At 73.1% G+C, this 86,588-nt stretch carries 83 protein-coding genes, 6 pseudogenes and 1 riboswitch; of the genes and pseudogenes, 28 read left to right on the top strand and 61 right to left on the bottom strand.

Going from position 1 to position 86,588, the window contains the following annotated elements:
• Positions 1–89, top strand: a pseudogene (locus AB0D32_RS26630) (phytochelatin synthase); the annotation flags it as partial.
• 298 nt (positions 90–387) lie between these two features.
• Here AB0D32_RS26630 and dusB read toward each other — a convergent pair.
• The 4 genes from dusB to AB0D32_RS26610 all read right to left on the bottom strand — a co-directional run bounded on the left by dusB (position 388) and on the right by AB0D32_RS26610 (position 4,326).
• A complete protein-coding gene (gene dusB, locus AB0D32_RS26625) occupies positions 388–1,560 on the bottom strand; it encodes a tRNA dihydrouridine synthase DusB (protein WP_357095778.1) in 1,173 nt (390 codons plus the stop codon).
• Between the two features lie 323 nt (positions 1,561–1,883).
• Complete coding sequence (locus AB0D32_RS26620) at positions 1,884–3,263, bottom strand: glycine--tRNA ligase (RefSeq protein WP_357095775.1); 1,380 nt, start codon at positions 3,261–3,263, stop codon at positions 1,884–1,886.
• 115 nt (positions 3,264–3,378) lie between these two features.
• On the bottom strand, positions 3,379–3,852 hold the full coding sequence (locus tag AB0D32_RS26615) for a hypothetical protein (protein WP_357095772.1): 474 nt from the start codon (positions 3,850–3,852) through the stop codon (positions 3,379–3,381).
• 132 nt (positions 3,853–3,984) lie between these two features.
• Positions 3,985–4,326 carry an antibiotic biosynthesis monooxygenase gene (locus AB0D32_RS26610; RefSeq protein WP_357095769.1) on the bottom strand — a complete coding sequence of 114 codons (342 nt, stop codon included), beginning with the start codon at positions 4,324–4,326 and terminating at the stop codon, positions 3,985–3,987.
• Positions 4,327–4,353: 27 nt separating this feature from the next.
• On the opposite strand from AB0D32_RS26610, the gene AB0D32_RS26605 reads away from it, so the two are divergent.
• From AB0D32_RS26605 to AB0D32_RS26575, 7 genes are all read left to right on the top strand, one after another.
• Positions 4,354–4,611, top strand: coding sequence for a hypothetical protein (locus tag AB0D32_RS26605; RefSeq protein ID WP_357095766.1), 258 nt, complete (start codon positions 4,354–4,356; stop codon positions 4,609–4,611).
• Positions 4,612–4,707: 96 nt separating this feature from the next.
• Entirely contained in the window at positions 4,708–5,652 is a 945-nt protein-coding gene (locus AB0D32_RS26600) for a metal ABC transporter substrate-binding protein (RefSeq protein WP_357095763.1), read from the top strand.
• A complete protein-coding gene (locus AB0D32_RS26595) occupies positions 5,649–6,410 on the top strand; it encodes a metal ABC transporter ATP-binding protein (protein WP_357095760.1) in 762 nt (253 codons plus the stop codon). Before AB0D32_RS26600 ends, AB0D32_RS26595 begins: the two co-directional genes overlap by 4 nt.
• A gap of 1 nt (position 6,411) precedes the next feature.
• Positions 6,412–7,278: a metal ABC transporter permease gene (locus AB0D32_RS26590; protein ID WP_357095757.1), complete on the top strand. Its 867-nt coding sequence runs from the start codon at positions 6,412–6,414 to the stop codon at positions 7,276–7,278.
• 44 nt (positions 7,279–7,322) lie between these two features.
• Positions 7,323–7,619 carry a metalloregulator ArsR/SmtB family transcription factor gene (locus AB0D32_RS26585; RefSeq protein ID WP_357095755.1) on the top strand — a complete coding sequence of 99 codons (297 nt, stop codon included), beginning with the start codon at positions 7,323–7,325 and terminating at the stop codon, positions 7,617–7,619.
• Positions 7,619–8,017 carry a Fur family transcriptional regulator gene (locus AB0D32_RS26580; protein ID WP_357095752.1) on the top strand — a complete coding sequence of 133 codons (399 nt, stop codon included), beginning with the start codon at positions 7,619–7,621 and terminating at the stop codon, positions 8,015–8,017. The genes AB0D32_RS26585 and AB0D32_RS26580 overlap by 1 nt, the downstream gene beginning before the upstream one ends.
• A gap of 148 nt (positions 8,018–8,165) precedes the next feature.
• On the top strand, positions 8,166–8,771 hold the full coding sequence (locus AB0D32_RS26575; protein ID WP_357095749.1) for a hypothetical protein: 606 nt from the start codon (positions 8,166–8,168) through the stop codon (positions 8,769–8,771).
• Between the two features lie 126 nt (positions 8,772–8,897).
• On the opposite strand, the gene AB0D32_RS26570 is transcribed toward AB0D32_RS26575, so the two are convergent.
• From AB0D32_RS26570 to AB0D32_RS26555, 4 genes are all read right to left on the bottom strand, one after another.
• Positions 8,898–10,820: an acyl-CoA dehydrogenase family protein gene (locus tag AB0D32_RS26570; protein WP_357095819.1), complete on the bottom strand. Its 1,923-nt coding sequence runs from the start codon at positions 10,818–10,820 to the stop codon at positions 8,898–8,900.
• A gap of 286 nt (positions 10,821–11,106) precedes the next feature.
• Positions 11,107–11,607, bottom strand: a complete 501-nt coding sequence (locus AB0D32_RS26565) for a DUF6328 family protein (protein WP_357095746.1) — start codon at positions 11,605–11,607, stop codon at positions 11,107–11,109.
• Positions 11,608–11,853: 246 nt separating this feature from the next.
• Positions 11,854–12,603: an SIS domain-containing protein gene (locus AB0D32_RS26560; protein ID WP_357095816.1), complete on the bottom strand. Its 750-nt coding sequence runs from the start codon at positions 12,601–12,603 to the stop codon at positions 11,854–11,856.
• A 72-nt stretch (positions 12,604–12,675) separates the two neighbouring features.
• Complete coding sequence (locus tag AB0D32_RS26555) at positions 12,676–13,506, bottom strand: alpha/beta fold hydrolase (protein WP_357095743.1); 831 nt, start codon at positions 13,504–13,506, stop codon at positions 12,676–12,678.
• 161 nt (positions 13,507–13,667) lie between these two features.
• Positions 13,668–13,773, top strand: a riboswitch (TPP riboswitch).
• A 72-nt stretch (positions 13,774–13,845) separates the two neighbouring features.
• Between AB0D32_RS26555 and AB0D32_RS26550 the strand changes: the two genes are divergently transcribed.
• The 3 genes from AB0D32_RS26550 to AB0D32_RS26540 all read left to right on the top strand — a co-directional run bounded on the left by AB0D32_RS26550 (position 13,846) and on the right by AB0D32_RS26540 (position 16,991).
• Positions 13,846–14,439 (top strand): ECF transporter S component, encoded by a 594-nt coding sequence (locus AB0D32_RS26550; protein WP_357095740.1) that lies wholly within the window; start codon positions 13,846–13,848, stop codon positions 14,437–14,439.
• A 103-nt stretch (positions 14,440–14,542) separates the two neighbouring features.
• Positions 14,543–15,958: an ABC transporter ATP-binding protein gene (locus AB0D32_RS26545; RefSeq protein ID WP_357095813.1), complete on the top strand. Its 1,416-nt coding sequence runs from the start codon at positions 14,543–14,545 to the stop codon at positions 15,956–15,958.
• 232 nt (positions 15,959–16,190) lie between these two features.
• Positions 16,191–16,991 carry an energy-coupling factor transporter transmembrane component T gene (locus AB0D32_RS26540; RefSeq protein WP_357095737.1) on the top strand — a complete coding sequence of 267 codons (801 nt, stop codon included), beginning with the start codon at positions 16,191–16,193 and terminating at the stop codon, positions 16,989–16,991.
• A 169-nt stretch (positions 16,992–17,160) separates the two neighbouring features.
• On the opposite strand, the gene AB0D32_RS26535 is transcribed toward AB0D32_RS26540, so the two are convergent.
• From AB0D32_RS26535 to recO, 6 genes are all read right to left on the bottom strand, one after another.
• Positions 17,161–17,397, bottom strand: coding sequence for a hypothetical protein (locus AB0D32_RS26535; protein ID WP_357095734.1), 237 nt, complete (start codon positions 17,395–17,397; stop codon positions 17,161–17,163).
• A 775-nt stretch (positions 17,398–18,172) separates the two neighbouring features.
• Positions 18,173–19,063 carry a pirin family protein gene (locus AB0D32_RS26530; RefSeq protein ID WP_357095731.1) on the bottom strand — a complete coding sequence of 297 codons (891 nt, stop codon included), beginning with the start codon at positions 19,061–19,063 and terminating at the stop codon, positions 18,173–18,175.
• A gap of 54 nt (positions 19,064–19,117) precedes the next feature.
• A complete protein-coding gene (locus AB0D32_RS26525) occupies positions 19,118–19,339 on the bottom strand; it encodes a thioredoxin reductase (protein ID WP_357095728.1) in 222 nt (73 codons plus the stop codon).
• A gap of 178 nt (positions 19,340–19,517) precedes the next feature.
• Positions 19,518–19,703 (bottom strand): hypothetical protein, encoded by a 186-nt coding sequence (locus AB0D32_RS26520; protein ID WP_357095725.1) that lies wholly within the window; start codon positions 19,701–19,703, stop codon positions 19,518–19,520.
• A gap of 64 nt (positions 19,704–19,767) precedes the next feature.
• Entirely contained in the window at positions 19,768–20,544 is a 777-nt protein-coding gene (locus AB0D32_RS26515) for an isoprenyl transferase (RefSeq protein ID WP_357095810.1), read from the bottom strand.
• Positions 20,545–20,576: 32 nt separating this feature from the next.
• The gene (recO, locus tag AB0D32_RS26510) at positions 20,577–21,419 is read right to left on the bottom strand and encodes a DNA repair protein RecO (RefSeq protein ID WP_357095722.1); all 843 of its coding nucleotides are present in this window, start codon (positions 21,417–21,419) and stop codon (positions 20,577–20,579) included.
• A gap of 100 nt (positions 21,420–21,519) precedes the next feature.
• Here recO and AB0D32_RS26505 point away from each other — a divergent pair, with 100 nt between their 5' ends.
• Positions 21,520–22,353, top strand: a complete 834-nt coding sequence (locus AB0D32_RS26505; RefSeq protein ID WP_357095719.1) for a DUF4097 family beta strand repeat-containing protein — start codon at positions 21,520–21,522, stop codon at positions 22,351–22,353.
• Here the strand turns inward: AB0D32_RS26505 and AB0D32_RS26500 are convergent.
• The 10 genes and pseudogenes from AB0D32_RS26500 to AB0D32_RS26455 all read right to left on the bottom strand — a co-directional run bounded on the left by AB0D32_RS26500 (position 22,340) and on the right by AB0D32_RS26455 (position 30,938).
• Entirely contained in the window at positions 22,340–23,515 is a 1,176-nt protein-coding gene (locus AB0D32_RS26500) for an acyltransferase (protein WP_357095716.1), read from the bottom strand. The genes AB0D32_RS26505 and AB0D32_RS26500 overlap by 14 nt on opposite strands.
• Before the next feature lie 172 nt (positions 23,516–23,687).
• Entirely contained in the window at positions 23,688–24,584 is an 897-nt protein-coding gene (era, locus tag AB0D32_RS26495; protein WP_357095713.1) for a GTPase Era, read from the bottom strand.
• A 55-nt stretch (positions 24,585–24,639) separates the two neighbouring features.
• Complete coding sequence (locus AB0D32_RS26490; protein ID WP_357095711.1) at positions 24,640–25,026, bottom strand: cytidine deaminase; 387 nt, start codon at positions 25,024–25,026, stop codon at positions 24,640–24,642.
• Complete coding sequence (locus AB0D32_RS26485; RefSeq protein WP_357095807.1) at positions 25,019–26,431, bottom strand: hemolysin family protein; 1,413 nt, start codon at positions 26,429–26,431, stop codon at positions 25,019–25,021. The genes AB0D32_RS26490 and AB0D32_RS26485 overlap by 8 nt, the downstream gene beginning before the upstream one ends.
• Entirely contained in the window at positions 26,407–26,880 is a 474-nt protein-coding gene (gene ybeY, locus AB0D32_RS26480) for an rRNA maturation RNase YbeY (protein WP_357095707.1), read from the bottom strand. The genes AB0D32_RS26485 and ybeY overlap by 25 nt, the downstream gene beginning before the upstream one ends.
• Before the next feature lie 15 nt (positions 26,881–26,895).
• Positions 26,896–27,258, bottom strand: a pseudogene (locus AB0D32_RS26475) (PhoH family protein); the annotation flags it as partial.
• 264 nt (positions 27,259–27,522) lie between these two features.
• Positions 27,523–28,005, bottom strand: a pseudogene (locus AB0D32_RS26470) (LAGLIDADG family homing endonuclease); the annotation flags it as partial.
• A gap of 324 nt (positions 28,006–28,329) precedes the next feature.
• Positions 28,330–29,025 (bottom strand): annotated as a pseudogene (locus AB0D32_RS26465) (PhoH family protein); the annotation flags it as partial.
• Positions 29,026–29,205: 180 nt separating this feature from the next.
• A complete protein-coding gene (locus tag AB0D32_RS26460; RefSeq protein ID WP_357095705.1) occupies positions 29,206–30,582 on the bottom strand; it encodes a serine hydrolase domain-containing protein in 1,377 nt (458 codons plus the stop codon).
• Positions 30,579–30,938, bottom strand: coding sequence for a histidine triad nucleotide-binding protein (locus tag AB0D32_RS26455; RefSeq protein WP_357095702.1), 360 nt, complete (start codon positions 30,936–30,938; stop codon positions 30,579–30,581). The genes AB0D32_RS26460 and AB0D32_RS26455 overlap by 4 nt, the downstream gene beginning before the upstream one ends.
• Positions 30,939–31,035: 97 nt before the next feature.
• Between AB0D32_RS26455 and AB0D32_RS26450 the strand changes: the two genes are divergently transcribed.
• Positions 31,036–31,797, top strand: coding sequence for an SDR family oxidoreductase (locus tag AB0D32_RS26450; protein WP_357095699.1), 762 nt, complete (start codon positions 31,036–31,038; stop codon positions 31,795–31,797).
• A 49-nt stretch (positions 31,798–31,846) separates the two neighbouring features.
• On the opposite strand, the gene AB0D32_RS26445 is transcribed toward AB0D32_RS26450, so the two are convergent.
• From AB0D32_RS26445 to hrcA, 3 genes are all read right to left on the bottom strand, one after another.
• Positions 31,847–32,581 (bottom strand): 16S rRNA (uracil(1498)-N(3))-methyltransferase, encoded by a 735-nt coding sequence (locus tag AB0D32_RS26445; protein WP_357095696.1) that lies wholly within the window; start codon positions 32,579–32,581, stop codon positions 31,847–31,849.
• 107 nt (positions 32,582–32,688) lie between these two features.
• Complete coding sequence (gene dnaJ, locus AB0D32_RS26440; RefSeq protein ID WP_357095804.1) at positions 32,689–33,834, bottom strand: molecular chaperone DnaJ; 1,146 nt, start codon at positions 33,832–33,834, stop codon at positions 32,689–32,691.
• Positions 33,835–33,907: 73 nt separating this feature from the next.
• Positions 33,908–34,930: a heat-inducible transcriptional repressor HrcA gene (gene hrcA, locus AB0D32_RS26435; RefSeq protein WP_357095693.1), complete on the bottom strand. Its 1,023-nt coding sequence runs from the start codon at positions 34,928–34,930 to the stop codon at positions 33,908–33,910.
• Between the two features lie 242 nt (positions 34,931–35,172).
• On the opposite strand from hrcA, the gene AB0D32_RS26430 reads away from it, so the two are divergent.
• Positions 35,173–35,799: a DUF4870 domain-containing protein gene (locus AB0D32_RS26430; RefSeq protein WP_357095690.1), complete on the top strand. Its 627-nt coding sequence runs from the start codon at positions 35,173–35,175 to the stop codon at positions 35,797–35,799.
• A gap of 41 nt (positions 35,800–35,840) precedes the next feature.
• Here the strand turns inward: AB0D32_RS26430 and hemW are convergent, their stop codons facing one another.
• Complete coding sequence (hemW, locus tag AB0D32_RS26425; protein ID WP_357095801.1) at positions 35,841–37,064, bottom strand: radical SAM family heme chaperone HemW; 1,224 nt, start codon at positions 37,062–37,064, stop codon at positions 35,841–35,843.
• Between the two features lie 19 nt (positions 37,065–37,083).
• Here hemW and AB0D32_RS26420 point away from each other — a divergent pair, with 19 nt between their 5' ends.
• The 3 genes from AB0D32_RS26420 (at position 37,084) to AB0D32_RS26410 (ending at position 40,148) form a co-directional block, all read left to right on the top strand.
• Positions 37,084–37,896, top strand: a complete 813-nt coding sequence (locus AB0D32_RS26420; protein ID WP_357095687.1) for an enoyl-CoA hydratase-related protein — start codon at positions 37,084–37,086, stop codon at positions 37,894–37,896.
• A 267-nt stretch (positions 37,897–38,163) separates the two neighbouring features.
• On the top strand, positions 38,164–39,024 hold the full coding sequence (locus AB0D32_RS26415; RefSeq protein WP_357095684.1) for a hypothetical protein: 861 nt from the start codon (positions 38,164–38,166) through the stop codon (positions 39,022–39,024).
• Between the two features lie 188 nt (positions 39,025–39,212).
• Positions 39,213–40,148 (top strand): phytanoyl-CoA dioxygenase family protein, encoded by a 936-nt coding sequence (locus AB0D32_RS26410; RefSeq protein ID WP_357095798.1) that lies wholly within the window; start codon positions 39,213–39,215, stop codon positions 40,146–40,148.
• Between the two features lie 189 nt (positions 40,149–40,337).
• Here AB0D32_RS26410 and AB0D32_RS26405 read toward each other — a convergent pair whose 3' ends face one another.
• The 7 genes from AB0D32_RS26405 to AB0D32_RS26375 all read right to left on the bottom strand — a co-directional run bounded on the left by AB0D32_RS26405 (position 40,338) and on the right by AB0D32_RS26375 (position 47,592).
• Positions 40,338–40,979, bottom strand: a complete 642-nt coding sequence (locus AB0D32_RS26405) for an MOSC domain-containing protein (protein ID WP_357095682.1) — start codon at positions 40,977–40,979, stop codon at positions 40,338–40,340.
• A gap of 47 nt (positions 40,980–41,026) precedes the next feature.
• Positions 41,027–41,857 carry a carbohydrate ABC transporter permease gene (locus tag AB0D32_RS26400; RefSeq protein ID WP_357095795.1) on the bottom strand — a complete coding sequence of 277 codons (831 nt, stop codon included), beginning with the start codon at positions 41,855–41,857 and terminating at the stop codon, positions 41,027–41,029.
• Positions 41,858–41,877: 20 nt separating this feature from the next.
• Positions 41,878–42,864 (bottom strand): sugar ABC transporter permease, encoded by a 987-nt coding sequence (locus tag AB0D32_RS26395; RefSeq protein WP_357095679.1) that lies wholly within the window; start codon positions 42,862–42,864, stop codon positions 41,878–41,880.
• A complete protein-coding gene (locus tag AB0D32_RS26390; RefSeq protein WP_357095676.1) occupies positions 42,861–44,150 on the bottom strand; it encodes a sugar ABC transporter substrate-binding protein in 1,290 nt (429 codons plus the stop codon). Before AB0D32_RS26390 ends, AB0D32_RS26395 begins: the two co-directional genes overlap by 4 nt.
• Before the next feature lie 228 nt (positions 44,151–44,378).
• Positions 44,379–44,666, bottom strand: a complete 288-nt coding sequence (locus AB0D32_RS26385) for a GlsB/YeaQ/YmgE family stress response membrane protein (RefSeq protein WP_357095793.1) — start codon at positions 44,664–44,666, stop codon at positions 44,379–44,381.
• Positions 44,667–45,000: 334 nt separating this feature from the next.
• Positions 45,001–46,878 carry a translation elongation factor 4 gene (lepA, locus tag AB0D32_RS26380; RefSeq protein ID WP_357095673.1) on the bottom strand — a complete coding sequence of 626 codons (1,878 nt, stop codon included), beginning with the start codon at positions 46,876–46,878 and terminating at the stop codon, positions 45,001–45,003.
• A gap of 177 nt (positions 46,879–47,055) precedes the next feature.
• On the bottom strand, positions 47,056–47,592 hold the full coding sequence (locus AB0D32_RS26375) for a DUF4240 domain-containing protein (RefSeq protein ID WP_357095670.1): 537 nt from the start codon (positions 47,590–47,592) through the stop codon (positions 47,056–47,058).
• A 112-nt stretch (positions 47,593–47,704) separates the two neighbouring features.
• Here AB0D32_RS26375 and AB0D32_RS26370 point away from each other — a divergent pair, with 112 nt between their 5' ends.
• Together AB0D32_RS26370 and rpsT are read left to right on the top strand one after the other, a co-directional pair.
• On the top strand, positions 47,705–48,700 hold the full coding sequence (locus AB0D32_RS26370) for a phosphotransferase (protein ID WP_357095790.1): 996 nt from the start codon (positions 47,705–47,707) through the stop codon (positions 48,698–48,700).
• A 137-nt stretch (positions 48,701–48,837) separates the two neighbouring features.
• Positions 48,838–49,104, top strand: a complete 267-nt coding sequence (rpsT, locus tag AB0D32_RS26365) for a 30S ribosomal protein S20 (RefSeq protein WP_357095667.1) — start codon at positions 48,838–48,840, stop codon at positions 49,102–49,104.
• A gap of 245 nt (positions 49,105–49,349) precedes the next feature.
• Here rpsT and AB0D32_RS26360 read toward each other — a convergent pair whose 3' ends face one another.
• From AB0D32_RS26360 to AB0D32_RS26350, 3 genes and pseudogenes are all read right to left on the bottom strand, one after another.
• Positions 49,350–49,856, bottom strand: coding sequence for a hypothetical protein (locus AB0D32_RS26360; RefSeq protein ID WP_357095664.1), 507 nt, complete (start codon positions 49,854–49,856; stop codon positions 49,350–49,352).
• Positions 49,853–50,833, bottom strand: a complete 981-nt coding sequence (gene holA / locus AB0D32_RS26355) for a DNA polymerase III subunit delta (RefSeq protein ID WP_357095787.1) — start codon at positions 50,831–50,833, stop codon at positions 49,853–49,855. Before holA ends, AB0D32_RS26360 begins: the two co-directional genes overlap by 4 nt.
• 123 nt (positions 50,834–50,956) lie before the next feature.
• A pseudogene (locus AB0D32_RS26350) lies at positions 50,957–53,302 on the bottom strand (ComEC/Rec2 family competence protein); the annotation flags it as partial.
• Positions 53,303–53,434: 132 nt separating this feature from the next.
• On the opposite strand from AB0D32_RS26350, the gene AB0D32_RS26345 reads away from it, so the two are divergent.
• Complete coding sequence (locus AB0D32_RS26345; RefSeq protein WP_357095822.1) at positions 53,435–53,557, top strand: hypothetical protein; 123 nt, start codon at positions 53,435–53,437, stop codon at positions 53,555–53,557.
• Between the two features lie 35 nt (positions 53,558–53,592).
• Here AB0D32_RS26345 and AB0D32_RS26340 read toward each other — a convergent pair whose 3' ends face one another.
• From AB0D32_RS26340 to pepN, 6 genes are all read right to left on the bottom strand, one after another.
• The gene (locus AB0D32_RS26340; RefSeq protein ID WP_357095661.1) at positions 53,593–54,615 is read right to left on the bottom strand and encodes a helix-hairpin-helix domain-containing protein; all 1,023 of its coding nucleotides are present in this window, start codon (positions 54,613–54,615) and stop codon (positions 53,593–53,595) included.
• A 207-nt stretch (positions 54,616–54,822) separates the two neighbouring features.
• Positions 54,823–55,683, bottom strand: coding sequence for a DegV family protein (locus tag AB0D32_RS26335; RefSeq protein ID WP_357095658.1), 861 nt, complete (start codon positions 55,681–55,683; stop codon positions 54,823–54,825).
• A 39-nt stretch (positions 55,684–55,722) separates the two neighbouring features.
• A complete protein-coding gene (locus tag AB0D32_RS26330) occupies positions 55,723–56,352 on the bottom strand; it encodes a histidine phosphatase family protein (protein ID WP_357095655.1) in 630 nt (209 codons plus the stop codon).
• On the bottom strand, positions 56,349–56,759 hold the full coding sequence (rsfS, locus tag AB0D32_RS26325; RefSeq protein WP_357095652.1) for a ribosome silencing factor: 411 nt from the start codon (positions 56,757–56,759) through the stop codon (positions 56,349–56,351). Before rsfS ends, AB0D32_RS26330 begins: the two co-directional genes overlap by 4 nt.
• Before the next feature lie 110 nt (positions 56,760–56,869).
• A complete protein-coding gene (nadD, locus tag AB0D32_RS26320; protein ID WP_357095649.1) occupies positions 56,870–57,466 on the bottom strand; it encodes a nicotinate-nucleotide adenylyltransferase in 597 nt (198 codons plus the stop codon).
• A 71-nt stretch (positions 57,467–57,537) separates the two neighbouring features.
• Positions 57,538–60,054, bottom strand: coding sequence for an aminopeptidase N (gene pepN, locus AB0D32_RS26315; RefSeq protein WP_357095645.1), 2,517 nt, complete (start codon positions 60,052–60,054; stop codon positions 57,538–57,540).
• 68 nt (positions 60,055–60,122) lie between these two features.
• Between pepN and AB0D32_RS26310 the strand changes: the two genes are divergently transcribed.
• The gene (locus AB0D32_RS26310; protein ID WP_357095642.1) at positions 60,123–60,341 is read left to right on the top strand and encodes a DUF397 domain-containing protein; all 219 of its coding nucleotides are present in this window, start codon (positions 60,123–60,125) and stop codon (positions 60,339–60,341) included.
• 70 nt (positions 60,342–60,411) lie between these two features.
• On the opposite strand, the gene AB0D32_RS26305 is transcribed toward AB0D32_RS26310, so the two are convergent.
• The gene (locus AB0D32_RS26305; RefSeq protein WP_357095640.1) at positions 60,412–60,804 is read right to left on the bottom strand and encodes a hypothetical protein; all 393 of its coding nucleotides are present in this window, start codon (positions 60,802–60,804) and stop codon (positions 60,412–60,414) included.
• Positions 60,805–61,218: 414 nt separating this feature from the next.
• Between AB0D32_RS26305 and AB0D32_RS26300 the strand changes: the two genes are divergently transcribed.
• Positions 61,219–62,466: a cytochrome P450 gene (locus AB0D32_RS26300; protein ID WP_357095637.1), complete on the top strand. Its 1,248-nt coding sequence runs from the start codon at positions 61,219–61,221 to the stop codon at positions 62,464–62,466.
• Between the two features lie 266 nt (positions 62,467–62,732).
• Here AB0D32_RS26300 and AB0D32_RS26295 read toward each other — a convergent pair whose 3' ends face one another.
• The 3 genes from AB0D32_RS26295 to AB0D32_RS26285 are packed head-to-tail and all read right to left on the bottom strand — an operon-like array spanning position 62,733 to position 64,640.
• Positions 62,733–63,383, bottom strand: coding sequence for a DUF3618 domain-containing protein (locus AB0D32_RS26295; RefSeq protein ID WP_357095635.1), 651 nt, complete (start codon positions 63,381–63,383; stop codon positions 62,733–62,735).
• Complete coding sequence (locus AB0D32_RS26290) at positions 63,380–63,832, bottom strand: phage holin family protein (RefSeq protein WP_357095632.1); 453 nt, start codon at positions 63,830–63,832, stop codon at positions 63,380–63,382. Before AB0D32_RS26290 ends, AB0D32_RS26295 begins: the two co-directional genes overlap by 4 nt.
• 31 nt (positions 63,833–63,863) lie before the next feature.
• Positions 63,864–64,640, bottom strand: coding sequence for a hypothetical protein (locus AB0D32_RS26285; RefSeq protein ID WP_357095629.1), 777 nt, complete (start codon positions 64,638–64,640; stop codon positions 63,864–63,866).
• 259 nt (positions 64,641–64,899) lie between these two features.
• On the opposite strand from AB0D32_RS26285, the gene AB0D32_RS26280 reads away from it, so the two are divergent.
• Together AB0D32_RS26280 and AB0D32_RS26275 are read left to right on the top strand one after the other, a co-directional pair.
• Entirely contained in the window at positions 64,900–65,379 is a 480-nt protein-coding gene (locus tag AB0D32_RS26280) for a DUF4383 domain-containing protein (protein ID WP_357095626.1), read from the top strand.
• Positions 65,380–65,458: 79 nt separating this feature from the next.
• The gene (locus AB0D32_RS26275; protein WP_357095623.1) at positions 65,459–66,118 is read left to right on the top strand and encodes a DUF6766 family protein; all 660 of its coding nucleotides are present in this window, start codon (positions 65,459–65,461) and stop codon (positions 66,116–66,118) included.
• A 74-nt stretch (positions 66,119–66,192) separates the two neighbouring features.
• Here AB0D32_RS26275 and AB0D32_RS26270 read toward each other — a convergent pair whose 3' ends face one another.
• The 8 genes and pseudogenes from AB0D32_RS26270 to AB0D32_RS26235 form a co-directional block, all read right to left on the bottom strand.
• The gene (locus tag AB0D32_RS26270; RefSeq protein WP_357095620.1) at positions 66,193–66,642 is read right to left on the bottom strand and encodes a GNAT family N-acetyltransferase; all 450 of its coding nucleotides are present in this window, start codon (positions 66,640–66,642) and stop codon (positions 66,193–66,195) included.
• Between the two features lie 226 nt (positions 66,643–66,868).
• A pseudogene (gene obgE / locus AB0D32_RS26265) lies at positions 66,869–68,287 on the bottom strand (GTPase ObgE); the annotation flags it as partial.
• A gap of 91 nt (positions 68,288–68,378) precedes the next feature.
• Positions 68,379–68,633, bottom strand: a complete 255-nt coding sequence (gene rpmA, locus AB0D32_RS26260; protein WP_013288010.1) for a 50S ribosomal protein L27 — start codon at positions 68,631–68,633, stop codon at positions 68,379–68,381.
• 11 nt (positions 68,634–68,644) lie between these two features.
• The gene (rplU, locus tag AB0D32_RS26255; RefSeq protein ID WP_088975625.1) at positions 68,645–68,959 is read right to left on the bottom strand and encodes a 50S ribosomal protein L21; all 315 of its coding nucleotides are present in this window, start codon (positions 68,957–68,959) and stop codon (positions 68,645–68,647) included.
• Positions 68,960–69,125: 166 nt separating this feature from the next.
• Positions 69,126–69,665 carry a hypothetical protein gene (locus tag AB0D32_RS26250; RefSeq protein WP_357095615.1) on the bottom strand — a complete coding sequence of 180 codons (540 nt, stop codon included), beginning with the start codon at positions 69,663–69,665 and terminating at the stop codon, positions 69,126–69,128.
• Between the two features lie 117 nt (positions 69,666–69,782).
• Positions 69,783–72,836, bottom strand: coding sequence for an Rne/Rng family ribonuclease (locus AB0D32_RS26245; protein ID WP_357095610.1), 3,054 nt, complete (start codon positions 72,834–72,836; stop codon positions 69,783–69,785).
• A 131-nt stretch (positions 72,837–72,967) separates the two neighbouring features.
• Positions 72,968–73,687: a TIGR03936 family radical SAM-associated protein gene (locus AB0D32_RS26240; RefSeq protein WP_357095784.1), complete on the bottom strand. Its 720-nt coding sequence runs from the start codon at positions 73,685–73,687 to the stop codon at positions 72,968–72,970.
• Positions 73,688–73,877: 190 nt separating this feature from the next.
• Positions 73,878–75,917 carry a TIGR03960 family B12-binding radical SAM protein gene (locus AB0D32_RS26235; RefSeq protein WP_357095607.1) on the bottom strand — a complete coding sequence of 680 codons (2,040 nt, stop codon included), beginning with the start codon at positions 75,915–75,917 and terminating at the stop codon, positions 73,878–73,880.
• A 579-nt stretch (positions 75,918–76,496) separates the two neighbouring features.
• On the opposite strand from AB0D32_RS26235, the gene AB0D32_RS26230 reads away from it, so the two are divergent.
• The gene (locus tag AB0D32_RS26230) at positions 76,497–77,648 is read left to right on the top strand and encodes a hypothetical protein (RefSeq protein WP_357095781.1); all 1,152 of its coding nucleotides are present in this window, start codon (positions 76,497–76,499) and stop codon (positions 77,646–77,648) included.
• A gap of 50 nt (positions 77,649–77,698) precedes the next feature.
• On the opposite strand, the gene AB0D32_RS26225 is transcribed toward AB0D32_RS26230, so the two are convergent.
• On the bottom strand, positions 77,699–78,394 hold the full coding sequence (locus AB0D32_RS26225) for a lysophospholipid acyltransferase family protein (protein WP_357095604.1): 696 nt from the start codon (positions 78,392–78,394) through the stop codon (positions 77,699–77,701).
• Positions 78,395–78,741: 347 nt separating this feature from the next.
• Here AB0D32_RS26225 and AB0D32_RS26220 point away from each other — a divergent pair, with 347 nt between their 5' ends.
• Complete coding sequence (locus AB0D32_RS26220; protein ID WP_357095601.1) at positions 78,742–79,182, top strand: carboxymuconolactone decarboxylase family protein; 441 nt, start codon at positions 78,742–78,744, stop codon at positions 79,180–79,182.
• Between the two features lie 33 nt (positions 79,183–79,215).
• Here AB0D32_RS26220 and ndk read toward each other — a convergent pair whose 3' ends face one another.
• Positions 79,216–79,641 (bottom strand): nucleoside-diphosphate kinase, encoded by a 426-nt coding sequence (gene ndk, locus AB0D32_RS26215; RefSeq protein WP_357095598.1) that lies wholly within the window; start codon positions 79,639–79,641, stop codon positions 79,216–79,218.
• 143 nt (positions 79,642–79,784) lie between these two features.
• On the opposite strand from ndk, the gene AB0D32_RS26210 reads away from it, so the two are divergent.
• A complete protein-coding gene (locus tag AB0D32_RS26210; RefSeq protein WP_357095596.1) occupies positions 79,785–81,176 on the top strand; it encodes a VOC family protein in 1,392 nt (463 codons plus the stop codon).
• 4 nt (positions 81,177–81,180) lie between these two features.
• Here AB0D32_RS26210 and AB0D32_RS26205 read toward each other — a convergent pair whose 3' ends face one another.
• From AB0D32_RS26205 to AB0D32_RS26195, 3 genes are read right to left on the bottom strand one after another with little or no spacing between them, the layout of a single operon-like run.
• The gene (locus AB0D32_RS26205) at positions 81,181–81,600 is read right to left on the bottom strand and encodes a DUF4233 domain-containing protein (RefSeq protein WP_357095593.1); all 420 of its coding nucleotides are present in this window, start codon (positions 81,598–81,600) and stop codon (positions 81,181–81,183) included.
• Positions 81,597–82,931 (bottom strand): folylpolyglutamate synthase/dihydrofolate synthase family protein, encoded by a 1,335-nt coding sequence (locus tag AB0D32_RS26200; protein WP_357095590.1) that lies wholly within the window; start codon positions 82,929–82,931, stop codon positions 81,597–81,599. Before AB0D32_RS26200 ends, AB0D32_RS26205 begins: the two co-directional genes overlap by 4 nt.
• Positions 82,928–85,546: a valine--tRNA ligase gene (locus tag AB0D32_RS26195; RefSeq protein ID WP_357095587.1), complete on the bottom strand. Its 2,619-nt coding sequence runs from the start codon at positions 85,544–85,546 to the stop codon at positions 82,928–82,930. The genes AB0D32_RS26200 and AB0D32_RS26195 overlap by 4 nt, the downstream gene beginning before the upstream one ends.
• Positions 85,547–85,615: 69 nt before the next feature.
• On the opposite strand from AB0D32_RS26195, the gene AB0D32_RS26190 reads away from it, so the two are divergent.
• Positions 85,616–86,299 (top strand): hypothetical protein, encoded by a 684-nt coding sequence (locus AB0D32_RS26190; RefSeq protein WP_357095585.1) that lies wholly within the window; start codon positions 85,616–85,618, stop codon positions 86,297–86,299.
• The last annotated feature ends 289 nt before the right edge of the window (positions 86,300–86,588 follow it).

Here is an 86,588-nt window from a genome sequence, read left to right as displayed (position 1 = left end):
CCGACTCCGCCAACCCCAACCAGGCCTCCTACCGAATGAACGTCGACAACCTCGCCGACTGGATCGCCACCCGCGGCTACACCTCCTGACCCACCAAACCGCACCACCCACGACAAGGGCCGACCCCACAAAGGGTCGGCCCTTGCGTCGTCTCCGCCTGCTCGCTGTCACCGACGGGGGCACGTCAAGAACCGCACTCCGAGACCGCGACGGCGCTGCCCGTCGGCCGTGCCCACGTCAAGAACCGCACTCCGGGACCGCCACGGCGCTGCCCGTCGGCCGTGCCCACGTCAAGAACCGCACTCCGGGACCGCCACGGCGCTGCCCGTTCGCCGTGCCGGGGACCGCTGGCCGGGCAGGACCGGTCCTGGTGCGCGGGACCGGCGCTCAGCCGCCGGAGTCGGCCAGCTCGGCGCCCTCGGGAACGGTGTCGTCGTCGCGGCTGGCCAGCCAGCCCTCCGGCAGGAAGACCTTGCCGGGTGAGTTGGTGCGGCCACGGGGCTGGCCCAGCGTGGCGACCGGGAAGGGCTCGGCCGCGTCCAGCTTGCCGAGCAGGTCGTCGAGCTGGGCCAGACTCTCGATCATGGCCAGTTCCCGGCGCAGCTCGCTGCCGACCGGGAAGCCCTTGAGGTACCAGGCGACGTGCTTACGGAAGTCGGTGCAGCCGTCCCGCTCGCCCCGGGCGGGGGTACGGGAGCCGGCGGTGAACTGGTCGACCAGCAGTTCCGCGTGCCGGCGCATGGTCCGCGCCACCTCGCCGAGGGTCGGCAGGCGGCGCTCCGGGCGGCCGTCGAACGCGGCCTCCAGGTCGGCGAAGAGCCACGGGCGGCCCAGGCAGCCCCGGCCGACCACCACCCCGTCGACGCCGGTGTGCGCCACCATCCGCAGCGCGTCGTCGGCCTCCCAGATGTCGCCGTTGCCGAGCACCGGCACGTCGAGGGCCTGCTTGAGGGTGGCGATGGCGTCCCAGTCCGCGGTGCCGGAGTAGCGCTGCGCGGCCGTACGCCCGTGCAGGGCCACCGCCGCCACGCCGGCGTCCTGGGCGGCGAGCCCCGCCTCGACGTACGTCAGGTGGTCGTCGTCGATGCCCTTGCGCATCTTCACCGTGACCGGCACGCCGGCCGGCGAGGCGGCGTCCACCGCGGCCCTGACCAGCCGCGCGAAGAGCCGGCGCCGCCACGGCAGCGCCGAGCCACCGCCCCTGCGGGTGACCTTGGGCACCGGGCAGCCGAAGTTGAGGTCGATGTGGTCGGCGAGGCCCTTCTCGACCACGATCCGCACGGCGGCGGCGGTGATCTCGGGGTCGGTGCCGTAGAGCTGGAGGCTGCGGGGCTGCTCGTCGTCGCCGAAGGCGATCATGCGCAGGGTCTTCGGGTTCCGCTCGACCAGCGCAACGGTGGTGATCATCTCGCAGACGTAGATGCCACCGCCCTGTTCCCGGCAGAGCTGCCGGAAGCCGACATTGGTGATGCCGGCCATCGGCGCGAGCACCACCGGCGGCCACACCTCGTGCCGCCCGATGGTCAACGGGCGCGGTGCGGGAACGGTCGGCGCGGTCACCGGACAAGTGTAAGGAAGGGCCCCCTCCTAACGCCTCATGCAGAGGAAGGGTCCCCTGCCAACACGACGCACATCACAGGCGGAGCTGCATCGAGGCCGCGCTCATCTGGTACGGCTTTCGGCAGAGCCCGCGCACCGACGACGTACACCTGGTTATCCCGCACCACGCCCGGCGGAGCCGGACGGCGCTGGTCAGGAAGGCGTTCACCGAGGTTGTCCAGGGCATCCGGTCGGCACCGGAGGGCGAACTCCCTGGAGGTGTCAGGAAGGGCACCTTCCTATACGGAAAACGTCAAGAAGGTGCCCTTCCTTACATCGGCAGGTCAGCAGCCGGGGAGGCGCTCGATCAGGTAGCGCTCGACCTGGTCCAGCGCGATGCGCTCCTGGGCCATGGTGTCCCGGTTCCGCACGGTCACCGCGTTGTCGTCCAGCGTGTCGAAGTCGACCGTGACGCAGAACGGGGTGCCGATCTCGTCCTGGCGGCGGTAGCGGCGGCCGATCGCCTGCGAGTCGTCGAACTCCACCACCCAGCGCTTACGCAGGTCGGCGGCGAGACCCTTCGCCTTCGGCGAGAGCGCCTCGTTGCGCGACAGCGGCAGCACCGCGACCTTGACCGGGGCCAGCCGCGGGTCGAAACGCATCACCGTGCGCTTGTCCACGCCGCCCTTGGTGTTCGGCGCCTCGTCCTCGTCGTACGCCTCCAGCAGGAACGCCAGCACCGCGCGGGTGAGGCCGGCGGCCGGCTCGATGACGTACGGCATCCAGCGCTCGCCCTTGGCCTGGTCGAAGTACGACAGGTCGACGCCGGAGTGCTTGCTGTGCGTGGAGAGGTCGAAGTCGGTGCGGTTGGCGATGCCCTCCAGCTCCGCGAACTCGGTGCCGCCGAACTGGAAGCGGTACTCGATGTCCACCGTGCGCTTCGAGTAGTGGGAGAGCTTCTCCTTCGGGTGCTCGTAGAAGCGCAGGTTCCCCTCGGACAGGCCCAGGTCGAGGTACCAGTTCCAGCGCTCGGAGAGCCAGTACTCGTGCCACTGCTCGTCCGAGCCCGGCTCGACGAAGAACTCCATCTCCATCTGCTCGAACTCGCGCGTACGGAAGATGAAGTTGCCCGGGGTGATCTCGTTGCGGAACGACTTGCCGGTCTGGGCGATGCCGAACGGCGGCTTCTTGCGGGCGACCGTCTCGACGTTCTTGTAGTTGACGAAGATGCCCTGGGCGGTCTCGGGCCGCAGGTAGTGCATGCCCTCCTCGCTCTCCACCGGGCCGAGGAAGGTCTTCATCAGGCCGTTGAACATCTTCGGCTCGGTGAAGGTGCCCTTGTTGCCGCAGTTCGGGCAGTTCAGCTCGGTCAGCGAGGCCGGCGGCTTGCCGTGCTTGGCCTCGTACGCCTCCTCCAGGTGGTCGGCCCGGAACCGCTTGTGGCACGACTGGCACTCGGTCAGCGGGTCGACGAAGGCGTCCAGGTGGCCGGAGGCGGCCCAGACGTCGCGGGCCAGGATCACGGCGGAGTCGAGGCCGACCACGTCGTCACGCTGCTGGACCATCGTCTTCCACCACTGCCGGCGGACGTTCTCCTTCAGCTCCACGCCGAGCGGACCGTAGTCCCACGCCGACCGGGTGCCTCCGTAGATCTCGCTGGAGGGGAAGACGAAGCCTCGGCGCTTGGCGAGGCTGACGACGGCGTCGATACGGTCGGCTGGCATGTTTCCTCCTACGCCGACTGGCGGTCGGCGGGGACGTGGTGAGGACGGAAAGGAACAGTTCGGGACAACGGTACGACCCGTACCGTCCCGGGCCCAGCAGAATACCGGGGGCGGGTCAGCTCACCCCGCACACCTCCATGCCGCCGGTCTGCTGGTCCTGCCCGAGGGTGACCTCCTGCCGGTCCTGACGGCCGCCCGTGTAGGTCACGTCCACCGGCACGGTGAGGGAGACGGTGTCCACGTCACCCACCCGGAAGGTGGCGATCTGCGGCTCGGCGGCCACCCGGCGCTCGAACTCCCGGCGCGACTCGCGCCGCTGCGCGTCGTCGCAGAGCTGGTCGTACGCCGCGCCGTACTTCCGCTCGACGAGCGCGCGGTAGTAGTCGGTGGAGACGGCGCGCCCCTGCTCGCGGATGGCCTGCACCCCGGTCACGACCAGGCCCACCACGGCCGCGCCGCCACCGCCGCAGCAGAGCAGCACGGCGAGCGCCCCGGCGCCCAGCCCGAGCCAGAGCCGGGTGTTGCGCCCCTCGGTGGGCGGCGCCGCGAACGGTGGGGAGACCCCCGGCCCGGCCGGCGGGGTTGGCACGCCCGGCTCCGCCGGGGGGCCGGGCACGGCGGGCGGCTGCGCCCACTGTTGGCCGGGGCCGGATGGCGGAGGGTACGGCGGCGGGGTCGCCGGTCCGGGAGCGGTCATGAGTGCAATGTAGTGCCCAGGGGCTCAGCGGTAAGGACCAGCGGCCCGATCGCTCGCGGCCACGACGACGTCTCCGCCCGGGGCGGCGCTGGCGAGCGCCTCGTACGCCGACGGTTCGTCGACCGACTCGGCGAGCAGCGGCACCGCCGTGATCTTGACGTCGAAGCCGCCGAGGGCCCGCCGGTAGGTGCCGACCGACTCCCATTCGGTGACCAGGCACCAGTGGCGCGGGTCGTCCAGCGCGCGGACCAGTTGGCCGCGCAGGTAACCGGGGCGGGCCGCGAGCGCGGTGAGGGCGGCGTGCGCCCGCTCGGTGAACTCGTCGGCGACATCGACGTCCACCACGAACCGGTTCGTCACCAGCACGGGGTTCCTCCTCGTAGAGTCTGTGGGATGCAGCGTACGCAGAGTCCCCTGCCGGCCCGGTTGGCCCGGGCGAACCCGACGACGGTGTTCCTGGTCACCCTGGTGCTGGTGCTGGTCGCGTTCTTCACCCCCGGCGTGGTCGGTGGCCTGTTCACCCTGCTGCTCGCCGCGGCCGTGGCCGCGCTGCTGGTCACCACCTGGTCGGTGCAGACGGCGCCGACCCGGGTGATCCGGCTGGTGGCGCTCACCCTGCTGGTCACGGCGGGTCTGACGAAGCTGTTCTGAGTGCCGCCGGCCACCCGGCTGCGGCCCGGACGGCCGCGCTGACATGCAAGCATGCGTTTTTGACAATCATTATCGTTGTCGCGGACAGTTCAAGGCATGAACATCCGCTCCGCCCCGCGCACCCTGGCCGCCGCCACCGCCGCCCTGCTCGCCCTGAGTGGTGTCGCGGCCTGCGCCGACGACGGCGCGGCCGGCGGCGACCCGCAGCGGGTCGACGTGGTGGCCGCCTTCTACCCGTTGCAGTTCCTCGCCGAGCGCATCGGCGGCGACGCGGTGAAGGTGACCAACCTGGTCAAGCCCGGGGCGGAGCCGCACGACCTGGAGCTGAACCCGCGCCAGGTCGGCCAGGTCGTCGAGGCGGAGCTGGTCGTCCTCCTGAAGGGCTTCCAGCCGGCGCTGGACGAGGCCGTCGAGCAGAACGCCAGGGACCGCGTGTTCGACGTGTCGACCGTGCAGCCGCTGATGGACGCGGCCGGAGGCGGCCACGACCACGAGGGCGAGGAGCACGGCCACGAGAAGGGCGGCGCCAAGGACCCGCACCTCTGGTTGGATCCGACCCGCCTGGCCACGGTCGGCGACAAGCTCGCCGAGCGGCTCGGCCAGGCCGATCCCGACCACGCCGCCGACTACACCGCCCGGGCCGGGGCGCTGCGCGGCGAGTTGGAGAAGCTGGACGCCGAGTTCACGGCCGGGCTGAAGACCTGCCAGCGGCGGGAGATCGTGGTCAGCCACACCGCCTTCGGCTACCTGACCGAGCGCTACCAGTTGGAGCAGATCGGCATCACCGGGCTCAGCCCGGAGGACGAGCCCGCCCCCCAACGCCTGGCCGAGGTCGCCCAGGAGGCCCGTGAGCACAAGGCCACCACCATCTTCTTCGAGACGCTGGTCAGCCCGAAGGTGGCCGAGACCATCGCCGCCGAGGTCGGCGCGAAGACCGCGGTACTGGATCCCCTGGAAGGGCTGTCGACCGACGGCGGTGACTACCTTTCGGTGATGCGTACCAACCTCCAGACCCTGAGGACGGCGTTGAGCTGCTCGTGACATCACCAGTCATCACCGTCGCGAACGGGGTGGTCGGCTACGACGGCCGTCCCGTGCTTCGCGACGTCTCGCTGACCGTGACCGCCGGTGAAGCGGTCGCCGTGCTCGGTGCCAACGGCTCCGGCAAGTCCACCCTGATCCGCGCCGCGCTCGGCCTGGTGCCGCTCAGCTCCGGGTCGATCACCCTCTTCGACCGCCCGCTGCGCCGCTTCCGGCAGTGGTACCGGATCGGGTACGTCCCGCAGCGGCTGGGCGCCGGCAGCGGCGTACCGGCCACCGTCCGGGAGGTGGTGGCCTCCGGCCGGCTCGCCCGGCGCGGCGTGCTGCGCCCGGCCGGCGCGGCGGACCGGGCGGCGGTGAACGCCGCGCTGGAGGCCGTCGGGCTCGCCGACCGGGCCCGCGACCCGGTCGCCACCCTCTCCGGCGGGCAGCAGCAGCGCACCCTGATCGCCCGGGCGCTGGCCGGTGAGCCGGAACTGCTCGTCCTCGACGAGCCGACCGCCGGGGTCGACGCGGTCAGCCAGGAGGCGTTCGCCGGAGCGCTGCACGACTTCGTCGACGGCGGCGGCACCGTGCTGCTGGTGGCCCACGAACTGGGGCCGCTGCGTCCGCTGATCAGCCGCGCGGTCGTCGTACACCAGGGTGGGATCTGCCACGACGGCGCCGTTCCCGAGCCCGCCGGGCACCACGCGGAGCCCGACCACGACCACGTGCACCCGCACGGTCCCGACGAGCCCGCCGGGCTGTGGAGCAGCTGAGATGGAACTCTTCCAGTACCCCTACATGCAGCGGGCCCTGATCGGTGCGCTGGTCATCGGCCTGGCCGCCCCGGCGCTCGGCATCTACCTGGTGCAGCGGCGGCTCGCCCTGATCGGCGACGGGGTGGGGCACGTGGCGCTCACCGGCGTCGGCGCGGGCCTGCTGCTCAACCGGTCCCCGGTGCTCGTCGCGGTGATCGTGGCGACCCTCGGCGCGATCACCATCGAGCTGGTCCGCGCCCGCGGGCGCACCTCCGGCGACCTGGCCCTTGCCCTGCTCTTCTACGGCGGCATCGCGGGCGGCGTGACGCTGGTCGGGCTCTCCGACAGCACCAGCGCCAACCTGAACGCCTACCTGTTCGGGTCGCTGACCACAATCAAACCGGCGGACCTGGCCACCATCGCGGTGCTCGGCGCGGCCATCGGGGTGACCATGCTGGCGCTGCGCCCGGCCCTGTTCGCGGTCTGTCACGACGAGGAGTACGCCCGGGTCTCCGGCCTGCCGGTGCGCACGCTCAACCTGCTGCTCGCCGTGGCCACCGCGGTCACCGTGACCATCGCGATGCGGGCCGTCGGGGTGCTGCTGATCAGCGCGCTGATGGTGGTGCCGGTGGCCACCGCCCAGCAGGTGACCCGAGGGTTCCGCAGCACGATGGCGGCGGCGATGGCGCTCGGGCTCTTCGCCGCCGGCTCCGGGGTCTGGGTGGCGGCGAACGCCGACACCGCCCCCGGCGCCTCGGTGGTGCTGATGGCGATCGCCTCGTTCGGGGTGGTCGCGGTCCTCGGCGCGGTGTGGCGGGCGCTGCGTCGGCGGCGCGCCCCGGCCGCCGCGCCCACGCCCGAGCCGCACGAGGTCGTGCTCCACTGATCCCTGACCAGCACCGTGCCGATGGGATTGGTTATCGTTACGGGGTGACGGACGGATCAGGCTACGACGCTTTCGAGGGCGCGAGCGAGCTGCTGCGCGCCCTGTCGGCGCCGATCCGGCTGGCCATCGTCAGCGAGCTCGCCGAGGGCGAGCGCTGCGTGCACGAGCTGGTCGACAAGCTCGGCGCCGCGCAGCCGCTGGTCTCCCAGCACCTGCGGGTGCTGCGGGGCGCCGGCGTGGTGCGCGGCTCGCGCCGGGGGCGCGAGATCGCGTACGCGCTGGTCGACGAGCACGTCGCACACATCGTGGCCGACGCGGTGAGCCACGCCGGGGAGGGATGATGACCATGACGGGTGCCACGGTCCGCAACACCCGGCAGCGCTCGGCGGTGAGCGCCCTGCTCGCCGAGCTGGAGGGCTTCCACAGCGCGCAGGATCTGCACGCCATGCTGCGCGAGCGCGGCGAGCGGGTCGGGCTGACCACCGTCTACCGCACGCTCCAGGGGCTCGCCGACTCGGGCGAGATCGACGTGATGCGCCCGCCGGGCGGCGAGCACCTCTACCGCCGGTGCAGCGAGGGCCACCACCACCACCTGGTCTGCCGGGCCTGCGGGCGCACCGTGGAGGTGGCGGGGCCGACGGTGGAGAACTGGGCCGAGCGGGTGGCGGCGAAGCACGGCTACGCCGACGTCAGCCACACCCTGGAGATATTCGGCACCTGCCCGGCCTGCGCGGGCTGACCCCGCCCGACGGTGAGCCGTTGCGCCGCCGCTGGTCCGGCCCGGCGTCGTGCGATGGTGCCGCCTGCCGGTCCGCCCCACGTACGGCGGTAGCGCCGGCCGTTCGGGCCGCGTGCCGGGGACGGCCGCGCGTGGCACGCTGTCCGGCGTGAAGATCTACGCCGATCGTTTCCCGACCGCCGCCCGACAGTTGATCACCGACCTGCTCGTCGTCGCCTGGGTGTACGGCGCGATCCGCGGCGCGCTGTGGCTGCACGACCTGGTCCAGAAGCTCGCCGTACCCGGGCAGAAGCTGGAGGGTGCCGGCGGCGGGCTGGCCGACAACCTCGCCGAGGCGGGCGGCAAGGTCGGCCGGGTGCCGCTGGTCGGCGACGAGCTGACCGCACCGTTCCAGCGGGCCGCCGGCGCCGCCCGCTCGCTGGCCGAGGCGGGACGCGACCAGCAGGAACTCGTCGACCAGCTCGCCCTCGCGCTGGCCGTCGCCGTGCTCGTCTTCCCGCTCGGCCTGGTGCTCTTCGGCTGGCTGCCGCTGCGGGTGCGCTGGATGCGCCGGGCCGCCTCGGCCGCGAGGCTGGCCGCCGCCCCCGCCGGCCGGGACCTGCTCGCCCTGCGCGCGCTGGCCACCCAGCCACTGGGACGGCTGACCCGGATCGCGCCCGACGTGGCCGAGGCGTGGCGGCGCGGCGACGATGCCACCGTCGACGCGCTCGCCGCGCTGGAGCTGCGCCGACTCGGCCTGCGGGGCGGTCGCTGAGACACGGCCGTCCGGCCACCGGAACGGGCGTGGCCGCAGGAGTTGCCGTCCCGGATGCTCGACGGCCGGGCGAGCACCCGACGGCCGTCGCCGGGCCGGCACAGGGCCGGCCCGGCGACCCGGGCGTCACCGCGTGGGCGGGATGCGGCGGCGGACGTCGTCGGCGGTGGACGGGCCGGGCGACCAGCGGGCCACCCAGGGCAGCTCGTCGGCCGGGGTGATCACGCCCTCCTCCAGGGCGGCGTAGCGCCCGGCCAGGATCCGCTTCGCGGCGGCCGTGTCGACGGAGTCGGTGTTCTCCCACAGGGCGGTGAAGAGCGCGTCGACCCGGACCCGGGCCTGCCGGCAGAACAGGTCGGCCAGTTCCACGTTCTCGGGCCGGTCCTCCCGCTCGGCGTGGGCCCGCACGCAGACCGCGGACATCGCGAACAGCTCCGCGCCGATGTCCACCACCCTGCCGAGGAACGCCTGCTTGCGCTCCATCTTTCCCTGCCACCGGGACATCGCGTAGAACGTCGACCGGGCCAGCTTGCGCGAGGCGCGCTCCACCTGCCGCAGGTGACCGGCGAGCGGGCCGAACTCGGCATACGCCGAGGGGCGCTGCCCCCTGCCGACGGCGAGCGTGGGCAGCCACTTCGCGTAGAAGGCGCCGGCCCGTGCCCCGGCCTTCGCCTTGCGGCCGAGCCCGGCGTCCGGGTCGATGATGTCGCCGGCGACCGACAGGTGCGCGTCGACCGCCTCCCGGGCGATGAGCAGGTGCATGATCTCGGTGGAGCCCTCGAAGATGCGGTTGATCCGCAGGTCACGCAACAACTGCTCGACGGCGGCGGGGCGCTCGCCCCGCGCGGCGAGTGAGTCGGCCGTCTCGTAGCCGCGACCGCCCCGGACCTGGACCAGCTCGTCGGCGATCTTCCAGGCCATCTCGCTGGCGTAGAGCTTGACGAGCGCCGCCTCGATGCGGATGTCGTTGCGGTCGTCGTCGGCGAGCAGGCAGCAGAGGTCCAGCATGGTCTCCATGCCGTACGTCGTCGCGGCCATGAAGGAGAGCTTCTGCGCCACCGCTTCGTGCTCGCCCACGGGTCGTCCCCACTGCACCCGGTCGGCGGCCCACTCCCGGGCCACGTTCACCGCCCACTTGCCGGCGCCGACGCACATGGCCGGCAGCGACAGCCGCCCGGTGTTCAGGGTGGTCAGCGCGATCTTCAGGCCCTTGCCCTCGCCGCCGATGACGTTCTCCTTCGGTACGAAGACGTCGTGGAAACGGGTCAGGCTGTTCTCCAGGCCACGCAGGCCGACGAACTCGTTGCGCCGTTCGACCGTGATGCCCTCGGCGTCGCCCTCGACGACGAAGGCGGTGATCCCGCCGCGCCGCCCCTCGGCGGCGGGCACCCGGGCCATCACCACGAGCAGGCTGGCGACGGTGCCGTTGGTGGCCCAGAGCTTCACACCGTTGAGCCGGTAGCCGGTGCCGTCGGGCGTGGGCTCGGCGGTGGTGGCCAGCCGGGCCGGGTCGGAGCCGACGTCCGGCTCGGTGAGCAGGAACGCGGACACCTCACCGGCGGCGAGCCGGGGCAGGAAGCGCTGCTTCTGCTCGGTGGTGCCGAACATCTTCAACGGCTGTGGCACCCCGATGGACTGGTGCGCCGAGAGCAGCGCGCCGATCGCCGGGCTGACCGAGCCGGCCAGCATGAGCGCCCGGCAGTAGTGCAGGTTGCTGAGCCCGAGCCCGCCGTACGACCGGTCGATCTTCATGCCGAACGCGCCGAGCCGGGCCAGTCCCTGGAACACCTCGTCCGGGATGGAGGCGTCCCGCTCGATCGCGGCACCGTCCACCTCGGCGATGAGGTACTCGCGGAGCCGGCCGAGGAACTCGTCGGCGCGGGCGACGTCCGCCGGGTCGGAGCGCGGCCAGGGGTCGATCAGGTCGAGCCGGAACCGGCCGAGGAAGAGCTCCTTGCCGAAGCTGGGCCGGTCCCAGGAGGATTCCCGGGCCGCCTCGGCGACCTGGCGGGCCTCCTTCTCGGACACCTGACCGGCCTCCGTCGGCAGCGGCCCGGCCGCGCCCGCCGTCGGCCGGCCTGCGGCGGAGGTTGGCGGCTGGCCGGCGGCAGAGGGCGTCGGCGTCTCGGCGGCGGTTGTCGGCAGGTCTGCGGCGGTCCTCGGCGGCTGGTCGGCGCCTGAGCCGTCGGATGCGGGTCGGCTGTTGTGTGTCGTGGTCACGGCGGCCCCCTCGAACCTCGGTCCGGATGCGTCAACGTGCTCGACAAACAGCACGCTACCCCTGGTTGTTACCCAGGGGTAGCGTTCGATAAATATCGAGTTTGATCGACTTCGGTCAGTCGCCGAGGGACCGCGGCTCGTCGTCCTCGTCGTCGAGGTCGTCCTCGCCCCAGTTGCGCCGGGAGAACGGCAGGAACATCCAGAAGGTGAGGAACCAGAGGGCGGTGAGGCCGCTGAGCACCAGGGCGACGCCGCGGTCCAGCACGAAGTCGGTGATCAGCAGCACCGCGCTGACCATCGAGATCAGCATGAAGGCGAGGCCACCGCTGGCCATCCGGTGGGCGAACCGGACCAGTTCCGGCTTGCGGCCCTGCCGGAACAGCGCGCGGTGGAACGCCACCGGAGAAATGATCATCGCGGTGGCGGCCGCCGCCGACAGCAACGCGACGATGTAGATGTCCTTCTGGAACTCGCTGGTGCGGGTGAAGCCGTTGCTGAACGGCAGGGTGAGCAGGAAGGCGAAGAGGATCTGCACGCCGGTCTGGGCGACCCGCAGCTCCTGGAGCAGGTCGGCGAAGTTTCGCTGCCAGCGCTGCTTCTCGGTTTCCTTGGACACGCGCTACCTCCGGTCAGACGGTACTGCCGGCGGGGGCGGCCGGCGGCAGCATCGCTGATGCCCCACCGGCCGACCCACGAAACCGACTCACGTCACTGCCCGACACCCGGTCCCACGGAGGTGCCGACCGGCGCGACCGCCGCCGTCAGCGCACCGGTCCCGTTCGCACGCGCCGACGGCCGCGGTCGTCCCCGTCAGCACGCCCGACCCTCAGGAGCCGCGCCGGATCCCGCCCGCGCCGGAGCGTCAGGAGCCGCGCCGGATCCGGCCCGCGTACCGGGCCTCCAGGGCGTTGTTGTGCTCGTCGCCCCCGGCGATGTTGGCCGACAGGTAGACCGGGGGCCGCTCCCCCGCAGCCAGCAGCCGGGCCACCACCTCGACAGTGATCTGCTGCGCGAGCAGCGCCGCGGTGATCGACGAGACCGCGCCGACCGCGCCACCACCCGGCAACGGCAGCGTCGCGTCGCCGTACGGGGCGCCGTTGTCGAGCACCACGTCGGCGAAGTCGGCGAGCCTGCGCCCCGACGGGTGGCGCGACGTCATCTGCCCGGAGTGCCGCGCCGAGGTGATCGCGACCAGCCCGTGCCCCTTCTCCTTGACCAGCGACGCGAACTCCACCATCGCGCCGTTCACGCCGGAGTTGGAGGCGAGCACGAAGACGTCCCGGGGGCTGACCGGAGCCAGCTCGTAGAGGCGGTGCGCCACCGACGGATCGCGCTCCAGCAGCGGCCCGAGCACGTCCGCCGGGGCGCCGCCGACCAGCACCAGGTCCCGCAGGGCGATCCGGTTGGTCGGGACCAGCCCGCCGGCCCGCCCGGCGATCTCCATGGCCAGCGCCTCGGAGTGGCCGGTGCCGAACGCGTGGACCACGCCGTCGGCGCGTACGGCCTCGGCGATCAGGTCGGCAGCCTGCCCCACCGCCTCGCGTTGGCTCTCGGCCACCCGGTTCATCGTGGCGGTCACCACGGCCAGGAAGCCCTCGGCGCTCACCGTCATGTCTGCTCCGTCCATGTCGTACCTCCGTCGGGGATGGGGTCCGGCAACCGCCGGGCGGCGTCGCGGGGAGGGTCAGGCCGGGTCGTACGCCCGGGCCAGGATCGCCTCGGCCAGTGCCGCGGGCGCCTCGTCGGGAATCCAGTGGCTCACCCGGGGCAGCTCGACGAAGCGGTAGTCGGCGCTCACGTGCCCGGCGCACGCCTCGGCGGCGGTGCGGCCGATCGCGACGTCCCGGCCGCTCCACACGAACGTGGTCGGCACCGTCACCGGCCCGGTGGCCGCGAGGTCCCGGCGGGACATGGCCCGGTACCAGTTCAGCGCCGCGGTCAGCGCGCCCGGCTCGCGCATCGGGTCCGCGTACGCGGCCACCCGCGCGTCGTCGCCGACCCCGTGCAGCATCCGGCGCAGCCCGGTCGCGCCCAGCGCCAGCAGCGCCTTCTCCGCCTTGCCCGGCTTGCGGAACAGCGCCATGTACGCGGAGCGCGCCTTCTGCCCCGCGTCCTCGGCCAACGCCCACGCCATCGCGGCGGGATGCGGCACCGAGATCGCGGTCAGCGTACGGACCCGATCGGGGTGGCCGGCCGCGACGGCCCAGGCCACCACCGCGCCCCAGTCGTGCCCCACCAGGTGCGCCGCGTCGACGCCCAGCGCGTCGAGTACGCCCACCGCGTCGGCGACCAGCTCCGGCAGCCGGTACGCCTCGACCGCCTCGGGGCGCGCGCCCGGCGAGTAGCCGCGCTGGTCCGGCGCGTACGTGCGCAGGCCGGCGGCGTGCAGCGCGGGCACCACGTCGTCGAACTCCCCACCGTGCTGGGGGAAGCCGTGCAGCAGCAGGACGGGCGTGCCGCCCTCCGGTCCGCCGACGCGGACGTCGAACGTCAACCCCCGGGCCTCGATCCGCATGATCGTGAGCCTACCCACGTTGCCGGCCTGCCCCTCGCCACGTACAGCCCGCGCGGGTCACCGGGGCCGGAATCGACGGCGTCGACCGATCGCGCCGATGAGCTGCGGAAAGATCACTTTGCCCGATGATCTTCAAAGGTGTTAGCGTCGGGCCACAACTTCACATCCGACAGGGGAGCGCACAGCGCTGAGAGTGCGGGCACCGCCCGCAGACCCTCGAACCTGATCTGGGTAATGCCAGCGCAGGGAGTTCGGTCGACCTCCAGCCGCGTCGACGTCCGGCACATCCGGGCGCGGCGTGCGTCTTCTCCTGGTTCGCGTTCAGGACTGGGAGCAATCATGCGAGACAACAACACCACCCCCCGGTGGCGAACCGTCGACGTCGTCGTCGCCGCGGTGATCGCGGTGGCCTTCGGCGTCATCTTCTGGGCCTGGGGCCTGCTGTGGCGGGCCGTCGACCCGGCGTTCGCGTTCTTCCCCGCCGGCCAGGCGATCATGTACGGCGTGTGGCTGGTCCCGGCCGTCCTCGGCGGCCTGGTGATCCGCAAGCCCGGCGCGGCGCTCTTCTGCGAGGCGGTGGCGGCGACGGTCTCCGCGCTGCTCGGCGCCGAGTGGGGCGGCGTCACCATCGTCCAGGGCCTGATCCAGGGCCTCGGCGCCGAGCTGGCCTTCGCCGCGTTCCGGTACCGCTCGTTCCGGCTGCCCACCGCGCTGATCGCGGGCGCGCTGACCGGCTTCGGCGCGGCGCTGTTCGACTTCTTCGTCTGGAACAGCGAGTACGCCCTGACCAGCTACCGCATCCCCTACGCCCTGCTCACCGTCGTCAGCGCCGCCGCGGTGGCCGGCGCCGGCGCCTGGGCCCTGACCCGCGCCCTGGTCACCACGGGCGCCCTGGACCGCTTCCCCGCCGCCCAATCCCGCCCCCTGATCTGACCCACCTCGGACGGATCACGTCGATCATGAAGTTGTCGCCGCGACACGCCGTGCCGATTGACGACAACTTCATGATCGACAAATGCGAAGGGGGGTGTCGGGTGTGGGGGCGGTAGTGCTGCGCGGGTTCGGGTGGCGGCACGCCGGGCGGCGGGCATGGGCCGTACGCGGGGTGGACCTGCACGTCGAGGCCGGCGAGCGGGTGCTGCTGCTGGGGCCGTCGGGCGCCGGCAAGAGCACGCTGCTCGCCGCGCTGGCCGGGCTGCTGCCGGAGGACTCGGGCGAGCAGGAGGGCACCGTCGAGATCGACGGGCTCGACCCTCGTAAGAGCCGCGAACGGGTGGGCATCGTCTTCCAGGACCCGGAGACCCAGCTCGTGATGGCCCGCAGCGGCGACGACGTGGCGTTCGGGCTGGAGAACCGCGGCGTCCCCGCCGGGGAGATCTGGCCCCGCGTCGACGAGGCGCTGGCCCGGGTCGGCTTCCCGTACCCCCGGGACCGTGCCACCGCCGCCCTCTCCGGCGGCGAGCAGCAGCGCCTCGCCCTGGCGGGGGTACTTGCCCTGCGTCCCCGCCTGCTGCTGCTCGACGAGCCGACCGCCAACCTCGACCCGACCGGCGCGGCGCTGATCCGGGCGGCGGTGGCCGGCGCGCTGGACGCCGACACCACGCTGATCCTGGTCGAACACCGGGTCGCCGAGGCGCTACCCCTGGTCGACCGGGTGGTCGTGCTCGAACCCGGCGGCGGCGTCCGCGCCGACGGCACACCCGAGGCCGTCTTCGGCGCGCACGGCGACACCCTCGCTGACGAGGGCGTCTGGGTGCCCGGCCGTCCGGTACCGCCACGCCAGGCCACCACCCCGGCCGGCGACGTGCTGCTCACCGCCGACCGGCTCGGCCTGCCGCCCCGGCTGGCCCCCGTCGACCTTGACGTACGCGCCGGCGAGGCGCTCGCCGTCGTCGGGCCGAACGGGGCCGGCAAGTCGACCCTCGCCCTGCTGCTCGGCGGCCTGCTCAAGCCCGGAGCGGGCCGGGTCGTGTCGACGACGGCACTGGCCGGCACCGACGCCCGTACTCCCCCGCACCGTTGGCGTGCACCGGCCCTGGCCCGCCGGATCGGCTCGGTATTCCAGGACCCGGAGCACCAGTTCGTCACCAACACCGTCTTCGACGAGCTGGCGCTCGGCCCACGCCGCACCGGCCAACCCGAGACAGCGGTCCGGTCCACCGTCGACGGGTTGCTGTCCCGACTGCGGTTGACGAAGCTCGCGGCGGCCAACCCGTACACCCTCTCCGGCGGAGAGGCGCGGCGGCTGAGCGTGGCGACCGCCCTGGCCACCGCGCCCCGCCTGCTCATCTGCGACGAACCGACCTTCGGCCAGGACCGGCGCACCTGGCTGGAGCTGGTGGACCTCTTCGCCGAACTGCGCGACGCCGGGCACGGCCTGGTCGCGGTCACCCACGACCCGGAGTTCGTCGCCGCCCTGGCAGACCGCCGCCTCACCCTGGAACGCCCATGACCAGCCCGCGTCCGGCCGCCGCACCGATCACCCGCCGCCCCTGGAACGACCGGGACCAGCCAGGACCAGGCCGTCAGGCAGGTCACCTACCGCACCCTGGAACGACCGTGACCAGCCGCGATCAGGCCGCCGCACCAGTCGCCCACCCGGACCCCGGCCTCAGCCGCGGAACTACCGTGACCAGCCAGGGACGCGCCGCACGCGTCGGCCGCCGCGGCAGCCTGGAGCGGGCGTGATCAACCTCGAGCCGGTCGCCGCACCGGAGGCGCCACTGGCCCGGCGCAACCCGGTGGCCAAGCTCGCCGCGGCGCTGGTGTTCTCGTTCATCCTGATCGCCACCCTGGACCCGGTGGCCCCGGCCATCGCGATCGCCGTGGAACTGGCCGTGCTGCCGTTGTTCGGGGTCCGGCTACGGGTGTTGGCGCGACGGGCGTGGCCGCTGCTCATCGGTGCGGTCGGCGTGGTGGTGACGCTGGTGCTGTTCGCAGCCGAGCGCTCCGGTCGGGTGCTGGTCGAGGCCGGCCCGGTGGTGGTCACCTCCGGGGTGCTGCTCACCGCGCTCGGCCTGGTGCTACGCATGTTCGCGGTGGCGCTGCCCGGCGTGATCGTCTTCGCCACCACCGACCCGACCGACCTGGCGGACGCGCTGATCCAGAACGCGAAGGCGCCGGCCCGGTTCGCCATCGGGGCACTGGCCGCGTTCCGGCTGGTGCCGCTGCTCGGACAGGAGTGGCAGATGATCTCCATGGCACGCCGTGCCCGAGGGGTCGAGGCCGGTCGCAGCCCGCTGGCGAAGCTGCGGCTGTTCGCGTCGACGGCGTTCGCGCTGCTGGTCGGGGCAATCCGCCGGGGCACCCGATTGGCCGTGGCGATGGACGCCCGGGGCTTCGACGCCGGGACCCCGCGTACGGTCGCCCGGCGACAGCGCTTCGTCGCCGCCGACGGCCTGTTGATCGTCGGCGCGGCGGCGCTCGCCGGGGCCGCGTTGACCGCCAGCGTGTTGCTCGGCACGTTCCGCCCGTTGATCGGCTGACATGCCCGCGGATCGGCTGAGACGCCGCTGATCGGTTGGGACGCCACTCGATCAACTGGTCAGCCTCTCGGCCGGCTGGTCAGCCTCTCGGCCGGCTGGTACCGGCCGCTGATCGGCTGACGGGCCGGGTGGAGTCGCCGGTGACGACGCCTCCACCCGGCTGGCACGGTCAGCTGCGCCGGAAGGCGTACCGGCGGGCCTGCCCGGCCTTCTGGCCACGCAGCGCACCGGAGCGGCCGGCGCCGGAGACCGGCGGGCCGGCCTTCGGCGCCGCCGGCCGGTCGACCGGCAGCACCGGCATGACCGGCGCGACCGCCACCTCTTCAAGGTTGACCGGCGTCAGATCCTCGGCGGGCGGCGTGGGCAGGGTCGTACGGGACTTCTTCGGGTTGCGCCTGGCGGGCATCCGGTGCCTCCTCGGTCTGCGGGCCCTACCGCACCGGAGCGACATCCGGTGACCGGGGCCCGCCTCGTTCGATGACCGTCACGCGACGGTCGGGCGGGATCGGGACTGCTGCCCGGGATCGACCACGAGGGACACCACCGCCACGGCGGCAGGTGCGGAATGCGGACGCCCGGGAGCACGCGGACCCACGGCCACAGAGGCGGCGGGTCGGCTCGGAGATGGGGCGTCAGATACGCATGCCCACACGCTATCCGCCCGACAGATCCCGCGCACCCGAATTACCGCCACAACCGACGCCCACCCTCCCCGCCCACGCACCCGCGCTCACGCCCACCCATACGGCCCGCACCCGCACCCGCACCCCCGCCCGCGCCCGTCCACGCGCCCCCACTCGCACTCGCCCGCGCACTCGCACGCGCACTCGCACGCGATCTTGCACGCGATCTTGCACGCGATCTTGCAGTTTCCGCCCCGACAAACCGCCCTTAAATGACATAGCGGGGGCGGAAACTGCAAGATCGCCGGGCAGGGCCGGGCAGGGCAGGGCAGGGCCGGGCAGGGCCGGGCAGGGCAGGGCAGGGCGGGGCCGGGCGGGGCCGGGCCGGGGCGGGAGCAGGGGTGGGCCAGGCGGGACAGGGCAGGGGTGGGCCAGGCGGGACAGGGCAGGGGTGGGGACCGGGGTAACCCGGGCCGGGCGGGGACAGGCGGGGCCGGGCCCGGGCAGGCGGGATGGTGAGTCGGACCAGACCGTGGCCCCGCCCTCGCATCTTCGCTGTCAGGCGAGGGTGGCGTGCATTTCCCAGACCAGGATCTCGGCCGGCTCGGTGGCGGTGACCCGACGCCCGCCTGTCATGGTGAGCCGGGCGGCGTCTCCGGCGCCGAGCGTTCCGCTGCCCTCCAGCGTGACCGCGCCGGTCGGCACGTACAGGTGGACGAAGGGCGCGTCGGGGACGGTGACCTGGTCGCCCGGGCCGAGCCGGGCGGCGTGCAGGGTGGCGAACCGGTTGCGGATCCGGATCGCCGCGGCGTAGCGGTCCATGCCGGAGGCGATCGGCACCAGGCCACCGCGCAGAAGTTGGTCGTCGATCTCGAGTTGTTCGTAGCCGGGTGCCACGCCCTGTTCGTCGGGGAGCACCCACATCTGCACGAAGTGGACGGGGTCGGTGTGCGGATCGCGGCCGTCGAGACGCCAGGAGTCGTTCTTCTCCGAGTGCAGGATGCCGGTTCCGGCGCTCATCCGTTGCGCCAGCCCCGGATAGATCACGCCGGAGTGACCGGTGGAGTCCTGGTGCACCAGCGACCCGCGCAGCACCCAGGTGACGATCTCCATGTCCTGGTGCGGGTGGGTCTCGAAACCGGCACCCGGGCGCACCACGTCGTCGTTGTTGACCAGCAGCAGACCGTGATGGGTGTTGGCTGGGTCGTGGTGCCGGGAGAACGAGAACGAATGCTTCGAGTCGAGCCAGGAGATCCGGGTGACGAACCTGTCGTCGGCCCGCCGAACGTCGACCGACGGCGCGGGGACGGTCACCACGCCCCCGACCGGCACTCCGGCCCAGCCGACCCCGCCGCCGAGCGGCACAGCGGCCCGATCGACCACGCTCTCGACCGGCACTCCGATCCGGCCGACCACGCCGCCGGGCGGCACTCCGGCCCGACCGGCCACGCCCCCGAGCGGCGCTGCGGCCCGACCGGCCGTACGTCGGCCTGGCCGGAGCGGTCACCAGGCACGCTGCCCACTCTCGGTGGGCGCCCAGGTCAGTGCCGGTTCCCCCGTGGCCAGCTCGCTGATCTCCCCGGATCGCGGCTGGGCCGCGTGGCCGAGTTCGCGGCAGTGCTGCTCGGCGATCTCGGCACAGATCTCGGCCACCTGCCCGCAGATCGGGTCACCGAGGTCGGCGGCGTTCAACGCCATGATCATCTTGTACCGGAGATCCCGCATCTCCACCCCCGAGGATCGACGCGGCCGGGCCCCCCGCCCCGGCTATCCGACCCTATCCACCCCCGCCCCCACCCACCCCCGAAACCCCGGACCGCCAGCCGATCACGCACTTCCGGTGAGTGTTTCGCCCTTGGCGTGGGCATCCGTACAGCACGGGGATGGATGGGGAGGGTGATGGTCAGAAGAAGCGGCGGCGCTTGGCCTTCTGGGGGCGGAGCATGTCGGCGCCCTTGGTGAGCAGGCGGCTCACCCCGGACGGGCCGCGGCGGGCCTCCAGCGTGTGGCTGAGCCGGCGCGCGCCGGCCGCCGCCAACGGCACGGCGACGGCCATCGCCGCCCACTGGGCAATACGCTTCTGGATCATGTGGGTTCACCTCCGTCAGTGGCTGCTGACCGAGGTGGTACCCCGTACGGCCGGGCGGTAAGCCTCAGACCGGCGGGGCGACCGGGTTGGGCAGCGCGCCGCCGAAGCGCCGGTCCCGCTGCGCGTACAACTCGCAGGCGTACCAGAGGTGGCGGCGGTCGAAGTCGGGCCAGAGCGTGTCGAGGAAGATCAGCTCGGCGTACGCGGTCTGCCAGAGCAGGAAGTTCGAGATCCGCTCCTCGCCGGAGGGACGCAGGAACAGGTCCACCTCGGGGATCTCCGGGTGGTAGAGGTACTTCGCGACGGTCTTCTCGGTGACCTTCTCCGGGTCGAGCCGGCCCGCCGCGACGTCACGGGCGATGGCGGCGGCGGCGTCGGCGATCTCGGCCTGGCCGCCGTAGTTGACGCAGAACTGGAGGGTCAGCGTCGAGTTGCCCCGGGACATCTCCTCCGCCGTCTGCAACTCGGAGATGACGCTCTTCCAGAGCCGGCCGGCCCGGCCGGACCAGACCACCCGCACCCCCAGGTCGACCAGCTGATCCCGACGGCGGCGGATGACATCGCGGTTGAAGCCCATCAGGAAGCGGACCTCGTCCGGTGAGCGCCGCCAGTTCTCCGTGGAGAAGGCGTACGCCGACAGGTAGGGGATGCCCAGCTCGATGGCGCCCTCGATGGTGTCGAAGAGGGAGAACTCCCCCGCCTCGTGGCCCTTGGTGCGGGGCAGCCCGCGATCCTTGGCCCACCGGCCGTTGCCGTCCATCACGACGGCGACGTGCTTCGGCACCGCGTCGGCGGGCAGCGCCGGCGGCCGGGCGCCCGACGGGTGCGGTGTCGGCGGCATCGGCTCGCGCCGGCCGGCCCTCATCGATCGGATCACTCGGTTCTCCCCCTGCTCACGCCGTCCGCTCCGGTTCCGGCGCCCCGCGACGGCGGGACCGGACCGGCCGCCGGGGCGCCCCGGTCGACCAGCGGCAGCGAGCGTAGCGCGCGCTCCAGGTGCCACTGCAGGTGCGCCGCGACGAGGCCGCTGCACTCTCGGCGTACGCCGGTCTCGGTGGCGTCGGCGACCCGCCAGTCGCCGCTGGTCAGCGCGGACATCAGGTCGATGGTGGCCGGGGCGGGATGGGCGGCGCCCGGCGGCCGGCAGTCCGGGCAGACCGCGCCCCCGGCCGGCACCGAGAACGCCCGGTGCCGCCCCGGCGTGCCGCAGACGGCGCAGGCGGCCAGCGCAGGCGCCCAGCCGGCCAGCGTCATGCCGCGCAGCAGGTACGCGTCGAGCACCAGCGTGGTGGCGTGGCTGCCTTCGGCGAGCGCACGCAGCGCGCCCAGGGTCAGCTGGAACAGCCGCAGCGACGGTTCCCGTTCGACGGGGGTGAGTCGCTCGGCGGTCTCGGCGATCGCGCTGGCGGCCGTGTAGCGGGAGTAGTCGCCGAGGAACCGTTTGCCGTAGAGGTCGATGCCCTCGACCTGACTGACCGTGTGCAGCGAGCTGCCGTGGTTGCCCTTGGGGTCGCCGGCGAGCTGGAGGTCGACGTGCCCGAACGGCTCCAGCCGGGCGCCGAACTTGCTGGTGGTACGGCGGATGCCCCGGGCGACCGCCCGCAGCCGGCCGTGCCGGCGGGTGAGCAGGGTGATGATCCGGTCGGACTCGCCGAGCTTCTGCACGCGCAGGACGACCGCGTCGTCGCGGTAGAGCTGTCGGCGGTACCCGGCCATCGGGCCATTCTCTCTCGGGGTGTGGAATCAGGGTCAGCTCGGGGTGTCTCGCGTGCGAACCCCGATGCGCCGGCCGGGCCACGGCTCGTAGCGTGCTCGCATGGCTCAACACCGCACCGCCGCTGTGCTCCTCGCTGCGGCCACCACCCTGATCGTCTCCGCCGGGTGCGACAACCTGTCCTTCCGCCGACTCGACTACGACAACACCGAGGCGGTTCGGATCAGCAGCATCCGGGTGCTCCCGGGAGCCGGCGACGTGACCGTCCGCGCCATCGGCCCGCAGGACGAGGTACGGATCAAGCGTGTGGTGCGCTACCAGGGCGGCCAGCCCGACGCGACGTACGAGATCAAGGGCTCCGAGCTGGTGCTGGACACCGACTGCGGCTCCCGGTGCACGATCTCCTACGAGGTCACCGCCCCGGACGGGGTGAGCGTGAAGGGCGAGAGCGGCTCCGGTGACGTCGACCTGAGCAAGGTGGGCCCGGTGGAGATGCTGCTCGGATCGGGCAACATCCGGGTGGCCGGCTCCAGCGGCCCCGTCCGCGCGCAGACCGGCTCCGGCAACATCCAGGTGACCGGCGCCGGCGGCCCTGTCCGGGCCGAGGCCGGCTCCGGCAACGTCGAGGTCGACGAGGTCGCGGCCACGGTCACGCTGCGTACCTCCTCCGGCGACATCACGGGCCGCCGCCTCGGCGGCGGGGTGGACGCGGAGGCCGGCTCCGGCGACGTCACGGTCGACCTCGCGACGCCCGCCTCGGCGCGGGTGCGCGCCGCCAGCGGGAACGTCGAACTGGTCGTGCCGTCGGGCCGCTACCGGGTCCGCTCCAACGTTGACAGCGGCGACGCCGACCTGGGCGTCCCCGACGACCCGTCCGCCACGCTGGTGCTCGACCTCGGCACCGGTAGTGGCAACGTGACCCTCACCCAGCGCTGATCTCGACGGTCTCCGGCTCCCGCGCGGCCCGGGGCGCCGGCACCGCCGCCCGCCCGCCCGCCGGGTGAGCGCCAGCGGGGTGAGCGCCGGCCGAGTGCTCGCTGGCGGAGTGAGCGGTGGCAGGATGCCCGCCGGCCGGGTGAGCGCCGGCCGGAACGGGGTGGGAGCCGCCGGGGACCAGTTCCGGTGGCCGGCGGGCCGCCACGTCCTCCACCCAACCGAACAGGGCGGTCGCCACCGCGACCAGCGCGAAGACCAACGCCACGCGGATCGCCAGGCCCAGCGGGTCCTGGTGCGACCAGCCCACCACGTCGACCAGCGGGGTGAGCGCCACCACGAACGGCATGTGCCACAGGTAGACGGTGAGCGCCCGCCGGTTGAACACGGTCACCACCCGGCCGAACGCGGCACTGCGGTCCACCCAGGCTGCGCTCGCCGGCCCCCGGCCGAGCAGCACGAGGACGAACGCCGCCGACCACAGGGCGTTGCCGAGGGGGTTGTCGTTCAGGTCGTACCCGCGTGGCCCGGGGTGGGTGAAGATCCAGGCGGCCCCCGCGGCGGCGAGAGTGAGCGCGACCGGCACCAGCACCCGGTTGGCCAGGCGGCGCAGCATGCCGGCCTGGTGGGCGAAGCCGAGCAGCCAGGCGCCGAAGTAGAGACCGAACTGGTGCAGCGCCCCCGGCAGCGCCGGGAGCAGGCCCAGCTCGGCCGCCACGAGCAGGGCGTACGGGGCGATCAGGGTGGGCACCGGGGCGCGCCGGAACAGCCATAGGGCCACCGGCGAGGCGAGTACGAACCAGAGGTAGTCCCGCAGGTACCAGATCACGCTGAGTGCGATCGCGCCCCAGCCGTTGGCCGGTGGGTCGGCGATGGGGAAAAGCCAGAGCAGCACCTTGGGGCTCAGCGGCAGCCCGGTGAGCAGCATGGCGGGCACGAAGACGGCGGCGAGCACCCAGAGTGACGGCAGCAGGCGCCGTAACCGGCGGCCGACCGCCCCTGGTCCCCACCGCTGTAGTGAGGCCGCCATCAGCGAGCCGGCGAGCGCGAACATCACCGACATCGCCGGGAAGACGAGGGTCAGCGTGGCCCAACCGGTGACGTGGTAGACGACGACTCGAACGATGGCCAGGAAGCGGAGCAGGTCCAGGTATCGGTTTCGCATCAGCCTGAATCTATATCCGGGGGTACGGGGGCTCCCCTATGCCTACCCTCCGAACCGGCCCCGGCAAACCGCAGACGCCCGCCTGGACGTGACATCCTCCATACGCCCGACCGAGAACGATCACCAGCGGACCGCGCCGGTGCCGGGGCACGCAGGTGCCCCGGCACCGGCGTCAGAAGCCCAGCTTGCGCAGTTGCTTCGGGTCCCGCTGCCAGTCCTTCGCCACCCGCACGTGCAGGTCGAGGTAGACCCGGGTGCCGAGCAGCTCCTCGATCTGCTGGCGGGCCGTGGTGCCGACATGCTTGAGCCGGCTGGCCCGGTGACCGATCACGATCGCTTTCTGACTGGGCCGCTCGACGTACACATCGGCATAGATCTTCATGAGCTTGCCCTCGGGAATCATCTCCTCGACGACCACCGCGATGGAGTGCGGCAGCTCGTCGCGGACACCCTCCAGGGCGGCCTCGCGGATCAGCTCGGCGACCAGCACCTGCTCCGGGTCGTCGGTGAGCATGTCGTCCGGGTAGAGCTGCGGTGACTCGGGCAGGTAGCCGGTCATCACGTCGACCAGGGTGTCCACCTGGTGACCGGAGACCGCGCTGACCGGCACCACCTCGGCGAACTCGCCCAGCTCGCTGACGGCGAGCAGTTGCTCGGCCAGCCGCTTGCGGTCCACCAGGTCGGTCTTCGTGACCACCGCCAGCACGGTGGCCTTCAGCTCGGCCAGCTCGCCGGTGATGAACCGGTCGCCGCGCCCGATCGGCTCGTCCGCCGGGATGCAGAGGCCGATCACGTCGACCTCGCTCCAGGTCTGCCGGACCAGGTCGTTGAGGCGCTCGCCGAGCAGCGTACGGGGACGGTGCAGACCCGGGGTGTCGACCAGCACGAGCTGGGACTCCGGGCGGTGCAGGACGGCCCGGATGATGTGCCTGGTGGTCTGCGGCTTGTTCGAGGTGATGGCGATCTTCTGCCCGACGATCGCGTTGGTCAGCGTCGACTTGCCGGCGTTCGGCCGACCGACGAAACAGGCGAAACCGGCCCGGTAGGGGCGCTGCTGGAGGTCACTCACGCCGCCGCCCCACCCCGCTCGGCGGTGGCACGGGTCGCCGCGCCGTCCCGCCCGCTCACTCGGTCACCGTGCCCAGAACGGCGCCGTCCGGGGCGGCCACGTGGATCGGCGCGTCCGCGGCGAGGTCGCGTACCGCCGCGTGCCCGGCGCCGTCCAGCGTCGACGCCTCGGTGACCACCGCGGCGGCCTCCAGCCGGGTCGCGCCGGCCGCCACCGCCGAGGCCACCGCGAGCTGGAGCGCGGTGATCGTCAACGAGGGCAGCGAGACGCTGGCCGCGGCGTACGTCCGGCCGTCCTGGTCGCGGACCGCCGCGCCCTCCACGGCTCCCACCCGGCCACGCGCGCCACGCGCCAGGACGACCAGCTTGCCGTCCTCGGCGCTCAGCTCGACCGGGTCGGACGGGGTGGGCCGGGCGGCCGGTACGGCGGGTGACTCAGGCATCGGCGGGTTGCCTCTCCTCGGATCGGTTCGTGTCGTCCCGGGGCGCGGCGCGCTCGCCACGGCCGGGGCCGTTCTGTGTGTCGGTCGACTCCGCCCGGCGCACCAGCACGGTGTCGATCCGGTTGCGTCGGCCGGTGGTGCCCTCGGCGATCAGCCGGAGCCCGGCGACCTCGACCTGTGCCCCGGGGATGGGGACCCGGCCCAGGGACTGGGCGAGCAGGCCGCCGACGGTCTCCACCTCGTCGGTGGGGAGGTCGGTGTCGAACAACTCGCCCAGATCCTCCACCGGGAGCCGCGCGGTCACCCGCACCGCCCCGTCGTCGAGGTGCTCGACCGGCGGGCGCTCGACATCGTACTCGTCGGTGATCTCCCCGACGATCTCCTCCAGGATGTCCTCGATGGTGACGAGCCCGCCGGTGCCGCCGTACTCGTCGACGACGATGACCAGGTGGTTGCGGGCGGCCTGCATCTCCGAGAGCAGGTCGTCGACCGGCTTGGACTCGGGCACGAAGGTGGCGGGGCGCATCAGCTCGGCCACCGGGAGTTGGTGGTCTGCCAAGGCACCGCCCTGGGTCCGCCGGATCAGGTCCTTGAGGTAGAGCACGCCGAGCACGTCGTCGACGCTCTCGCCGATGACCGGGATCCGCGAGAAACCGGAGCGCAGGAAGAGCGCCAGCGCCTGGGAGAGCGTCTTGCCCTCCTCGATCCACACCATCTCGGTACGCGGCACCATCACCTCCCGGGCGATGGTGTCGCCGAGCGCGAAGACCGAGTGGATCATCTGTCGCTCGCCGTGCTCCACGACGCCGCGCTGCTCGGCCAGGTCGACCAGTTCGCGCAGCTCCACCTGGGTGGCGAACGGCCCCTCCCGGAAGCCACGCCCCGGGGTGACCGCGTTGCCGATCAGGATCAGCAGCGAGGCGAGCGGGTTGAGCGCCCGGCCCAGCCAGCGGACCAGCGGGGCGACGGACCTCCCCACCACGTACGCGTGCTGCCGGCCGATGGTGCGCGGGCCGACCCCGACCACCACGAAGCTGATCACGGTCATCGCGCCGGCGGTGACCAGCGCCGCGCGCCAGCCCGCGCCGAAGGTGTCCACCGCGACCAGCGCCACCAGCGTGGTGGCGGTCAACTCGGCGAGCAGCCGCAACAGCAGGAGCAGGTTGAGGTGGCGGACCACGTCCCCGGCGACGGCCTGGAGCGTGCGCGCGCCCCGCGCGCCGTCACGGGCCAGCTCGGCGGCACGGGCGGGCGAGACCGCGGCGAGCGCCGCCTCGGTCATTGCGATCAGGCCGGCCAGCACCACCAGGCTGGCCGCGAAGACCAGCAGTTGCAGATCGGGCAGGCCGGTGGCGCCGGCCGCCAGTATCGGGATGTTCATCACCGGGACCGGGTCGACCGCCAGCTCGCCAGCAGCCGGGCCTGCAAGGCGAACATCTCCCGCTCCTCCTCCGGCTCGGCGTGGTCGTAGCCGAGCAGGTGCAGCACGCCGTGCACGGTGAGCAGGTGCAGCTCGTCGGCGGGTGCGTGGCCGGCGGTGGCCGCCTGCTTGGCCGCCACCTCCGGGCAGAGCACGATGTCGCCGAGCAGCGCGGGCTCGCCGCCGGCGGCGGTCGACTCGCCCGGCCCGTGGTCGACGCTGCCCTCGTCCATGGGGAAGGCGAGCACGTCGGTCGGGCCGTCACCGCCCATCCACCGGTGGTTGAGCTCGGTCATGTAGTCGATGTCGACCAGCAGCACGGACAACTCGGCAAGGGGGTTGACCCCCATCTCGTCGAGGGCGTGCCGGGCGACGGCGAGCACGGCGTCGGTGTCGACGTCGACACCGGACTCGTTGGCGATCTCGATGGACAACTGTCTTCCCTCGGTCTAGCGGCGCCGGCCGGCCCGGCCGCCCTGGGCGGACCGCCCGGGCACGGCGTGCACGCCCTGCGCCTGCTGATTCTCCCGCTCGGCGTCCCAGCGGGCGTACGCGTCGACGATCTCCCCGACCAGTTGGTGACGGACCACGTCGGAGCTGGAGAGCTGGGCGAAGTGCACGTCCTCGACGTTCTCCAGGATCTCCCGGACCACCCGCAGGCCGCTCGTCGTCCCGCCGGGGAGGTCCACCTGGGTGACGTCACCGGTGACGACGATCTTGGAACCGAAGCCGAGCCGGGTGAGGAACATCTTCATCTGCTCGGGCGTCGTGTTCTGCGCCTCGTCGAGGATGATGAACGCGTCGTTGAGCGTGTTGTGCGTAACCAGGAAGTCGTCGGTCACGTACAGCGAGTCCTCCGCCGCGACCTGGATGCACATCGTCTCCTGAAACCCCGCCGGGAGGATCGAGTCGATGAAGCGCATCGGCCGGCCGCCCCCGTGCTCGTCGTACAGCCGGCGCTTGCGCGACAGGCGGAACGGCGACACACCGGCGGGAAGCCGGATCTCCACGACGTACGCGTCGGCACGGTAGGGAACAGGACGTCCCTTGGCCAGCCCCGGTTTGCGGCCCTCGGCCTCCCGCACCCGCCACGTGGCCACGCCGCCGAGCGACTGGACCAGGTGCACCACGTCGTCCCGCAGCCGCGGGGAGGTCGTCGAGTGCTGTACCCGGCACGTGCGCCCGGCCTGGACGACCGGCCCACCGTCGCTGTCCAGCAGGCCTTGAAGCACGGCCAGACGGACGTCGACGCTGTTGTTCTTGTAGACGTCGGGCACGAACTTCGTGCCCGACGTGGCCCCGGCCAGACCCAGCTCGCGGACGGCGAGCGTGACCGGGTTCGCGACGATCACCCCGCCCCGGTGCCCGTTGACGTGCCGGAGGACGTAGTCGTAGTCGCCCTTGCGGACGAGTTCGATGTCGGGCAGCGCTTCCTCGAGTGCGACGGCGAGCTCCGGATCCGCTGTGCAGAAGGCGGGCGTCGCTCGTGACGAGATCGAGCCGTCCCCGAGCAGCAGACCAACCGCGTACGGATCGAGCGGGACGTCCTGCGGCTCCATGTGCACGGGTGCCACGACCGGGAGCTCGTACCGGCGGGCGTGCCCCCGCCGCTCCTTGCCGACCATCTGGCGCGTCTCGAGGGTGCGCCGACGGCCGCGCCGCTTGTCCTCCGGCGTCGCGACGGTCCAGAGGTGCTCGCCGCAGCAGAGGGTGGACGCGCCGTCCTGGGCGGTGACCCGGTAGACCTGCTTGCGTCCCTGCGGGAAGATGCCGATCACCGGCGTGGGCGTCCCGTTCGAGCCGATCACCAGATCACCCACCCGGAGCGACCCGAACGGCTTGAAGCCTTCCGGAGTCAGAACCCGGGCGTCATAGGGCTGCGCCCGCCCCCGCATATATGCCAGCGGCGCGACCTCGATGGTGCCCGCCGCCATCAGCTTGGGGATGGAATCCGGGTCGAGCATGTCGTGCAGCGCGTCGTAGAGCGGGCGCAGGTAGGGGTCGATCTTCTCGTTGAGCGTGCCGGGCAGGAAGCCGAGCCGCTCCCCCGCCTCGACCGCCGGCCGGGTGAGGATGATCCGGTTGACCTGCTTGGCCTGCAACGCCTGGACGGCCTTCGCCATCGCCAGGTAGGTCTTGCCGGTGCCGGCGGGGCCGATGCCGAAGACGATGGTGTGCGCGTCGATCGCGTCGACGTAGCGCTTCTGCCCCAGCGTCTTGGGACGGATGGTGCGCCCGCGCCGGGAGAGGATGTTGAGCGTCAGGACCTCGGCGGGCCGCTCGGCGCCGCCCTGCTCGAGCATGCCGACGGTACGCCGGACGGCGTCAGTGGTCAGGGTCTCGCCTTTCTCGATGAGCTCGAGCAGCTCGCTGAAGAGCCGCTCGGCGAGAGCGTTGTCGGCGGGGGCGCCGGTGATGGTGATCTCGTTGCCCCGGACGTGCACGTCACTGTCGACCGAGCGCTCGACCAGTCGCAGGATCTCGTCACCCGCGCCGAGCAGGTTGACCATGATCTTGGAATCCGGGACGGTGATCCTGGTCTGCACCCGGGACGGGCCGGGAGGTGGGGTGCCGGTCATAGGTCGGGCCGAGGGGCCCTGCGCCACCTGCTCTCGATCTCGGCGCCGGGCCTGCTGGCGCGGCGCGCTGACGTTCCTGCCATCTTATCTTTCCAACAGCGGTGGCACCCTGCCCATTTCCGCGGGGTACGGCACAAACGGCACGGGCCGGGCCCGGCCCCGCCCGTGCCGCGCCGTCCGTCAGGAGCCGGAACGGAAGTCGTACCGCTCGAAGGTCTCCTGGTGGCGGGTGAACCGGTAGGTCGCCCAGTGCATCCGGACCACCGTGCCCTGCTCGTCCCGGGTCAGCCGGAGCAGCTCCCCCGCCTCCCGGCCGGAGACCGTGCGGAACACGTCCGGCCGGTCCGGCAGCGGGACGAAGACCGACGGCGGCCTGCCCGCCGGGTCGGCGGCGCCCCGGGCCCGCAGCTCGCCGTCGTGCCAGGAGAAGACGTACTCGAAACCCTCGCCCCACCAGCGGCCCAGCAGCCCCCGTACGCCCTCCGGGGCGGGCGGGCCCGGCCGCCACGGCGCGATGTCGGCCGGGTCGTGCTCGACCGCGGCGGCCAGCAGCCGGTGCGGCAGGTCGATGACCTCGCCGGCGGTGCCGGAGGAGCCGAGCACCGCGACGCCCATCGCGCCGGGAGTGCCCTCCCCGCCCCGCCGGCCGTAGACGGCGGCCAGGAAGCCGGGCATCGCGCCGTCGTGGCCGACGTGCATGATCCGCTTTCCCTGCGGCACCAGGATCAGCCCCAGCCCGAAGCCGCCGGCCCAGAGCGCCTCGTCGGTGACCGTCGCCGGCCAGCGCATCTCGTCCAGGGTGGCCGGGGCGAGCACGGCGCCGGCCGGGTCCACCGCCGCCGGGTCGGCGAGGAAGGCCGCCCAGCGGGCCATGTCGGAGGCGGTGCTCCAGAGCTGCGCCGCCGGCCCGACCGCCCCGAAGTCGGTGGGCGGCTCGGGATGCGCCTCGTCGGAGTACGCGTCGACCAGGAACCCTGTCGCGGCGTGCGGCCCGGGTTCCGTCGAGGTCTCGGCCAGCCCCAGCGGGGCCAGCACCCGCTCGGCGAGCACCTCCGCCCAGGTGCCGCCGCGCAGGTGCCCGACGAGCCGGCCGAGCAGCGCCATGCCGAGATTCGAGTAGTGGTAGCGGCGGCCCGGGGGCAGCACCCGCTCGGCCCGGGACAGGTCGGCGACCAGCTCCTCGACATCCGGGGCGCGCAGGGTGTCCCAGACGTCGCCGTACGGCTCCCGTTGCAGGCCGGCGGTGTGCGACAGCAGCCGGCGCACCGTCAGCTCCCCGTGTGCCGGCAGGTCCAGGTGCCGGCCCAGCGGGTCGTCGAGGTCGAGCAGGCCGTCGTCGCGGCACTGGAGCGTCAGCACGGCCGTGAACGTCTTGGTGACCGACCCGATCCGGAACCGGGTGCCCGGGCCCAGCTCGCTGTCGTTGCCGGTGCCGCCGACGGCGCACGTCCAGAGCGGCCGGTCCGCCCGGTGCAGGGCCGCCGACACCGCCGGCACCCGGCCCTGCGCCTGCACCGTCCGCACCATCCGGGACAGCCGGTCGTCGACCGCCGTCACCCGAGGTTCCGGACCAGCATCGGGCCCAGCGGCGCCCCGCCGAGCACGTGCGCGTGCGCGTGGAAGACCTCCTGGCCGCCGTACGCGCCGGTGTTGAACATCAACCGGAAGCCGTCGCCGAGCAGCCCCTCGTCCTCGGCCACCGCGGCGGCCGTGGCGAGGACCTCCCCGGCCAGTTCCGGATCGCCCTGGGCGAGCGTCGCCACGTCGGCGTAGTGCTCCTTCGGAATGACCAGCACGTGCACCGGCGCCTTCGGGTCGATGTCGCGGAAGGCGAGCGTGGTGGCGGTTTCCCGGACGATCGTGGCCGGAATCTCCCCGGCGACGATCCGGCAGAACAGGCAGTCGGTTCCCATCGGGGCAGTGTAAGGAAGGGCCCCCTGTTGACGCCTGCGGTAGAGGAAGGGTCCCTTCCCTACGGCGCGGGCGGGCCGGCAGGGCATGATGGCCGGCGTGACTTCACGGGCGGTACTGGTGACGGGGGCCTCGCGCGGCATCGGACGGGCGGTGGCGACCGCGTTCGCGGCCGGCGGCGACCGGGTGGCGATCCACCACCGCGACTCGGCGGAGCTGGCCGAGGAACTTCGGGCGCAACTGCCCGGCGAGGGGCACGTGGTGGTCCGCGCCGACCTGACCGACCCGGATGCCGTACGGGCCATGGTGGACGAGGCCGCCGGCCTGCTCGGCGGGCTGGACGTGCTGGTCAACAACGCCGGGGTGTACGGCGAACGGAACGCCCCGCACCCCGTCTTCGGCGCCTCCTACGAGCAGTGGCGCGCCCAGTGGCGGCAGGTGCTGGAGACCAACCTGACCGGTGCGGGCAACGTCATCTGGTGCGCGGCGCAGCACATGCGGGACCGGGGCGGCCGGATCGTCAACGTCTCCTCCCGGGGAGCCTTCCGGGGCGAGCCGGAGCAGCCGGCGTACGGGGCGAGCAAGGCCGGGCTGAACGCGCTGGGCCAGTCGCTGGCGGTGGCCCTCGCGCCGTACGGCATCACGATCGCCACGGTCGCCCCGGGCTTCGTGGAGACGGAGATGACCACCGAACACCTGAGCGGGGAGCGGGGCGTCGCGATCCGGGCGCAGAGCCCGTTCAACCGGGTGGCCCGTCCCGAGGAGATCGCCGCCGCCGTGCACTGGCTCGCCTCCCCGCAGGCCGAGTGGGCCTCCGGCACCATCGTCGACCTCAACGGCGCCTCCTACCTCCGCAGCTGACCCACTCCGGGCCCGAGCAGGGCACGTCCCGCTCCGGCAGGGCTGCGGGTCACCAGTGGGCGAGGCGGGTGGCGAGGACCGAGAGGGCGGCCACACCGGCGGTGGAGGTACGCAGCACCGAGGGGCCCAGGCGGACCGGGCGGGCGCCGGCGGCCCGGAACGTGTCCAGTTCGGCGTCGGCGATGCCGCCCTCCGGGCCGACGACCAGCACGATCTCCCCGGCGGCGGGCAGTTCGACGGCGGTCAGCCGCTCCTGCGCCTCCTCGTGCAGCACGAACGCGGCGGCGGCACCCGAGATCCGGTGGGCCACCCGGGTCGTCGACTCGTCCGGCGTACCGGCGACCACGGGCAGCCAGGCGCGGCGGGCCTGCTTGGCCGCCTCCCGGGCGGTCGCCGCCCACTTCTCCCGCGCCCGTACGCCCCGGTCGCCGCGCCACTGGGTCACCGACCGGGCGGCGGCCCAGGGAACGATCTCGTCCACGCCGACCTCGGTCATCGCCTGCACGGCCAACTCGCCCCGGTCGCCCTTGGCGATGCCCTGCACCACGACCAGGCGCGGAAGGGACGCGTCGACGTACCCCCGGGAGGTGATCTCGAGGTCCAGCGTGCCCCGGCCGACGGCGGTGACCACCGCGTCGGCCGTGCCGCCCCGTCCGTCGGCGAGCAGCAGCCGCTCGCCGACGCGCAACCGTTGCACGGTGGCGGCGTGGTGCCCCTCGGGGCCGTCGAGGGTCAGCCGATCGGCGGTGGGCAGCGGGTCGACCAGGAACAGCGGCGCGGACACGACGATCAGGCTAGCCGCCCCGGCGGGCACCGGGGCGGCGAGGCCGGGAGAGCGGGAGACGAACCGGGCGGCGACGGATCGCCGCGACGGGCGGCGGCCCGGGACCGTCAGGCGTGGCCGTTGAAGGCGTCGCGCATCCGGGAGAAGAAGCCGCCCTGCTTGCTGAGCTCGGCGACCTCCTCGCCCCGGGTCTTGGCGAAGTCGCGCAGCATCCGTTCCTGGTCGGCGTCGAGCTTGGTGGGGGTGCGCACGTCGAGGTGGACGTAGAGGTCGCCCCGGCCGGTGCCGCGCAGGTGCGGCACGCCCCGGGCGCGCAGCCGCAGCGTGCTGCCCGGCTGGGTGCCGGCCTTGACGTCGACCGTCTCCTCGCTGTCCAGCGTCTTGATGGTCAGCCGCGTGCCCAGCGCCGCCGCGGTCATCGGCACGGTGACGCGGCAGTGCAGGTCGTCGCCCTTGCGGGAGTAGACGTCGTGCGGGCGCTCGTGGATCTCCACGTAGAGGTCGCCGGCCGTGCCGCCGCCCGGGCCGACCTCGCCCTGCTGGGCCAGCCGGATGCGCATGCCGTCCTCGACGCCGGCCGGGATCTTGACGGTCAGCGACCGCCGGGTGCGGACGCGGCCGTCGCCGGCGCAGGTCGGGCACGGGTGCGGGATGGTGGTGCCGTGCCCCTGGCAGACCGTGCACGGCCGGGCGGAGACCACCTGACCGAGGAAGGTGCGCTGCACGGACTGCACCTCGCCCCGCCCGGCGCACGCCTCGCAGGTCGCCACGTGGGTGCCGGCCGCGGTGCCGGCGCCGGTGCAGGTCGTGCAGAGCACGGCGGTGTCGACGGTGATCGGCGCCTCGACGCCGAACGCGGTCTCGTGCAGGTCCAGCTCCAGCCGCAGGATCGCGTCGGCGCCGGGCCGGGTCCGCGGTCGCGGACCCCGTGAACCGCCGGCCGCGCCGCCGAAGAACGCGTCCATGATGTCCTGGAAGCCGACGAACGGCCCGGCGCCGCCGGGACCGCCCGGTCCTCCCGCGCCCCCGCCGCCGGGGGCGAGCGGGTCGCCGCCCAGGTCGACGATCTGCCGCTTCCGGTCGTCCGAGAGGACCTCGTACGCGGCGTTGATGTCCTTGAACTTCTCCTGGGCCTCCGGATCCGGATTCACGTCCGGGTGGAACTGCCGCGCCAGCTTGCGGTAGGCGCGCTTGATCTCGTCGTCGGAGGCTTCCCGGCTCACCCCGAGAATGCCGTAGTAGTCCCTGGCCACTGCGTTCCGTGTCCTCATGTTCGTCTCGCGTTGCGCCGGTCGGCGGCCGGAGCCGGCCGTCGGCCCTGACTGGTCAGTTCTGGGCCAGCAGCTCGCCCACGTAGCGTGCCACGGCCCGCACCGTGGCGATGGTGCCGGGGTAGTCCATCCGGGTCGGCCCGAGCACGCCGAGGCCGCCGACGCTGGTCGCGCCCGGCCCGTAGCCGGTGCTGACCACCGAGGCGGCGCGCAGGTTGTCGACCTCGTTCTCGTCACCGATCAGCACCCGCGTCGTGCTCGGCTCCGCCTCGCCGATGAGTTTGAGCATCACGACCTCCTCCTCCAGCGCCTCCAGGATGGGGCGCAGGGAGCCCTGGAAGTCGAGCAGGCCACCGCGGGTGAGGTTGGCCGTGCCGGCGAGCGCGATCCGCTCCTCGTGCCGCTCGATCAACGTCTCGAGCAGCACGGTGGAGAGGGTGGTCATGGCCGGCCGCAGGTGCGGCACCGACTCCTCGACCAGGGCCTGCACCAGCGGCGGCGTCTCCGACAGCCGGGTGCCGACCAGCTTCTCGTTGACCAGCCGGCGCAGGTCCGTGACGTGGTCGGCGGGAATCGGCGCGGGCAACTCGACCAGCCGCTGCTCGACCCGGCCGGTGTCGGCGATCATGACCAGCATCAGCCGGGTGGTGGAGATCGGCACCAGCTCCAGGTGGCGCACCGAGGAGCGGGCCAGGCTCGGGTACTGCACGACGGCGACCTGCCGGGTGAGTTGCGCCAGCAGCCGGACCGTGCGGTGCACCACGTCGTCGAGGTCGACGGCGCCGACCAGGAAACGCTCGATCGCCCGGCGCTCGGCGGGGCTGAGCGGCTTCACCCGGGACAGCCGGTCCACGAAGAGCCGGTAGCCCCGGTCGGTGGGCACCCGCCCCGCACTGGTGTGCGGCTGGCGGATGTAGCCCTCCTCCTCCAGCACGGCCATGTCGTTGCGGACGGTCGCCGGGGAGACCCCGAGCTGGTGCCGCTCGACCAGCGCCCTGCTGCCGACGGGCTCCTGCGTGGCGACGTAGTCCTCGACGATCGCACGCAGCACGGCGAGCTTGCGGTCGTCGAGACCCATCCTCCCCACCTCCTGTCGCACGTCGGCCCCGGCCCGTGTGGGGCCGGGCGGGCTGCTGGCACTCGACTGTAGCGAGTGCCAGTCTACGTCGGCGGGGCCGCCGACGCGATGATCAACCTCGGGCGTTCAGTCCGATCGGCGACCACCCGGGCCTGCCCGACGGCGTCAGGGGACGGCCATTCGGACATCCCGGCCGGTGTCACGCTGGTGCGTCCTTGCCGGCTGCCCCTACCGTGACCTCCATGACTGAACCACCTCGCCCTCCCGGAGCGGGGGACCCCGGCTTCCAGCCGGACCCGGCCGCCCCGTCGGGGGTTCCCGGCCCTTCCGGCTTCGAAGAACCCACCACACCGCTGTCCGGGGCCCCGGCCCCGGGCGGCTATCCGCCACCCGGTGGCTATCCGCCGCCCACCGGTGACCAACCGCCGACGGGCGGCTATCCCCCGGCGGGCGGTTATCCCCCGCCGGGGGCCGGCTATCCGGCCGGCGGCGGCTACGGCCCGCCGACGGGCGGCTACGCCAACAACGAGGACAAGAACTGGGCCCTGATCGCCCACTTCGGCGGCGCGGTCGGCGTGATCGTCGGCGGCGGCCTGCTCGGCTGGCTGGCGCCGGTCATCGCGCTGATGGTCCGGGGGCAGCAGTCGCCGACGGTCCGGGCGCACGCCGTCGCGGCGCTGAACTTCCAGCTCACCTGGACGATCGTCGGTGTGCTCAGCTGGGTGCTCACGCTGATCACCTGCGGCGTGCTGTTCTTCGTCCCGATGCTCGTCTGGCTGGTGCCGCTGATCTTCGGGATCATCGGCGGGATCAAGGCCAACGAGGGCGTGCTCTACCGCTACCCGATGACCTACAGCTTCGCCAAGTGACCCGGGGCCGGCCGCTCCCCCGGCCGGCCCCGGCACGCGGTTCAGGGCAGCAGGTCGCGGACGACCGCGTCGGCGAGCAGCCGGCCCCGCAGGGTCAGCACGGCGCGGCCGGCCGCGTACTCGGCGGCGGCCAGCAGCCCGTCGGCGTGGGCCCGCCCTGCGCCGGCCCGGCCCGCGGCGTCGAGGGCGGCCAGCGGTAGCCCGGAGGCGAGGCGGAGCCGGAGCATGACGTCCTCCATGTGCGCCTCGGCGGCGGTCAGCACCTCCCGGGCCAGGCCGGGCGACCCGCCGCCGGCCAGCCGCTTCGCGTACGTCGTGGGGTGCTTGACGTTCCACCAGCGCACGCCGCCGACGTGGCTGTGCGCCCCCGGGCCGAGCCCCCACCAGTCGGCGCCGGTCCAGTAGAGCAGGTTGTGCCGGCACCGGGCCGCCTCGTCGCGGGCCCAGTTCGACACCTCGTACCAGGAGAGCCCGGCCGCGCCGAGGGCGGCCTCCGCGGCGAGGTAGCGGTCCGCGGCGACGTCGTCGGAGGGGTACGCCAGCTCGCCGCGCCGCATCCGGGCGGCGAGCCGGGTGCCGTCCTCCACGATCAGGGCGTACGCGCTGACGTGGTCCACCCCGGCGGCGACGACCTGGTCGAGGGAGGCGGCGAAGTCCGCCTCGGTCTCCCCCGGCGTGCCGTAGATCAGGTCCAGGTTGACGTGCTCGAACCCGGCGTCGCGCGCCTCACGGGCGGCGGCGACGGCCCGCCCTGCGCTGTGCGTCCGGTCGAGGATCGCCAGCACCCCCGGCGCGGCGGACTGCATGCCCAGCGAGATCCGGGTGTAGCCGGCCGCCCGCAGCGCCTTCAGCGACGCCGGGGTGACCGACTCCGGGTTGGCCTCGGTGGTCACCTCGGCGTCGGGCGCGAGCCCCCACGTGCGGTCGATGCCGTCGAGGATCCGGGCCAGGTCGTCGGCGGGGAGCAGGGTCGGGGTGCCGCCGCCGACGAAGACCGTGTCGACCCGGGCCGGCGGGGCGTCGCCCAGCACCCGGCGGGCGAGCGCCAACTCGGCGAGCACGGTGTCGGCGTAGTCCTCCCGGCCCGCCCCACCGCCCAACTCGGCGGCCGTGTACGTGTTGAAGTCGCAGTAGCCGCAGCGGCTGGCGCAGAACGGCACGTGTACGTACACACCGAAGCCGCGTGCGCCGACGGCACGGGTGGCGGTGGCGGGCAGCGAACCGTCGACGGGGACGGTTTCGCCTTCTGGAAGGACGCCGGGCATGGCCACTAGTGTGCCCGGCATGACCTCTCCCGACGTGCTCGTGCGGGCCGCCACGGCCAGTGGGGTGACCACCCTCACCCTGGACAGTCCGCACAACCGCAACGCGCTCTCCACGCCGCTGATGACCCAGCTGCTGGCCGGCCTTGCCGAGGCTGTCACCGACGACGCCGTACGCGTGATCGTGCTCGACCACACCGGCCCGGTCTTCTGTTCCGGGGCGGACCTGAAGGAGACGGCCGCCGCGTACGCCAGCGGGACGGTGCCGGCCGGGATGCTCGGCGACGTGCTCGCGGCGGTCTGGGAGTGCCCGAAGCCGGTGGTGGCGAAGGTGGCCGGCCCGGCGCGGGCCGGCGGCCTCGGCCTCATCGCGGCGGCCGACCTGGCGGTGTGCGCGCAGGAGGCGACGTTCGCCTTCACCGAGGTGCGGATCGGCGTGGTCCCTGCGGTGATCTCCGCGACCGTGCTGCCCCGCCTGCACCCCCGCGCGGCGGCCGAGCTCTACCTGACCGGGGACACCTTCGACGGCCGGCGGGCGGCCGAGATCGGTCTGGTCACCGCCGCCGTGCCGGCGGACGGACTGGACGCGGCGGTGGCCGGGTACTGCGGCTCTCTGGTACGGGGGGCACCGGGCGCGCTGGCCGGGGCGAAGCAGTTGCTGCGCCGGCCGCCCGCCGGGGACCTGCGGGCGGAGATCGCCGGGCTGTCCACCCTCTCGACCGGATACTTCCTGTCGGAGGAGGGACGCGAGGGCGTCCTGGCGTTCCGGGAGAAGCGGCCGGCGCGCTGGGTGCCCGCCGCCGGCGGCGACGCCACGACGGACACCGGCCGGTAGCGCCGGGGCGGGCATCGGTTCGTACCGCCGGGACCGGTCACGGCGGGCAGGGCCGGGTGCACCCCGGGGGCCGGGGCCGGCCGGGAGACCGGGACGGGTGAGGCCGCGCCGGAAACGGGAACGTCCGGACTCCGCCTGTCGGGGCCGCCGGAGGGTGCGGGGCGTCCGCCCGGCGGCCGGTGCCACGCCCTACGGTCGGGGAGAACCGGTCGGACGACCCGGAAGGCGCCACGGGGGACGTACGCTTGTCGGACTGTCGATCAGGGGGTGTGGGTGCGTACACGGGCAGTCGTGGCGGGCGGCGTCGTGCTCGTCGTCCTCGCCGCGGTCGGGATCTGGATCGTCATCCGGCAGGTGGGCGGGCAGTTGCGCCTCCCCCTGTCCAGCCGCACGTGCACGGTGCAGGCGGACGGCCGGGTCGCCCTCGATCCCGATCAGATGGCCAACGCGGCGACGATCGCGGCGATCGGCATCCAGCGGAAGATGCCCGAGCAGGCCGTCGTCGTGGCGCTGGCCACCGCCTACCAGGAATCCGGCCTGCGCAACCTCGCCGGCGGCGACCGCGACTCGGTCGGGCTGTTCCAGCAGCGCCCGAGTCAGGGTTGGGGCACCCCGGAGCAGATCCGCGACCCCAGGTACGCGGCCGGGAAGTTCTACGCCGCCCTGAAGAAGGTGCGCGGCTGGGAGCAGATGCGGGTCACCGACGCGGCACAGAAGGTGCAGCGTTCGGCCTTCCCGGAGGCGTACCAGAAGTGGGCGGACGAGTCCGAGGTGCTGACCCGGGCCCTGCTCGGGCACGCCACCGGCGCGGTCGCCTGCACGGTGGGCCGCGACCCGGCGATGCGTGGCGAGGCCGCGGCGAACGCGCTGACCCGGGGCCTGTCGCTGGACTGGGGCCTGGCCGGCGCGACCGCCGCGGCGGACCTGACGGGCCTGACGGTCCCGGCCGCCGACGAGCGACGGGGCTGGCGGTACGCGCACTGGCTGGTCTCCCACGCCCAGGACCACGGCGTGAAGCGGGTGCGCTTCGGCGACCTGGAGTGGACGGCCCGCGACGGCACCTGGAACCGGACCGACGACGCCCCGGCTGCCGGGCGGGTCGTCGCGGAGGTCTTCGCCGAGGCGTAGTGGCCTCGATCTCCTTACCAGCGGTCACCGCACAATCCGGCATTCTCCTTCTAATGCCTCATCGCGCCCCGGCGAGATGACGGAGTGTCGCCCCCTCGCTCCCCAGAGTCCGGACAACGGTGGCATATCGTGCTGGGCGGTAGGCCGTCCCGGAAGCAGCGCGTTACGATCGGCGGCCTGTGCCAGTAATGGTTTCGCCTCATGGGGAGGGGTACGTCGAGGTGTTCGACTACGGCGACCGGACCGGTTACGAACCGATCAGTGACACCGACCGCAAGGAATTCCACGAGCAGGGCTTCCTCCTGCTGCGCAACGTCCTGACGGAGGACCACCGGGCGGCGCTGGAGGCGGCGGTGGACCGCGTCTACGCCGAGGAGCAGGCGAAGGGCACCACCACCAAGGACGGCACCCTGCACCTGCTGGGCTTCCTGGAGCGCGACGAGCTCTTCGGCGACCTGCTGACCCACCCGATCGCCTTCCCGTACATGTGGGGCCTGGCCGGCTGGAACATCTACACCCACCACAACCACCTGGACGTCACCCCGCCGGCGCTGGAGCCGGAGAAGCCGTACTGGGGGTGGCACCAGGACGGGTACCGGCAGAACTCCGACCCGGAGACGATGGACCCGAACCTGCCCCGGCCGATGTTCTCGCTCAAGGTGGCCTACGTCCTCTCCGACCTGTCGGAGAACGGCCGGGGCGCCACCAAGGTGATCCCGGGCAGTCACCTGTGGAACTCGCTGCCCCGCCCGGCGGACACCTCCGTGCACAACCCGGACCCGGAGGGCACGGTGGAGATCACCGCCAACCCCGGTGACGCCTTCATCTTCGACCGCCGCCAGTGGCACTCGCGGTCGACGAACCTGTCGACCATCACCCGCAAGATGCTCTTCGTCGGCTACACCTACCGGTGGATCCGGCCGCTGGACGAGCTGCACATCGACAAGGACGGCGAGTGGTGGGCCAACCGCACGCCGGTGCAGCGCCAGCTCTGCGGTGAGGGCACCCACACCGCCAACTACTGGGGCATCAACTGGGACGGCTACATCGACGACGAGATCCCGCTGCGCAAGGAGCTCAAGCAGCGCGGTCTGCTCGACCGCAGCGTGCCCTGGCTGCGCTGAGCCGGTCACCCGGCGCGCGCCGGGACGACGCCGGACGGGCCCCCTCCCCACGGGACGGGGCCCGTTCCCGTTCGTCCGTCCGCGCCTGTCACGGCCGGCCACGCCGATGTCCTGTCCTGTCCCGTCCCGTCCTGGCCTCGGTACCGGCAGACAGCAGACAGCAGACAGTGTCCTTGTGGGCGGCGGCGGTCAGCTCCGGCCGGCGAGCCGGCGGCTCACCTTCTCCCGGATCTGCTCGGGCAGTTCCGGCGCGTCGAGCAGCCGGGGCAGCAGCTCCGGCTCCAGGCTCATGGCCCGGAACACCTCGCCGATCGTCACCCCGTGCGCGGGCCGGTCCACCACCTCGACCGGGTCGCCCGCGCCGACCTCTCCCTCGCGCAGCACCCGCAGGTACGCCCCGGGCGTCGCCCGCACCGTGAACCGCCTGATCAGGTCGGGTACGCCCCAGAAGCCGGCGAAGGTGGTGCACGGCGTACGCGGCTTGGTCACCTGGAGCAGCGCCGACCCGACCGCCCACTGCTCGCCGATCACGGCGTCCGTCACGTCCACCGCGTACGTGGTCAGGTTCTCGCCGAAGCCGCCCGGGCGGATGCTCCGGCCGATCTCCGCCGCCCACCAGGCGGCGTCCTCCTCGGCGTACGCGTAGACCGCCTGGTCCGGGCCGCCGTGGTGGGCGCGCTCGCCGATGAAGTCGCCGGCGACCCCGTCCGCGCGCAGCAGCACCGGACCGTCGACCGGCCGCTTGTCGATGCCGCTGCGGCCGCTCGCGTCGCCCGCCCATTCCGCCTCGGTCACGCCGCCGAGGTTCACCGATGCCAGCCTGCCCGTCATGGCGGTCAGCCTAGCGGGCCCCGCGGACCACCCGTCCTGCGTCGGCGTCAGCCCTTCACGGCGCCGGCCACCAGTCCGGAGACCATCCGCCGCTGCACCAGCAGGAAGAAGATGATCACCGGCAGGGTGAACAGGGTGGAGGCGGCCATCACCGGACCCCAGGCGGTGTCGTCGCGGCCGAAGAAGAACGTCATCGCGACCGGCAGGGTGTAGCTCTCCTGGTCGTTGATGAAGGTCAGCGCGAAGATCAGCTCGTTCCAGGCGGTGATGAACGAGAAGATGCTCGTGGCCACCAGTCCGGGCGCCACCAGCGGGAAGAGGACCTTCCGGAAGATCTGCGCCCGACTGGCCCCGTCGATGGCGGCGGCCTCCTCCAGTTCCTTGGGTACGGCGGCGACGAAGCCCCGCAGCATCCAGATTGCGAACGGCAGCGAGAAGCCGAGGTAGGTGAGGACCAGGCTGGGCAGGGTGTTGTATAGCCCCAGCCGCTGGATCATCAGGAACAGCGGGATGACCAGCGCTTCCAGCGGGATCATCTGCACCACCAGCAGCATGATCAGGAAGGTGGTCCGCAGCTTGAACCGGAACCGGGCCACCGCGGTGGCGGCCAGCAGCGCGACCAGGCCGCTGAGCACCACGGTGGAGACCGCGACCAGCACGCTGTTGAGGAAGAAGTCGCCGAAGGTGACGCCCGGGATCAGGTTGCCGGTGAGGATCTGCCGGTAGTGCTCCAGGGTCGGCTCGGTGGGCACCGGCCGGGGGGTCGACGAGAAGATCTCCGAGCTCGGCTTGAGCGAGGTGGAGATCATCCAGTAGACCGGGAACGCGGCGAAGAGCGCCACCAGCAGCCCCGCGCCGTTGAGGGCGATCCGCTTCACGCCTGCGCCGCCGCGTCGCGTCACGCGTCCTCCTCCTGCTTGAGCACCATGCGGACGTAGAGGCCGGTCACCACCAGCAGGATCAGGGTGAGGATCACCGCGATCGCGGCACCGAGGCCGTACTTGGGCGGGGGCGAGAACGCCTCCGCGTACGAGTAGATGGAGAGCATGAACGTCGGCCGGTCCTGCGTGCCGCCGGCCAGCACGAACTGCTGGGTGAAGACCTTGAAGTCCCAGATGGTGGAGAGCACGATCAGGATGCCGAAGACCGGCCGCAGCAGCGGGAAGGTGATCTTCCAGAACACCTTCCACGGCCCGGCCCCGTCGACGCGGGCCGCCTCGTGCAGCTCGCTCGGCACGCTCTTCAGGCCGGCCAGCACGCTGACCGCGATGAACGGGAACGAGTGCCAGACCACCACCAGGGTCAGGATCGAGAAGAACAGCAGGGGTGAGTTGAACCAGCCGTAGCCGGTCCAGTCGCTGCGCCCGAAGAGGCCCTGCGACAGCCCGTCGGGCAGCGCGTTGAACAGCCAGGTGACCAGGCCGCTGGTGTCGTCGAAGATCCACTTCCAGACGATCGTGCCGGTCAGCGCCGGGGTGGCCCAGGCGAGCATCACGCAGCTGGCCACGAAGGCGGCCATCCGCTTGCCGAGCCGGTTGAGCAGCAGCCCGACCAGGGTGCCCAGGACCATCGTGAGCGCGACGTTGGCCACGGCGAACAGGACGGTGTTGCGCAGCACCGTCAGGAAGAACGGATCGCTGAGGATCTCGGCGTAGTTTCCGAGGCCCACCCACGGCCACTCGCGGTCGCCGCGCAACTGTCGGACGTTGTTGAGCCGGTGGAAGGACATCACCACCACCTGGCCGAGCGGCCAGAGCAGCAGCACGCCGATGATCACCAGGCAGGGCAGGAGCAGCAGGTAGGGCAGGCGGTCCACCCGGCGACGCCGCCGCGCGGGGGTCTCCCGCGCGGCAGGCGTCTCCGGCGCCTCGGTCAGCGTGGTCACTTGGCGTTGAGGATGCTTTCCATCTCCGCGGCCGCGTCGGCGGTAGCCTTCTCGACCGTCTTCTGACCCTTCATGACCGAGCTGTTCATCGCCTGCGTCACCGTCTTGGTGCGGCTGACCTCCACCCACTTGGGGGTGAGCGGCGTGAGCTTGGTGTTCTGCATCGTGGTGGCGAACGCCGCCATCATCTTGTCGCTGGTGTACTTGTCGCCACCGACGAGGTCCTTGTAGATCGGGAAGAAGCCGAGGCTTTCGGCGAAGGCCTGGTCGTTCTTCTTGCTCAGCAGCACGGTCAGGTAGTCCCAGGCGAGGCTCTGCCGCTCGCTGTCCTTCCAGATCGCGATGTCGGAGCCGCCGGCGAAGGCGGGCGCCGCCTTACCGTCGGGGCCGGGGATCGGGAACGTGCCCCAGACCTTCTCGATCTCCGGGTTGTCCTTCTTGATGGCGCCCTGCTGCCAGCTGCCGCCGAAGGCCATCGCCGCCTTGCCGGTGGCGAACTGGGTCCGGGCGTCGATCTCGTTCCAGCCCGCGGCGGCCGGCGGGGCCACCTTGTGCACGGTCACCATGTCGGTCCAGAACTTGACGGCCTTCTGCGCCTCGGGCGTGTTGTACCCGGACTTCCAGGTGTCGCCCTGCTTGGTCGCGATCTCCCCGCCGGCACCCCAGAGGAACGAGTAGAAGGGCAGCTCGGAGTTGCCGGGCAGCGCGATGCCGTAGGTGCCCGGCTTCTTGGCCTGCACGGTCTTGGCGGCGGAGACCATCTCCTCCCAGTTCGTCGGCGGCTTCACGCCCGCCTCGGCGAACCAGTCGGTGCGGTAGTAGATCCCCCGGACGCCGGCGTACCACGGCACGCCGTACTGCTTGCCGTCGAGCTGGGCGTTCTTGACCAGGTCGGGGAGGATGTCCTTGCCCTCGGCCCAACCGTTCATCCGGTCGGTCACGTCGGCCAGCGCCTCCTGCGCCGCCCAGCCCTGGGTCTCGGTGTTGCCCAGTTCGGTGATGTCCGGTCCCTCGCCGCCGGCCAGCGCCGCCTGGAACTTCTTCGGCGCCTCGAGCCAGGGGATGTACTGGACCACCACATCCGTGTCCGGGTGCTTCTGCCGGAACTCGGCCTCGACGCCGTCGAGGAACTTGGTCTGGGTTTCGCTGCCCTCGCCCATCATCCAGACCGTGAGCTTGCTGTTGTCGGCGGCCTTCTCGTCATCGGAGCCACCACAACCGGCCAGGACCATCGCGGCCGAGGCCACGACGGCGGTGACCGGAGCCAGCCGCTTCCACCTGTTCACGCCACATCTCCCTCGCGCCGCTTGGCACTAACCTTCTCCGCCGCACCTTAGTAGGAAAAAATCCTTTACGACAGTGGACGGTCCGGCGAAAGAGAGGCGACGGTACCGCAGTCAATGGATCATGTGGCGCCGGGCGCGGGGGCGAAATCGGTCGTACCGGACGATCGGGGCGCACGCGAAACGGGCGCCCGACCTGTCGGTCGGACGCCCGTCGAGCGCGGTACGGGGTTACCGGTGAGTGACGCTGCGGCGTCGACCGACACCGGCGACCAGTGCCACGGCGATCGCGGCCAGCACCACCTGGACCAGCAACTCGGCCCAGTCGACCCCGGCGGTCTCGGTGGCGATGCCCATCGCCCGAGCCAGCACGGTGCCCAGCAGCGCGGCGCCGACACCAATCAGCATGTGCAGCCAGATCGGCATGTTCTGGCGGCCCGGCACGACCAGGCGACCCAGAGCGCCGACAATGAGACCAACGATGAGCGCAGTGACGATGCCCCAAACGGTGAGCTCCACGTCGCCCTCCTCCTCTAAAAGAATCAGTTCCACGGTCTGTGGTGTTCCTGTCGTGACCGCTAAGTTCCCGACCCTTCGAAATCCCAAACCGGTTCGACCGGCGAGGGGCGACGTCGTACGTCAATGGCACGCCGCGTGGCGGCTGCCGTCGCGCGATCATCCGCGCAGGTGGCGCCCTTCTGACCGGCGGGCGGAGGCCGGGGCCGTTCGGGCCGGAAAATTCCTTCGACGCGAACGGCCGGTGCCCCGGTCGGGCGGGACCGACAAAGGGTCCGCAGCCCGGCCGGGGCACCGGCCGTCGTACGTTGTCATCCGCCGGCGAACCGGCGGCGCGTCACTTCTTGCCGGGCGCCTTGGCGTCGCCGGAATCGGAGGAGAGCGCGGCGATGAAAGCCTCCTGGGGGACCTCCACCCGGCCCACCATCTTCATTCGCTTCTTGCCTTCCTTCTGCTTCTCCAGCAGCTTGCGCTTACGGCTGATGTCACCGCCGTAGCACTTGGCGAGCACGTCCTTGCGGATCGCCCGGATGGTCTCCCGGGCGATCACCCGGCTGCCGATCGCCGCCTGGATCGGCACCTCGAACTGCTGGCGCGGGATCAGGTTGCGCAGCTTCGCCGCGATCGTGACGCCGTAGTTGTACGCCTTGTCCTTGTGCACGATCGCACTGAACGCGTCCACCGGCTCGCCGTGCAGCAGGATGTCGACCTTCACCAGGTCGGACGCCTGCTCGCCGGAGGGCTCGTAGTCCAGCGAGGCGTAGCCCTTGGTGCGGCTCTTCAACTGGTCGAAGAAGTCGAAGATGATCTCCGCGAGGGGCAGCGTGTAGCGCAGCTCCACCCGGTCGGCGGAGAGGTAGTCCATGCCGATCAGGCTGCCCCGGCGGCCCTGGCAGAGCTCCATCACCGCGCCGACGTAGTCGTTCGGGGTGAGCACCGTGGCGCGCACGATCGGCTCGTACACCTCGGCGATCTTGCCCGTGGGGTACTCGCTCGGGTTCGTCACGACGATCTCCTCGCCGTCCTCCGTGATGGCCCGGTAGACCACGTTCGGCGCGGTGGAGATGAGGTCGAGGTTGTACTCGCGTTCCAGCCGCTCCCGGATGATCTCCAGGTGCAGCAGGCCGAGGAAGCCGCAGCGGAACCCGAAGCCCAGCGCGCCCGACGTCTCCGGCTCGTAGTCGAGCGCGGCGTCGTTGAGCTTGAGCTTGTCCAGCGCCTCGCGCAGGTTGGGGTAGTCGGAGCCGTCGATCGGGTAGAGGCCCGAGTAGACCATCGGCTTCGGGTCCTTGTAGCCGCCCAGGGCCTCCTTCGCCGGCCGGGAGTTGATGGTGATCGTGTCACCGACCCGGGACTGGCGGACGTCCTTCACGCCGGTGATCAGGTAACCCACCTCGCCGACGCCGAGCGCGTCGGCCTTCACCATCTCCGGCGAGATGACGCCGATCTCCAGCAGCTCGTGCACGGCGGCGGTGGACATCATCTTGATCCGGTCGCGGGCGCTGATCCGCCCGTCGATGACCCGGACGTACGTCACCACGCCCCGGTAGACGTCGTAGACCGAGTCGAAGATCATCGCGCGGGCGGGCGCCTCCGCGTCGCCGACCGGTGGCTTGAACTGCCGGACGATCTCGTCGAGCAGGTACGGCACGCCCTCGCCGGTCTTGCCGGAGACCCTGATGCAGTCCGCCGGGTCGCCGCCGATGAGGTGGGCCAGCTCCTCGGCGTACTTCTCCGGCTGGGCGGCCGGCAGGTCGATCTTGTTGAGCACCGGGATGACGTGCAGGTCGTTCTCGAGCGCGAGGTAGAGGTTGGCCAGGGTCTGCGCCTCGATGCCCTGCGCGGCGTCGACCAGCAGCACCGCGCCCTCGCAGGCGGCCAGCGACCGGGACACCTCGTAGGTGAAGTCGACGTGGCCCGGCGTGTCGATCATGTTGAGCACGGCGGACTCGCCCGTCCGTTCGCCCTCCCGGATGCTCCAGGGCATCCGGACGGCCTGGCTCTTGATCGTGATGCCGCGCTCGCGCTCGATGTCCATCCGGTCGAGGTACTGCGCACGCATCTGCCGGGGGTCGACCACGCCGGTGAGCTGCAACATCCGGTCGGCCAGGGTCGACTTCCCGTGGTCGATGTGGGCGATGATGCAGAAGTTCCGGATGCGCGCCGGGTCGGTGGCACCAGGAGCGTTCGCGCCGGAATCGAGCGTCGGTGGCACAGCGGTCCGTTCTGGTCGGCTGACGTGAGCGGGCCGGCGACGCCGGCCCCCTCTATGCTCCCACGTCGCCGCGGCGCGTCCGCTGCGCGGGCGATCCCCGCCGTCGGGACCGCCCGGAAAGCGCCGCCCGGCCGGCACCACACCCGGTGTCGATGTGGCCGGCGGGGGCCGCCGGGCTCACTCGGCGGGCGGCTCCACGAAGAGGGCGGCCAGCTTCGGCAGCCGCCGCTTCGCCTCCTCCTCGTCGTCGAAGTCCCAGAAGTCGTTGAGGTCGGGCACCGGCGCCGGCTCCCGGTCCGCCGGCAGTTCGGCGGCGGTGGCCCGGCGGTACGCGTCCCACGGCACCGCCAGCATCTCCGCGCCGGAGAACTCCTCCCCGCTCAGCGAGGCCGCCCGGACCTGCGACAGCTCGGCCAGCGAGTCCGGGGCGGCGACGGCACGGGCGAACACCTCCCGGCCCTGGGTCATCAGCCAGCCCCGGAAATGCTGGAAGCCCTCGTCGGACACACCGCCGTTGATCAGGTAGGCGGCGCCCCAGAGATCGACCGAGTGCGAGGCGGACAACACCCGGGCCTGGTGGCGGGCGTACCCGACGATGTCCTCCGGGTCCCGCTCGGCGAGCAGGGCGACGGCCCGCGCGGCGACCGCGTGGGGTTCGCCCCCGCCGCCCGCCCGGGCCCGGTCGATCAACTGCCAGAAGTCGTCGGTCCTCATGGCCTGGCAGTCTGGCAGATCACGCCGTCCCCGCCCCGCCACGGAAACGCCGCGCGGCCGGGTCGCGGCGCCGAGCGCCCTCACGGTGCGGCGCGACCCGCCGCCGGGCAGCATGGTGGCCGTGACCCCGACGTCCCCGCCTCCCGTGCCGTACCACGCGACCGCCCGCCGGCCGGAGTGGGCGACGCTGCCGGTCGCGCTGCGCACCGCCGTCGGCGACCGGCTCGGGGCGCCCGTGGTCGCGGCCCGGACCGCCGGCGCCGGCTTCACCCGGGGCTTCGCCGCCGTGCTCCACACCGCCGCCGGAAGCCGGGCCTTCGTCAAGGCGGCGGCCATCGCCGAGCAACCGCGACTGGTCGACTGGTACGCCCGGGAGGCCGCGATCCTCGACCGGCTCCCGGACGGGCTGCCGGTGCCCCGCCCCCGCTGGACGCTGCACGAGGCTGGCTGGTTCGCGCTCTGCCTGGACGCCGTCGACGGGCACACACCCCGACTGCCCTGGGAGCCCGCCGAACTGACCGCCACCCTGGCCGGGTACGCCGACGTCGCCGCCGCGCTGGCCGCCGCCCCCGCCGGGCTCGTCGGCATCGGGCTGCCCCACCTCGCCGACCTCGCCCGCAACGACATCCTCTGGTGGGGCGAGGTGGCCGCCGGCCGGGAGCCGGCGCCGCCGCTGCCCGCGCCGGTCCGGGGCCGCCTGCCCGACCTGGTCGCGCTGGAGTCCCGCCTCCCGGCGTACGCCGCCGGCACGACCGGGCTGATCCACGGCGACCTGCGGCTGGACAACGTGCTGATCGACGGGGCGGGGCAGGCCTGGTTCTGCGACTGGACGTGGCTCTGCCACGGGCCCGCCTGGTTCGACCTGGCGACCCTGCTGCTCACCGCGTACGCCGACGGCCTGGACGCCGACGCGCTCTTCGCCCGGCACCCGACGGCGGCGGGCGCACCCCCCGACGCGCTGGACGCCACCCTCGCCGCCCTCTCCGGTTACTTCCTCACCACCGCCGCCTCGGCGCCGGGGACGGCGTCCCCACACCTGCCGGCGCACCAGCGGTGGAGCGGCGAGCAGTCACTCCGCTGGCTCGCCCGCCGGCAGGGCTGGACCTGACCGGGCGCCCGCTGCCGGGACCGAGTCGTTTTGGCTCGTCCCGGCCGACCTGGTAACCTGGCTCTTCGCGCAGCGATGACGCATGCTCGTCGCGCGCGGAAGCAGACCAACCCGAGCTATCAAGACGAGGCTGTCGCGTGGCGAACATCAAGTCCCAGATCAAGCGCAACCGGCAGAACGAGAAGCGCCGGCTGCGTAACAAGTCGGTCAAGTCGTCGCTGAAGACCGCCGTCCGGAAGTTCCACGAGGCCGTCGAGGCTGGTGACGTCGAGAAGGCCACCGCCCTCATGCAGGACGCCTCGCGCAAGCTGGACAAGGCGGTCAGCAAGGGCGTGATCCACTCGAACCAGGCCGCGAACCGCAAGTCCGCGATCTCGAAGCGCGTGGTGTCGCTCTCCGCCTGACGAGGCGACCTCAGACCTGACCGGAAGCCCCGGGGCCACTCCCGGGGCTTCCGGTTGTCTGCCTTCTCACGTTCCGCACCACCACCCGGCCGGGTTTTCCCGCCGGGCTGTCGTCGTGGCTCACCGCCTCCGCCCGTCGCCGGGCAGGGTGGTGTCTCGTCCCCACCGCCTTCACGGTCGCCGGGCAGGATGGCGCGTCGGGCTGGTTGAGGGACGGCCGCACCGGTCGCACGGCGGGGTGGTCGTCAGGCCAGTGGATCAGCGCGGGTGGGCTGCGGGCCGAGTCCGGCGTCCCGCTCCCCCGCGGCGCGGCGCGGATCCGGATGCCCCGGCCGGTCGCGTACGGCTCCGGTGGCGTGCGACACCGGCGACGCCGTGACGACGATGCCCGACACGCTGTGCGTGACCCAGTCGACCCTGGCCCGCCCGACCGCGGGCTCCATCTGCCTGCGGAAGCGGTCCCGTTCCTGCTCGGGCACGAGGGCGGCGGAGCGGACCACCATCGCGGCCACCATGTCGTTGAGCTTCACCATCACGGCCACCGTGGCGGGCAGGACGAGCACCGCCCACCAGGTGACCAGCTCGGCGAGGGCGAGCAGCGCGGCGAGGGCGACGGTGCCCTCGAAGAAGAGGAAGCACAGCACCCCGCCCGGGTTGACGAAGCGCAGCCCGAGGAAGCGCGCGTAGAGCGGGCGGTAGCGCTCCTCGTCGGCCGGGATCGTGGCCCACGAGCCGCGAGGTGATCCGCTCACCGGGCGCCGCCCTGCCGGGCGGCTGCGACCGAGAAGACGGCCCGCTCCAGCGCGTACGCACGGTCGTCCGAGCCGCCCTTGACGGCCGCGTTGCACTCGGCGGCGGCCCGCATCGCCTGGACCAACCCCTCGGGCGTCCAGCCACGGGCCCGCTGCTGAGCGGACCTGATCTTCCATGCCGGCATGCCGAGGGTGCTCGCCAACTGGTAGGGGTCGCCCCGCCCGACGGCGGCGACCCGGGCCACGGTGCGGACGCCGTCGGCGATCGCGTCGGCGATCGGCACGGGGTCGACCCCCACGTGCAGCGCCCAGCGCAGCGCCTCCAGCGCCCCCGGCACGTCGCCCACCATCGCGGCGTCGGCGACGGTGAAGCCGGTCACCTCGACCCGCCCCCGGTAGTAGCGGGCGACCGTGTCGGCGCTGATCCGGCCGTCGGTGTCGGCCATCAGCTGGGAGCAGGCGGCGGCCAGCTCGCGCAGGTCGTTGCCGACCGCCGCGATGAGCGCCTCGGCCGCGTCGTCGGTGCACTTCCCGCCGGCCCGGCGGATCTCGTCCCGGACGAAGGCCACCCGGTCGCGGTGCCCCTTGAGCTTGGCCGCCGGCACCACCGTGGCACCGGCCGCCTTCAGCCCGTCGGCGAACGCCTTGCCCTTGGCCCCGCCGAGGTGCAGCACGACCAGCTGCACCTCCGGGTCGGGGTTCTTCGCGTACGCCAGCAGGGCCGCCACCAGGTCCTTGCGGGCGTCCTGGCCGGCGCGGAGCACCAGCAGCCGCCGCCCGCCGAACAGGGAAGGGCTGAGCATCTCGGCGATCTCGCCGACGACGAGGGCACCGGCCTGGTAGTCGCGGACGTCCACGTCGGGGTCGACGCTGCGGGCCTTCGCGACGGCTTCGGTGACCGCGCGCGTGGCGAGCAGCTCCTCGTCACCGAGGACGAGCAGAATGGGAGCGAGGCTGGCGGCGGTCACGCCGCCCATATTCGCACGGCCGGCGGCCGGATCCAGCCTGCTCATCGGCACTCCGGTTGCAGAGCCCGCACTCAGTGCAAATCCAGACATTCGCCTCAGTCCACCGCTAAAGCCGATAATCGCCATCGATTTCTACGGTTGTCGACCCGGTGGTGTGCCGCGTGTCGCCACCGCGAGACCTGTCCGGCCGAGCACCGCCGCCACGTCCCCCTCCGTGTCGGTACGCAGCACCCGCGCCCCGCCCCGGGCAAGCCGCCCGAGCACCGCCGGATTGGGATGTCCGTAGCTGTTGCCCGCCCCCACCGGCACGAGGGCGACCAGGGGGCGGACCGCGTCCAGGAAGGCCGGATCCTGGTAGGCCGATCCGTGGTGTGCGACCTTCAGCACCTCGGCCCGTAGCCCGCCCGACGCCGTGCTGTCCAGCAGCGCCCGCTGCTCCTCGGTCTCGGCATCCCCGGCGAGCAGGATCCGTACGCCGGAGACCGTGGCGAGCAGTATCAACGAGTTGTTGTTGGGATCCGACCGGGTGCCGCGCAACGGCTGGGGCGGGCCGATGACGGTGAACTCGACCCCGCCCTCCCGGTACCGCCAGCCGGCCCCGCCCGCCACCACGTCGACGGAGTGCGCCGCCGCCTCGGTGAGGACCAGGTCCCGCCCGACGGCGGGCTCCGACCACTGCGGGGTGAGCACCGCGTCCACCGGTCGGCCCCGGAACACGCCCGCGACGCCGCCGGTGTGGTCGACATGGAAGTGGCTGACCACCAGCAGCGCGACCTCCCGTACGCCCAGCCGGCGCAGGCAGCCGTCCGCCGCCGCCGGATCCGGTCCGGCGTCGACCACCACCGCCCGGCCGGCCGCCACCGGCAGCACCACGGTGTCGCCCTGGCCGACCGCGCAGGCCGCGACCACCCAGCCTGCCGGGGGCCAACCGGGGGCGGCCAGCCGTACCGGCAGCGTGCCGGCCACCACGGCGACGACGACCACCGCCACCAGCCGGCGGACCACCGGGTGCCGGGTGGCCACCAGCAACGCGACGGTCAGCCCGGCCAGCAGCAGTGCCCCCGTCACCCCGCCCGGCCACGGCAGCGTGCCCGCAGGCAGCCGCGCCCCGTGCCGCGCCACCATGACCAGCCACCAGGCCGGCCAACTGGCCAGCCACGCGACGAACTCCGCCCCGGCGGGCCACACGGGGGACACCGCCGCCGCCAGCACCCCGAGCACCGTGGCGGGTGCGATGGCGGGCACCGCGAGCAGGTTCGCGGGCACGGCGACCAGGCTCACCGTGCCCGAGATCCCGGCCACCACCGGGGCGCAGGCGAGCTGCGCGGCGGCCGGCACGACCAGCGCCTCGGCGAGCCCGGCCGGTACCCCACGGCGGCGCAGCCCGTCGCGCCACCTCGGGGCGAGCAGCAGCAGACCACCGGTGGCCAGTACGGAGAGCGCGAAGCCGGCGTCGCCGGCCAACTCCGGGTCGAACAGGACCAGCCCGGCCACCCCGGCGGCCAGGGCGGGCAGCGCCGCCCGGGGACGCCCGGCCGCCAACGCGGCCAGCCCGATGGCGCCCATCGTGGCGGCCCGCACCACGCTCGGCGAGGGACGGACCAGGATGACGAACCCCACCAGGGCCAGCCCGCAGAGCCCGGCCGCCAGCCAGGGCCCGGCCCTCGCCCACCTCGCCAACAGCAACACGGCGCCGACGACGATGGCCACGTTCGACCCGGAGACCGCGTTCAGGTGGGTCATACCGGTGGCGAGGAAGTCCTCCTCCACGGCCGGCGGCAGCCGGCTCGTGTCGCCGACCACCAGGCCGGGCAGCAGCCCACCCTGCTCGGCCGGGAGCGGTGCGCAGGCGCGTTGCAGGCCGGCGCGCAGCGACCCGGCGGCCCGCTGCGACGACGGCGCCGCCCCGTGTGGCTGCGGCGGACCGGCCGCGCTCAGCACCGCCGCGGTCAGGTCGCCGCCGCGCGGGGCGGCGAGCCGGCCCTCGGCGGTCAGCCGCTGCCCGGGCAACAGCCCTCTCCAGCCGGGATCGGTGGCGAGGACCAGCACCCGGGCCGGCGCGGCCACCGACTGCCCGTCCGGGCCGGTGAACCGGGTCAGTCCGGCCGGCACGAGCAGCATGGCCGGGCGTCCGGCTACGCCGCGTACGGGGCGAGGATCGTCGCGGACGACCAGTTCGGCGGTGACGACGGCCCGCTCCTCGACCAGGGCGCGGACCGGTGCGGCGTCGCGGACGGACAGCCGCGCGGCGGTCGCCGTCGCGCCGCAGACCACGCCGAGCAGCACGGCGACGGCGATCCAGCCGTACCGCCGGACCGGGGCGGCCGGCCGCCCGAGGAGGCCGGTCAGGTGCAGTCCACCCACGCCGGCCGCCCCGGCCGCCACCGCTGCCAGCAGCAGGGTCGCGCCGGCGGTCAGGTGCAGCCCGGCCAGCGCGGAGAGCCAGGTGGCCACGGCCAGACCGCCCAGCCGCAGATCGACCGCCGCCGCGCCCCGCTCGCCCCGACTGTCGCTGCCGGACGCCCCGGATCCGGACGAGCTGAACCCATCGCCTCCGGAGCGGCCCGTCGTCCCACCGCGACCCCCACCGCCGACAAGGACCGCTTCGCCGTGGCGGTCCGTGCCCACGCCGCCGACAAGGACCGCTTCGCCGGGACGATCCGCGCCCACACCGCCGGCAGGGGTCGCGTGGCCGTGGCGGTCGGTCTCACGGACGACGGGCACCGCCGGTGACGGTCCGCCCGCCCACGCCCGCCACCTCTTCGCCGTCACACCGTCACCAGGTCCTTGAGCTGCTCGTAGCGGGCGTCGCCGATGCCGTCGACCTGGCGCAGATCGCCGACCGAGCGAAAGCCGCCGTGCTGGTCGCGGTGGGCGAGGATGCGCTGGGCGAGCACCGGGCCGACGCCGGGCAGCGCGTCGAGCTGCGCGAGCGTCGCGGTGTTGAGGTTGAGCCGGCCGCCCGCACCGGGCGCGGCGCCCCCGCCCGGCGCACCGCCGGCAGCCGCCCCGGGTGGGAGCGCCGCGCCCGGTGGTGCCGCGACGCCGACCAGGATCAGTTCCCCGTCGGTGACCTTGCGGGCCGGGTTGAGCAGGGCGACGTCCACCCCCGGCAGCGCCCCGCCGGCCGCCTCCACGGCGTCGGCGACCCGCGCGCCGGCCGGCACCCGCACCAGCCCGGGTCGGCGCACCTTGCCGGCGACCGCGACCACCAGTTCGCCGGCCGGAGTCGCAGCGGGTTCCGCGAGGCCGGTCGCCGCCGCCCCGGACGCCTCGGCGCTGGCCACAGGGCGGACCGGCTCGGCCTGCGGCCGGGACCGCCAGGCCCAGAAGCCTGCTCCGAGCACCACCAGCACGGCAACGACGGCCAGCGCCCGCACCCCCCGCCGCCCGGGGTCGAACGCCCCCGGCCCCGGCAGCCGGGACAACGCGCCCCCGGCGTCCGTACCCGGGACCTGGTCCGGCGGTTCGCGCTCCGACAGCGCCGCCGCGCCGTCGACGGACGGCGCCGAGGTGAGGGCCGGCATCGACACGGTCGGCTCCGACGCCGCCGGCCCCGGGTGGTCGGCGGGCCACCCGGCGCGGTCCGCCCACCCGGGACCGTCCCCCGCCCACCCGACGCGGCCTGCGGACCGTCCGGGGTGGCCGGCGGACAGTCCGGGGTGGTCCGCAGGCACCCCGGACTGGTCGACGGACCGGGCCGGGTGCGCCTGCGGAGCCGTCGAGGGCGGCGGGCCCGCCACCAGCCGGCGTAGTCGTTCCCGGACCGCCGTCTCCTCGTCGTCTGACACGACGCGAGGCTAGGTCCGCGATGACGGTACGAAGGGCCGACCGGGGCTCGGCTGTGGACGGCGAAGCCACCTGTGGACAACCGCCTGATCATGCGGGCGGTGTGCTAGGGCAGCCGGGCACCGCAGGTCAGTACGCCTCCGGGTCAGCCCCCGCGACGACCGCCTCCGTCGTGGCGTACGGCAGGCCTGGGCGTAGCGGGATCGACCTCAGCGGGTGGCCGGCGACCGGCGGTGCACGACGACGCAGGCCAGGCCGGGCCCGGCGTGCGCGGCGACCACCGCGCCGGCCTCCGAGACGTACGAGTCGTGCAGGCGGTCGCCCAGCCGGACCTCCAGCGCCTCCAGCAGCGCCTCGGCCCGCTGCGGCGCGGCGAGGTGGTGCACGGCCAGGTCGACCTCGGCATCGCCGGCGGCCTCGACGGCCAGGTCGACCAACCGCGCCACGCCCCGGCTGGCGGTACGCACCTTGTCCTTGAGGACGATCGCGCCGTCCGGCATGTACATGATCGGCTTGACGGACAGTGCGGTGCCGAGCAGCGCCTCGGCGGCCCCGATCCGGCCGCCCCGGCGGAGGAACTCCAGCGTGTCGACGTAGAACCAGATGCTGGTGCGGGCGATGGCGTCCACGGCGGCGTCGCGTACCCCCGGCAGGTCCTCGCCCCGCTCGGCGGCCGTGGCGGCGGCGACGGCGGGGAAGCCGAGGCCCATGCCGGTCGAACGACTGTCGACCACCGCGACCCGGTCGCCGAACCCGGCGGCGGCCAGCCGGGCGGCCTCCACCGTGCCGGAGAGCTCGGCCGACAGGTGCACCGAGACGATCCCGTCGGCGCCGGCGTCGAACAACTCCTCGTAGGTCCGGGCGAACTGCTCCGGCGCGGGGCGGGAGGTGCTCACCGAGACCCGCCGGCCACCGAGCGCCCGGGTGGCGTCGGCCGGGGTGGTCTCCACCCCCTCCAGCCCTTCGGCGCCGTTGAGCACGACGGCCAGCGGCACCACCGTCAGCCGGTGGGTGCGCAGCAGTTCGGGCGGGAGGTAGGCGGTGGAGTCGGTGACGACCGCGACGGGCATGCCCGGCACGCTAGCCGATGTCGCCGGGGAACACCGGGGTCAGACCGCCTCGGTGGTGGCCGGCACACTGATCAGGCCGACGTTGTGGGCGCGCAGGTGCCAGCCCCGGGCGTCGTCGTGTCGCAGCTCGGTCCAGTGGCAGTTCTGTAGTGAGCCGATGGTGCGCAGGACGGCGTGCTCCCACCCGAGCAGGTGGCCGCAGCCCTGCCGGGCCGCGCCGCCGTGGGTCGCCACCACCACCGTGCCGCCGGGCACGGCGTCGGCGGCGTCGGACAGCGCGACGCCGACCCGCTTGCCGAGGTCGTCGAGGGTCTCGATCCCGGCGCCCGGATCCGGGTCACCGGCCCGCCAGCGGGCGAACTCGTCGGGGTGACGCTCGGCGGCCTCGGTGAGGGCCAGCCCCTGCCAGGACCCGAAGTGCCGCTCCCGCAGCCGCGGGTCGGTGCGCACCGGCAGCCCGGTCAGCGCGGCCAGCGCGCCGGCGGTGTCCGCCGCCCGGCTCAGGTCGCTGGCCACGATGGCGTCGGGCCGCAGCGCGGCGAGCAGGGGGGCTGCGCCGCGGGCCTGATCACGGCCGAGATCGTTCAGTGGTACGTCGGTCTGCCCCTGGACCCGGCTGGCGGCGTTCCAGTCGGTGTTGCCGTGCCGCCAGATGATCAGGCGGGTCATTCCGCGGTCGTGGAGCCGGCGCCGGACTCGGCGTCGACGAGGTCCCGGTCGACGAACGGGATCGTCGGGCAGTCCTTCCAGAGCCGGTCGAGGGCGTAGAACTCGCGCTCCTCGGTGTGCTGGACGTGCACCACGATGTCGACGTAGTCGAGCAGCACCCACCGGCCGCCCCGTTCGCCCTCGCGCCGGACCGGCTTGGCCTTCTCCGGCAGTTCGAGCAGCCGCTCCTCGATGGCATCGACGATGGCGAGCACCTGACGCTCGTTGGGAGCCGCGGCGAGCAGGAACGCGTCGGTGATGGCGAGCTGGTCGCCCACGTCGATGATGACGATGTCCTGCGCCTTCTTGTCGGCCGCGGCCTGGGCGGCGGCGAGGGCCAACTCGTGAGCGCGTTCGGAAACTGTCACCGTTCTCCTTCGATCAACCGTGCGATCCTCCAAGCGTCTCACACCCGGCGGAATCCCGACTCGTCAGTTCTGGCGCGTTACCCGCCCGAACCACCTCATACCGGGCCGGATCACGGCTGGTAGAGGCGCCGCTTGGCGATGTACTGCACCACACCGTCCGGCACCAGGTACCAGACCGGCTCCCCCCGGGCGACCCGGGCCCGGCAGTCCGTGGACGAGATGGCCATCGCCGGGACCTGCACCAGGCTCACCGTGTCGGCCGGCAGGTGCGCGTCGGTCAACTCGAAGCCCGGCCGCGTCACCCCGATGAAGTGGGCCAGCTCGAAGATCTCGTCCAGGTCCTTCCAGGAGAGGATCCGCTCCAGCGCGTCCGCCCCGGTGATGAAGAACAGCTGCACCTTCGGGCCGTACTCGGCGTGCAGGTCGCGCAGCGTGTCGACGGTGTAGGTGGGCCCGCCCCGGTCGATGTCGACCCGGCTGACCTGGAAACGCGGGTTGGAGGCGGTGGCGATGACCGTCATCAGGTAGCGGTCCTCCGCCGGGGTGACCGGCTCGTCCGCCTTCTGCCACGGCTGGCCGGTGGGGACGAAGACCACCTCGTCCAGCCCGAACCGGTCCGCCACCTCGCTGGCCGCGACAAGGTGCCCGTGGTGGATCGGGTCGAAGGTGCCGCCCATGATGCCGACCCGCCGGGTGTCTTCCTCCACCCCGCGATCCTAGGCCGGGCGGCACCGGCGGTTTCTCGGGGCCGCCGGACCGTCCCGCCCGGCGGGCGGCGTCACGCCGCCGCCGCGGCGACCGCCGTCCGGGCGACCAGGGCCCGGCGCAGGTCGTCGTCGGCGTCGATGACCACCCGGCGCAGGCCGGGGGTGACGTCGTCGCGGGCCAGCAGCGCCGCGGCCGCCTCCCGGGTGGGCTGCGCCACGGCGTACTGGGGAAAGGCCAGCTTCGCGACCTCGTCAGCCGCCCAGGTCGTACGCAACCGCGCGGCGGCCGGCATGTCGGCGAAGTAGCGCGTGACGTAGCCGGCGGTCAGCTCGGCCTGCTCCGGCTGCCAGAACCCCTCCGCCGTCGCCTCGACGAGCCGGTTGGACAGCTCGGTGTTCGACACGACGATCTCCCACGCCGCCTGCTTGGCGGCAGGATCGGGCAGGGCCGCGCGGCAGCGGGCGGCATGCTCGGCCCCGGCGGCGCTCGGGTCGGCCTCGGCCTCGGCGGCGATCTCCGCCGCGCCGGCGGCACCGAGCACCACCAGCCGGAGCAGCAGCGCCCAGCGCAGTTCGGCGTCGACCGCCAGCCCCGGCGGGACGCCCCGGCCGGCGAGCCAGCCGGTCAGCCGGTCGGCGTCGGTGCTGGCGGCGATCCAGCCCTGGGCGGCGGCGAGTTGGAACGACCCGCCGGCCGGGGCGCCGTCGAGCATCCTCCGGCAGGCGCCGGCGATCTGCGCCAGGGCGGCCTCGCGGGCGAGCGGGTCGAGATACCTGTCGACCAGCGGGCGGCTGAGCGTGAGCACGTCCTCGGCGATGATCACCTCTGTCTCGGCCGGGAGTGCGGCGGCGATCAGGGCGACCAGGCCCGCGACCGGCCGTTCCCCGTCGGTGGCGGCGTCCAGTGCCTCGCCCCAGAGCAGCGCCCGGGCCAGCGGATCAGCCAGGCCGGGCAGCACCAGCGGGACGGCGTCCGCCGACACGGGGTCGAGCCGGATCTTGGCGAACGTCAGGTCGCCGTCGTTGGGCAGCAGCAGGCGGGCCGCCGGCTCGCCGGACAGCCCCGTGAGCACCGTCCGGCCGCCGTCGGTGTCCGGCGCCAGGTCGGCCTCCGTCCGGACGACCGTGCCGTCAGCGGCGTACCGGCCCACACCGATGCGGTGCGGGCGCAGCACCGGATGCGACTCGGGGGCGCTCTGCCGGACAGCCACCTCCGCGTAGCGGCCGTCCGCGTCGATGGTGACCTCGGCACGCAGTGTGTTGACCTGCGCCGTACGAAGCCAGCACTCGGCCCAGTCGGACAGGTCGCGCCCGCTCGCGGCGGCGAGGCTGCCGAGCAGGTCGGCCAGGGTGGCGTTGCCGAACCGGTGCTTCGCGAAGTGGGCGTTGAGGCCGGCGAGGAAGGCGTCGTCGCCGAGCCAGGCAACCAACTGCCGCAGCACGCTGGACCCCTTGGCGTACGAGATGCCGTCGAAGTTGAGCTGCCCCTGGGCGGCGTCGGCGACCTCCTCGGGCGCCACCGGGTGGGTGGAGGGACGCTGGTCGGCCGCGTATCCCCAGGCCTTGCGGCGCAGGGCGAAGGTCGTCCAGGCCCGCTCGAAGCGGGTCGCCTCAGCGGTCACCCGGGTGCCGAGGTACTCCGCGAAGGACTCGTTCAGCCAGAGGTCGTCCCACCAGCGCATGGTGACCAGGTCGCCGAACCACATGTGCGCCATCTCGTGGGCGATGGTGTTGGCGCGCCGCTCCCGCTGGGTGTCGGTGACGGCGGAACGGAAGACATAGTCGTCACGCAGGGCCACGAGGCCCGGGTTCTCCATCGCGCCGAGGTTGAACTCCGGCACGAACGCCTGGTCGTACTTGCCGAACGGGTAGCGCTCGGCGAAGAGCTGGTGGAACCGGTCGAGGCACTGCCTGGTGACGGTGAGGATCTCCTCGACCTCGGCATCCAGGTGGGCGGCCAGTGAGCGCCGGCAGTAGACACCGAGCGGGATGCCGTCGTGCTCGGCGCGCCGCACGTGCCACGGGCCGGCGATCAGCGAGACGAGGTACGTCGCGAGCGGCGCGGTCGGGGCGAACTCCCAGCGCCCGGGCCGCCCGGTGGCGGCGAGCTGGCCGTTGGCCGCGACGATCCAGTGCGGCGGGGCGGTGACCGAGAGGGTGACCGGGGCCTTCAGGTCGGGCTGGTCGAACGCGGCGAAGAGACGCTGGACGTTGTCCAGGAAGGACATCGCGTAGAGGTAGGTCTCGCCGTCGGCGGGATCGACGAAGCGGTGCATCCCCTCACCGGTGTTCGAGTACGCCATCTCGGCGGAGACGGTGAGGGTGTTCTCCTCGGCCAGCCCGGTCAGCGGCAGCCGGTTGTCGGCCAGCGTGGCGGGGTCGACGTCGCGGTCGTTGAGGCGTACCGCCAGCAGTTTCGCGGGTTGGACCTCGACGAAGGTCTCCGTGGCGGAGGCCGCGCGGAAGCGGATCGTGACGTCGGAGCGGAACCGCTGGCCGTCGCCGGTCAGGTCGAGGTCCACCCGGTAGGAGTCGACGGTGATCGCCGCGCCACGCGCGGTCGCCTCTACACGGCTCAGGCTCGGCATCCGCTTATCCTGCCCGATGGGGAACCGTGAGTGTCTCCCCCTGACCCGTGGCACTGGAGGACTGAACGATGGCTTCGCACCCCAAGGGCGACTTCGACCTCTCCCGAGCGGTCTGGCAGCGGGCCGAGGGCGACACCTCCGAGAGCGCCGTCGAGGTCGCCTTCGTCGACGACCTGATCGGCATGCGCAACTCCGCCGAGCCCGACGGCCCTGTCCTGGTCTTCAACCAGGCCGAGTGGGACGCCTTCGTCGCCGGCGCCCAGGACGGCGAGTTCGACCTGGACTGACTCGTGCCGGCCCGCCTGTCGTCCCGGACCGCCCGACCGTCCCGGACCGGTCGCCCGGCCGGCATCGAGTTCAGTCACCGTCGCCCCAGCCGAGCCCGCCCGGCCCCGGCGCGTGATGGAAGCCGGGATGGTTGGCGACGTCGACGCAGCGCTCACCGTCGGGGCCGGACGCGCCGCAGAACAGCCGCTCGGCCTGCTGCCACGCCTCGGCCGGCGACAGCGCCGACGCGCCCAGGGCCAGCTCGGATCGCAGCAGGCTCAGCGCCTCCGCGTACCCGACGGCGAACTCCCGGGCCGACGCCATGTCGGGCGCGGTGAAGCCGAGGTGCACCGTGAAGAACCGGCCCGGCCGGGCCGACCGGCGGGGCGACGCGATCAACGACGTGCCGGCAGCCTCCCGCGCCATGCCGAGCGCCTTCGTCGCCTGCTGTTGCCTCCAGTGCGGCGGCCTGTGGTCGCGCATACGTCCTCCCCGTGGCGATCGTGGGCGGTCCGGTCGACGCCCACGTTCCGTCCCGGCTGCCGGTCAGCGGCATGCCGTCGGCGGCCCGACTGACCGCTCTCCCGAGCCAACCAGCTCGCCGCCTCCCTGGGAGGGGCCAGCAGACGTACCGTTCCGCTGGCCCCTCCCCGCACATCTCCCTCCGCCGCCCACCCTGGACGCGGGCTGCCGCCGGCAACGGCCCGTGGCCCCGCCACCGAGCCGCGCGTCCCGCCTCCGGATCGAATCCGGAGAAGAAGCCGTCACCGTCCCCGCGGCCCGCCTGGCCCGACCGGGCCGGCCTGCCCGGCGGGGTTCAGCCACGCCGGCCTGGGTAGGCAGAGGCACGGACAGGATTCGGCCGGCAACGGCCGCCACCCCCGGTCAGGAGGCCCGATGGCGACCATCCCGACGGAGCGCAGCCCGGACAGCTCGGTGGCGTTCCTGCGCGACGGCTACCGCTTCATCGGGCGACGCTGCGACCGCCACGGCACCGACATCTTCCGGGCCCGGCTGCTGCTGGAACCCACCATCTGCCTGCGCGGCCGGCCGGCGGCGGAACTCTTCTACGACACCGAGCGGTTCGCCCGGGCGGGCGCCATGCCGAAGCGGGCGCAGCGCACCCTCACCGGCCGTGGCGGCGTGCAGGGCCTCGACGGCGCGGAGCACGCCGACCGCAAGGCCATGTTCATGTCGATCATGACGCCGACTGCGGTCCGACACCTCGCGCAACTCTTCGACGACGAGTGGCGGGCCCGGGTCCCGGCCTGGGAGTCGGGCGGGCCGGTGGTGCTGTACGACGAGGTCGCCCGGATGCTGACCCGCGCGGTCTGCGCCTGGGCCGGCGTACCGCTGGCGAACTCCGAGGTGGACCGGCGCACCGCCGACCTGCACGCGATGATCGAGGGGCCGGCGGCGCTCGGCCTCCCGCACTGGCGTGGCCTGTGGGGCCGCCGCCGGGGCGAACGCTGGATCGGGCACATCATCGATCGGGAGCGCGCCGGCGCGCTCCCGGCACCCGACGGCAGCGCGCTACGGGTGATCGCCGAGCACCGGGACGCCCGCGGGCGGCTGCTCCCCCGCCGGATCGCGGCCGTCGAACTGCTCAACGTGCTTCGCCCCACGGTCGCTGTCGGCCGCTTCATCGTCTTCGCCGCGCTGGCCCTGCACGACCACCCGGCCTGGCGGCAGCGGGTCCGCGAAAGCGACGAGGCCACCGAGAGCTTCGTGCAGGAGGTACGCCGCTACTACCCCATCTTCCCCGTGGCCGCGGCCCGGGTCCGTCGCTCGTTCGACTGGCGGGGCTACCACTTCCCACGCGGCCGGCGGGTCCTGCTCGACCTGTACGGCACCAACCACCACCCGACGCTCTGGCCGGAACCGGAGCGGTTCCGCCCGGAACGGTTCACCGGTTGGCGGGGCGACCCGTTCGCCCTGGTACCGCAGGGCGGCGGCGAGCACCTGACCGGTCACCGCTGCGCCGGCGAGTGGCTCACGATCGAGCTGATGAAGCGGGCGGTGACGAACCTGACCACGACGATGCGCTACGACGTACCGCCGCAGGACCTGGCGCTGAGCCTGCACCGGATGCCGGCGCTCCCGCCGAGCGGGTTCCTGATCACCGCCGTCCACCGCACGACCTGAGCACCACACCCCCCTCGCCCTCGCCCACCCCCGCGCCCCCGCCCACCCCCGCGCCCCCGCCCCTTCGCCCTCGCCCTCGCCTCGTCGATCTTGCACTTTCGGCCCGACTTATGCGCCTTTGCTCCCGATTTACAGGGGCCAAAAGTGCAAGATCGCGGGGTGCGAGGCGCGAGGCGCGAGGCGCGAGGCGCGCGTATACAGCAGCTCGCGGCCACTTCCCGGGTGTTCCGGAAGTGGCCGCGAGCTGTCCGTGGTGAGTGGGCTGGTCAGTACCGCACCCGGTCGCGCGGCTGTTGCGCCTGGTCCCGTACGTCGTATGCCGCCGAACGGGTGTCGTCCCTGACGGCGTGCACGGCGTCCTGGGCGGTGGAGCGTACCGCCTCGGTGGCGTGCTGCGCCGGCTCGCGCAGTTCGTCCTTCAGCTCGCTGGCGACCTCGCCCAGTTTCTCCTTCACCGCCCCGGCGTGCTCGCCGGCCTTCTCCTTCACCTGCGTCGCCACCTGCTGCTCACGGCGGGTGGCCGGGATCAGCGAGGAGGCGAGCCAGCCGACGCCGAAGGCGATCAGGCCCGCCGCCAGCGGGTTGCCCTCGGACTTCTGCCGGATCACGTGCGGCGCCCGGTGTGCGGCGTCACTGACCGTCGAGGCCGCCGAGTGCGCCTTGTCGCTGACGGTGGACGCCGCCGAGGAGGCGTGGTCGCCCACCGCGTGGGCGCCGTGCTTGGTGCTGTGACCCAGGTCGGCTGCGCTTCCCATCACCTGGTCCCTCACATTCTGCAGTGCGTTGCGGGCCCGCTGCTTGCGGTCGTCGACGATGCGGGTGGGGCTGACCTTGTACGCCAGCGCGTCCACGTCGGAGCTCAGGGTGCTCCGGGTGGCTTCGATCTCCCGGCGGATCTGGTCCGGGTCGGTGCTCATCGGGTGACCTCCTGCGGGTGGGGCTTGAGCGCGTCGGGAATCCGCTGCACGCTGTCGTTGGTCTGCTTGAGGCCGCGAATCCGCTCGGCGCTCTTCTTGGCCTTGGAGTAGAGGACCGCGGCGATCGCACCCCAGATGACGGCCACGATCAGCGCCGCCCAGCCGGCGTCCATCACGTTGGACAGCCCGGCCCAGAGGGCCAGCGAGAGGAACAGGGCCACCATGTAGCCGCCGAAGCCGGCGCCGCCGAAGAACCCGGCGGCCTTGCCCGCCTTCTTGCCCTCCTGGCGGATCTCGGCCTTGGCCAGTTCCACCTCCTGCCGCATCAGGGTGGACAGGTCGGTGGTGACCTGACGCATCAGGTCACCGATCGAGCTGCCCCTGACCTCGTCCGCGTCGTGCGGGTGGTGGGCGGGGTCCAGCCTCGCCTCCTGCGTCGGAATGCTCATGCCGCCGCCTCCCTTCAGGCGATTCGTGGGCTCACGGACGGGTGGTTCCGGTCGACGGCACGCCCGGCAGCGGGTCGGTCTGGCTCACCGGCGGCAGCGGCTGGCCCACGCCACCGGCGGGGTCGGCGTAGCTGGTGGTGGTCTGCGGGTCGGCGTACGCGCCCGGGGTCGGGTCGAGATAGCCGGCCGGCGGCACGGCGTCCGGCACCGCGCGGGTGGCGGGCGGGGGCGGGATGACCGCGGTCCGGTCCGGGTCGTAGCCGGCACCCGGGTCGTACGCGGCGGAGCCGTTGCCGCCTCGGCCGTCGTCGGCGGAGAGGTTCTTGGTCAGCCGGCCGGCGAGCACACCCAGCACGGCGGCGCCGACCAGGAAGGTGCCCGGGTTGCGGCGCGCGTAGTCGCGCACCTCGGCGACGATGTCGCCGGGCTCGCGCCGCTCCAGCCAACCTGCCACGCCGTGCACCCGGTCGGCGGCCTGATGGGCGATCTCGGTCACCGGGCCGCCCTGACCGCCCTGGTCGGCCATCGAGCGCATCTCGTCGGCCAGCGAGCGGAGCCCGCCGGCGGCACGCCGCTGCTGCTCACCGGTCTGACTGGCGAGCTGGCTGCGGGCCTCGCCGTAGATGTCACGCGCCTGGCGCTTCGCCTCGCCGACAACCTCCCTGCCCTGCTCCTTGGCGGTCTGGGCGACGGCGCCACCGGCCTGCCTGGCTTCCGAGCCGACCTGACGGGCCTGCTCGCGGACACCGTTCCCGTTGGTCGAATCCTGCCCGTACGTGGAAGTCGTGGGTGACAGATCGTAGGTCATGATTTCCCTTCCGCTCGGAAAGTCGTCGCGGGTGTGTGCTTGGGGGGATGCGCCGGCCGTTCCTGCCGCCGCACCTCTTGACCTACCCCTGGTCTCCGCTTCCATACCTCGTTCGTGACTTCGCCTGCGGTCCGCCGCCGGCGGTCCACAAAATGGAGGATCGTCGGGCCACATGTCGACGCCGTCGCGCACAGTGACGGCCGTTCCGCGCGGCCGGCGCCGCGGGCAGGGCGTTCCGCGGGTCCACGGAGGTGAATCGATGGCACGGTACGCACGCGGCGGCCCCCGGGGCCCGAAGCCGAAGGTGCAGCTCGCCGCCATGGCCGCGGCCGGGATCTTCGTCCTGATCGGGGTGCTCGGGTTCGTCCCCGGCGTCACCACCGGCTACGACGACATGACGTTCGCCGGCCACCACTCCGAGGCCCGCCTGCTCGGCGTGTTCCAGGTGTCGATCCTGCACAACGTGCTGCACCTGGGCTTCGGGCTGGCCGGTCTGCTGCTGGCCCGCAGCGTCGCCGGGGCCCGGGTCTTCCTCGCCGGCGGCGGCGCCCTCTACCTCGGCCTGTGGCTGTACGGCTTCGCGATCGACCGGGAGACCGCGGCGAACTTCATCCCGGTCAACGACGCCGACAACTGGCTGCACCTGGCCCTCGGCTTCGGCATGCTCGCCTTCGGGCTGCTGCTCTCCAACCAGGCGGGTACGGGCACCCGACCGGACGACCCCTTCGACCGTCCCTGACGCCTCTGCTTTCGTCGCGTTTGTCTGGTGCATCGTCCGGGCACTGGGGAACCGGAGGTCCGTCGACGAGGAGGCCGCCATGCCGAGATGGCTGCGTGACAACGCGCTGACCGTCGCGATGTTCGGCGCGTTCCTGGTCTTCCTGGTGCTGCAGAGTCTGTTCGGTTGGCAGACGCACAACGAGGAACTGGCCGAGTTCGGGGCCGCGCCGATCAACTGGCCGGCGTACCTGCGCACCGGGCACTTCATGGAGTCGGTCTTCGAGAACTGGGAGTCGGAGTTCCTCCAGATGGGCGGCTACGTCCTGCTCACCGCGCACCTGGTGCAGCGCGGGTCGGCGGAGTCGAAGCCGGTGGGGCAGACGGACCGGCCCGAGGACGACGAGCGGCGGGCCGGCCCTGACTCGCCCTGGCCGGTTCGCGTCGGCGGGCTGCCTCTGGTGATCTACCGCAACAGCCTCTCCATCGCGCTGCTGCTGATCTTCGCCGGCTCGTTCGTCGGCCACCTGTTCGGCGGGACCGCCGAGTACAACGCGCAGCAGGCGTTGCAGAGCGGGGCGCCGCCGATCGGCGTCCTCGACTTCCTCGGCACGAGCGAGTTCTGGTTCCAGTCGATGCAGAACTGGCAGAGCGAGTTCCTCGCGGTCGGCACCCTGATCGTGCTGAGCATCTTCCTCCGCCAGCACGCGTCGCCGGAGTCGAAGCCGGTCACCGCCGTGCACGCGCACACCGGCACCTGAGCCGCCGTGCCCCGGGTCGCCGTCGGGCCGGGCTGATCCGCCTGCCGCGCGACCGCCGCCGGGGCCGGCCACTGTCAGGCCGGCACACGCAGCCGCTTGGCGAAGCAGACGCTGTACGGGTTGCCCACGTACTCGCCGTAGACCGGGATCGGCTCGTACCCGCTGGAGGTGTAGAGCCCGAGCGCGGCCGGCAGGTACGTGCCGGTCTCGAGGCGGACCTCCGCGTGCCCCTCCTGGAAGGCCAGTTCCTCCAGCGCGATCAGCAACTGCCGGGCGAGGCCCCGCCCCCGGTACGCCGGGCGGACGTACATCCGCTTCACCTCACCGGTGTCGGCGTCGAGCGCCTGGATGCCGCCGCAGGCGACCGCCCGCACGTCGGCGACCACCACCAGGTAGCGGATGTCGTCGTGGGTGACGGTCGCCTGGCCGTCCAGCCCTCCGTCGGCCTCCCGCAGCTCGCACTGCTGGGCGGCGACCAGGGCGTCGATCTCCGGATCGGTGGCGGGGCGTGACTCGATCAGCATCAGGCCACGCTAGGCGGCGGGGATTTCGGGCAGGTTTCCGGCAGCCGACCCGTTCACGGAGCGCGACGGGCTATTCGGCGTCGTCCTCCACGACCGCGCGGGACGGGCCGATCCCACGGGGCTGCCCGGCGTCCTGGGAGGAGTCGGCTTCCTGGGTGGGGCCGGCCTCGTCGAAACCGTCCCCGACCGACGGGCCGACATCATCCGAGACGTCGGCGTCGGTGCCCTCGACCTCGTCCTCCGGGCGCTGCCGGCGGGCCTTGCGGGCCGCCAGCCGCTCCGCGGCCGACGCCCGGGTGGACTTCTCCTCCAGCCGGACGTCGGTGCCCCGGTTGCCGGGAACGAAGTCGGCGCCCGCGTAGAGGGTCGGCTGCCAGTCGAACTCCCGTTCGCCGATGCGGACCAGGTCGCCCGGCTCCGCGCCGGCCCTGCCCAGCTTCTCCTCGACGCCCAGGCGGGCCAGCCGGTCGGCCAGGTAGCCGACCGCCTCGTCGTTGTCGAAGTTCGTCTGCCGCACCCACCGCTCGGGACGGACGCCCCGCACGACCCAGGCGCCGTCGGGCGCGGCCTCGATGGTGAAGCCGGCGTCGTCGACCGCCCGGGGCCGGATCACGATCCGGGTCGGCTCGGCCGGCGGGGCGGCGTTGCGCCGCTGCTCCACCAGCTCCGCCATCGCGTACATGAGCTCCTTGAGCCCCTCCCGGGTCGCCGCGGAGACCTCGAACACCCGGAACCCGCGCTCCGCCAGGTCGGGGCGGACGATCTCGGCCAGGTCCCGGCCGTCCGGCACGTCGACCTTGTTGAGCGCCACCAGCCGGGGACGGTCGGCCAGGCCGCCGTACTCGGTCAGTTCTGCCTCGATGGTGTCGATGTCGGCGACCGGGTCGCGGCCCGGTTCCAGGGTGGCGGTGTCGATCACGTGCACCAGCACCGCACAGCGCTCGATGTGCCGGAGGAACTCCAGGCCGAGGCCCTTGCCGGTGGCGGCTCCCGGGATCAGGCCGGGCACGTCGGCGACGGTGAAGGTGTGGTTGTCCAGCCGGACCACGCCCAGGTTGGGCACCAGGGTGGTGAACGGGTAGTCGGCGATCTTCGGCTTCGCGGCGGAGATCACCGAGATCAGCGACGACTTGCCGGCCGACGGGAAGCCCACCAGGCCGACGTCGGCGACGCTCTTGAGCTCGAGCACCACGTCGAGCTGCTCGCCGGGCTCGCCCAGCTCGGCGAAGCCGGGGGCCTTGCGGCGGGCGTTGGCCAGCGACGCGTTGCCCCGGCCGCCGCGCCCGCCCCGGGCCACCTCGAAGGTCGTGCCGGCGCCGACCATGTCGGCCAGCACGGTGCCGTCGGGGGCCTGCACGACCGTGCCGTTCGGCACCGTGAGCACGAGGTTGCGGCCGTTCGCGCCGTCCCGGTTCGACCCGGCGCCGCCCTTGCCGTTCTCGGCCTTCACGTGCGGGCGGAAGTGGAAGTCGAGCAGCGTCGTCACCTGCGGGTCGACCACCAGGGACACGCTGCCGCCGTGCCCGCCGTTGCCGCCGTCGGGGCCGCCGAACGGCTTGAACTTCTCTCGATGGATCGAGACACAACCGTGCCCGCCATCGCCGGCCTGCAGGTGCAGGACGACCCGGTCAACGAACGTCGCCACGGGCGTCAATCCTTCCAGCGAGGTTCACGCCCCGCACGAAAAAGACGAAGCGGGCCGGGACACGAGGTCCGCGGCCCGCAACGCCTTCGAATTACTGCTGCGGCACGATGCTGACGGTCTTGCGACCGCGCTTGGTGCCGAACTGGACCGAACCGGCGGCCAGCGCGAAGAGCGTGTCGTCTCCGCCGCGGCCGACCAGGTCACCGGGGTGGAACTTGGTGCCGCGCTGACGGATGAGGATCTCACCCGCGCTGACGACCTGACCACCGAAGCGCTTCACGCCGAGCCGCTGCGCCGCGGAGTCACGGCCGTTGCGCGAGCTGGACGCACCCTTTTTGTGAGCCATCTGAGGACGACCTACTTCCCGCTGGAGATGCCGGTCACCTTGACCTGGGTCAACGGCTGGCGGTGACCCTGGCGCTTGTGGTAGCCGGTCTTGTTCTTGAACTTGTGGATCCGGATCTTCGGGCCCTTGGTGTGCGCGGCGATCTCGCCGGACACCGCGACCTTGGCAAGCTTCGCCGCGTCGGTCACCAGGTCGTCACCGTCGACGAGGAGCACCGCGGTGAGCTTCACCGCGTCGCCGGGGGCACCGACGAGCTTCTCGACCTCGATCACGTCGCCCTCGGCGACCTTGTACTGCTTGCCGCCGGTCTTGACGATCGCGTACATCGGAGGCGGACTCCCTGTCGTTGAGGCTGCTGGCGGGGTGTTCCCGCGGCGGCTCGCCGGGTAGCAGAGGCACGGCGGCGCGGGCACGCGAGAACTCGGCACACCAAAGTGCACCGCAGGTCAGCGTACGCCATGGGAGGCCCGACGCCCAAACCGGGCCTGCTGGTCAGCGGGCGCAGAGCTGGTCGAGGCGCTGCCGGAGCCGGTCGAGCTCGGTCTCGTCGATCGCGTCGACGTCGGTGCCCAGCGTGCCGACCTCCGCCGCCATGTCCGCGAGCAGCGTCTTGAGCTGGGCGTCCTCGGCCCGGGTCGACTCCTGCCGCAGGGTGCCGCGCCAGTCGGTCAGCGCGGTGGAGATCCGGTCACGGGCGGTTCGGGCCGCCGTGGCGTCGTTCGCCCCGACCGCCGCGACCATCCGGCCGAGTTCCTCGACGTACGTCCGCACGGCGGTCTCGCCGGCCCGCTGTGCCGCGGCACACACCTCGGGGGCGTTGCCGCCGGCCGCCCCGCTGCCGGCTCCCGGCCCCGCGCCCGTCGCCCCGCCGGTGGGCCCGCCCGGAGCGGCATCGCTGGTCGTCCCGCCGGGAGTGGCAGCGCCGGCCGGGGCGTCACCGGGTGGGGCGGCTCGCTCCGGCCGCTCGGTCGCGCACCCGGCACCGGCGAACAGGACAGCGGTGAGGGTGGTTACGGCGAGCAGACGGCGCATCGTTCTTCTCCTGACCGCGGGCGGCCGATCGTGGCCGGGGATCGACCATACGACAGGACCCCTCCCGCCGGACATCACCGGGAAGGGGCCCTGTCACACGTCGGACCGGTCAGTCGGTCACGGCCGGGTACGCCGCCGCGCGCCGCTGCGGCGGGACCGGCGCCGGCCGGCACCCCCCTCGGACTCGTCGCCGTCGGCGTCGGACAGCGCGTCCGGGTCGTCCGGGGCGGCCAGCCGGGCCGACTCGCCCGTCTGGCTGTCGGTGACCTCGGGGGCGGCGGCGGTGTCCACCTCGTAGCGGGACAGGTCGTAGCCCATGGTGTCGTGGTATTCGGCGTTCGGGCTGGTGTCGGCGTCGGTCTCGGTGACCTCGGCCACGGTGCGCTCGGCCGGCGCGGTCTTGCGCGCCCGACGCCGGGACGGGCCGGCGGCCGGTTCCGCCGCCGGGGTGGCCACGGCCGAGGCGACCGCCTTGACCTTCTCCCCCGCGCCGCCGCCGGTGCGCGGCTTCTCCGGCACCGGCTCGGTGTGGATGATCAGACCCCGGCCCTTGCAGCACTCGCAGGTCTCGCTGAACGCCTCCAGCAGGCCCGCGCCGATCCGCTTGCGGGTCATCTGCACCAGCCCGAGCGAGGTGATCTCGGTGACCTGGTGCTTCGTGCGGTCCCGGCCCAGGCATTCGGTCAGCCGGCGCAGCACCAACTCACGGTTGGACTCCAGCACCATGTCGATGAAGTCGATCACCACGATGCCGCCGAGGTCGCGCAGCCGGAGCTGGCGGACGATCTCCTCGGCCGCCTCCAGGTTGTTCCGGGTGACCGTCTCCTCCAGGTTGCCACCGGAGCCGGTGTACTTGCCGGTGTTGACGTCGATGACCGTCATCGCCTCGGTCCGGTCGATCACCAGCGAACCGCCCGAGGGAAGGAAGACCTTGCGGTCCAGCCCCTTGATGATCTGCTCGTCGATCCGGTACTCGGCGAAGACGTCGGTGGTGCCGACGTGCCGGCGCAGCCGGGCGACCAGATCGGGCGAGACGTGCGACAGGTACGACTCGACAATGTCGTACGACTGCTCGCCCTCGATCACCAGCTCGCGGAAGTCCTCGTTGAACAGGTCCCGGACGACCCGGATGACCAGGTCCGGCTCCTCGTAGAGCAGTACCGGGGCGCCGCCCTCGGCCGCTTTGGCCTGGATGTCCTCCCACTGCGCCTGGAGCCGCTTGACGTCGCGCGCCAGCTCGTCCTCCGTGGCGCCCTCGGCGGCCGTCCGGACGATCACGCCCGCGCCGTCCGGCACCAGCTTCTTCAGCACGTCCCGTAGCCGCTTGCGCTCGGTGTCGGGCAGCTTGCGGCTGATGCCGGAGGCGTTGCCGTGTGGCACGTAGACCAGGTGCCGGCCGGAGAGCGCGATGTGGCTGGTCAGCCGGGCGCCCTTGTGGCCGATCGGGTCCTTGGTGACCTGCACCAGCACCGAGTCGCCGGAACGCAGCGCCTGCTCGATCGAGCGGGCCCGGCCCTCCAGCCCGGTGGTGTCCCAGTTGACCTCGCCGGCGTACAGGACGGCGTTGCGACCACGCCCGACGTCGACGAAGGCCGCCTCCATGCTGGGCAGGACGTTCTGCACCTTGCCGAGGTAGACGTTGCCGGCCATCGTCCCGGACGAGTTGCGGGTGACGTAGTGCTCGACGAGCACCCCGTCCTCCAGGACGGCGATCTGGGTCCGGTCGCCGCGCTGGCGTACCGCCATCACCCGGTCGACGGCCTCCCGGCGGGCCAGGAACTCCGACTCGCTGAGGATCGGCGGCCGGGTGCGGCGCTGCTCGCGGCCGTCGCGGCGGCGCTGCCGCTTGGCCTCCAGCCGGGTGGAGCCGGAGACGCCCTGCACCTCGTCGACGGTCTTGCGCGGCTCGCGGATCTTGACGACGGTCGGCACGCCGTCGTCGGCGCCCGCCTCGACGTCACCGGCGCCCCGGCGCCGGCGCCGACGCCGGCGGCGGGTCAGCGCGTCGCCGCCCTCGCCCTCGTCCTCTTCCTCGTCGCCCTCGGGCTCCTCCGCCTCGGCCTGTGCGGCCTCCTCGGCTTCCTCGTCCTCGGCGTCCTCCGCGCCGCCCTTGCCCCGGCCGCGGCCGCGGCGGCCCCGCCGGCGACGGCGCCGGGCAGCGGCGCTCTCGTCCTCGTCCTCGTCTTCGTCCTCGGCGGCTTCCTCGTCCTCGGCGGCCGGCTCCTCGGGCTCGACGATCTCGACCGCCTCGACGTCGCGGCGGCCCCGCCGGCGACGACGTGCCGGTTCGGCCTCGACCGCCTCCTCGGCGGCGGGCTCCTCCGGCTCCAGGATCGGGGCCGGGGCCGGGGTCACCACCCGGGCGACCGGGATCTCCTCCGGCTGCGGTGCCATGAACAGCACGGTGGGCGCGGAGAGCGCGGCCCGCCGGCGGCGGGTGCGCGGCTCGGGCTCGACGGCCGGCTCGGCCACCTCGGCCGGCTCCTCCTCGGCGGGCGGGGTGACCGCCACGACCGGCGGAACCTTGCCGGAACGGCTCTGCGCGCCGTCGACGGGCGGGGCGGCGGCGCCGAAGCCGGTGCCGGCGGCGGCCGGCGGCTGCTCCGCGACCTCGGCGGGTGTGGTGCCGGGCAGTCCGGCGGCGTCGGCCGGGGCCTCCGCGGCCGGCTCGGCCGCGGCGGGGACGGCCTTCTTCCGGCGGGTACGCGTCGCCTTGACCGGCGGCGCAGCCGGCTCGGCGGGTGCCTCGTCCGCCGCGGCCGGCGCCTCTCCGGCGGCCTGCGCGGCGACATCGGCGGGCTGCTCGGTGGTGTCCTCGGCGGCCTTCGCGGGGGTGGCCTTGCGGCGGCGGCGCGTCGCCTTCGGGGCGGCGTCGAGGTCGCCGGAGACCGGGGCGAGCACCTCGGCCTGGGGCGCCTCGCCGCTGCCCGGCGCGGGCACCGTCGTCGCCTCGGCCGGCGCGTCGGTCTGCTCCGGCTGGTTCAGTGGCGCGGCCCGCCGCCGGGTGGTACGCCGCCGGACCGGTGCGGCCGGGGCCTGCTCGGCTTCGCCGGCTCCGACGTCGCCGGAGCCGGCCTCCGCCCCGGCGGCGTTCTCGACGGTGCTGTTGTCAGCGGTCTCGTCCGGCTGTGAACCGGTCCGTTCGCCGCCCTCGGGCTCGTTCTCGAGCATGGAGGTTCTCCAGTTCTGGCTGCCCCGGGCGCGGGTGAGCGCTGCCACGCAGGGTTGCCGCAAAAGTGTTTCCGCCGGGCGCGCACCGTGCACGACCGCCGAAGTCTGCCTGCCTGAACACCGACCGACGGTCAGTGTTCACCGATGGTTGCCCCGCCACGGTCCGCGTCCAACGGATCCGCGATCGCATCCTGCGCGGTCAGCGTGCCCTGCGCCAGCCGGATCACCCTCGGCGAGACCGGCGGCTCCAGGTCGGCCACCACGCGGAGGCCGGAAAGGACGTCATCGGGCCGCACGGAGGGGGTGACCTGCCGCACGACCAGTTCGAGTATCGCACACGGTACGGCCGGCGCCCCGGAAGGCGTATCCGGCGACGCGACCACATCGATGCGGACCACCGCCGCGCGGGCGTCGAAGGTGCGTCGGCCCTGCTTGGTCATCCGCTCGACCAGCACCTCGTCGGCGGCGGTGAAGGCGGAAACCGCCCGTTGCAGGACGGCCGGGTCGACCTCGGGCAGCTCGATGCGCCAGTACGACGCCTCGATCCGGTCGGCAAGACTTCCACCGGTGGCCACGACGGCGTCGAGCACGTCGAGGCCGGGCGAGAGGGCGGCGTCCAGCGCGGCGCGCAGTTCCGCCGGGTCGACCTGCTCGCGGAGGCCGATCTCCAGGTACTCGGCCTCGCTCGCCACGCCCGTCGGGGCCGCGCTGGCGTACGAGATCTTGGGGTGCGGGGTGAAGCCCTGGGAGAAGGCGATCGGCACGCCCGCCCGGCGCAGCGCCCGCTCGAAGGCCCGGGCGAAGTCCCGGTGCGAGGTGAAGCGCAGCGGACCGCGCTTGGCGTACCGGATCCGAACCCGCTGGACGACCGGTGCCTGGCCGCCCTCTGGCTGTGGTTTCCTACTGATCGTCGTGCTCCTCGTGTCGGAACCGGATCATCGTGACGGCACTGCTCGCGACTCGCGTGCCGCCGACGATATCCACATGATCAACCCGGCGCACGGCGGGCGGCGCTCCGGGCGGCGCCCGCCGGCGGCGGGACTACTGCGCAGCGCCGGTGGGAAGCTTCAGACCGTTGATCGGGGTCAGCGGGAGGAGCTTCTTCCCGGTCGGGCCGATCTGGATCTCGGTGTCCATCGACGGGCAGACGCCGCAGTCGAAGCACGGGGTCCACCGGCAGTCGTCCTGCTCGTACTCGCTGAGCGAGTCCTGCCAGTCCTGCCAGAGCCAGTCCTTGTCCAGGCCCGAGTCCAGGTGGTCCCAGGGCAGGACCTCCAGCTCGTCGCGCTGACGGGTGGTGTACCAGTCGAGGTCGACCCCGAAGGTCGGCAGCACCTCGGCCGCCGCCTCCACCCAGCGCTGGTAGGAGAAGTGCTCGCTCCACCCGTCGAACCGGCCACCCTTCTCCCAGACCCGGCGGATCACGGCGCCGACACGGCGGTCGCCCCGGCTGAGCAGTCCCTCGATCAGCGACGGCTCGCCGTCGTGGTAGCGGAAGCCGATCGCCCGGCCGAGCGACCGGTCCGCGTTGATCGCCTGCTTGAGCATCTTGAGCCGGCCGTCGATGACCTCCGGCCGCTCCATGGACGCCCACTGGAACGGGGTGTGCGGCTTCGGCACGAACCCGCCGATGGAGACCGTGCAGCGGATGTCCTTCGAGCCGGTGGCCGCCCGGCCGGCCTTGATCACCTCGTGGGCCATGTCCGCGATCTCGAGGACGTCCTCGTCGGTCTCGGTGGGCAGGCCGCACATGAAGTAGAGCTTCACCTGCCGCCAGCCGTTCGTGTACGCGGTGACGACGGTGCGGATGAGGTCTTCCTTCGACACCATCTTGTTGATGACCTTGCGGATCCGCTCCGACCCGCCCTCCGGGGCGAAGGTCAGGCCGGTACGGCGGCCGTTGCGGGACAACTCCTGCGCGAGGTCGATGTTGAACGCGTCGACCCGGGTCGACGGCAGCGAGAGCGAGACGTTGGTGCCCTCGTACTGCTGGGCCAGGCCCGAGCACATGTCGCCGATCTCGGAGTGGTCGGCCGACGACAGCGACAGCAGGCCCACCTCGTGGAAACCGGAGAACTCCAGCCCCTCACGCACCATCTGCCCGACCGTGGTGATGGAACGCTCGCGCACCGGACGGGTGATCATGCCCGCCTGGCAGAACCGGCAGCCCCGGGTGCAGCCCCGGAAGATCTCCACCGCGTACCGCTCGTGCACGGTCTCCGCGAGCGGGACGAGGGGCTTCTTCGGGTACGGCCAGGCGTCCAGGTCCATCGTCGTGCGCTTGTGCACCCGGAACGGCACGTCCGCCCGGTTCGGCACGACCCGCTGGATGCGGCCGTCGGGCAGGTAGTCCACGTCGTAGAAGCGCGGCACGTAGACGCTCTCGGTGCGGGCCAGGCGCAGCAGCAGCTCGTCACGCCCGCCCGGGGAGCCCTCGGCCTTCCACTCCCGCACGATCCCGGTGATCTCCAGGACCGCCTCCTCGCCGTCGCCGAGCACGGCGGCGTCGACGAAGTCGGCGATCGGTTCCGGGTTGAACGCGGCATGGCCGCCGGCCACGATCACGGGGTCGGCGTCGGTGCGGTCGGCGGCGAGCAGCGGGATGCCCGCCAGGTCGATCGCGGTGAGCAGGTTGGTGTAGCCCAGCTCGGTGGAGAAGGAGACACCGAACATGTCGAAGTCGCGTACCGAGCGGTGCGCGTCGACGGTGAACTGCGGCACGCCGTGCGCGCGCATCAGCTTCTCCAGGTCCGGCCAGACCGCGTAGGTCCGCTCGGCGAGCACGTCGGGGAGCTCGTTGAGCACCTCGTAGAGGATCTGCACGCCCTGGTTGGGCAGGCCGACCTCGTAGGCGTCGGGGTACATCAGCGCCCAACGCACGGCCGCCGCGTCCCAGTCCTTGACCACCGCGCCCAGTTCGCCACCGACGTACTGGATGGGCTTGGTCACCTGGGGCAGCAGCGGCTCCAGTCGGGGCCAGACCGACGGCTCCTGGTCGCGGCGCGGCGTCGGACGCGCCGCGCTGGAGCCGTCGCCGGAAGTGGCCGCGGCGGGGCGCGGCGTGGTGGACGGGACGCTCATGATGCCCAAGGGTACGCGGCCCGGCGGCAGCCGCCGCGCGCACGCCGGACGCCGCGCCGCCCGGCACGTCGCGGCGGTCCCTCACTCGCCGGAGCCGCCGTACCCCGCCGACCACGCGGACCGGCTGCGACGCGCCCGACCGGTCGCTTCCCGTGCCGGCGACGGCGGTGGCCGGGATCGCCCCGCTGGCGCGTCGGTACTAACCTCGGACCGGCGCGAGAGGAGATTGCCGCGATGCCGCAGCCGCAGCCGGGCACGGACCGGCCGGCCGACGGGAGCCCCGAGGGTCAGGACCACGGTCGGGATCCGGCGGTCACCGAGGAGCCCCCGACCTCCCCCGCAGCGCCCGCTCCGGCCGGCGGCACGGGCCCGCAGGGCACCCGTGAGCTGCCCACCGACGGCCCCGGGCCGACCGACGACCCGCAGGGCACGGGCGATGCCGCCGGGCCGCAGGACGCCGGCGACGCCGAGGCGGGGAGCGTGCGGGAGGCCGGCCCCGAACGCGGGGCCGCCACCGGCCCGGAGGGCACCCGCCTGCTGCCCGACGACGGCCCTGCGGTGGGGCCGCAGGGCACCCGGATGTTCTCCGCCGACGAACAACCGGCGGAGCCGCCCGCGCCCCGGTGGAGCGGTTCGGCGGCGGTTCCCCCGCCGAAGCCGCGCAGGCGGGCCTGGGGCGAGTCGGGCGAGATCACCCCGCTGCCGGCTCCGGCGCCGCCACCCGAGCAGCCCGAGCACCAGACCCCGGTCGACCCGTGGGCGGGTGCGGACACCGGCGGGTGGGACCTGCCTCCATCCCCGCCGCCCCCGCCACCGACGCTGCCCTACCCCGCGGCGCCGTCGACCCGGCCGTACTCCGGGCCGCCGGCGCCCCCCGTCCACTCCCCCGCGCCGCCGACGCCACCGCGTCCCGCCCCGCCCCCGGTCTCGTACCCGGCCGCCACACCGCCGGCGGCGTATCCCGTCTCGCCGCCGCCCGTGGCGTATCCCGTCTCCCCGCCCCCGGCGGCCTATCCCGTCTCCCCGCCGCCGGCCTCCCGGGCGCCCGTCCCGGCCCGCCCGGCGTCGCCCCCGCCTCCGCCGCCCGCACCGCCGCGACAGCGTCGGGCCACGGCCCCGCCGGCCGGACCGCCGCCCGGCCAGCAGGCCCCCAAGGGGTACGCCCCGAGGCCCGCCCGTAAGCGTCGCCGGTGGCCGTGGGTCCTGCTGCTCATCCTGGCCTGCTGCTGCGGCTGCCCGGCCTACTACGGGGTGCCGATGGCGTCGCAGTACCCGGCCGACGCCAGCCTGCCGGCCGAGGTGGCCGACCTGCGGCTACGCGACGACAACACCAGCAAGGCGACCGCCAAGCAGTTGGAGGCCGAGGTACGCAAGGCGCACTGGCTGGCCGAGGACACCTTCGGCGGGGTCTACAGCACGCCTGCCGGCAAGCGGGTGACGATCTTCGGCGGCACCGGTTTCCGGTTCACCCCGGAGTCGGACGCGGAGGACGAGATCACCCGGCTCACCGGGCAGTACTCCCTCGGCGAGGCCCGGGTGGTCGACACCGGCGTACGCGGCCGGCACCAGCGCTGCGCGGTGGGTCGCGCCGACGGCCAGGACGTGGTGGTGTGCACCTCGGTCGACCACGGCAGCCTGACCACCGCGGTCTTCACCCGGCTCTCCCTCGACGACAGCGCCACTCTGCTCGGCACCCTGCGGGAGCAGGTGGTGACGACCAGCCAGAAGTGAACCGGATCGTCCCCCGCGCGGCAGCCGCCTCGTGGGGGACGGCCCCGGGTTCAGGCCGGGGCGTCGCCGGTGGTGGCGGAGTGCGCGCGGGGCGGGGCGTAGCGGGGCACGTACTCCTGGCCGGTGAGCTTCTGGATCTCGGCCATGACCTCGTCGGTCATCTCGCGCAGCGACGTGCGGTCGTCCGGCCGGCCGGTGAAGTCCAGCGGCTTGCCGAACCGAATGGTGATCTTGGCACGGCCCGGACGGGGCACCCGGGTCCCGATGGGCTGGGCCTTGTCGGTGCCGGTCATGCCGACCGGGATGATCGGCACGCCGGCCGCCACCGCCAGCCGGGCCGCGCCGGTGCGACCCCGGTAGAGCCGGCCGTCCGGCGACCGGGTCCCCTCCGGGTAGACCGCGACCAGGTCACCGGCCTTGAGCACCGGGATGGCGGCGTCGAACGCGGACAGCGCCGCGCGACCGCCGGCCCGCTCGACCGGGATGGCGCCCAGGCCGGTGAGCACGAACTTGGAGAAGGCGCCCTTCGCACCGGCACCCTTGAAGTACTCCGACTTCGCCCAGAACGCCAGGTGCCGGGGAACCACGGTGCCGAGGAACAGCTCGTCGGCGACCGAGAGGTGGTTGCCCGCGAAGATCGCTCCCCCGGTGTCCGGAATGTGCTCCAACCCCTCCACGGTCGGGCGGAAGGCCAGCCGGAGCGCAGGCGCCACGGTGAGCTTGCCGATGGTGTAGAGCAGGGGCACTGGTCCTCCGACGGAGTGTGTGCGAACAGGCGGTGTCACGGTAACCGACGGGTCCACGGGGCGTCGCCCGGGTGGCGGCGCGACCGCCTGATGAGCGGGCCTGTCGGGCTGACGGTGGCGGTCCGGCAACGCGCCACCGTCTCACCGACCCGTACCCGGCGCACGACGACCGTGCCCCGCTCGCCCTCGCCGGCCTCCCCCGTGGAGCCCGCCACCCCGTCGACGGAGCCGGCCAGCACCTGCCGGCCCTACGGGCGTGACCGGGCTCACCTCCACGGGTGTCACACCGCGCCCCGCCCGCCCCGTCGTGTGGTTGTCAGACACCGATCGGAGACGAGGAGATCGTCATGCAGCGGATGAACGTGGCCGAGGTGGCGCCGCAGGCTTACCAGGCCGTGCTGGGGCTGGAGAAGTACGTCCGGGCGAACGTCGGGCACACCGTGCTGGCGCTGGTGAAGCTCCGGGCGTCGATGCTGAACGGCTGCGCGTTCTGCGTCGACATGCACAGCCGTGACGCGCTCTCGGCGGGCGAGTCCGACCGGCGGCTCTTCGCCGTCGCCACCTGGCGGGAGGCGCCCTTCTTCGACGAGCGGGAGCGGACCGCGCTGGCGCTCACCGACGCGGTGACCCGGCTCGGCGAGCACGGCGTGCCCGACGACGTCTGGGACGCGGCGGCGAAGGTGTGGCCCGAGAGGGAACTGGCCGACCTGCTGATGGCGATCGCGACCATCAACGTGTGGAACCGCATCGCCGTGACCTGCCGCACCGACCTCCCGACGGAGGTGTGACGGTCTCCGACGCGACGCAGGCGGCCGGTGCGGTTAGCCCAGCTCGGGGAACCAGAGGGCGATCTCGCGCTTCGCGCTGTCCGGCGAGTCGGAGGCGTGCACCAGGTTCTCGCGGTTGGACAGCGAGAGGTCGCCGCGGATCGTGCCCGCGACCGCCTTCCGCCCGTCGGTCGACCCGACGAGCCCACGCACCACGTCGATGACCTGGTCGCCGGAGAGCACCAGCGCCACCAGCGGGCCGCCGGTCATGAAGTCCTTCAGCGGCGGATAGAACGGCTTGTCGAGGTGCTCGGCGTAGTGCTCGTCGGCCAGCGCGGCGTCCATCGTCCGGGACACCATCGCGTCGATCCGCAGCCCCTTGCGCTCGAAGCGGGAGATCACCTCGCCGACCAGCCCGCGGCGCACCGCGTCGGGCTTGATCAGTACGAGGGTGCGCTCATCGGGGCTGCTGCTGGACACGCTGGGTTCCTCCTGTGCGCACAAGACGGCCGGGCTGGGTACGGTCAGCCTAGCGACCCGGTCCCGGCGCCGGCGCGGCGGCCGGTCCTTCCTCCGGCGGCCGATCCGGCCTAGCCTGGCCCTTGACCCTCGGGAGGTCCACTGTGGCGAATGGCGGGAACCGACCCATCGCACCGGTACGCAAGTTGATCGCCGCGGTGCTGGGCACCGTGGCGGCCTTCGTCGTCCTCTTCGGCCTCGGCATGACCAGCTGGGCGATCGTGGCGCTCGGGGTCGCACTGCTGGTGCTGGCCGTCGCGCTGGCCACGGTGCGTGGAGGCGGTCGCACCTGGGTGGTCGGCGTCGGGCACGTGCACAGCGCCTCCGAGCCCCCTACCCAGTACGCCTTCGGCCGCTGCGAGCTCCAACTGGTGATCGACGCGCCGGGGCTGCCGCCCCGGTCCAAGAAGATCATCGAGCCGCGGGTGCCGGTGGCGAAGTGGCCGTCGTTGGGCCAGACGCTGCCCATCCGGGTGGCCCTGGACGACCAACGGCACGTCCGGGTGCTCTGGGACGACGTGCCCACCCACGCGGAGACCGCCGCCACCGTCGTGGCCGACCTGCCGCCCGAGTACGCGGGCGCCGAGCCGCTGGACGAGGTGCTGATCCAGCAGGAGGCCCCGCCGTGGGCGGACCGGGCACCGGACGACGACTACCGGGAGGACCACCGCGACGAGTTCCGGGACGACCTGCGGGACGACTTCCGGGCGCCGATGGTCGATCCGCTCGGCGACCCCGTCGGCGATCCGCCGGGCGACCCGTTCGGCGGGGACCGGGCCGGACGCCCCGAGGAGCGCGAACCAATCGTGGTGCACCAGCGCCCGGGTGGGCCGGTCGTGCTGGAGGGCACGCTCGTCGAGCAGCCCAGCACCGGCACCCTGCCGCGCCGGGCCACGCCCACGCCCCGCGCGCCCGCCGAGGAACGGTTCGACACGCCCGACGGGCGCCTCGACCCGCCCGCGCCGGCAGATCCGCTCGACCTGCCCCTCGACGATCCCGCCCCGCCCTCGGACCGGGTACGCCAGGACCGGATCACCCCGGAGGAGCTGGACGCGGCGATCTTCGGCCCGGGGCCGGCGGCCGGTGCCGGCGAGGCCGCGGCGGCCGACGACGAGTTCGGCGCTCCGATCGCCGGGGTGGGGCTCACCCTGCTGGTCACCGATCTGCCCCGCTCGCTGCACTTCTACCGCGACCTGGGCTTCACCGAGGTGGACCGGGGTTCCGGCAACGCGGTCCTCGCCTCCGGGACGACCCGCCTGGTGCTGCGGGAGGTGACCGAGGCGGCACCGATCAGCCGCCGGCTCGTGCACGTCAACCTCGAGGTCGACGACATCAACTCCGCGTACGACCGGCTGCGCGGGACGGGCGTGCGGTTCACGTACGCCCCCCGGGTCGTCAACCGGGGCACCAAGCTGGAGGTGTGGGCGGCGGCGTTCCGCGACCCGGACGGCCACGGCATCGCCCTCACCCAGTGGCGGGAACGCGCCGAGGCCTGACCCGTCAGCCCAGGATGACCCGGCGCACGTGCAGGGCGTAGGCCCACACCAGGGCGAAGACGACGCCCAGCACGAGCAGCGACCAGTGCAGCAGGCCGGCCAGCATCAGCAGCCCCTGCAGGGCGGTGCCGGCGTGCCAGGCCCACGGCCGGCGCATCATTCCGGCCAGCAGCACGGCTGCCACGGCCAGCGCCACGACCGCCCCGATCGCCGCACCGCCCAGGTCGCCGCCGACCATCCGAATCGGTTGGATGGCCAGCACCAGCACCAGCGCCTCCAGGCTGAGCGTGCCGGCGCCGAGCCCACGGACCGCCCGCTCCGGGTCGCGCAGCCCCGAACGGCGCGGCCCCCGCCCGCCGGGTGCGGTGGTGGCCGCCCCGTCCGGACGGTCGTCGCCCGTCGTGGCGTGCTCCGGCCCGCTCATCGCTTCAGCAGCCGGCGGGCGTCGGCCACGGTCACCACCGACCCGGTGACCAGCACCCCGACCCCGCTCAGCTCCCCCGGTACGTCCTCCTCGGCCATCGCCACCGCCGTCTCGATCGCGTCCGGCATCTCCTCGGCCACCTCCACCCGCTCGGGCCCGAAGACCTCGGCCGCCAGCGCGGCCAGTTCCCGGGCCGGTAGCGCTCGGGGCGAACTGTTCCGGGTCACCACGACCTGGTCGACCACCGGTTCCAACAGCTCCAGCAGGCTGGCCGCGTCCTTGTCGGCGAGTACGCCGACCACCGCGACCAGCTTGCTGAAGGCGAACTCCTCCTGGAGCGCCGTCACGGTGGCGGTCATCCCGTGCGGATTGTGTGCCCCGTCGAGCAGGATGGTCGGCGCGCTGCGCACGCGCTCCAGCCGGCCGGGCGAGCTCGCCGTGGCGAAGCCCTCCCGGACCGCCTCGACGTCGAGTTGCCGCTTCGCCCCGGCGCCGAGGAACGCCTCCACCGCTGCCAACGCCACCGCCGCGTTCTGCGCCTGGTGGGCACCGTGCAGCGGGATGAAGACCTCCTCGTAGACGCCGCCGAGGCCCTGGAGGGTGAGCACCTGCCCGCCGACGGCGACCGCCCGCCGGAGCACCCCGAACTCGGCGCCCTCCCGGGCGATGGTCGCGCCGACCTCGGCGCAGCGCTCCAGGATCGGCCCGGCGGCCTCCTCCTCCTGCGCCGCCGAGATCACCGTCGCGCCCCGGTGGATGATGCCGGCCTTGGCCAGCGCGATGTCTCCGATGGTGTCGCCGAGCCACTCGGTGTGGTCCAGCCCGACCGGCGTGAGCACGCACACCCCGGCCTGGAGCACGTTGGTCGCGTCCTCGGCGCCGCCCAGGCCCACCTCGACCACCGCCACGTCCACCGGGGCGTCGGCGAACGTGGCGAAGGCCAGCGCGGTGGTCATGTCGAAGTACGTCAGCGGCTCCGCCGAGCGCTCGTCGACCAGCCGGGCCAGCGGCTCGATCTCCCGGTACGTGGCGACGAAGCGTCCCTCGTCCACCGGCTCACCGTCGAGGCTGATGCGTTCCCGGACGGTCTCCAGGTGCGGGCTGGTGTAGCGGCCGGTGTGCAGCCCGAACGCCCGCAGCAGGGAGTCGATCATCCGGGCTGTCGAGGTCTTGCCGTTGGTGCCGGTCAGGTGGATCGACGGGTACGCCCGCTGCGGGCTGCCGAGCAGGTCCAGCAGGGATTCGATCTTGTCCAGCTCGAAGGCCATCCGGGTGAACCCGCGCCCGGCCAGTTCGGCCTCGACGGCGGCGAAATCGGTGCGGTCGGTCACGAGGGAAGCGCCTCCAGAGCGGCGTCGATGCGGACGAGGTCGGCCTCGGCGACGGCGAGCCGTTCGCGGATCTTGGCGACCACCGCCTCCGGCGCCTTGCCGACGAACGCCGGGTTGTCGAGCTTCGCCCGGGCCTGCGCGGCCTCCTTCTCGGCGGCGGCCCGGTCCTTGGTCAGCCGCGCCCGCTCGGCGGCCACGTCGATCGACCCCCGGGTGTCCAGGGCCACGCTCACCTCGCCGGGCATGGCGAGGGTCGCGCTGGCCTGGAACCCGTCGCCGGCAGGGTCCAGCCGCACCAGCGACCGGATCAGCGGCTCGTGCGCGACGATGCCGGCGGCGGCCAGCCCGTCGAGCCGTGCGGCGACCCGCTGCGTCGGCCGCAGCCCCTGGTCCGAGCGGAACCGCCGGATCTCGGTCACCACCCGCTGGACCGTGCCGACCTCGGCCTCCGCGGCGTCGTCGATTCCGGTACGGTCAGCGGCCGGCCAGGCGGCCGTCATCACCGTCTCGCCGCCGGTGAGCGCGGTCCACAGCTCCTCGGTGACGAACGGGATCACCGGGTGCAACAGCCGCAGCAGCTGGTCCAGCACGTGCCCGAGCACCCGCCGGGTGTTCTCGGCGGCCGGGCCGCCCTCGGCGAGCACCGGCTTGGTCAGCTCCACGTACCAGTCGCAGACGTCGTCCCAGGCGAAGTGGTAGAGCAGGTCGCAGACCTTCGCGAACTCGTACGCCTCGAACTGCTCGTCCACCTCGGCGGTGACGTGCGCCAGCCGGGACAGGATCCACCGGTCGACGGTCGACAGCTCGGCGGCGGCCGGCAGCGGCCCCTCGGTGTGCGCGCCGTTGAGCAGCGCGAAGCGGGTGGCGTTCCAGAGCTTGTTGCAGAAGTTGCGGGAGCCCTGGCACCAGTCCTCGCTGACCGGGACGTCCTGGCCGGGGTTGGCGCCCCGGGCGAGGGTGAACCGGGTGGCGTCGGCACCGAAGCGGTCGATCCAGTCCAGCGGGTCGACCACGTTGCCGAACGACTTGGACATCTTCTTGCCGTGCTGGTCGCGGACCATACCGTGCAGGGCAACCGTGTCGAACGGCTGCTTCCCGTCCATCGCGTACAGGCCGAACATCATCATCCGGGCGACCCAGAAGAAGAGGATGTCGTAGCCGGTGACCAGAACGCTGGTCGGATAGAACTTCGCCAGGTCCGGGGTCTGCTCGGGCCAGCCGAGGGTGGAGAACGGCCACAGGCCGCTGGAGAACCAGGTGTCCAGCACGTCCTCGTCCTGGTGCCAGCCCTCCCCCGCTGGCGGCTCGTCGTCGGGGCCGACGCAGACGATCTCGCCTTCCGGGCCGTACCAGACCGGGATGCGGTGGCCCCACCAGAGCTGCCGGGAGATGCACCAGTCGTGCATGTTGTCGACCCAGGCGAAGTACCGTTTGGCCAACTCGGCCGGCTCGACCTTCACCCGGCCGTCGCGCACCGCGTCGCCGGCCGCCTTCGCCAGCGGGCTGGTGTTCACGAACCACTGGAGCGACAGGCGCGGTTCGACGGTCGTCTTGCACCGGGAGCAGTGCCCCACCGCGTGCACGTACGGCCGCTTCTCGGCCACCACGAGGCCCTGCTCGCGCAGCGCGGCGACGATCGCCGGGCGGGCCTCGTACCGGTCCAGGCCCTGGAACGGGCCGTGCGCGGTGATGATGCCCCGCTCGTCCATGATCGTCAGCGACGGCAGGTCGTGCCGCTGGCCGATCTCGAAGTCGTTCGGGTCGTGCGCCGGGGTCACCTTGACCATGCCGGTGCCGAAGCTCGGGTCGACGTGCTCGTCGGCGACGATCGGGATTTGCCGGCCGGTCAGCGGCAGGGCGACCTCGGTGCCGATCAGGTGCTTGTAGCGCTCGTCGTCCGGGTGCACGGCGACCGCGGTGTCGCCGAGCATCGTCTCGGCCCGGGTGGTGGCGACCACGACGTCGTCGCTGTAGCGGATCGAGATCAGCTCGCCCTCGTCGTCGGTGTGCTCCACCTCGATGTCGGACAGCGCGGTCAGGCAGCGCGGGCACCAGTTGATGATCCGGTTGGCCCGGTAGATCAGGCCGTCGTCGAAGAGCTTCTTGAACATGGTCTGCACGGCCCGGGACAGGCCCGCGTCCATGGTGAAGCGCTCCCGGTCCCAGTCGACGGAGTCGCCGAGGCGACGCATCTGGCCGAGGATCGCGCCACCGGACTCGGCCTTCCATCGCCAGACCCGCTCGACGAACTTCTCCCGGCCCAGATCGTGGCGGGACAGGCCCTCGGCGGCGAGCTGCCGCTCGACCAGGTTCTGGGTGGCGATGCCGGCGTGGTCCATGCCGGGCAGCCAGAGCGCCTCGTAGCCCTGCATCCGCTTGCGACGGGTCAGCGCGTCCATCAGGGTGTGCTCGAAGGCGTGCCCCATGTGCAGGGAGCCGGTGACGTTCGGCGGCGGGATGACGATGGTGAAGGGGGGCTTGTCGCTGTCCGCCGATGCCCGGAAGTGGCCGGCGGCTACCCACTGCTCGTACCGTCGCTGCTCTACCTCGCCGGGCTGGTACTGGCCGGCAAGGGTCGGGGCGTCGGGGCGTCGGGCATCCAGTCTCTCGGTCACCCTGAAAGTCTACGGAGCGCTTCCCGGGACCCGACGTGCGCCACCTGCCGTTCGCGTACGGTGTCGGCTATGTCCGACGCACATCTCACCGAACGGCCGGTCGACGACGGCTCCGAGCCGATCGACCTGACCGACGAGCCGATCCAGCTCAGCAACCGGGATCCGGACGCGGGCCCGGAGCGGCGGGCGACGCGGTCGAGGCGTCGGCGGGTGGCGTGGGCCGCGGCGGCGGCGGTCGGGCTCGCGGGTGCCGCGGTACTCGGCACCGCCGGCTGGCGGGTGGCCCAGCAGAAGGACGCCGACCTGGCCACCCCGGACCGGGTGGCGGGACTCGTACGGGACGACAGCGACCGGGCCCGCAGCACCTCCGACTACCTGCGCAGCGGGTTCGCCGCCGACATCGACCTGGACAGCAGCTTCGGCACCGTCTACCGGGATCCCGCCGACGACAAGCGTTCGGTGCTCGTCTTCGGCGGCACGACCCTGCTCTGGCAGCCGGAGCGAGACCTGGACAGCCTCTTCGGCCTGCTGACCGACGAGACCGGCAAGGTGACGGGGCTGCGCGAGGTGCCCGCCGGCCGCTTCGGCGGCGTGATGAAGTGCGGCACCACCAGCGGCGACGGCGGCGACTTCGCGGTCTGCGGGTGGGCCGACCACGGCAGCGTGGTGATGGCGATGTTCCCGAGCCGCTCCGTCGACGACGCCGGCGGGCTGTTCCGCAAGATGCGCGAAGAGATCCAGACCCGCGGCTGACGCCCCTCGACGGGCCCAGGGCGCCACCGGCCGCCCTCCCGTGGTTCTCTTGCCTCGGGGCCGTCGGTCGTCCCGCTCGGTGCGGTGTGGAAGCCGAAAGTCAGCGGCCTACGTGAGTGTGCGCCTGTTTGGCCGGTCGGGTGCGTTCGGGTTCGTCATGGCCTGGCGAAAAAGGCCGGAAAGCAGTTCAGGGTCACCCCGAAAGGGGTGGCCCTGAACTGGAAGATTGTCCGGCGGTGTCCTACTCTCCCACACCCTCCCGAGTGCAGTACCATCGGCGCTGGAGGGC

The sequence above is a fragment of the Micromonospora sp. NPDC048170 genome (assembly GCF_040652795.1).
Taxonomy (GTDB): domain Bacteria; phylum Actinomycetota; class Actinomycetes; order Mycobacteriales; family Micromonosporaceae; genus Micromonospora.
The sequence above is the reverse complement of the archived record's forward strand: the minus strand, read 5'-3'. Positions and strand labels throughout refer to the sequence as shown.

Excerpts from the sequence above, each read along its gene's own strand:
- AB0D32_RS26370 (WP_357095790.1), top strand. The coding sequence starts at position 47,705 with ATGGTGGCCGTGACCCCGACGTCCCCGCCTCCCGTGCCGTACCACGCG.
- AB0D32_RS26310 (WP_357095642.1), top strand. The coding sequence starts at position 60,123 with ATGGCTTCGCACCCCAAGGGCGACTTCGACCTCTCCCGAGCGGTCTGG.
- AB0D32_RS26520 (WP_357095725.1), bottom strand. The coding sequence starts at position 19,703 with ATGATCCAGAAGCGTATTGCCCAGTGGGCGGCGATGGCCGTCGCCGTG.
- AB0D32_RS26230 (WP_357095781.1), top strand. The coding sequence starts at position 76,497 with ATGTTCTCCGCCGACGAACAACCGGCGGAGCCGCCCGCGCCCCGGTGG.
- AB0D32_RS26410 (WP_357095798.1), top strand. The coding sequence starts at position 39,213 with ATGGTTTCGCCTCATGGGGAGGGGTACGTCGAGGTGTTCGACTACGGC.
- AB0D32_RS26190 (WP_357095585.1), top strand. The coding sequence starts at position 85,616 with ATGTCCGACGCACATCTCACCGAACGGCCGGTCGACGACGGCTCCGAG.
- AB0D32_RS26250 (WP_357095615.1), bottom strand. The coding sequence starts at position 69,665 with ATGCGCCGTCTGCTCGCCGTAACCACCCTCACCGCTGTCCTGTTCGCC.
- AB0D32_RS26580 (WP_357095752.1), top strand. The coding sequence starts at position 7,619 with ATGACCATGACGGGTGCCACGGTCCGCAACACCCGGCAGCGCTCGGCG.
- AB0D32_RS26420 (WP_357095687.1), top strand. The coding sequence starts at position 37,084 with ATGACCTCTCCCGACGTGCTCGTGCGGGCCGCCACGGCCAGTGGGGTG.
- AB0D32_RS26560 (WP_357095816.1), bottom strand. The coding sequence starts at position 12,603 with ATGACGGTGAGCGCCGAGGGCTTCCTGGCCGTGGTGACCGCCACGATG.
- AB0D32_RS26490 (WP_357095711.1), bottom strand. The coding sequence starts at position 25,026 with ATGCCTGAGTCACCCGCCGTACCGGCCGCCCGGCCCACCCCGTCCGAC.
- AB0D32_RS26535 (WP_357095734.1), bottom strand. The coding sequence starts at position 17,397 with ATGCCCGCCAGGCGCAACCCGAAGAAGTCCCGTACGACCCTGCCCACG.
- AB0D32_RS26285 (WP_357095629.1), bottom strand. The coding sequence starts at position 64,640 with ATGACCTACGATCTGTCACCCACGACTTCCACGTACGGGCAGGATTCG.
- AB0D32_RS26455 (WP_357095702.1), bottom strand. The coding sequence starts at position 30,938 with ATGGGAACCGACTGCCTGTTCTGCCGGATCGTCGCCGGGGAGATTCCG.
- hrcA (WP_357095693.1), bottom strand. The coding sequence starts at position 34,930 with ATGGGTCTCGACGACCGCAAGCTCGCCGTGCTGCGTGCGATCGTCGAG.
- AB0D32_RS26270 (WP_357095620.1), bottom strand. The coding sequence starts at position 66,642 with ATGCTGATCGAGTCACGCCCCGCCACCGATCCGGAGATCGACGCCCTG.
- AB0D32_RS26275 (WP_357095623.1), top strand. The coding sequence starts at position 65,459 with ATGCCGAGATGGCTGCGTGACAACGCGCTGACCGTCGCGATGTTCGGC.
- rplU (WP_088975625.1), bottom strand. The coding sequence starts at position 68,959 with ATGTACGCGATCGTCAAGACCGGCGGCAAGCAGTACAAGGTCGCCGAG.
- AB0D32_RS26205 (WP_357095593.1), bottom strand. The coding sequence starts at position 81,600 with ATGAGCGGGCCGGAGCACGCCACGACGGGCGACGACCGTCCGGACGGG.
- AB0D32_RS26290 (WP_357095632.1), bottom strand. The coding sequence starts at position 63,832 with ATGAGCATTCCGACGCAGGAGGCGAGGCTGGACCCCGCCCACCACCCG.
- AB0D32_RS26605 (WP_357095766.1), top strand. The coding sequence starts at position 4,354 with ATGCAGCGTACGCAGAGTCCCCTGCCGGCCCGGTTGGCCCGGGCGAAC.
- AB0D32_RS26500 (WP_357095716.1), bottom strand. The coding sequence starts at position 23,515 with ATGCGAAACCGATACCTGGACCTGCTCCGCTTCCTGGCCATCGTTCGA.
- AB0D32_RS26430 (WP_357095690.1), top strand. The coding sequence starts at position 35,173 with ATGACTGAACCACCTCGCCCTCCCGGAGCGGGGGACCCCGGCTTCCAG.
- AB0D32_RS26525 (WP_357095728.1), bottom strand. The coding sequence starts at position 19,339 with ATGCGGGATCTCCGGTACAAGATGATCATGGCGTTGAACGCCGCCGAC.
- holA (WP_357095787.1), bottom strand. The coding sequence starts at position 50,833 with ATGGGCGGCGTGACCGCCGCCAGCCTCGCTCCCATTCTGCTCGTCCTC.
- AB0D32_RS26245 (WP_357095610.1), bottom strand. The coding sequence starts at position 72,836 with ATGCTCGAGAACGAGCCCGAGGGCGGCGAACGGACCGGTTCACAGCCG.
- rpmA (WP_013288010.1), bottom strand. The coding sequence starts at position 68,633 with ATGGCTCACAAAAAGGGTGCGTCCAGCTCGCGCAACGGCCGTGACTCC.
- AB0D32_RS26300 (WP_357095637.1), top strand. The coding sequence starts at position 61,219 with ATGGCGACCATCCCGACGGAGCGCAGCCCGGACAGCTCGGTGGCGTTC.
- recO (WP_357095722.1), bottom strand. The coding sequence starts at position 21,419 with ATGGCCGGGTACCGCCGACAGCTCTACCGCGACGACGCGGTCGTCCTG.
- AB0D32_RS26335 (WP_357095658.1), bottom strand. The coding sequence starts at position 55,683 with ATGCCCGTCGCGGTCGTCACCGACTCCACCGCCTACCTCCCGCCCGAA.
- AB0D32_RS26305 (WP_357095640.1), bottom strand. The coding sequence starts at position 60,804 with ATGCGCGACCACAGGCCGCCGCACTGGAGGCAACAGCAGGCGACGAAG.
- AB0D32_RS26235 (WP_357095607.1), bottom strand. The coding sequence starts at position 75,917 with ATGAGCGTCCCGTCCACCACGCCGCGCCCCGCCGCGGCCACTTCCGGC.
- AB0D32_RS26515 (WP_357095810.1), bottom strand. The coding sequence starts at position 20,544 with ATGCCGCCGACACCGCACCCGTCGGGCGCCCGGCCGCCGGCGCTGCCC.
- hemW (WP_357095801.1), bottom strand. The coding sequence starts at position 37,064 with ATGCCCGGCGTCCTTCCAGAAGGCGAAACCGTCCCCGTCGACGGTTCG.
- pepN (WP_357095645.1), bottom strand. The coding sequence starts at position 60,054 with ATGCCGAGCCTGAGCCGTGTAGAGGCGACCGCGCGTGGCGCGGCGATC.
- AB0D32_RS26555 (WP_357095743.1), bottom strand. The coding sequence starts at position 13,506 with ATGCGGATCGAGGCCCGGGGGTTGACGTTCGACGTCCGCGTCGGCGGA.
- AB0D32_RS26220 (WP_357095601.1), top strand. The coding sequence starts at position 78,742 with ATGCAGCGGATGAACGTGGCCGAGGTGGCGCCGCAGGCTTACCAGGCC.
- AB0D32_RS26280 (WP_357095626.1), top strand. The coding sequence starts at position 64,900 with ATGGCACGGTACGCACGCGGCGGCCCCCGGGGCCCGAAGCCGAAGGTG.
- AB0D32_RS26295 (WP_357095635.1), bottom strand. The coding sequence starts at position 63,383 with ATGAGCACCGACCCGGACCAGATCCGCCGGGAGATCGAAGCCACCCGG.
- AB0D32_RS26590 (WP_357095757.1), top strand. The coding sequence starts at position 6,412 with ATGGAACTCTTCCAGTACCCCTACATGCAGCGGGCCCTGATCGGTGCG.
- AB0D32_RS26330 (WP_357095655.1), bottom strand. The coding sequence starts at position 56,352 with ATGACCCGCCTGATCATCTGGCGGCACGGCAACACCGACTGGAACGCC.
- AB0D32_RS26620 (WP_357095775.1), bottom strand. The coding sequence starts at position 3,263 with ATGCCAGCCGACCGTATCGACGCCGTCGTCAGCCTCGCCAAGCGCCGA.
- AB0D32_RS26375 (WP_357095670.1), bottom strand. The coding sequence starts at position 47,592 with ATGAGGACCGACGACTTCTGGCAGTTGATCGACCGGGCCCGGGCGGGC.
- AB0D32_RS26505 (WP_357095719.1), top strand. The coding sequence starts at position 21,520 with ATGGCTCAACACCGCACCGCCGCTGTGCTCCTCGCTGCGGCCACCACC.
- AB0D32_RS26405 (WP_357095682.1), bottom strand. The coding sequence starts at position 40,979 with ATGACGGGCAGGCTGGCATCGGTGAACCTCGGCGGCGTGACCGAGGCG.
- AB0D32_RS26600 (WP_357095763.1), top strand. The coding sequence starts at position 4,708 with ATGAACATCCGCTCCGCCCCGCGCACCCTGGCCGCCGCCACCGCCGCC.
- AB0D32_RS26550 (WP_357095740.1), top strand. The coding sequence starts at position 13,846 with ATGCGAGACAACAACACCACCCCCCGGTGGCGAACCGTCGACGTCGTC.